This is a genomic window from Algoriphagus terrigena DSM 22685 (assembly GCF_000429445.1).
In the GTDB taxonomy this organism is placed as follows: Bacteria; Bacteroidota; Bacteroidia; order Cytophagales; family Cyclobacteriaceae; genus Algoriphagus; species Algoriphagus terrigena.
The window spans coordinates 57,672-141,227 of record NZ_AUBW01000015.1; the positions used below are offsets into that span (position 1 = coordinate 57,672).

General features: G+C 48.5%; 71 protein-coding genes (1 of these 71 cut by a window edge). 40 read left to right on the forward strand and 31 right to left on the reverse strand.

The annotated features are described in order from the left end of the window. Positions 1-1,743, reverse strand: partial view of a circularly permuted type 2 ATP-grasp protein gene (locus G459_RS0114520; protein ID WP_026968294.1) — the 5' portion only. It extends 798 nt beyond the left edge of the window; only the first 1,743 of its 2,541 coding nucleotides appear in the window; its start codon is at positions 1,741-1,743; its stop codon lies beyond the left edge, outside the window. Positions 1,744-1,783: 40 nt separating this feature from the next. Beyond that, a complete protein-coding gene (locus tag G459_RS0114525; protein ID WP_026968295.1) occupies positions 1,784-5,128 on the reverse strand; it encodes a transglutaminase family protein in 3,345 nt (1,114 codons plus the stop codon). 229 nt (positions 5,129-5,357) lie between these two features. Between G459_RS0114525 and G459_RS0114530 the strand changes: the two genes are divergently transcribed. From G459_RS0114530 to G459_RS27595, 3 genes are all read left to right on the forward strand, one after another. Beyond that, positions 5,358-5,651, forward strand: a complete 294-nt coding sequence (locus tag G459_RS0114530; protein WP_026968296.1) for a hypothetical protein — start codon at positions 5,358-5,360, stop codon at positions 5,649-5,651. Positions 5,652-5,669: 18 nt separating this feature from the next. Beyond that, the gene (locus tag G459_RS0114535) at positions 5,670-6,218 is read left to right on the forward strand and encodes a GNAT family N-acetyltransferase (protein ID WP_026968297.1); all 549 of its coding nucleotides are present in this window, start codon (positions 5,670-5,672) and stop codon (positions 6,216-6,218) included. A 191-nt stretch (positions 6,219-6,409) separates the two neighbouring features. After that, the gene (locus G459_RS27595; RefSeq protein WP_051315241.1) at positions 6,410-7,960 is read left to right on the forward strand and encodes a glycoside hydrolase family 99-like domain-containing protein; all 1,551 of its coding nucleotides are present in this window, start codon (positions 6,410-6,412) and stop codon (positions 7,958-7,960) included. A 50-nt stretch (positions 7,961-8,010) separates the two neighbouring features. Here G459_RS27595 and G459_RS0114545 read toward each other — a convergent pair whose 3' ends face one another. From G459_RS0114545 to G459_RS0114565, 5 genes are read right to left on the reverse strand one after another with little or no spacing between them, the layout of a single operon-like run. Then, positions 8,011-9,174 (reverse strand): hypothetical protein, encoded by a 1,164-nt coding sequence (locus G459_RS0114545; protein ID WP_035456067.1) that lies wholly within the window; start codon positions 9,172-9,174, stop codon positions 8,011-8,013. Between the two features lie 13 nt (positions 9,175-9,187). Beyond that, positions 9,188-10,417, reverse strand: a complete 1,230-nt coding sequence (locus G459_RS0114550; RefSeq protein ID WP_035456049.1) for a YaiO family outer membrane beta-barrel protein — start codon at positions 10,415-10,417, stop codon at positions 9,188-9,190. After that, entirely contained in the window at positions 10,414-11,874 is a 1,461-nt protein-coding gene (locus G459_RS0114555; RefSeq protein WP_026968300.1) for a glycosyltransferase family 2 protein, read from the reverse strand. The genes G459_RS0114550 and G459_RS0114555 overlap by 4 nt, the downstream gene beginning before the upstream one ends. Further along, on the reverse strand, positions 11,867-13,438 hold the full coding sequence (locus tag G459_RS0114560) for a hypothetical protein (protein WP_026968301.1): 1,572 nt from the start codon (positions 13,436-13,438) through the stop codon (positions 11,867-11,869). Before G459_RS0114560 ends, G459_RS0114555 begins: the two co-directional genes overlap by 8 nt. 5 nt (positions 13,439-13,443) lie before the next feature. Then, on the reverse strand, positions 13,444-13,803 hold the full coding sequence (locus G459_RS0114565; RefSeq protein WP_026968302.1) for a response regulator transcription factor: 360 nt from the start codon (positions 13,801-13,803) through the stop codon (positions 13,444-13,446). Positions 13,804-14,030: 227 nt separating this feature from the next. Here G459_RS0114565 and G459_RS27600 point away from each other — a divergent pair, with 227 nt between their 5' ends. The 11 genes from G459_RS27600 to G459_RS0114620 all read left to right on the forward strand — a co-directional run bounded on the left by G459_RS27600 (position 14,031) and on the right by G459_RS0114620 (position 28,517). After that, positions 14,031-15,725: an amidohydrolase family protein gene (locus G459_RS27600; protein WP_051315242.1), complete on the forward strand. Its 1,695-nt coding sequence runs from the start codon at positions 14,031-14,033 to the stop codon at positions 15,723-15,725. Between the two features lie 4 nt (positions 15,726-15,729). Further along, positions 15,730-17,118, forward strand: a complete 1,389-nt coding sequence (locus G459_RS0114575; protein ID WP_026968303.1) for an amidohydrolase — start codon at positions 15,730-15,732, stop codon at positions 17,116-17,118. Positions 17,119-17,130: 12 nt separating this feature from the next. Then, positions 17,131-18,432, forward strand: coding sequence for an amidohydrolase family protein (locus G459_RS0114580; protein ID WP_026968304.1), 1,302 nt, complete (start codon positions 17,131-17,133; stop codon positions 18,430-18,432). A 275-nt stretch (positions 18,433-18,707) separates the two neighbouring features. Beyond that, positions 18,708-18,917, forward strand: coding sequence for a heavy-metal-associated domain-containing protein (locus tag G459_RS0114585; protein WP_026968305.1), 210 nt, complete (start codon positions 18,708-18,710; stop codon positions 18,915-18,917). A gap of 128 nt (positions 18,918-19,045) precedes the next feature. Then, the gene (locus G459_RS29030; protein WP_051315243.1) at positions 19,046-19,459 is read left to right on the forward strand and encodes an HYC_CC_PP family protein; all 414 of its coding nucleotides are present in this window, start codon (positions 19,046-19,048) and stop codon (positions 19,457-19,459) included. Between the two features lie 86 nt (positions 19,460-19,545). After that, the gene (locus tag G459_RS0114595; RefSeq protein WP_026968306.1) at positions 19,546-23,391 is read left to right on the forward strand and encodes an efflux RND transporter permease subunit; all 3,846 of its coding nucleotides are present in this window, start codon (positions 19,546-19,548) and stop codon (positions 23,389-23,391) included. Then, positions 23,381-24,838 (forward strand): TolC family protein, encoded by a 1,458-nt coding sequence (locus tag G459_RS27610; protein ID WP_051315244.1) that lies wholly within the window; start codon positions 23,381-23,383, stop codon positions 24,836-24,838. Before G459_RS0114595 ends, G459_RS27610 begins: the two co-directional genes overlap by 11 nt. Positions 24,839-24,846: 8 nt before the next feature. Beyond that, complete coding sequence (locus G459_RS0114605; RefSeq protein ID WP_026968307.1) at positions 24,847-26,604, forward strand: efflux RND transporter periplasmic adaptor subunit; 1,758 nt, start codon at positions 24,847-24,849, stop codon at positions 26,602-26,604. 85 nt (positions 26,605-26,689) lie between these two features. Then, positions 26,690-27,247, forward strand: a complete 558-nt coding sequence (locus G459_RS0114610) for a DUF3347 domain-containing protein (protein ID WP_026968308.1) — start codon at positions 26,690-26,692, stop codon at positions 27,245-27,247. A gap of 52 nt (positions 27,248-27,299) precedes the next feature. Further along, positions 27,300-27,731 (forward strand): CHY zinc finger protein, encoded by a 432-nt coding sequence (locus G459_RS0114615; protein WP_084454519.1) that lies wholly within the window; start codon positions 27,300-27,302, stop codon positions 27,729-27,731. Positions 27,732-27,827: 96 nt separating this feature from the next. Next, positions 27,828-28,517 carry a PepSY domain-containing protein gene (locus G459_RS0114620; protein ID WP_026968310.1) on the forward strand — a complete coding sequence of 230 codons (690 nt, stop codon included), beginning with the start codon at positions 27,828-27,830 and terminating at the stop codon, positions 28,515-28,517. A gap of 103 nt (positions 28,518-28,620) precedes the next feature. Here the strand turns inward: G459_RS0114620 and arfB are convergent, their stop codons facing one another. Next, positions 28,621-29,040, reverse strand: a complete 420-nt coding sequence (gene arfB / locus G459_RS0114625; RefSeq protein ID WP_035456051.1) for an alternative ribosome rescue aminoacyl-tRNA hydrolase ArfB — start codon at positions 29,038-29,040, stop codon at positions 28,621-28,623. Between the two features lie 171 nt (positions 29,041-29,211). On the opposite strand from arfB, the gene mnmA reads away from it, so the two are divergent. From mnmA to hrpB, 4 genes are all read left to right on the forward strand, one after another. Then, positions 29,212-30,420, forward strand: coding sequence for a tRNA 2-thiouridine(34) synthase MnmA (mnmA, locus tag G459_RS0114630; protein WP_026968312.1), 1,209 nt, complete (start codon positions 29,212-29,214; stop codon positions 30,418-30,420). Positions 30,421-30,701: 281 nt separating this feature from the next. Continuing rightward, positions 30,702-31,418: a pseudouridine synthase gene (locus G459_RS0114640; RefSeq protein ID WP_026968313.1), complete on the forward strand. Its 717-nt coding sequence runs from the start codon at positions 30,702-30,704 to the stop codon at positions 31,416-31,418. A 48-nt stretch (positions 31,419-31,466) separates the two neighbouring features. Continuing rightward, positions 31,467-32,930, forward strand: coding sequence for a M28 family peptidase (locus G459_RS0114645; protein WP_026968314.1), 1,464 nt, complete (start codon positions 31,467-31,469; stop codon positions 32,928-32,930). A 255-nt stretch (positions 32,931-33,185) separates the two neighbouring features. Next, positions 33,186-35,699, forward strand: a complete 2,514-nt coding sequence (hrpB, locus tag G459_RS0114650; protein WP_245588190.1) for an ATP-dependent helicase HrpB — start codon at positions 33,186-33,188, stop codon at positions 35,697-35,699. Positions 35,700-35,782: 83 nt separating this feature from the next. On the opposite strand, the gene dnaB is transcribed toward hrpB, so the two are convergent. Beyond that, positions 35,783-37,366: a replicative DNA helicase gene (dnaB, locus tag G459_RS0114655; protein WP_026968316.1), complete on the reverse strand. Its 1,584-nt coding sequence runs from the start codon at positions 37,364-37,366 to the stop codon at positions 35,783-35,785. A 100-nt stretch (positions 37,367-37,466) separates the two neighbouring features. Next, on the reverse strand, positions 37,467-38,165 hold the full coding sequence (locus G459_RS0114660) for a lycopene cyclase domain-containing protein (protein ID WP_157373355.1): 699 nt from the start codon (positions 38,163-38,165) through the stop codon (positions 37,467-37,469). A 332-nt stretch (positions 38,166-38,497) separates the two neighbouring features. Between G459_RS0114660 and G459_RS0114665 the strand changes: the two genes are divergently transcribed. Together G459_RS0114665 and G459_RS0114670 are read left to right on the forward strand one after the other, a co-directional pair. Further along, the gene (locus G459_RS0114665; RefSeq protein ID WP_026968318.1) at positions 38,498-39,865 is read left to right on the forward strand and encodes a UDP-N-acetylmuramate--L-alanine ligase; all 1,368 of its coding nucleotides are present in this window, start codon (positions 38,498-38,500) and stop codon (positions 39,863-39,865) included. Continuing rightward, entirely contained in the window at positions 39,855-40,661 is an 807-nt protein-coding gene (locus G459_RS0114670; protein ID WP_026968319.1) for a 3'-5' exonuclease, read from the forward strand. The genes G459_RS0114665 and G459_RS0114670 overlap by 11 nt, the downstream gene beginning before the upstream one ends. A gap of 100 nt (positions 40,662-40,761) precedes the next feature. On the opposite strand, the gene G459_RS0114675 is transcribed toward G459_RS0114670, so the two are convergent. The 5 genes from G459_RS0114675 to G459_RS0114695 all read right to left on the reverse strand — a co-directional run bounded on the left by G459_RS0114675 (position 40,762) and on the right by G459_RS0114695 (position 44,940). Next, positions 40,762-41,184, reverse strand: coding sequence for a hypothetical protein (locus tag G459_RS0114675; protein WP_026968320.1), 423 nt, complete (start codon positions 41,182-41,184; stop codon positions 40,762-40,764). 71 nt (positions 41,185-41,255) lie between these two features. Further along, positions 41,256-42,224 (reverse strand): zinc-dependent alcohol dehydrogenase family protein, encoded by a 969-nt coding sequence (locus tag G459_RS0114680; protein ID WP_026968321.1) that lies wholly within the window; start codon positions 42,222-42,224, stop codon positions 41,256-41,258. Positions 42,225-42,400: 176 nt separating this feature from the next. Then, on the reverse strand, positions 42,401-43,273 hold the full coding sequence (locus G459_RS0114685) for a sulfite exporter TauE/SafE family protein (RefSeq protein ID WP_026968322.1): 873 nt from the start codon (positions 43,271-43,273) through the stop codon (positions 42,401-42,403). 135 nt (positions 43,274-43,408) lie between these two features. Further along, positions 43,409-44,563 (reverse strand): methionine aminotransferase, encoded by a 1,155-nt coding sequence (locus G459_RS0114690; protein WP_026968323.1) that lies wholly within the window; start codon positions 44,561-44,563, stop codon positions 43,409-43,411. A 125-nt stretch (positions 44,564-44,688) separates the two neighbouring features. Beyond that, positions 44,689-44,940, reverse strand: coding sequence for a hypothetical protein (locus G459_RS0114695; protein WP_157373356.1), 252 nt, complete (start codon positions 44,938-44,940; stop codon positions 44,689-44,691). Between the two features lie 484 nt (positions 44,941-45,424). Here G459_RS0114695 and G459_RS0114705 point away from each other — a divergent pair, with 484 nt between their 5' ends. The 5 genes from G459_RS0114705 (at position 45,425) to G459_RS0114725 (ending at position 50,184) form a co-directional block, all read left to right on the forward strand. After that, positions 45,425-45,940, forward strand: coding sequence for a YdeI/OmpD-associated family protein (locus tag G459_RS0114705; RefSeq protein WP_026968326.1), 516 nt, complete (start codon positions 45,425-45,427; stop codon positions 45,938-45,940). A gap of 207 nt (positions 45,941-46,147) precedes the next feature. Continuing rightward, positions 46,148-46,894, forward strand: coding sequence for a LamB/YcsF family protein (locus tag G459_RS27615; protein WP_035456057.1), 747 nt, complete (start codon positions 46,148-46,150; stop codon positions 46,892-46,894). Further along, entirely contained in the window at positions 46,891-47,589 is a 699-nt protein-coding gene (gene pxpB, locus G459_RS27620) for a 5-oxoprolinase subunit PxpB (RefSeq protein WP_051315246.1), read from the forward strand. Before G459_RS27615 ends, pxpB begins: the two co-directional genes overlap by 4 nt. Then, entirely contained in the window at positions 47,586-48,455 is an 870-nt protein-coding gene (locus G459_RS0114720) for a 5-oxoprolinase subunit C family protein (protein WP_026968327.1), read from the forward strand. The genes pxpB and G459_RS0114720 overlap by 4 nt, the downstream gene beginning before the upstream one ends. Before the next feature lie 217 nt (positions 48,456-48,672). Further along, positions 48,673-50,184, forward strand: a complete 1,512-nt coding sequence (locus G459_RS0114725) for a DUF4301 family protein (protein ID WP_026968328.1) — start codon at positions 48,673-48,675, stop codon at positions 50,182-50,184. Between the two features lie 135 nt (positions 50,185-50,319). Here the strand turns inward: G459_RS0114725 and G459_RS0114730 are convergent, their stop codons facing one another. From G459_RS0114730 to rsmA, 6 genes are all read right to left on the reverse strand, one after another. Beyond that, complete coding sequence (locus G459_RS0114730; protein ID WP_026968329.1) at positions 50,320-51,231, reverse strand: helix-turn-helix transcriptional regulator; 912 nt, start codon at positions 51,229-51,231, stop codon at positions 50,320-50,322. A 130-nt stretch (positions 51,232-51,361) separates the two neighbouring features. After that, entirely contained in the window at positions 51,362-51,754 is a 393-nt protein-coding gene (locus G459_RS0114735; protein ID WP_026968330.1) for an HIT family protein, read from the reverse strand. A 39-nt stretch (positions 51,755-51,793) separates the two neighbouring features. Next, a complete protein-coding gene (greA, locus tag G459_RS0114740) occupies positions 51,794-52,267 on the reverse strand; it encodes a transcription elongation factor GreA (RefSeq protein ID WP_026968331.1) in 474 nt (157 codons plus the stop codon). 156 nt (positions 52,268-52,423) lie between these two features. Beyond that, positions 52,424-53,356 carry an NAD(P)-dependent oxidoreductase gene (locus G459_RS0114745; protein WP_026968332.1) on the reverse strand — a complete coding sequence of 311 codons (933 nt, stop codon included), beginning with the start codon at positions 53,354-53,356 and terminating at the stop codon, positions 52,424-52,426. Positions 53,357-53,358: 2 nt separating this feature from the next. After that, positions 53,359-54,726: a magnesium transporter gene (mgtE, locus tag G459_RS0114750; protein ID WP_026968333.1), complete on the reverse strand. Its 1,368-nt coding sequence runs from the start codon at positions 54,724-54,726 to the stop codon at positions 53,359-53,361. Beyond that, entirely contained in the window at positions 54,713-55,498 is a 786-nt protein-coding gene (gene rsmA, locus G459_RS0114755) for a 16S rRNA (adenine(1518)-N(6)/adenine(1519)-N(6))-dimethyltransferase RsmA (protein WP_026968334.1), read from the reverse strand. Before rsmA ends, mgtE begins: the two co-directional genes overlap by 14 nt. A gap of 104 nt (positions 55,499-55,602) precedes the next feature. On the opposite strand from rsmA, the gene pdxA reads away from it, so the two are divergent. The 7 genes from pdxA to accC all read left to right on the forward strand — a co-directional run bounded on the left by pdxA (position 55,603) and on the right by accC (position 61,403). Next, complete coding sequence (pdxA, locus tag G459_RS0114760) at positions 55,603-56,625, forward strand: 4-hydroxythreonine-4-phosphate dehydrogenase PdxA (protein WP_026968335.1); 1,023 nt, start codon at positions 55,603-55,605, stop codon at positions 56,623-56,625. A gap of 109 nt (positions 56,626-56,734) precedes the next feature. After that, on the forward strand, positions 56,735-57,307 hold the full coding sequence (locus tag G459_RS0114765; RefSeq protein WP_026968336.1) for a YceD family protein: 573 nt from the start codon (positions 56,735-56,737) through the stop codon (positions 57,305-57,307). Between the two features lie 18 nt (positions 57,308-57,325). After that, entirely contained in the window at positions 57,326-57,517 is a 192-nt protein-coding gene (gene rpmF / locus G459_RS29460; RefSeq protein WP_084454520.1) for a 50S ribosomal protein L32, read from the forward strand. 363 nt (positions 57,518-57,880) lie between these two features. Next, the gene (locus G459_RS0114770; protein WP_026968337.1) at positions 57,881-58,879 is read left to right on the forward strand and encodes a beta-ketoacyl-ACP synthase III; all 999 of its coding nucleotides are present in this window, start codon (positions 57,881-57,883) and stop codon (positions 58,877-58,879) included. Positions 58,880-58,901: 22 nt separating this feature from the next. Continuing rightward, a complete protein-coding gene (gene efp / locus G459_RS0114775; RefSeq protein WP_026968338.1) occupies positions 58,902-59,465 on the forward strand; it encodes an elongation factor P in 564 nt (187 codons plus the stop codon). A 95-nt stretch (positions 59,466-59,560) separates the two neighbouring features. After that, complete coding sequence (accB, locus tag G459_RS0114780) at positions 59,561-60,028, forward strand: acetyl-CoA carboxylase biotin carboxyl carrier protein (protein WP_026968339.1); 468 nt, start codon at positions 59,561-59,563, stop codon at positions 60,026-60,028. A gap of 25 nt (positions 60,029-60,053) precedes the next feature. After that, positions 60,054-61,403 carry an acetyl-CoA carboxylase biotin carboxylase subunit gene (accC, locus tag G459_RS0114785; protein ID WP_026968340.1) on the forward strand — a complete coding sequence of 450 codons (1,350 nt, stop codon included), beginning with the start codon at positions 60,054-60,056 and terminating at the stop codon, positions 61,401-61,403. Between the two features lie 313 nt (positions 61,404-61,716). Here accC and G459_RS0114790 read toward each other — a convergent pair whose 3' ends face one another. The 5 genes from G459_RS0114790 to G459_RS27625 all read right to left on the reverse strand — a co-directional run bounded on the left by G459_RS0114790 (position 61,717) and on the right by G459_RS27625 (position 68,361). Next, entirely contained in the window at positions 61,717-62,013 is a 297-nt protein-coding gene (locus tag G459_RS0114790) for a hypothetical protein (protein ID WP_026968341.1), read from the reverse strand. A gap of 137 nt (positions 62,014-62,150) precedes the next feature. Continuing rightward, complete coding sequence (locus G459_RS0114800; RefSeq protein WP_169725037.1) at positions 62,151-62,480, reverse strand: hypothetical protein; 330 nt, start codon at positions 62,478-62,480, stop codon at positions 62,151-62,153. 288 nt (positions 62,481-62,768) lie between these two features. After that, a complete protein-coding gene (locus G459_RS0114805) occupies positions 62,769-64,619 on the reverse strand; it encodes a hypothetical protein (protein ID WP_026968343.1) in 1,851 nt (616 codons plus the stop codon). Between the two features lie 71 nt (positions 64,620-64,690). Next, complete coding sequence (locus G459_RS0114810) at positions 64,691-65,746, reverse strand: DUF4249 family protein (RefSeq protein WP_026968344.1); 1,056 nt, start codon at positions 65,744-65,746, stop codon at positions 64,691-64,693. After that, the gene (locus G459_RS27625) at positions 65,743-68,361 is read right to left on the reverse strand and encodes a TonB-dependent receptor (RefSeq protein WP_084454522.1); all 2,619 of its coding nucleotides are present in this window, start codon (positions 68,359-68,361) and stop codon (positions 65,743-65,745) included. The genes G459_RS0114810 and G459_RS27625 overlap by 4 nt, the downstream gene beginning before the upstream one ends. Positions 68,362-68,882: 521 nt before the next feature. Here G459_RS27625 and G459_RS0114820 point away from each other — a divergent pair. The 5 genes from G459_RS0114820 to G459_RS0114840 all read left to right on the forward strand — a co-directional run bounded on the left by G459_RS0114820 (position 68,883) and on the right by G459_RS0114840 (position 76,535). Then, on the forward strand, positions 68,883-71,189 hold the full coding sequence (locus tag G459_RS0114820) for a PSD1 and planctomycete cytochrome C domain-containing protein (RefSeq protein ID WP_026968345.1): 2,307 nt from the start codon (positions 68,883-68,885) through the stop codon (positions 71,187-71,189). Position 71,190: 1 nt separating this feature from the next. Next, the gene (locus G459_RS0114825) at positions 71,191-72,645 is read left to right on the forward strand and encodes a DUF1501 domain-containing protein (RefSeq protein ID WP_026968346.1); all 1,455 of its coding nucleotides are present in this window, start codon (positions 71,191-71,193) and stop codon (positions 72,643-72,645) included. A 9-nt stretch (positions 72,646-72,654) separates the two neighbouring features. Then, entirely contained in the window at positions 72,655-74,769 is a 2,115-nt protein-coding gene (locus G459_RS0114830; RefSeq protein ID WP_026968347.1) for a c-type cytochrome domain-containing protein, read from the forward strand. Between the two features lie 22 nt (positions 74,770-74,791). Then, positions 74,792-75,532 (forward strand): sugar isomerase domain-containing protein, encoded by a 741-nt coding sequence (locus G459_RS0114835; RefSeq protein ID WP_026968348.1) that lies wholly within the window; start codon positions 74,792-74,794, stop codon positions 75,530-75,532. Positions 75,533-75,896: 364 nt separating this feature from the next. Further along, complete coding sequence (locus G459_RS0114840) at positions 75,897-76,535, forward strand: NAD(P)-dependent oxidoreductase (RefSeq protein WP_026968349.1); 639 nt, start codon at positions 75,897-75,899, stop codon at positions 76,533-76,535. Positions 76,536-76,599: 64 nt separating this feature from the next. Here G459_RS0114840 and rfbB read toward each other — a convergent pair whose 3' ends face one another. From rfbB to G459_RS0114865, 5 genes are all read right to left on the reverse strand, one after another. Then, positions 76,600-77,655: a dTDP-glucose 4,6-dehydratase gene (gene rfbB / locus G459_RS0114845; protein WP_026968350.1), complete on the reverse strand. Its 1,056-nt coding sequence runs from the start codon at positions 77,653-77,655 to the stop codon at positions 76,600-76,602. Positions 77,656-77,658: 3 nt separating this feature from the next. Beyond that, complete coding sequence (locus G459_RS0114850) at positions 77,659-78,711, reverse strand: NAD-dependent epimerase (RefSeq protein ID WP_026968351.1); 1,053 nt, start codon at positions 78,709-78,711, stop codon at positions 77,659-77,661. Between the two features lie 39 nt (positions 78,712-78,750). Then, positions 78,751-79,917: a glycosyltransferase family 4 protein gene (locus tag G459_RS0114855; protein ID WP_026968352.1), complete on the reverse strand. Its 1,167-nt coding sequence runs from the start codon at positions 79,915-79,917 to the stop codon at positions 78,751-78,753. A gap of 235 nt (positions 79,918-80,152) precedes the next feature. Then, entirely contained in the window at positions 80,153-80,353 is a 201-nt protein-coding gene (locus G459_RS0114860; protein WP_026968353.1) for a helix-turn-helix transcriptional regulator, read from the reverse strand. A gap of 179 nt (positions 80,354-80,532) precedes the next feature. Further along, positions 80,533-80,955 (reverse strand): hypothetical protein, encoded by a 423-nt coding sequence (locus G459_RS0114865; RefSeq protein WP_026968354.1) that lies wholly within the window; start codon positions 80,953-80,955, stop codon positions 80,533-80,535. 184 nt (positions 80,956-81,139) lie between these two features. On the opposite strand from G459_RS0114865, the gene proC reads away from it, so the two are divergent. From proC to G459_RS30265, 3 genes are all read left to right on the forward strand, one after another. After that, positions 81,140-81,940 carry a pyrroline-5-carboxylate reductase gene (gene proC / locus G459_RS0114875; RefSeq protein WP_026968355.1) on the forward strand — a complete coding sequence of 267 codons (801 nt, stop codon included), beginning with the start codon at positions 81,140-81,142 and terminating at the stop codon, positions 81,938-81,940. 494 nt (positions 81,941-82,434) lie between these two features. Next, positions 82,435-83,373 (forward strand): IS256 family transposase, variant Zn-binding type, encoded by a 939-nt coding sequence (locus G459_RS0114885; RefSeq protein WP_425393743.1) that lies wholly within the window; start codon positions 82,435-82,437, stop codon positions 83,371-83,373. After that, the coding region (locus G459_RS30265) for a hypothetical protein (protein ID WP_211234383.1) at positions 83,348-83,556 on the forward strand (209 nt) is incomplete at its 3' end. The genes G459_RS0114885 and G459_RS30265, both read left to right, overlap by 26 nt.

The window sequence follows — 83,556 nt, forward strand, 5'->3', positions numbered from 1 at the left end:
TTCGGGGTTCTTCAAGATAGATTTGTCCGTAAAGCCCGGGAAAGCACTCGTCATGCTGGTGAGCGTCTGAAGCAGCGTGTTGAGGACGGGATTTTCCTGAATATGAATATCCTCGTCGGCTTCGTTGTACGAAAGCAACGTCATCCGCATCAGGCGAACGGTGTAAGCAGATCGCTCCAGGTATCTTCCCAGCCAAAAGAGCCGCTCTCCTGTCCTACTCGGCAGCACATTGCGCACCAGCGGCTGGATACGAATGGGTTTCGAAACCGTAGTTGCCGCATCCTTGGCCTTGCCCAGCACCCAGGTATCCTTACTCATCCCCCCAGTCTGGTTGGACACCAGGAAAGCTCCCTGCTCCGGCGAGCTTCGGGAAAGTCCCCCTGGCATCACTTTGTAACTTTTGTTTTCAGAGTCTGCGACCACGTAGCTTCTGAAAACCGCATTCCTGGCTTCCAGCTTGTTATTCATCCAAGTTGGTGTAGTAGAAAACTCCACCATCTCTTGGCCTGCATACAGGTACGGACTGCGACGGATCTTTTGCTTGAGCGCTTGAAGCTCTGCTTTCGAAAGGTCACCTCCGAAGATCGATTTATGATTTGGCCCCCGATAGATATTTCGGATGACCAGTGTTTCTATTTTCTCAAAAACATACTCCATCTCCTTGGGCTGACCACACCACCAGGTCGCCACCGATGGCAGAAACAGATCTTCTCCCAGCAGATGCTTGCTCAGTTTCGGAAGGAAAGCCATCAGACCCGGATTCTCCAACACGCGACATCCCAGTGGATTGATCACCAACACTTTTCTCTGCCGAACCGCCTCCATCAAACCAACCACACCCAGATGGGAGTCATTTCTAAACTCCAAAGGATCGCAAAACACATCGTCGACCCGACGGATGATGACGTCAACTTTTTCCAAACCCTTGATCGTCTTCAGCCACACGTAGCCGTCACTGACGGTGAGATCCTCCCCAAATGCCAGTGTAAAGCCCATAAAAGACGAGATGTACGCATGCTCAAAGAACGTCTCATTCGTCGGGCCTGGTGAAAGCAAGACCACCCTAGGATTTTCCTTGTTGTTCGTGGTCAGGTTGCTGAGCGTATTTTTGAACGTCTGGTAGTAGGACGTGATCTTCCTGACGTGATTCTCTCTGATCAGTTCCGGAAAAACACGAGTCATCGCAGCCCTGTTTTCAAACGTGTATCCAGATCCTGAAGGCGCATCTGTCCGATCGTGGAGCACCCACATCTTGCCATCAGGGCCTCTGGCCAAATCCGAAGAATACTGGATCAGCTGCTGATCTCCGTCTATCTTTACATTGTGGGCTTGTCTGAGAAATCCCCGGTGATTGTAGATCAGCTCAAAAGGGATGAGCCCTTCTTTGATCAGAGTCTGAGGACCGTATAAGTCGCTCAAAACCAGATTCAGCAAATTAGTCCGCTGAACCAACCCTTCTTCAACAGTGTCCCACTCTTCACTGCTGAAAACCATCGGCACCGGATCCAACATCCAAGGGCGGTTCATCCCATTGGGATCGCCGTAGACGTTGTAGGTGACCCCGTTTTCCCGCAGCTGTCTCCCTACTTCCTCGTGAAATTGAGCCATGCGCTCGGGTCCGACCTGATCGTAATATTTAGCCAATCGTTCCCATTGGGGATGGATTTTGCCTTGGTCAGTCGCCATTTCATCCAGAAATGGCGCGTTGTTAAACATCTTGTCGATAAGATAAGACTCTATCATACCTCAATATTCAGCACATTGCTGGTGAAATAATATGCATTCATCGTTTTTTATACCGACGGAGATCCATCGTAAAGGGGAATTCTGGGTTTATAATTTCAGCCGTCGCTTCGTAGTTAGTTTGTGCGCTGGTTTTGACGATATATCGTCCCGACTGCTGCTCGTCTTGGACTGTTTGCATCGCTGGATTTGGAGTACTGGCGGGCGTGATGGTGTGTCCAAAGTCAAAAAACCGCGAGATTCGGCGGGCTTCTGCCTCGTTGCTGTTGATGGGAAAATTGTCATAACTTCTACCACCCGGGTGGACTACGTGGTATTGGCAGGCTGCCACCGATTTTTTCGTCCAAGTGTCATACAAATCTATCACCAAAGGCGTATCAATGCCAATCGTCGGATGCAAGGCCGAAAAAGGCTGCCAGGCCCGATATCGGATCCCAGCTACAAACTCGCCCTGAACGCCGGTGTTCTTCAGCGGGATTCGATACCCGTTGCAAAGCAAATGATAGCGGGAATCTGTCAAACCGGAGATTTTCACCTGGAGTCTTTCCAAAGAAGAGTCCACATAGCGAGCGGTACCGGAGCTAGACATCTCCTCACCCAATACATGCCATGGCTCGATGGCCATCTTCATATCAATATGAATATCATCTACTTGTAACTCGCCGATAAAAGGAAAGCGGAAACTGAAATAAGGATCAAACCAAGCTAAATCAAAGTCATAGCCGGCGCTTCTTAAGTCATTGACTACCTCCAGCATGTCCTTTTCGCAGTAGTGAGGGAGCAAAAACTTATCGTGCAGCGAAGTGCCCCAACGGACGAGTTTATGGGTGTAAGGCTTTTTCCAAAACCAGCTCATCAACGCCCGGATCAGCAGCAACTGAACCATGCTCATACGGTAGTGAGGCGGCATGTCAAAGCCCCGAAACTCCAAAATACCCAAGCGTCCGCTGCTGGAATCCGGAGAGAACAGCTTGTCAATGCAGAACTCCGCCCGGTGAGTGTTTCCGGTAATGTCGACCAGTAGATTTCTAAAAATCCGATCTACCATCCAGAACGGTATCTCGTTCTCTATTCCGTCTGGAACCTGCTGAAAGGCCAATTCCAGCTCATAGAGCATGTCGTCTCTCCCCTCATCCACGCGTGGAGCCTGGCTGGTCGGTCCGATGAATTGGGTGGAAAACAAATAAGACAGAGCCGGATGATGCTGCCAATAGGTGATAAAACTCCTCAATACATCGGGTCTTCTGAGCAAAGGGCTGTTTTCGGGCGACGAGCCACCCAGCGTAATGTGATTGCCTCCACCGGTCCCGGTGTGTTTCCCATCGACATTGAATTTTTCGCTGGTCAGCCTGGATTCCCGGGCTTTCTCGTACAGGACAGCATAATTATGTGTTACCTCCTTCCAGGTTTTCGCAGGCTGCACGTTCACCTCGATCACGCCTGGATCTGGCGTAATCATCATTTTCTCGATCCGCTTGTCAGACGGAGGATCGTATCCCTCTATCAAAATCGGAACTTTGAGGCGTTGCGCTGCGCTTTCGATCGCGCTTACTAGATCGAGGTAGTGCTCGATGTATGTCACTGGCGGCATAAAGACGAAAAGTTTCCCCTCCCGGATTTCGACCACCAAAGTGGTCTTAAAAATCCGCTTGGAATTGATCGGCTTCTTTTTTACCAGTTTAGCCTTTTTCCCAGACGGAAGCGCAGCGACCTCGGCAAACAAATCATTCTCCGGCTTTGGCGGTTCGTCTTTCGGGGATTCGATCGAATCCAGGGGCAGCCGCAAGCCAGCCGGAGAATTTCCGGGCACCAGATAGAGGTCCTTGGCGCGGAATTTCCAGCGGCAGCTTTGCCACCTATTCTGATCATACTCCCACTCCAGTGGCAGCGCATAGCCGACGGGTTTGCCCAGGCCTTTCTTAAGCAGCTCAGCGAGTTTTTGCCGCTCCAGCGAAGACTTGAGGTTGTATTTTGACGGATCGATGTTGACGGGAATCTTGCTTTCCTGCCAAATGAAGTAAAAAGGGTCTTCGTACAGCGGCGTGACATTGAGCGGATCGACGTTGAGCTCTTTGACGATACGATCCATGAAGCTCTTCGACTTTCGGTGAGTCAACTTGTAGTCCTTCGACAAATCGGCCATCAGCGCGTCGTTGTTCCACATCGGAACTCCGTCCTTTCTCCAGAAGCAGGCCAGTTTCCAGCGCGGCAAGGGCTCGCCGGGATACCATTTACCCTGACCGTATTGCATTAAAGCGCCTTTGCCAAATTCTCCTTTGAGCTTGTGAAAAAGTGTGTTGGAGAGGCTTCTTTTATGCTCACCGTCGGCGTCAGTATTCCATTCAGGTGCATCCTGCCGGTCAATCGAGACAAAAGTCGGCTCTCCCCCCATTGTCAGTCGCACATCATTTGCCAGTAGATCCTCATCCACCCGGTCGCCGACGGCCAGGATCTTTTCCCATTGCTCTTCCGAATAAGGCTTGGTCACCCTCGGAGTTTCTTCGATCCGGGTAACTTCATTTTTGAAGAAAAACTCCGTCTCGGTAGGTTCCGACATCCCGGAGATCGGCGCTGCGTCCTGAGGACTTGGCGTGCAAGCCAGCGGAATGTGACCTTCTCCTGCAAACAAACCCGAAGTCGAATCCAAACCGATCCAGCCTGCGCCAGGTACATACACTTCTGTCCATGCGTGCAGATCGGTGAAGTCCTCCTCCGGTCCAGAGGGGCCGTCGAGGGATTTTTCGTCAGATTTCAACTGCACCAAATAGCCCGAAGCAAATCGCGATGCCAATCCGACATGGCGCAAAACCTGTACGAAAAGCCACGCAAAGTCACGGCAAGAGCCAGAACCGATCATCAGGGTCTCCTCGCAGGATTGCACGCCCGGCTCCATCCGCACATTGTATCGCAGCTCCTGATTGATCATGGTATTGATTGCCACCAAGTAATCTACTGTGATGATATCTTTGGAGATCAGTGCCTTTGCTTTTTGGACCAGTTTCATCAGCAGCGGATCTGCCTCTTTGATCTCCAGATATGGACCAAGCTGCTGCTTGACGCTGTCGTCGTAGACAAAGGGGAACTTATCGGCATACTCTTCTACAAAGAAATCAAAGGGATTGATCACCACCATATCGGCTATCACCTCCACGTCGATCTCAAAAAACTTCACCTTTTCAGGGAAGACGATACGCGCCAGATAGTTGCCGAAGGGGTCCTGTTGCCAGTTGATGAAGTGATTTTCGGGCTTGATATTCAGCGAGTAGCCTTTGATGTGTGTCCGGGAATGTGGTGCAGGCCTCAGTCGGATGACTTGGGGACTCAGACTGATGTGACGATCGTACTCGTATTTGGTGTAGTGCCTTACGGCGACTTTGATGGACATAGGTTTAGCGGCGTATCATAGCGAGAAAAGAGCAAGTCTGTATTCCGGAAAGTTCGTATTGCGATCCAACTTGGGTTATTTGGGCGATTCTAGCGGAAGTAATTTAATCCAAAATAGAAAGCCCGCATCATTTAGGCTTGAAATAATTTGGGCGACAAAAAGCAGGCTTTGGCACTGGACGACCTCGCCGGGGAATTCGTATATTCAGGCCATAAAATCTCGCCACACGATGCCCAACTATGAACCCACACTCGTCGAGACTCTCGAAACTCTCCGAAAAGAAGGCTATACTGAAGACTTCAACATCCGCTTCGACAGCCTGATCTGCGCCAACGCCTGCCTGCTTCCCTCCCAGTTTGAGGTGGATAAGGTCTTTCGGTTTGAGGGCAACACCAATCCGTCTGACGAAGCAATTCTCTACGCAATCTCTTCCATCTCGGGGGATCTAAAAGGCGTCTTGGTCAACTCCTACGGTGTATATGCCGACGAAATGACTGAGGAATTGATCGATAAGTTGAAGTAGCTTCCTCTATTTCCGGGAATGAAAATCAAACTTGATTCTGCCTCTGACTTATTCTTGAACCCCATTCATCCTGACGATCAAGAAGACCTATATCGCCTGATGGATGAAATCTATCGGGCGAGCTATAGCAACTTTTGGTATGATCTGGGCGATTGGTATATCAATTTGATCTACAATCCAGGCAACGTTCAAAAAGAACTCCTCAGGAACTTCAGTCATTACTTTTTTGTAGAAGTGTCCGGTGAGAAAATCGGCATCTTGAAGTACGATTTCCCCTTTTCTCCGCGTGAGGTCGAGATCCCCGAAGCAATGAAGCTCCACAGGCTTTATCTGCATCCCCATTTTCACGGAAAGGGAATCGCCAAAGTCTTGGTGGAGCATTGTGAGAAAGTCGCCCTTGAGAACAACCTAAAGACGATCTGGCTGGAAGTAATGACCTCACAGCCACAGGCAAAGAGATTCTACCAAAAGATGGGCTTTGAGCATCTACTGAGCTATCAGCTGGATTTTGAGATGCTGCTGCCCGAGTATCGCGGCATTGAGATTTGGAAGAAAGACCTGGACTAGCGCTTTTCTCTGAGAGTGGGCAAATCAACGCTACGAACTCACTTCCTGATAGAAAGACTGCATCAAGTTGTTGATCTTTTCCCAAATTTTAAACAAAAGGGAACCTTCGCACAGACAAAAGAAAACAAGTTCTCCTCAGTATTGGCTCCATCTTAGCAGGAGAGTCTTAAATTGGTCTAAACGATTTTTCTATGAACCTCTCCAATTTCTTTTTGGCGCTGTTTGCTCTTTCCTTCTGTCTTGCTGGATGCAAGCAAAAGTCAGAGATCGTCAGCGATACACAAGTCGCAGGTTTTTTCGCTCAATCAACACAAGACCAACAGCCCGAAGATGACGAAATAGTGGGCGTGTATTTCATGCCCTCTTGGAATACTTCCCCGGATCCATCAGTCGACCGCGACAGTTTCTGGTCGTGTATGCAGGATCCTGCCAACTGCTCCAATCTTCTAAATCCGGCGATTTGGGGACCGAAGGGACGCATCTACAATGCAAAATATCCCTACCAGGGACCTTATCTGGATCGCAAGCCTATCGCAGAGTTAAAGGGATTTTATAGCCGAACCGACGCAGAAGTGGCCAAAAAGCAGCTCCAGTACATGAAAAAGTACGGGATTGACTTCTTTGCATACGACTGGTTTTTCGGACGACACTATTATCACCACTTAAACTTCGCGCCCCAAGCTGGCATCTACTACCCAAAAGGCTGGGAAAATAACCCAAACCAGTCAGGGAGAGTGGCAGTGCCCGGCCTGATCGAGTGGGGAGATCAGTTGGAGATTCTACTTGCAGAGAATGCCAAACTGCCCAAAGATGAGCAGATGAAATTTGCCATCAACTGGTGCGATGACAGCGACGAACGCTGGAGACTTTGGCTCAAGATCGGATCGTCTGAGGAACTTGCCCGTCAGGCAAATTACGAAGGTGAGAAGCCCTCCAAGGACCTATACCTTAAAGTGCATGAAAAAATCACCCAGTTGTGGATCGATAAGTACTTCAGTCGGGAAGACTACCTCAGAGCAGAGGACGGACGCCCCGTCATCTACTTTTATTTTCCGCAGGATACAGAGTCCAGAGCTACATACTATGGTCTGAGCCTTCAAGAACTGATCGAGCTCTCTCAGCGAACGGCCCAGAAAGCCGGTCTGCCGGGAATCAAATTCATCGCCGTCATGGCTGGGCCTATGCTGGAGCGCGAGCGGATGTATGGACTTCCCACGGATTGGAAGCCTCAAAACCCTCAAAAACCCTGGGAAGGCGGCACGTACCTCAAGCGCCAGCTGCTTCAGGAATATGTACCAAGGCTGAAGGGAATGGGCTTCCATGGAATGACTACCTACGTGTACCATAACTTTATGGAAAAAGACAACCGCTCCTATGCCGACATGCGGGAGACGTACCGAAGGCATTGGAAGATGTGGGAAGAAATGTTCAAGAACGACGACCAGTTCGAATATCAGGTTCCAGTCGCCATGGGTTGGGACATGCGGCCTGCAGGCGGCACTTGGCCTCAACAATCGGGATTTCCGTCGGAACCTTATAAAGATCTCGTCCACAGCGACAAGTCCTCCTTCACTGCCAAGCTGAAAGAAGCACAGCAAGTGTCCAGAAAATACCGGCCTTCCAACGGAAACACCGTCATGATCTGCTGCTGGAATGAATACCTGGAAGGCAACTACATCGAACCCACCGAAGGTCACGGATTTAGTTATTTGGAAGCGATTCAGGACGTTTTCGGAAACTGATCTTTCGGAACACAGCCCCTCAATCACTGATCACTGCGACTGAATACTGCCTACTGATCGCTGCTTTTATCCAAGATCTGACTGATCAGCGGATGATAGTAATTCCAATAGAAGCTCTGCCGGTCTGTGTAATCCGAAGCCACATAAATCGCCCTCCACAGCACCGGTAATCCAAAGAAGCGGGCCGATCCAAAATGTGTCCGCATGTCAGAAAAGTCTCCTGAAAAATAGTATTGGCGGCCATTTCCATTGCTTCTTACGACCGCTGCGGGAAAAAACCTCGGCAATCCCATGGCTCTCAGCCGCAAGACTCCCTCTTCCGTAGGATTGATGTCATAGTAGGAAATGACATCATAGTCACGCGCGATCATCATCACATCAAACCAATCCGGATATGGCACCACTTCGGGAAGCTTATACCCATGCTTGTTCAGCTTTTGGGTGCGGATCAGCGGGACTTTGTTTTCGTAGTCTCTCTGATGGGCAAATGCCTCGATCTCCCCACTTTCCTTGATAAAAATCAGCCCAGGGCCTTGGAGGTCCCAACGCTCATGTTGGCGCTGGTACTGACGAATCATCCATGTCGGGATGTCTGTATTGACGAGAGTGTCCAATTCATCAAAATACCGCCCGATCCATCCAGTCCACTTCAGCCCCATCAAGTTCTCAAATTCATTTCGGATCAAAGTGGGCGTAGGCGATGCAATGGAGTTAAATTCAGCTACTACCGTCTTCCCACCCTCACTCGCCAGCTTGATCAGTTGCAGGTCTGCCGTATCCAGTCCGCCATAGATTTTTTTGCTGAAGTCATCCGGAGCCGTCTTGTCAAAATCATTTTCATACACCCCATACGTGTCTGCCAAATAGACCAGATCAAGATCCGCAGCAAGTGCCTTGAGTTGTTCTTCTGACTTCCCTTCCAGATCAACCCGTTTTCCCAAATCAGCTTTCCCGCTGGGGAAAAAACCGAAGTAATCCTGCGATGCCTGATAGAAATCTCCCGATCTATTCTTGTATTTCAGATGTTTCAAAGTCCAAAAAAGCCCGGCATGCTCCTGAAAACTGTCATCCCGGACGGTCTTGTCAATCACCAAAATATCAAGCTGCTGGGACGGTATCAGCAGCCAGATTATAAAACTGGCCAGCGGTAGTCCGATGACCAAAAGAAATAAGGGCCAAAGCCGAAATACATAGATCTTTAGTTCCTCTTTCATGAATTGGACCAGCTTAGAATCGGTATTCGAATCCAACCGAAAGGTTGATGTTGTTCCTGATATTATCGGCGCTCAGCTCATCCCGGCTGTATCCGGTATATCCGGAGATCATCACTTTGGGCGAAATCAACTGCTGATATCCGACCCGTGCCCGATAGGAATTGAGCAACTGCGACTGGTCCCGCGTTTCCTCATCCGGAGACACTCCGGAACTCAACTGTAAGCTAAAGAAGTCTTCGGCTGTCTTGAAATAATATCGGGCGGTAAACTGACCGGAAGTACTCGTGCCTGCGTCATTCGGAATCACGTTGACGCGCGTGTTAAGCCACCAGTTTCCGAGATACTTCCCGACCGATCCGGTGATGATATGGGTCGCTTCCGAAAAACCCAAGTATCGGTAGCCGCCTTCGACTTCCCAGGCTTTATTGAGATTGTGATAGTAGGATGCTCCCACTCTTACTTTTGGAAAAAAACCAGCCCCAGAGCCCCCAACATTCAGGTATGCATAGCCATTTTTGCCAATAGATGGGTAGGCATCCAGCTCCACCAAAGTCCCGAAATCGTCGTATCGCACGGACTGGGTCACCCTCGCAATCAGCGCTCCGGTGAGTTTGGTTCTAGTTCTTCCGTAGACCGACCACGTATGCCAGGGATCAATTTGCCCCTCGAAGGTGTCATAGTCATAGGTGGCACCGACTGCATTGACCGCCTTCAACCGCTCCAGATTTCGGATATAGCTGAGCATTCCTTCCTGGTTGTACCCTTTGTCAAAAAGCGGCTCTACCAAAGCGTAGGCTTCGTCGTATTGCTCCCGAAAGTAGAGCAGTCGGGATTCGCGATAGATGATCTCATCCGGAGTTGGCGTCGCCAAATTGGATTTGGCGCGGCCCAGAATCTTATCCGCTTTGGTCATATTATCCGACCAGAAAAGATTGTCCAGGTAGGCCACGTACCCGTCTGTATACTCAGGAGACGCCGTGATCGCGCGCTCCAGGTAGATGCTGGCGGAGTCGTTTTTACCTTCCCACGCATAGCTCCGCCCCACCAAAATCAAGATATCCGCATAGTTGGGATACCTTTCCAAAGCGCGGAAAGCGATCTTCCGCCCTTCCACATAGTGATCATCCATGATCAGCGTCCGGGCTTGAACCAACAGCTCGTCCGGGTCAAAGGAATCTTGAGCCCTGCCTGCTGTGTGAAGTAAGATCACTGCTATTCCGGTTAAAAATATCTTTTTGATCATGTCCTCGACTGTTCTGCTAAATTTTTCTTGTCTTCGGCCTTTTTGAAGCCGGTTCGAATCATCGATCCCCATCCTCCTTTTCCTTTGATAAAGTCAATGTGGCCCATAAGCCCCCAATAGATGATCTTGGGATGCACTACAAAAGGTTCCGTGATAATCATCCAAATCAATTTTCTGAGGTCCTTTTTGTCCTTGTAATGGTTGAAGGCGATTTGCTCATACAGCACGCTGAAAGAGGAAACCAACAGAGAAAGCAGGTACATCATCACAAGCAAGGCGAAGAAATACACCGCGCTAAAGTCCCCGATCATCAGCAAAATGAGCGTATAGAGAATCCCCGACGCCTCCAAGATCGGGGCATATTTCTCAAAGATCGACCAAAATGGATACGAAAGCATCCCCAAAACACCATACTTGGGGTTGAAACGCACCGTCTGATGCAGCTGCAAGGTCTCAATAGTTCCTCTCATCCATCGATTACGCTGCCGAGCAAGAACATCCTCGTTTTCAGGAACTTCTGTCCAGCACAACGGATCGGGAACAAACGCCACTTTGTGCGGAATCTTCTGCTCGTCCAGATATCGTCTCATTCGGACGACCAGCTCCATGTCTTCGCCTACGGTCTTTGGAAAATATCCTCCAACAGTCCTGACAAGATCCTTTCTGAAAAAACCAAAAGCACCTGAGATCAACATCAGACCGTTAATTCTCGACCAGGCCATCCGGCCCATCAGAAATGCCCGGAAGTACTCGATCACTTGAAACTTGCCCAACATCGTCTCCGGTACCCGGTAAGTAGTTACGGTACCGTCCTGCACATCACAATTGTTTGCAATACCGATGACTCCACCAACAGCAATCACCCGCTGGTTGGTCTCCTCCATAAACGGCCTAACCATGCGGGAAATCGACTCACTGGACAGGATACAGTCTACATCGATACAAGCCAAAATCTCCAGATTCGCGATATTGATCCCGGTATTGAGCGCATCGGCTTTTCCGCCATTTTCCTTGTCGATCACCGTCAGGCGGCGATAAGACATATTTTTGGATCTATAAATTCCTCTGACGGGCTTGGTTTCAATCTCCGGATGGTAGACATAGTTGGTCTTTTGCAGCTCAAAGGAATGGATGAGCTTCTCCAAGGTATCGTCCTTGGATCCATCGTTGATCAGGATAACCTCAAATTTGCCATAGTGCAGCGAGAGTAAGCTCTGCGCGTTTTGCACAATACTTTGCCCTTCATTGTAGGCAGGTGCCAAGATGGAAACCCCCGGGGCAATCGGCGATGTAATGATATCCCCATAGTCCGCAAACCGGTTTTTCCGCAGGTAATCCCGCATTTCCAGTGCGCTCAGCACCATCAGCACCAGGTAGATGACTATCACCGAGAAGCTGAGAACCAAGAAGATCAGCCCAAAAATCTCCAGAATCAGGTAAAACAAAAAGCTATACATGCTGCAACATCGGGTCTAAAATGTGGCTTCGGATATCCGATATTTCGGAACTGGGATGGTCTGTCGTCTCAGTATCAAATCGCTCCTTGTCCAGCCCGTAGAGGCTCTTCAGTAAGCTAAGTTTTCTAGGAAATGAGGACTCTGAATGGATCAAACCAACCAAGATCTCCGCGGACTCAGCATCTCCAATCACCATAGCCACCTTAGTGGCCGCCAGCACCAACGCCTGATTCGATGATTTCATGCATTCATTGACAAATCCTGCCTCCATGTGCGCTCCGAACGAAGCATAGGTTTCGAGTATTTCCATCTTCTCCTCGTCGGAGACGCTGCCGGCGAAGGCCGCCAGGTTTTCGATCAAGTCGACCCTCCCCAATATTCTCACCAGCTTAATTCCAAAAATACGGATACTCGGATTCTCTGAATCAAAAAGAACCTCCAGCTTGATATTCTTTTGCGAGCTCACAAATCGGATGATTCTCAGGTAGTTCATCTGCTGCCAAAGAGAGATCGGATAAGTCTGATCTCTGAGGAATTTCAAATCTACCTTTTCGGACAAGTTGAGGATCGTCGAGACTGCCATCGAGCGAATGTAAAAATTCTTCGAGTTGGTGAATTTCTTCACCTCTGGCATGGCTTCGACTAAATCCATCTCGTTGATCTGAGCCAAGCCCATGGTGACCCTGTCCCACTTTTTGTGATGCAGCGAACGTATGGACATTTTATCAAGCTCCAGCTTCTTGTACAGCGCTTTGAGCTTTTCCTTAAACTCCCCCTTCATCTTCTTATTCAATCCGATGATCGACTCGATCAGCACATGTTTGAACAATTTCTTGGAAAGCATCTGTTGGGGAAAAAAGAGATAAATCTCCTCCTGGTCCATTTGCTCGATTTCATGGAGTTCCTTCTCAAAAAGCAGCGAAGTCAACGGATCAATGACAATACTTTCGTATTCTTTTTCCAGATTCTCCCGTTGGTTTTTCCGGGCTTTCATCACGAGCATCGCGGCAATCATAGTAGAGGCCACCAGGAAGAAAAAAGCAATGGTCAGCGTGACTCCGAAAAGGCGGTAATCAGATACAAATTTCAGCTTAAACTTTTGAAGAGGGGAATAAGGTGATTTGGAAGCCAAAGCCACCAAGTCAATCTTCGACTGAGGCTCAACTACTTTGATCTGGTGCCCCCCGTTTTCGATCAAGGTAGACAGATACTCGCGCACGGTCGCCCGAGAAGAAATTTCAGAGAAAACCAGATATTGAAGCTGATAAGCTACGTTTGACTGAGCCAGTGGTGCTTCCAAAGTATCGAGCTTGCCAAAATCTTCAAACTGCCCCGACACCAGACCCAAATCGGTTTTCGAAAACGTGTAAACCGAGTCGCGGAGTAGGGAATCGGGAATATTGTCGCCCATTATCAAAAACTGATACTCGAGCCCGGTGACTTCCTTTTGCAGAATCAAAAAATCCCGAAAGCCGAGCGAGTCCTCAGGAATCAAGGCATCCTGCGCCTGAATCGCTAACGGGAAAAATAAACCAATGACTATCCAGAGGAAAGATTTTGTCATAAAACCTACTTGAGCACGCGCTTGACTCTGATCGCCAATTCATTGGGATTGAAAGGCTTGGGAATAAAGTCTGCGACTCCCAAATTAAACGCCTCCAAGACGACTTGCTCCTCTTCTCCGAGGGAACTGAGGACTATGATAGGGGTATTAGGTCTGGATTTCTTCGCATGGTGGATGATTTCGATCCCGCTGCGGAATGGCATCATGACATCTGTGATAATCAAATCCGGATCAAGAGTGTCAATCGCGTGGATTCCTTCATTGCCGTCACACACCAAGTGGGTCTCGTAACCATCCTTTTTCAACCGGAATTGTACTAAACTGGAAATCAGCTTATCGTCTTCGATAATCAGGATTTTTTTCATATCAGGGGGTGATCCGAACTTAAATATAGCATCAAAGTACAAAATGTAAGCTCTTCCCGCCGTTCATAATACGGCCTTTGGCGGATAGATGTAAATCAAATGCACTTATTCGCATTTTGACGGTGAATCGAGACCACTGATCAAAAAAAAAGTTTTTCAAAATAATTCCCCATCGCGGATGAATTGCCTTTTGCTAGCTTGCTACCTGAAGAATAACCACCAATCGAATGAAAAGACAATTTCTGAACGCAGGAATGGCTGGCTTACTGATGACCGGTATTCTCTCGTATACCGCGTCGGCACAGAGTGATCCGACAGGAAAGCGGAGAGTCTCGGAAACCTACGCTATCACCAATGCCACAATTTTTGCATCTCCCGGTCAGCAAGGGACCAAAGGCACGGTCCTCTTCCGTGAAGGAGTGATCGTGGATATGGGTGCAAATCTGTCACTTCCCAAGGAAGCCCAGCTGATCGCTGGTGACTCACTATTTATCTATCCTGGCTTCATCGATGGTTCCGGAATGGCCGGAATCACGAAACCAACGGATCTTGAAAGACCCAAGGACTTTGTATCGTCGGCGCCCCCTGATGAGATCGCAGGCATCACGCCCTGGAGATCCGCCACGGATCAGTTTTCCATTACAGGAAATCAGGTAGATGACTGGAGAAAGTCCGGATTCACCCTCACTCAGGTGGTACCTGACGGAGGCATGATTCCCGGCAAGGCGGCTATCATGGTATTGGGAAACCCCACAACGGTTAATGTACTAATGGAAAATACCGCTCTGGCCGCCAATTTCAGAGGGTCCAGAGGGATGTACCCCGCCACTGCGGTGGGTGTGATGGCAAAGTTTCGCGACGTCTATCAAAACACCGCTCTCGCTCTCGACCACACCAAGCTCTACGCGTCCACGGCCGGAGTCTCCAGACCCGAGATGACTCCAACCCAGGTTGGAATGACAGCCGTCGTTCAGAAACAGATCCCGGTGATTTTCACTGCAAACTCCGATCTAGAGGTGAGAAGAGCGATCTCGCTCCAGAAAGAGTTGGGTTTCAAACTCATTCTTTCCGGATTGGAAAACTATGAAACAGTCATTGACCTGATTAAAAGCTCAGGCACTCCGGTACTGATCAAGCTTGAAGTTCCTGATGACAAGGCTCTCAAGGCGCAAAAAAAGGACAGTGTTAGCGCAGCAACCAAAGCCCAATACGACCGGGTAAAGGAAGCTTACGATATGGCTCTCAAGCAGGCGTCGCTTTTGGAGAAAGCTGGAATCCCCTTCGGATTCTCTACTATTGACGCCAAGCCTGGAGACGCGCTAAAGGCGATTCAGTCGATGGTCAAAAATGGCCTAAGCGAAAAGGCGGCTTTGGCGGCTCTGACCACCAATCCCGCCCAAATACTTGGAATCAGCAGAGTGGCAGGAACCATCGAGAAAGGCAAGATGGCCAATTTCGTAATCAGCACCGATTCGATCTTCAAAGAATCAGCGCAGATCAAAACTGTCGTGGCTGACGGCTATGTATTTGACTATGAAGTGAAGAAAAAGGCTGCCAAGGAAAACGGAAAATCTGAAAATGGTGCCGTGAAAGCTGAAGGAGTCTGGGAATACACCGCAGAAACTCCGGCTGGTAGCAATGGCGGAGAAATCACCATTACCAAAGAAGGTTCAGAATACTCCGGAACGATCACTCTGGATGACCCTTCTGGCGGGGGTAAGATCAACACACCGATTAGGAATGTCGCTCTTAGCGAAAAAACACTTTCTTTCGAATTTGACGTCAACGCAGGTGGAAACAACCTCACCGTCACTATTACAGCAGAAATCGCAGGTGCCAGCATGGAAGGTACCATGTCTGTCGGACAGTTCGGCTCCTTTCCACTTACCGCCACACTCATCACTCCTAGCCTAACCCACTAAAAACATGAAAAAGCTCAATTTTATACTTGCTGCTTTGTTGGGAATGGGATTGAATTATTCCCAAGCGCAAACTCCGAAAGGCAGTGTTCTGATAAAAAACGCGACGGTGCTTACCGTAACGAAAGGAAATCTGGAAAACACAGATGTCTTGGTTCAGGACGGAGTTATCAAGCAAGTTGGACAAAATCTTAGCGCTCCATCAGGAGGACAGACGATCGACGCCAGCGGCAAATTTCTGATGCCTGGAATCATCGACGCCCACTCCCACGTCGCGCTTGACGTGGTCAACGAGGCCTCTTCGCCGATCGTGGCTGAAGTTCGGATGAAAGACGTGGTCAATCCCTTTGAAATCGGGATCTACCGCGCGCTCGCCGGTGGGGTGACCATCTCCCACGCGATGCACGGCTCCGCCAATGTCGTCGGTGGTCAAAACGCCACCCTGAAACATCGCTGGGGCTCTGACGATCCTGCGGAAATCATCATGCAGGACGCGCCACGCACGATCAAGTTTGCGCTGGGAGAAAACCCAACCCGGGTTCACGGACGAGGCAACAACATCCAACCAAGAACCCGTATGGGTGTGGAAGCAGTTTTAAGAAACGGTTTCAACGAAGCACTGCAATACAAGAAAAACTGGGAAAGCTACAATTCGGCCAAAGGACAAAAGGGGAACACCATGACTCCGCCGGCTTTCAACGATCGTCTTCAGACGCTGGCAGATATCCTGGACGGCAAGATCATCATCCACTGCCACTCCTATCGCGCAGATGAAATCTACATGCTGATCAACGTCGCCAAGGATTTTGGGATCACCAAGCTGGTCTTCCAGCACACCAACGAAGGCTTCAAAGTCGCTCCGGAGATTGCCGAATACACGATGGGCGCTTCCGTATTTGCCGACTGGTGGGCTTACAAGATGGAGGTCTACTACTCCACCGCTTTCAATGCCGCGATCCTTCAGAGAAATGGCGTCATCACCTCGATCAATTCGGATTCTGCAGAGCTGATCCGTCACCTCTATCACGAGGCTGCCAAGACGCAGCGCTACGGAGGATTGACGGACGATGAGGCCCTGGCCATGATCACCATCAATCCCGCCAAACAACTTGGTATTGACGACAAGGTAGGTTCGATCGAAGTCGGCAAACAAGCTGACTTGGTGATTTTCGAAGGTCATCCGCTTTCCTCCTATGCAGTTCCCCAAATGACCTTTGTGGACGGCGTCAAATACTTTGACATCAAGGCGGATACAGACGACCAGCGTCAGTTTGTGAGCGCGACAGAGATGGTAGAGCCGGTGTATCTGCATGCCGAAGAGGACCACCAATGTCTCCAGGACGTGGACGCATACTTCGAAGCATTTCAGGGAGCGTTCCTTGAAGAGACACTTTAATCACCCCGAATCATGAATAGAATTTTAAAAACCTTTTGCGCCTCTCTGCTTGCCCTTCTTCCAGTGGCGGCCATGGCTCAGATCGACGGGGAATTTGTAAAACCCCGTACCGGAAAGTTTCTCCTTCAAAACGCCACAGTCGTGACTGTCACCAAAGGCACGCTGAGCAATACTTCTGTTTTGGTCGAAAACGGGAAGATCTCCCAAGTAGGCACCGGTATCAGTGCCGACGGTGCGGAAGTCATCGACTGCACGGGCATGTTCATCTATCCTGGCATGATCGACGGCGGTACCAGACTGGGTTTGGTCGAAGTCAGCTCGGTGCCTGAGACCGTGGACTACGCCGAACTGGGAAATGTAACTCCGAATATGCAGGCTTTGACCACGGTCAATCCCAACGCCGAAGCCATCAGTGTAACCCGCGTTTCCGGCGTGACGACCGTTTTGACGGTACCCACTGGCGGTCTTTTCCCCGGCACAGCCGCTTTGATCAATCTCAATGGCTACACGCCGGATCAGATGTACGGCGGATTCAAGGCTATCGTCATGAACTTCCCGAGCTCCGGACGACGTGGCAGATTTGATCGAAGATCGGAGGAGGATGTGAAAAAAGACTCCGAAAAAGCATTGAAAGAAGCCAATGAAATCTGGGAAAATGCCAAGAACTACCTGACCTTGAAAAAGGCCGGCGCTGAACTTCAATACTATCCCGAGATGGACCAGCTGTCAAAGGCTGTCTCCGGCGAGCTTCCTCTGCTCATCGTAGTCGATGCAGCCTCTGATATCCAAAATGCAATCAAGTGGGTAGAAGGTAAAGACATCAAAGTGATCTTCTCAGGTGTGGCTGAAGGATGGAGAGTGGCCGATGAGATCGCCAAAGCAGGAATCCCCGTGATCACAGGTCCGGTGCAGGAATTGCCCACCAGACAGTCTGACCGCTACGACACGCCCTACGCGAACGCCGGCAAGATGGCCAAAGCAGGCGTCAAAGTAGCGATCCGTACTGACGAAGAAGAAAACGTACGAAACCTGCCATTCCACGCCGCTTTTGCGGCAGCTTACGGATTGGGCAAAGAGGAAGCGCTGAAAGCGATCACCATCAATCCCGCCGAGATCTTCGGCATTGCAGATCAGTATGGCTCTGTGGAAGCTGGCAAACGCGCCAACCTGATCATCTCGACAGGCGATCCGCTGGAGACCAAGTCTCAGATCATCCACGTCCTCATCGACGGCTACATGATCCCAATGTCCAACAGACACATCAGACTCTACCAGGAATTTCTCGAACGATCTCCGGGTTTAAAGGTCAATTGATTTGATGAAAAGCCACGAGCCAGTCTCGTGGCTTTTTTATTATCGAAAGAATCAAACCGAAAGTCGGAGCGCAATGTCATCTGGATGTGAACCTCGAAGGTGTGAATGTCGTTTTCTCAGAAACACCCTAGAAAAATGGACCGGTGACCAACGCCAAGTGGGCGCCTTCCTTCCACATGAGTCGACACCGAGGTTCGATTAGAGAAAACAAAACCCGGTCAACGGACACAAAACACGAAAACAATAAGCCACCTGAATCATCTAAAGTCTTACCAATGAAAACGCTAAAATTCAAAACCAACATCAATTGCGGCAACTGCCTGGCCAAGGTCACACCCAAACTTAACGAACAATCCGGAATCGAATCGTGGTCAGTGGATCTCGAGGATCCGGAACGCACACTGACCGTGGAGACCACCGAACTGGGTCCTGACGATATCAAGAAGGCGGTCCTGAAGGCCGGTTTTTTGGCGAATGTGAAATAACGAAATGGAGACGTTAGACTTCAGACACAATAGAAAGCCCTATATCAGCTCCTTTGTCGAAAGTCTAAAATCTAACGTCTTATATCATCATTTGAACTTCCAAGATTAAATTCCGTACTTTTGACACAATGAAAGCTCCAGTTTCCATTCTTCTAGCCCTGCTAGTCTTCTTCGCCTCCGTCGGGATGGCCAAGACGACGCATTTTTGCATGGGCACGGAGATGACATCAGAGCTTGGTTTTGGAGCCAAACACGTGGATTGTGGGATGGAAATGCCGATGAGCCACGACGAGCAAGGTTCCGACAACCAAAAAGATCCAAACTCTTGCTGCGAAAATATCACCGAGCACCTTCAGGTCGACGATGAGGTACAGCTCAAAAAGTCGGATGTACAATTCCAGTTGAATTTTGCGGTCGCCTTGGTGGAGGTTTTTGTCTTCGGATTGACACCAAGCACTGATCGACCAAACACTTTTTGGACAGCATATTCCCCTCCCATTTCGCGGGATTACCAAGTCCTTTACCAAAACTTCCTGATTTAAATCCTAGGTAGCCGGGTCATCCCGGTATGCATTTGACCTCAAACCAAAACGGTTTAGGCATTATCCACTGCATCAACCTAGAATTTATGCTTAATCGAATCATCAAGTATTTCCTTGAAAATAAGCTCGTGACAGTGCTTTTTCTCCTGCTGATCATCGGCTGGGGAATCGTCACGGCGCCTTTTAACTGGAACATTGGCTTCCTTCCGCGGGACCCCGTACCCGTCGATGCCATTCCCGATATCGGCGAAAACCAACAGATCGTCTTTACCGAATGGATGGGTCGCTCTCCTCAAGACGTAGAGGATCAGATCACTTATCCGCTTACCACTTCGCTGCTGGGGCTTCCTGGAGTGAAAAGCGTGCGTTCGAGCTCCGCATTCGGCTTTTCCAGCATCTACATCATCTTTGACGAAGAGACGGAATTCTACTGGAGCCGATCCCGAGTTTTGGAAAAACTCAACTCCCTTCCAGCGGGCTTGCTTCCAGAGGGCGTCCAACCCAAGCTCGGTCCCGATGCCACCGCGCTCGGACAGGTCTTTTGGTACACGCTCGAAGGCCGGGACGAAGATGGAAATCCGACCGGTGGTTGGGATCTCCACGAGCTTCGGACTATCCAGGACTACTATGTGCGCTATGCGCTGACTGCCGTCGAAGGCGTGGCAGAAGTGGCCTCCGTGGGCGGCTATGTCAAAGAATACCAAGTCGATGTAGATCCAGCTGCACTGAAAGCTCACGGCGTCAGCCTCATGGACGTGATGGAAGCAGTGCGAAAGTCCAATCTGGACGTCTCCGCCAATACTATCGAGATCAACCGGGTGGATTATTTTGTCCGTGGATTAGGCTATGTCGAAGAGTTGGCTGATCTGGACAAAGCCGTGGTCAAAGTCACCGACAACGTTCCGATCCGCATCCAGGATGTCGCCAGGGTCAACATCGGCCCGCAACCGAGAAACATGTCCGGCATCTTGGACAAAAGCGGCGCAGAAGCCGTGGGCGGGGTCGTCATCGCCCGCTACGGAGACAATCCCCTGCAGGTAATCGAAGGCGTCAAGGCCGAAATAGAGAAACTTTCCCAAGGCCTCCCTACCAAAACGCTGGCCGACGGCACTGTTTCCAAAGTCACGCTGGTACCGTTCTACGACCGCACCGGCCTAATCTACGAGACACTCGGCACGCTCTACGAGGCGATCAACTTGCAAATCTTGGTAACGATCCTAGTGATCATCGTGATGGTGTACAACCTTCGCGCTTCGCTTCTGATCTCTGCCCTGCTGCCGCTTGCAGTTCTGATGTGCTTCATCTTTATGAAATACTTCGGCGTAGACGCCAACATCGTCGCACTTTCCGGAATCGCCATCGCCATCGGAACCATGGTCGATCTGGGCATTATCCTCAATGAAAACGTCCTCCGTCATCTCGAGATCGCGCCCAGAAGCCAATCCAAGCTCAAAACCGTGTATGAAGCCACCGCGGAGGTTTCTGGAGCAATCGTCACTGCTGTCAGCACCACGATTGTCAGTTTTCTACCGGTATTTACATTACAAGCCGCCGAGGGAAAACTCTTTGGTCCACTGGCCTACACCAAGACTTTTGCACTGATCTCGGCTGTGATCTTCACACTTCTGATCATGCCGGCCTTTTCGCATTGGATCTTTTCCATCAAGAGTTACAAAGCCAAAAACGGAAAATTTATAAACTACCTGTTGATGCTTTTGGGGATTGTCATCGCCCTCACCATATGGGCTTGGGGCGGTTGGTTGCTCTTTGGATACGGGCTGATACATACAGCGGCCCTTCATTTCCCGGATAAAGTCGAAAAGCACAAAAGCCTCCTCGTCATCGTCCTTACGCTGGTTTTTGTAACCTGGCTGCTGACCGAATTATGGATGCCGCTCGGTGTATCCGTCAGCCATTTCACCAATTTTCTGTTTATATCACTGCTTTTAGGCCTCGTCTTGGGCGGTTTCGCAGCGTTCATTCGAGTCTATCCCCGTATCCTCATGTGGTGTCTGGCCAATAAAGGCACGTTCCTGATCTTTCCTGTGGTTGTCATCTTGATGGGAGTGAGTGTATGGCAGGGTTTTGACAAAGTCTTCGGCGTCATCCCACGGGCTTTTGACCTAGTCGGAGTCAATATTCGGACTACCGGCCTTTGGTCTGGACTGAGTCATACCGCTCCCGGTATGGGAAAAGAGTTTATGCCTTCGCTCAACGAGGGTTCTTTTCTCCTAATGCCTACCACTATGCCACATGCTGGGATTCAGGAAAACAAAGAAGTCCTCCAACAATTGGACATGCTGGTGACGGCAATACCCGAGGTGGAAATGGTCGTGGGGAAAGCCGGCCGGGCCGAAACGGCCATCGACCCCGCTCCCATCAATATGTTTGAGAATACCATCCAGTACAAAAGCGAATATGCCGCGGACCAAAACGGAACCCGCCTTCGGTTTAAAATCATGGATGGCAAGTACGAGTTGAAAGACGGGTCGCTGTTCGATCCAGAATCGATGAGCCCAAATCAGATTCGCGTAGCGGATTTGGTGCCGGATTCGGATGGAGAATACTTCCGTCAATGGAGATCCCATATCAAGTCTCCTGATGATATCTGGGATGAGATAGTCGGGGTGATCAACCTCCCCGGAGTGACTTCCTCTCCAAAGCTCCAACCCATCGAGACCCGTCTCGTGATGCTCCAAACTGGAATGCGAGCGCCAATGGGAATCAAAGTATACGGACCTGATCTACAAACAATTGAAAGCTTTGGATTACAGCTGGAGAACTATCTAAAGGAAGTGCCTTCGGTGAAAAAAGAAGCGGTCTTCGCAGACCGAATCGTCGGCAAACCTTATCTGGAACTGGACATCAACCGGGACGAAATCTCCCGCTATGGGATGAATGTGCTCGACGTGCAGGACTTTATCGAGACCGCTATCGGCGGTATGAAACTCAGCACGACGGTGGAAGGTCGTGAGCGTTTTCCGATCCGCGTGCGCTATGCAAGAGAATTCCGGGACGATCCGGATGCAATCGAAAATCTGCAAATCCCGACTCCCTTGGGCAATTACATTCCCCTGAGTCAGGTCGCCAACATCACGTACCGACCAGGCCCGGACATGATCCGGGGAGAAGACAGCTTCTTGGTCGGCTATGTACTTTTGGACAAGATGGACGGCTTTGCGGAAGTGACCGTGGTAGAGCAGGCACAGAAATACCTACAGGAAAAGATCGATTCCGGAGAATTGAAAGTGCCAAATGGCGTCCGATATGAGTTTTCCGGTTCGTATGAAAATCAGGTTCGGGCCGAAAAGCGCCTGGGAATTGTCGTTCCGCTTTGCTTGATTCTGATTTTCCTGATTCTCTACTTCCAGTTCCGTGCTGTCTCCACTTCCCTGTTTGTCTTTTCCGGCATTGCAATGGCCTTTTCGGGCGCCTTCCTGATGCTCTGGCTTTATGGTCAGGACTGGTTTATGGACTTCTCGCTCTTTGGCAGCAACCTGCGTGACCTGTTCCAGATGAAAACCTACAATCTCAGTGTGGCGGTCTGGGTCGGATTCATCGCCCTCTTCGGCATCGCTACCGACGACGGCGTGGTCGTCGCCTCATATCTAGATCAGAGTTTCAAGGAAAACAAGCCTAATTCCATCCAAGCCATCCGCGAGTCGGTTTTGGAAGCGGGAAAAAGAAGGGTTTTGCCCTGTATGATGACTACAGCCACCACGCTTCTGGCCTTGGTTCCGGTACTGACTTCAACTGGCAGAGGCTCGGACATCATGATTCCCATGGCGATTCCGTCTGTCGGCGGGATGATCTTGGAGGTCACAACAGTATTCTTGGTGCCGACCCTGTATTGCTGGTGGGCTGAGCGAAAATTGAAAAACAATTCCGAGGTATTCACTGAAGAGTTAAAACCGTCTGAAAATGGAAACTAAGCATTCGAAATTTCGATTACCAAATTCCCCCTCCCGATGGCTATCGGGATTAAGGGGGTTAGGGGCATTTTTTCTTGTATTAATTAGCCTGTCGGTAAACGCGCAATCCCTCGATGACTACCTGATCATCGCCGCCGAAAACAATCCCGGGCTGAAGGCTGCCTATACCCGGTACGAGGCGACTTTGGAGAGAACCCGACAGCCCGGACTTCCAGATCCAGAGCTCCAGGTAGGCTTTTTCCTCAAGCCGATGGAGCGATTCATGGGCAACCAGCAGGCAGACATCCAGCTCATGCAGATGTTTCCCTGGTTTGGAATGATCGGCACCCAAAAAGAAGAGGCCAATCAGATGGCTTTGGCGCAGTATCAGCTTTTTCTGGAAGAAAAAAACCAGCTGATGTATCTCGTCAAATCGACTTGGTATGAGATTACCAAGATTCGGGAAGAAATCGGAATTCAGCAGGAAAACCTGAAAATCTTGACGCAGCTCGAAACGTTGGCTTTGATCAAGTACCAAGCGGCGGGCGGAAGTCCCACGAGCCTTCCAACCCCTGCTACTGTACAAAAGTCCTCGCCCTCTCTGTCTGCGGGTTCAGCCGGGATGAATTCCATGGCAGGAAATACCAGCCCGACAAGTCCAGCAATGAATTCCTCCATGGGCGGCTCATCGATGGCTTCGACGGGCTCGGCGATGAGCGAAATCCTCCGGCTAAGGGTCGAAATCAAGGAACTTCAAAACACGCTCACGCAGCTGGAAGCAGATCTAGAACCTCAGCAAATCAAATTTAATCAACTGCTGAACCGAGGAATTCGCGAGGAGTTTCAGCTGCCCAAAGAGTTTGCACCCATTGCACTGGAAGCTCAGAAGCTCGCCGTCTTGGACAGCATCCGCTCCAGCCATCCCATGCTGGCGATGTACGACCACGAGATGGCCGCTTACGATCAGCAGGCTAGGATGGCCCGATTGGATGGAAGGCCGATGCTGGGTGCCGGTGTCAATTACATGCCTTTCACAGCCCGTGCGGAAAACGGCATGATGATGGGCGGCGAAGACATGGTCATGCCGATGGTAACCATGACCCTGCCGATCTACCGCAAAAAAGTGAACGCCCGCATCAAAGAAGCCGAGTTGATGAAGGAATCTGCCGCACTGGAGCGTCAAAAAACCGAAAATCTGCTGGCTATGGACTGGGCCAATGCCTACCGCCAATGGGAAGACGCGGAGCGAAAGCTGCAACTATACGCCGAGCAGACGGAGCTGACCCAGCAAAATCTCGAGCTGATGAGCACTGCCTACACTGCCAATCAGGCTAGCCTGTCGGATGTCCTGGCCGTCCACCATCAGTTTCACGACTATCAATTAAAGCAGCTATACGCTGTCTATTCCCAGTATCTCAGCTTGGCTCAGCTCGAGATGCTTACCTCTTCTTCCTTTTCTCTTGACTGACATCTGCTATGAAAAAGCTATTTGAAAATAAACTTATCCTAATCCTGGTCACCTTGGTGATTGGCGGATTGATCGGCTGGATAGTCAAACCATCAGACCATCAAACCATCGAAGAATCGCACGATCTGCATTCTCTTTGGACTTGTTCCATGCATCCAACAGTCAAATTGGGTGAGCCCGGTGACTGCCCGATTTGCGGGATGGATCTGATTCCTGCTACGCAAAACACTTCCAGTTCCGCCAACCCAATGGTTCATGAGATGACTGCGGAAGCCATTGCTTTGGCACAAATCCAGACCACCAAGATCGGTGGAGCCAATGCCTCGGGCGAGCTTTTCCTGACAGGAAAAATCCAGGCAGATGAGCGCGAAAACGCCTCAGTTACCGCCAAATTCCCCGGAAGGATCGAAAAACTTTACGTCACCTTCACTGGAGAGCAAGTCAAAGCCGGGCAGAGATTAGCGACGATCTATTCGCCCGACCTACTTGCTGCGCAAAGTGAGTTGCTTCAGGCTGCTAAGACCAAGGCAAGCTTTCCTGAGTTGTATCAAGCAGCCAAGGAAAAGCTCAGACTCTGGAAGTTGAGTGAAAGTCAGATCTCCGAGATTGAGCAGGGCGGCAAAGTCAGAGACCAGATAGACATTCTCGCCGATCAATCCGGCGTCGTGACCCAGCGCAATATCGCGGTTGGAGACTACGTGAACACCGGTCAAGTGCTTTTCAACGTCGTCAATCTGGACAAACTCTGGGTTTTGCTCGATGCCTATGAGGCCGATCTCGGCGCGCTGAACTTGGGAAATGAGATCGAGTTCAGTGTGGCTGGCTTGCCTGGTGAGACTTTCAAAGCGAAAGTCTCCTTCATCGATCCGCTACTCGACCCGAATACCCGATCTGCTTCCGTTCGTGCCGAAATCAGCAATTCCGGCCACAAACTCAAGCCTGAGATGTTTGTGACCGCGCGGATCAAGACGAAGGCCAGCAGCACTGCATCCGGGTTAGCGGTTCCACGCACAGCGGTCCTTTGGTCTGGCAAGCGATCTGTCGTCTATGTGAAGGTTTCCAATAGCGAAATGCCGTCCTTTGAGATGCGGGAAGTCACGCTCGGAGCCAGAATGGGCGAAAACTATGCAATCGAATCCGGCCTCCAAGCCGGAGAGGAAATCGTCACCAACGGCGCATTTGCGATCGACGCAGCAGCGCAGCTTTCCGGGCAATACAGCATGATGAATCGACCAAAAACCAAGTCTTTGGAAGTGTCGGAGGAATTTAGAAATCAGATCACCGATGTGGCTGACGCCTATTTTCAAGTCAAAAATGCACTGGTGGAAGACGAGCTTGCTGCGTCCAAATCCGCGGTTAAAAGCCTCCAGCAATCCCTTTCCAAAGTCAACATGCAACTCGTCCAAGGGGAAGCTCATGACCGCTGGATGACGATCCTCGGAGGACTAAAAGATGCCGGCGGGAAGATCGAAAACGCAGGTAATTTGGAAGACGCGAGAAAGCATTTCTCCATGCTTTCCCAGCAAATCCTCGAAATGACCGAGACTTTCGGCTTAAACCGAGACGCTGTTTACAAGGACTATTGCCCGATGGCTTTTGGGGATCAGGGTGCATTTTGGCTTTCGGAGACCAAGGATATCACCAATCCGTACTTCGGTTCGTCGATGCTAACCTGCGGTGAAGTCAAGCAAACCTACCTCAAAGGCCAGCCTGTCATCGATCTGAAAAGTCCGGCCACACCGGCACCGGCCACCCATAAACATTAAAAAAACAAGGCCTATTACGTCTTGAAAACTTGATAGAATCAACCTATTCACAACAAATAAATCAACAATCCTAAATCCTACAAAAATGAAAAAGAACCTTCTTTTCGCACTTGCCCTTGCTGTAACCCTGATGTCATGTGGGGGAAAAACAGACTCTCACGAAGGGCATGACATGGATCATTCCACCCCTGATTCCACGACTTCAGAGGCAGTTTCCATGGAGAGCAATAGCTCCACCACCGCAGTCATCGACACCTATCTGGCAGTAAAGGATGCTTTGGTCGCCGACGATCAGGCTGGAGCAGCCGAAAAAAGTTTGGCCCTGAACACAGCATTAAAAGATCTTGATGTCGACAGTGAAGAGTCGAAAAACCTTCTGCTAGAAGCAACTGCATCCGCTGAAAAACTCGCTTCCGGAGATCTTGCTGCGCAAAGAGAAAACTTCCAAGCGCTCAGCGTGACGCTCAAAGATCTACTGAAGATCGTCGGAACAGACCGCACGCTATATCAGCAGCACTGCCCGATGTACAAAAACAACACCGGAGGCATCTGGCTCAGCGCTTCAGAGGAAATCAAAAATCCACTTTTCGGAAGCAAGATGCTCACTTGCGGTCGAGTCGAGGAAACACTGACTTCGCTTTAAAAAACGGAAAGCAGGCGTAAATTGCACCTGCTTTCTCATTTTAGCCAAAGTTATGAAGTTCAAGTTCTCTTTTGTTTTGTCCCTCTGCTTTTTCGTTTTCGGCTTTTCTTTCGCCCAAGAAAAAGTGCTGGAACCGCTAAAAGTGTCCCAAATCCGCGGAATCAACGTCTTCGGAAAACCGGTGGACAACCAAACCCGCTGCGTGCACTGGCATTCCGAGCTGGACATCATAGCGATCAAGTTCAAATGCTGCGACAAGTATTATCCCTGCTTTTCCTGTCACGAAGAGGAAGCAGATCATGAGCCTGAGGTTTGGCCGAAAGCGGAATTTGACCAAAAGGCAATTCTCTGCGGCGTCTGCGGAAACGAACTAAGCATTGAAGACTACATGGCTTCCAACAATACCTGTCCGCACTGCAAGTCAGGCTTCAACCCCGGCTGCAGCAAGCACTATCATCTGTATTTCGAGACCGACCAAAAGTAGTACAAAGTCCCATGTACCAAGTACAAAGTCGGCAGGACAAAAATATCTGCCTCCAAATCCAATAACTAGTAACCTATAACTCAATTTCATATTCTATTGAGAAAAAACAATCAGTATTTTGCCCGCCGAATCCACCGTTTTTTGGGCGTATTCATAGGCATTCAGTTCTTTTTCTGGACGCTTTCGGGACTCTATTTCTCTTGGACCGACATCGATGAGATCCACGGTGATCATTTCCATCAGGATCACATGATGCACATGACCGCCACCAACCTCTTGGAGCCGGGAAGCTTGGATTCAACGCTTGAAATCGCCTCTTTGGAACTCCGGTTTGTGCGGCATCAGCCCCACTATTGGGTCAATGGAGAAAAGCTTTTTGATGCTCAAACCGGCAAACTCAAGCCAGAAATCACGGAAGAAGAGGCCAAAGAAATAGCCAGAATCTACATCAAAGGTGACTTCGGAATTAAGTCCGCGGAATACCTGACTGAGACAGGTTCGCATCACGAATATCGTGGCCGTCCCCTACCGGCTTGGGCCGTTCAATTTGATCATCCGGAAAATCTCATCGCCTACATCGATGCCAAAAGTGGAAATTTCGAACGTGTGAGGCACAGCAGCTGGCGGGTATTCGACTTTCTGTGGATGTTTCACACGATGGATTACGCCGGCCGGGACAATTTCAACAACCTGCTACTCCGTGCTTTTTCGGTATTTGGATTGGCTACAATCGTCTCTGGTTTCACACTGTTTTTTATGACGTTGAAAAAGTCAAAGCGCCAGTGATAAACTTAGGTCCATCTGAAGCTTCAAACCTCCCCTTTTCTCGAGATCCTCATTTATTCTGACTTGGATCTTGATATTGATGTCTAACGTCTTTCTACTTCCTTCACTCCTTCCAATTCCGGTTACTCTTCTTCTCTGCCTGCACTTTTTTACTTTTCAGTCGCTTCTCGACGGCGCCCTTGCCGGGTTTGGTGGCTTTCCGGACTTTCTTTTTGTGAAAAGCTGACTTGAGCAGATCGTAAAACTTGCGGATGACCAGCTCCTTGTTTTGGATTTGAGATCTCTTTTCCTGCGAAGAAAGCTGGAGAAATCCTTCCTGGTCGATCTTATTGGGAGCTTTTTGAAGCAAGGTCAATTTCTCTTCCTCGTTCAAAATCAACGAATTGTTCACATTAAATCGCAGCTGAACTTTGGTCTCCACTTTATTAACGTTTTGCCCGCCCGGACCGCTGGCCCGGGATGTCTGGAAGTTAAGTTCAGGCAAAAAGTCGCCGTTTTGGATGCGGGTGTCGAGAGAAGACATGAAGTGGTAAAGTTTGAAAGTGGTAAGGTGGTAAAGTTAGCGTACAACCTTACCACTTTGGCACATTGCAACGTTACAACTCTTTTGAATTACCTTCGCGAACTATTCCACCACGGAATTCAGTTCTATCCAGCGTAACCTAATGGACCTTGAATCCATTAACCACTACCTATGAAAAGACCAAGAGTCGTCGTCGGCCTCTCCGGAGGCGTTGACAGCAGCGTCGCTGCCCACTTGCTGATCCAGCAAGGCTACGAAGTCATCGGCATGTTTATGAAAAACTGGCACGATGAATCCGTCACCATCTCCAACGAATGCCCTTGGATGGAAGACTCCACGGATGCGATGCTCGTCGCCGAGAAACTCGGCATTCCCTTTCAAGCCATCGATCTCAGCGAAGAATACAAGGATCGGATAGTCGACTACATGTTTGCCGAATACGAAGCCGGACGCACACCCAATCCCGACATCCTTTGCAACCGCGAGATCAAATTCGATATTTTCCTAAAAGCTGCGCAAAAGCTCAAAGCTGACTTTGTCGCTACGGGACACTATTGCCAAAAAGCCGAAATTGCAGTCGAAGGCAAACCGGTCTATCAATTGCTCGCGGGAGCAGATCCCAACAAGGATCAGAGCTATTTCCTCTGCCAGCTTTCTCAGGAGCAACTGTCTAAAGCACTATTTCCCATCGGGCATCTTCAAAAACCGGATGTAAGAAAGATCGCCAAAGAAGCTGATCTTATTACGGCGGAAAAGAAAGATTCCCAAGGTCTTTGCTTTATTGGAAAAGTACGGCTGCCCGATTTCCTACAGCAGCAATTGAAGCCCAAAAAAGGCAATATCATCCAGATCCCGGAAGACCTTCCGGTTTTTGAGCAATTGAAAGTGCCAGTTCTGACCAAGGCCGCTGACTGGAATGAAGACCAATTGAACGCTGTCTCACTGCCGATTCACTTCGCACCCAATCAGGGAAAAGTTCTCGCCGAGCACAATGGCGCCCATTATTTCACGGTGGGTCAACGAAAAGGTCTCCAAGTAGGCGGCACAGGAAAACCCCTGTTCGTCATCGCGACGGACACCCGCGAAAATATCATCTACACCGGACTGGGAGAAGACCACCCAGGCTTGAACCGCTATGGGCTTTTCGTCAAAAGCGATCAAATCCACTGGATCCGGGAGGATTTGGCCTTGAAGCCCGGAGAGTCTGCCGAATACATCGCCAGAATCCGCTATCGCCAACCGCTGTCTAAAGCGACCTTGGTCATGAAGGAAAATGGCCTGTACGTCATCTTCGAAAACGCCCAAAAGGGTATCGCTTCCGGCCAGTTTGTAGCTTGGTACAAGGAAGATGAGTGCATCGGCTCCGGGACCATATTTTAAATTTCACCACAGAGTGCACTGAGAAATCAGCAGTTTCTTAGTCAAACCCTAAAATAAACTTCAATCTTAAAAGCTGAAAATGGTCTATTTGACTCGCAGAGAAAAGCTTTTGTGTTCAAGACAAAATCAGGTATAAATCGAAGTTGGATTCTGATATCCCAAAAAACTGTTTCAATGTATACCTGGCCATTAAATAATTTCATTCTTTATGTCTTGGCAGCAAAAATCAATCTTTGTGTCCTCTCCATTTTCCTCCGCGAACTCCGTGGTTAAAAATCCCCATGCTAGACATCCTCTTTGAAGACGAAAATCTGATCATCATCGACAAGCCTGCCGGGCTGTTGGTTCACCGAACCAGACAGGCGTTTGGGGAAGATGAAAACGCCCTGATCCAACTTCGCGACCAGATCGGATCCTGGGTTTCTCCCGTCCATCGCCTGGATCGCGCGACGAGCGGTACACTGCTTTTTGCAAAAAAAGAAGAAGCCCTACCAGCCCTCAAAGCCAAATTCATGGATAGAACCGTGGAAAAGACGTATCTGTGCATTGTCCGTGGAATCCCAGCGATCAAAGAAGATCTGATCGATCATCCACTGACCAGCGAGCGATCTTCCAAACTTCAGGAAGCCCAGACTCGCTACAAAGTAATCGCCGAGTCCGAGATTCCTTTCAACTCCACCGGCCGCTACCCGACCAGTCGCTACGCCATGTTGGAGGTCGATCTGCTCACCGGCAGAACTCATCAGATCCGCCGACACCTGGCTCATATCCGCCATTACATTGTCGGGGATAAAAAACATGGAGACAACAAGCAAAACATCTTTTTTGAGAAGCAATTTGGGCTGACCAATCTCTTGCTCCACTCTTGGAAGATGGGCTTCACCCATCCGCTGACGACAGAAAAAATCGACGTCACCTGCCCTGTTCCACAGCATTTCCGCAAAATCATGACTGATTTAAACTGGGAACCGGGTGAAATTTTGATAGCTGGGAACTGATATCAAGTTTTTCGGCTAATTTTCGCATCGATAAAAATTACCCTATACATGAAAAAACTGATTTTATCCATCGGCCTTTCGGTCGTGGCAGGTTCGTTGGCTTTTGCTCAAAAGAAGCAAATAGAGAAGCACTTCGACGAAAAAGAAGCGATCTCTGAATTTACCTATTTGGCTTCAGACGAGCTGATGGGACGCGATCCAGCCAGACCGGAGATGAAACTTGCCTATACTTTTATCGCAGATCAACTCAAAAAAGCAGGTGCCAAGACGCTGGAAGGTGCTGACGGATACTATCAAAACATCCCTTTCCGACTCTCCTCGCCTCCCAAATCAGGAACCGTGAAGATCGGAGACACCGAATTCTCGCAGGGTAAAAATCTGCTGGTACTCGACGGAAAGTCATTTTCGGGAAGCTATGAACTGGTAGACGTAGGCTTTGGCCTGGAGGAAGATTTTGCCGGAAAGGACCTGAAGGGAAAGATCGCCGTGACCAATGTCGGTGCTCCCAACAAACTCAACCCCAACCAACTCTTTTCGGAAGGAAGAGCTAAAGCCACCCGTGCAAAAGATGCCGGTGCGGTCGCGCTGATCGAACGCTTCAACATTCCTTCAGTTCCATGGCAGATGGTTTCAGGTTTTCTCAACCGCCCACAGATGAGCGTAGACCAGGGAGCAGCCAGCGATCTGCCCTATCTCTGGGTCGAGGATGTGAAAAATCAGTTGGTCGGTGACAATCTCAAAACCGCCAATGTCGCTGTAGAAGGAAAGGTCAACACTCCTGTAGAAGGAAAAAACGTCGTTGCCTGGATCGAAGGAACCGATCCTGAACTGAAAAAAGAATACATCCTGCTCTCCGCGCACTACGACCACGTCGGTGTAGGACAGCCTGACGCAGCCGGTGACTCGATCTTCAACGGCGCGAGAGACAATGCCGTCGGTACCGTGGCGGTGCTCAATGCTGCGAAGTATTTTGCAGAAAACCCTCCAAAAAGATCAATCCTTGTTGCCCTTTGGACTGCTGAGGAAAAAGGACTTTTGGGAAGCGGGTACTTCGCAAACAATCCTTTGGTACCGCTCAATCAGATCATCTATAACCTCAATATCGACAATGCCGGATACAACGACACCTCCATCATCACGGTGATTGGTCTGGGCAGAACGAGCGCTGACTTCCTGATCGAGGAGGCTGTTGCCGAGTTTGGCATCACCGCCAAAGCCGATCCATCTCCTGAGCAGGGACTGTATGACCGATCGGACAACGTTAACTTTGCCAGAAAGGGAATCCCTGCTCCGAGCTTCACACTGGGATTTACGGCATTCGATGACGAGATCAACAAGTATTACCACAAGGCGGCCGATGAAGTTGAAAGCTTCGATCTAGCGTACGCCCAACTCTACTGGAAGTCCTACATTTTGTCCGCAGAAAAGGTCGCCAATTGGGCAGAAAGGCCGACTTGGATAGCCGGGGACAAATACGAAGAGATTGGCAAAGAACTCTACGGGACGAAATAAAAAAGTCCAGAACCCAAGTAGCTGAATCATGATTTCAGCGCTAGGACTTATCATATCAACTCCCCAAGAAAGCGTGCCAGAAACGGCGCGCTTTCTTTTTTGTTTCCAATCTTAGTCCAGGAGAAAGATTGGCGCTCAGCTGGTTTTTCGCAATACGTCGTCTGATTCCAGAATTCCTATACACAAAATCCGATTCCACACCGATTCCGAATAGAGGTGAAATGAATCCCAAATCCTTCCAATTTCCATCTCCCCATGGAAAGCATTATTTTTGTCTCGATGTCCGAATTCAATCCTTTTTCATTTGATCTCCCCGTTGCGGAGATTATCCCCCAAGTCAAAAATCACTTTCAGCAAGCGAACAGCCTGATTATCCAAGCGCCTCCCGGCGCCGGGAAAAGCACCCTCTTGCCTCTGGCTTTGCTGGATGAACCATGGCTCGCCGGTAAGAAGATCATCATGCTCGAGCCACGCAGGTTGGCGACCAAGAGCATTGCGCAGCGGATGGCGAGCATGATCGGCGAAAACACCGGCGATACGGTCGGCTATCGGATTCGCTTTGAGGCGGCGATCTCTGTCAAGACCAGATTGGAAGTCATCACTGAGGGTATCCTGACCCGGATGATGCACTCGGACAATGAACTGAAGGACGTCGGCTTGGTGATCTTTGACGAATTTCACGAGCGAAATCTCCATTCTGAGGTTGCTTTGGCGCTTTGCCGGGAAGTCCAGCAGGTGCTAAGGCCTGATCTGCGGATTCTCCTGATGTCCGCCACCATCGATGCAGAGCAGCTGTCGGGGCTTTTGGGTGCCAAAGTGATCCAAAGCGAAGGCCGTCAGTATCCAGTTGAGGTCAATTACTTGCATGAAGCGGATGAATATGCGATTGGCGAGGACGCAGCACGGCAGATTATTCCTTTGACCAAGAAACATGACGGCGATTTTCTGGTTTTTCTTCCCGGTCAAGGAGAGATCAAGAAGGCCGAGGAGATCCTTCGCCGGGCGCTTCCTGAAGATCTGGTCGTGCCGCTTTATGGACAGCTTTCTCCAACCGAGCAAAACCGGGCTATCCTTCCACACCCTTCCGGAAAGCGAAAAATCGTCCTCTCTACGGACATCGCTGAGACGTCTCTGACCATCGAGGGTGTCAAGGTCGTCGTGGACTCCGGCTTCGCTAAGTCGAATCGTTTTGATCCGAGATCTGGACTTTCAAGGTTGGTTTTGCATCGCATCAGCAAGGACTCCGCCGATCAGCGAAGTGGTCGTGCCGGAAGATTGACTGCCGGTCATTCGTATCGTCTTTGGTCAAAGGCCACTCAGGCTCAATTAGCGGAATATCGCATTCCCGAGCTAATGGAGGCTGATTTGACGGCGTTGGTTTTGGATATGAAAGCTTGGGGAAAGCAGGATATCAGATCCATGACTTGGCTCACGCCGCCTCCTGCGGGCACCTTGGCGCTGGCAGAAAAAACGCTGGAGGCACTCGACGCGCTGGCGCAGGGAAATCTGACCGAACATGGCCGGGAAATCCATCAGGTTCCGTGTCATCCGCGGATAGCCCACATGCTGATCTATGCCAAGAAGGTCAACCAGCTCGGGTTGGCCACGGACGTCGCGGCAGTTTTGGAGGAACGGGATCCGCTTCCACCTGACGCTGGGGTAGATCTCAATCTGAGAATCGAGGTCTTACGCAGATTCCGGGGTCGTGGAGTCGACATGTCCAGAATCAAAAAAATCGAAAAGATAGCTGCCCAGTATCGAAGGATGTTTAAGACGGACCCGCAAAACAGCCCCGTTGATCCCTGGCAGACAGGCCTCTTGCTGGCCTATGCTTACCCTGAGCGAATCGCCGCTGCCCGACCGGGAAACAATGCCCAGTTTCAACTGGCAAACGGGAAGATCGCTCAAATCGGGCATAGGGACGATCTGGCTCACGAAGCCTGGCTTGCCGTAGCTCACGTGGATGCGCGGGAAGGCATGGGCAAGATCTGGATGGCTGCTCCAATCAATCCCAAGGATCTGGCACCGATGCTGAAGACCAAGGAAGTACTGAAGTGGGATCGGAAAAAAGGAGGTTTGCAGGCGCACTCGGAGATCCGGATTGGGTCGATTGTCCTCGGAACTCGTCCCTTGGCGAAGTACGCATCGGGAGATGTGACGGAGGCGATCCTGGAAGCAATCCGTGAAGAAGGTGAGCTGCTTTTGGATTTCAACGAGGCTGTTGAGCAATTGATCTTGCGGGTGCAATGCCTCAAAACATGGAATCCGGACCAAGATTGGCCGGACTGGTCCATTCCTGCACTTTGCGAAAAGCCCGAAGACTGGATCGCTCCATATCTTCAAAACATCACCAAAAACGAGGATTTCAAGAAATTGAATTTGGTTCAGATACTGTCTGGTAGTTTGGATTTTGAAAGCCAGAAGCTGTTGGAGCAGCTCGCACCAGCTGCGATCGGTGTGCCTTCAGGAAGTAAGATCAACTTGGAGTATCGGTCAGAAGGCCAGATTCCCCTCCTTTCGGTCCGCTTGCAGGAACTTTTTGGCTTGCTCGAAACTCCCAGGATAAACGGCGGAAAAACCCCGGTATTAATCGAGCTACTTTCCCCCGGATACAAGCCGGTGCAGCTCACCCAAGACCTCAAAAGCTTCTGGGCCAACGGCTATTTCGAAGTAAAAAAAGAATTGAAACGCCGCTACCCCAAGCATGAGTGGCCGGAAGACCCTGTTGGAGCCGAAGCGGTCAGAGGCGTGAAAAGAAGAGAAAGATAACCGACAAATACGATCTAGACAGTCAGCAACACTGATAACAAAAAACCCGATTTAGAGTCTAAATCGGGCTTTTTGAGATCTTCTTAAAAACCAACCGGTCCGTTGTCACTGTTGAATACATCGTCGATGCTGTCCTCGTTGGCCTTGCTGGTGAGCTTGATCGTCTGACCACTGTCAAAAGCCGATGTACCCGAAGCGCTGGACGTAAACTTATGCGAATAAGATACTTCGGGAGACTGGCTTGATGGGTAATTGATACCGGAATCCAAGTCGGTAAACTTGGTGTACTTGCCGATAAAGCGAAGCTTCACATTCTCAAGCGAACCGTTTCGGTGTTTGGCGATGATGACTTCGCCCACTCCAGCTGTGGAGTTATTGTCCTCATCCTGTGTGATCCCATAGTATTCCGGACGATAGAGAAACATTACCATATCGGCATCTTGCTCGATCGCTCCGGATTCCCTGAGATCGGATAGCTGCGGACGCTTGTCTCCGCCCCTGGTTTCCACCGCTCGGGAGAGCTGCGAAAGTGCAATCACCGGAATCATGAGCTCTTTGGCGATCTTCTTCAAGGCTCTGGAAATACTCGCAATCTCCTGCTCCCGGTTTCCTCCTCCGCCGCTTTTTGAATCACCGGACATCAACTGAAGGTAATCGACCACGACCATCTGGATGTCGTGCTGGGCTTTCAATTTTCGGCATTTTGCCCGCAATTCGAGAATTGACAAAGCTGGCGTGTCATCCACAAAAAGCGGTGCCTTGGAAAGTTTCGCAGTCTTGTGAACCAACTGCGCCCATTCGTGATCAGCAAGGGAGCCTTTTTTGATCTTTTCTGAATCCAGTTCAGCTTCGGACGAGATCAGACGGTTGACCAGCTGAACGGAGGACATTTCAAGGGAAAAAATCGCGACCGGACGGTTGTGGTCGACGGCTGCATTTCGCAGGACAGAAAGTACAAAGGCCGTCTTCCCCATCGCAGGACGGGCAGCAATGATGACCAAATCGGCCTTTTGCCAGCCTGAAGTGACACGATCCAGAGCCGTCAATCCAGATGGAACCCCAGTCAAACCATCTTTCTGCAGCTTTCTGGCTTCCAGTTCGATGATTGCTTCCCGCATGATGGAGCGCATATCGGAATAGTTTTTCCGGATGTTCTTTTCAGAAATCTCGAAAAGCGACTGCTCCATCTTGTCCAGCAGTTCAAACACGTCAGTGGTGTCCTCGTAGGCGTCTTTTTGGATCTCTCCTGAGATACGGATCAGCTCCCGCTTGATGGACTGCTCGGTGATGATCCGCGCATGAAATTCAATATTGGCGGCCGAAGCTACCTTTGAGGTCAATTCTGTGACGTAGAAAGCGCCTCCTGCGATCTCCAAAGCGCCGTTTTTCCGGAGCTGCGTGGAGACCGTCAACAGGTCAATCGGCTGGCTTTCGGAGAAAAGATCGAGAATAGCCTGAAAAATCACCTTGTGCGAATCCTTGTAGAAGCTCTCTACCTTCAGGATGTCGATCACGTTGGTGAGGGCGTCTTTTTCAAGCATCAAAGCACCAAGAACAGCTTCCTCCAGTTCGACAGCCTGGGGCGGAACTTTGCCCAGAAAGTTGGTTGGATTTTCAAAACCGGGTTTCTTTCGGAAGACTCTTGGTTGGTTGGTATTTTCGGTCATGGAACAAATGTATCGGCTGAAAGGCAAGAGTTTTGAACAAGTTTTACAATACTTATCAACATGTCACTCTCCGCAGCAATCAAGCCTTTTAGGTTAATTTTTACTTGTAATAAACTCCGTTTCGGTAGCCTCTAAACATGGAGCATAGCATCCCCCAACTAGAGTGCCAGAGGATTTCCGAAAGTGGGATTCCGAGAATTTTCGATCCCAGATAGGTTTCGTCGAGCATCCCATAGGTATCCCAAAAATGTGGAAACAGGACCTGAAACGTGATGTAATAGATCACGATGGTGATCACCATGACCGCTCCGCCGGAAATCAGCGAAAGCCCGATCAGATCGGGTCGCTGGATCCACACATAGATCGACAGCGTCAAGAAAGTCAAAAACGTCGTGTAGCCGGAATGAATCTTCAGGACAAAGGTAAAGAAAGTCAGACTCGCGCATCCGAGTAGCCAGAGGAAGAAGAAATCCCGGTTTTTGGCGGGAGTCTGTCGATCATAGTCGATCTCCCGTCTGGTAAACGAAGAATGGATGTATCCCCCCACTCCAAACATGGCGAAGCCGATGATGAAATCCTCGATCCCGATGATCCCCACCCCAAACAGTGTAGGCGGTCGCCAATAGTCGTAGAAATACCAAACCTCAGCCACCACACCCATCAATCCGCCGATCGCTCCGACCTTGATCATTCCGCTTTTCCACGGATTATTGACAAAGACGACCAGCCAAGCCAGCATGTACAGCAACGAAAGAATCAGGTAGGCAAACTTGTCGTCAAGCATGGATTCTAAAATCATTTGCCGAAAATAGCCAAAAACCCAGCCGCTCAAAAAAACTCGAAAATGAAAAAAGATTAGCCCCTGACCAGCCGCATTTTATTTTTAAGTTTGGCGGGTAAAGCTTACCCCACACTTTTCCAATATGAAATCGAGCATGACGAAGAACGTCACACACTGGGATGATTCCCATCCATGCGAGATTCCATGTGACCATTGAAAATCAATTATAAACACATGAAATCGAGTATGATAAAAGCATAACTCAGCGAGATCGTTATTAACTAAGCGAGATTCTCCCGAAGAAAGATCGGGGCAGGCTATATGTCCTTTAAAAAGCAATTAATAATCCTATGAAAAAATATCACTTCATCGCGATCGGTGGAGCTGTGATGCATAATCTGGCCCTGGCTTTGGTTCAAAAGGGCTATCAGGTCAGCGGTTCCGATGACGAAATCTACGAGCCTTCACGCACCCGTCTTGAGAAAGCTGGAATTCTTCCTGCTGAATACGGCTGGTTTCCGGAGAAAATCACCTTCGACCTGGATGGTATCATCTTGGGGATGCATGCCCGGATCGACAATCCTGAATTGGTCAAAGCGCAAGAAATAGGCGTCCCAGTTTATTCATTTCCAGAATTCATCTACCACCAAAGCCAAAATAAAAAGCGAGTGGTGATTGCGGGTTCGCATGGAAAGACCTCCATTACCTCTATGATCCTTCACGTGCTCAAGGATCAAAATGTGGACTTTGATTACTTGGTTGGCGCTCAGATCGAAGGTTTTGACCTGATGGTACGACTCTCTGACGCTCCGGTGATCGTGATCGAGGGCGACGAGTACCTCACCTCTCCCATCGACCGGACGCCAAAGTTTTTCCACTACAAACATGACATTGCTTTGGTCAGCGGGATCGCCTGGGATCACTTCAATGTTTTTCCAGATTTTGAAGACTACAAAGCCCAGTTTTCAAGATTCATGGATCAGACACCGAAGACCGGTGAATTGATCTATTGTGAGGCGGATGAATTGGTCAAAGAAGCTGCGGAAAAAAGCAAAACAGGAGGTAAAAAAACACCTTATCAAGCTCATCCGGCTGAAATCAAGGATGGTGTAACCTACCTCCAAACCGATTTGGGTCTTTTGGAGATCGGGATATTTGGAGAGCACAACCTGCAAAATCTGCAGGGTGCCATGGATGTTTGCCGGGCTTTGGACGTTTCTACTTCTGAGTTTTATCGATCAATTCCATCGTTTAAGGGTGCGGCAAAACGCCAGGAAATATTGGCCACTGGCACATCCGGAACTCTTTTCCGGGACTTTGCCCATGCTCCGTCCAAGCTGAAGGCGACCGTCAACGCGGTCAAGAACCAGTTTCCCGAACGGAGGCTGATCGCTGTGCAGGAGCTTCACACCTATTCTTCGCTGAATAAGGCTTTCCTTCCCAACTACGCCGAGTCGATGAACAAAGCGGATGTGGCGGTAATCTATCTCAATCCTCACGCCGTCGCGCTGAAAAAGCTGGAATTGATGGATGAGGCCACACTTCGCGAAGGATTTAAAAGACCGGATCTGATCCTCTTTACCGAAAGTGCTACTTTAAAGGAGTATCTTGATTCGCAAATTTACACCAACACAAACCTGCTCTTGATGAGTTCGGGTAACTACGACAACTTGGACCTTGAACCTCTAAAAGAAAAATTCAACTCAAATGAAGCTTAACCTTAGAAACGCAATTGCATTTTTTGACCTCGAGGCTACCGGCACCAATGTGGGCACTGATAGAATCGTCGAAATCTCCATCGTCAAACTTCACCCGGACGAAGGACGAGAGATCTACACCAAGCGGGTGAATCCCGGCATTCCGATTCCGCTTGAAGCCTCTCTTATACACGGCATCTACGACAAGGACTTGAAAAATGAGCCTGCTTTCAAGGACATCGCAAAAGAAGTCCAACAGTTTATCGGGACGGCGGATTTGGGGGGCTTTAATGTCCTGAAGTACGACATTCCGCTGTTGGTCGAAGAGTTTTTGAGATCGGGCATTGACTTCGATTTGGAGCACAGAAATCTGCTTGATGCGCAGAAGATCTTTTTCCTGATGGAAAAAAGAAATCTGAGCTCCGCCTACAAATTCTACTGCAACAGAACCCTCGAAAACGCCCATAGTGCGGAAGCCGATACGCTGGCTACGTTGGACGTCTTTCAGGCTCAAGTCGAGCGCTATCAGGGCGATGAAATCGAGGATCTTCAGGGAAACAAGGTGGGAATCTTCACCAACGACATGAAGAAGATCCACGAGATGGTCAATGAAAAGATGGTGGATCTGGCAGGTAGATTTGTCTTCAACTCCCAGGGACAGGAGATCTTCAACTTTGGCAAGCACAAAGGCAAAACTATCGAACAGGCGCTAAAAGAGGAACCCGGATACTACGAGTGGATGATGCGCGGAGATTTCCCGCTCGACACCAAGCGTAGACTCACCCAGGTGAAGCTTCGGGGATTTGGGATGAAGTAGTCCGGATTTTCGGTAATCGGTTTCCGTAGACAGGAGAAAAAAGCAAGAGGTAAGTAATCACTCGACTACTTACCTCTTTGCTTTTTATGGTTTTCGGTTTTTATCTGCTTTTCCAAAGATCTTTCATCTGTCTTCCATTCACCAGAAGGACAAATCGCGCAGGGTTTGGGATCAGTACGATTCGCACGTCCATCTTGTCAAACTGGTCTGACTCGATCGGAACACCAACATTACCAGCCACTTCATAGGTCACTACGCCGGTGGCGTCGGGAAGCATTTCCTTGTATGCATTGGCCAGATAGGCCGAAGGCAGCAAAACGTCCGTGTCAGACTTCAGTTTCGCGTAGATCTTATCCAACTGAGGCTCAAGTATCTCCTCGTATTCGTCGTTGAAATCATCTTCCAGGTCGTGGAGCTCCTCTTCGAGGTCGTCATAGCTGGCGTCGCTATAATCCATCTTGCTGAGTTGATTTCTTTTCTTTACGATTTCGGTGAGTTGCTGATCCAGCTGTTCCCAATTCATGGATTAGTTCGGTTTGATGAAAGTGCAAAGATGGCCAATACTTCTTTTTTCCCCGAAAAATATCAGAGAAATTAACTTACGAGGAGGATTTTTCCGTTTCGGCCAGGTTTGGTATAGGCCTCCAGCGCGATCTGAAACTCGTCCAGACCAAACCTTCCCGCGATGTCAATCTTGGAATCATCGTTTAGCAAAAAGCCAAAAACCGCCTGAAAAGCCTTCGTTCGCTCGGCTTCGCCGATCTCCTCTACCCAAGACGATAGCCAAAATCCCTCGATACTCAGGTTCTTGAAGATGAGCGTTCCGCTGTTGATTGGCATGTTTTCCAATGCCAATGCGCCAAAGACCATCATCTTCCCTTTGGGCCGAAGGCACGCCAATGCCTTCGCTCCCAACATCCCTCCCACGGCATCGAAGACCACGTGGACTCCGCCTTCGGTCTTTTCCGGGACGACATGCTGGAGCTTTTCAGACTCGGTGTTGATGACCAGACTAGCTCCCAGATTCTCCAAGACCTCCTTTTGACTGTCGTGACGCACTGTGGCGGCCACCTTGATTCCTTTGGCTTTGGCCATCTGGATAGCAAACTTCCCAAAGGCTGAAGCTCCGGCGGTGATTAGGAGCCACTCTCCCGCTTTCAAACCGGATTTTTCGAGCATCGCAAAGGCCGTCATCGGGTTGACAAAAGCCTGACATGCGACCTCATCCGGCATTGCGTCGGGTACCGGGATCACCAGTCCGGCGGGCAGACTGAGGTATTCCTTCCAAGTCCCCGTCGAAGTGAACATGACACGGATTCCGGCTTTTATTTTACCGCCGTCGTCACCTTTCTCCACGACACCGCAAGCTTCAAATCCAGCGCTGCTGGGCAACTTGGGAGCTATTCCATACATCCCTCTGATAAACATGATATCTGCCGGATTGATATTTCGGGCAGTGACACGGATCAATACTTCATGAGGCTTCGGTGTCGGGACCGGTACGTCACGCAGCTGAATTACATCCTGAGGCAGTCCGGTTTGTTCAAAAATAAGCGCTTTCATTTGAGTCTGTTAAGTGGTGATCGATGGGGAAAAACAACGGCTAATCGGCATCGGAGCTCAGACAAGTTGGCGAATTTATAGGAAGAAAACCCGTGAAAATTTCCCGCTTTTGCCAAAAATGAAAAAGCACCCCGGATGGATGTCCGGAGTGCTGAATGTTGTCATATCGGCGAAGCCTAAGCTATTGCCAAATAGAATGTCCTAATGCTTAACAGAATAATCAAAATCCCAACCGCGACCATCAGGTGCTTCGGCTTGACCAGCTTACAGATGTAGGCTGCGAAAGGCGCGGCCATGATGCCTCCCAGGATCAAACCCAGAACAGGCGCAAGACTCAGCTCCTTGACAAAAAACAAAAAGGTGGATGCACTCGCTAGGGAGACGAAAAACTCTACAAAATTGCCCGTACCTATCGCATAGCGCGCGATCTTTCCTTTGCTGAGGAGCGTGCTATTCACGATTGGACCCCAGCCTCCGCCGCCAATCGCATCAGCAAATCCACCCGTAGTCGCCAAGACAGGAAGACTTCTGCTCTCCCGATTGAACTTGGTCACATTCTTTTTCTTCACTTTTCTCAGAATCACAATGCCCATCACCAGTAGGTAGAGTGCAATGACCGGCTTCACCATATCCCCATCGACGTTAGACAGTAGAAAAGCGCCGATGATCGACCCGGCCACACCAGGCAGCAGGAGACGCTTCGCCAGCTTCCAATCCACATTGCCCATCTTCCAGTGCGAAATCCCAGAAGCCAAGCTGGTAAAAACCTGCGCGAAATGGACCCAAGCAGACGCTGATGCCGGAGGCACGCCTATCCCGAGTAAAATCGAGTTGCAACTCACCCCATAGGCCATCCCCAAAGCTCCATCGATACTTTGGGCGACAAATCCCACCAACAAAAACCACAAAAACATCTCCGTGTCCAGTTCCCAACTCTTGATCGATTCGGTCAGCGTCTGAGTAACCATCAGCGCAAAGATCACAGCAGAGAATGCGAAAAACATCGACCAAAAAGGCTCGGTTCTTAAGCGAAGGATTAATTTTTCCATGAAAGGTTTCAAGGTGTTCGAGGAGTAAGGTTGCAAACTTAAAAACAAAATTTATTTATCCTATCGTATTAATAGGATTTATAGGTTTAATGAGAAAAATAGGCAATTGTCCAGACAGCTGATGAATCTCTAGACCTAGAGAATCTTCGAGAGGTCTTTTAGCCTATTAAGGCCTTCCTGCAGTTCTGAGGCCTCTTTCGCGAAGCAAAATCGGATAATCTTGTCATCTCTTTTGTCCGAATAAAACACAGAAATCGGAATACAGGCAACTTTGAGCGTCCTGGTCATCCGCTCTGCGAGCTCTCGATCGCCGATCTGCGACAGATGTCCATAGGACGCAAGCTGAAAAAAACTTCCGCTGCTCGGCCTGAAAAGCAGCTCAGTCTGCGCCAAACCGGCAGCAAAAAGATCCCGCTTTTTCTGATAAAAATCCGGAATGGAAAGGTATCGATCCGGCATCTCCAGATATTTTGCCAACGCATACTGAATCGGTGTGACCGTGCTAAAAGTCAGATATTGGTGGACTTTCCTGAACTCGGCCGTTAACTTCTCCGGAGCAATGCAGTACCCGATTTTCCATCCTGTTACGTGAAAAGTCTTCCCGAATGAGCCGCAGACGAAGGTCTTTTCCCTCAACTCGGGCTGCGAACCCAGAGAAAGATGAGTCAATCCATCAAAAGTAATGTGCTCATAGACTTCATCACTGACCACATAGATATCCCGGTCGCGAATCAAGGCAGCCAATTGATCGAGGTCCTTCTGAGCCCAGACAAACCCGCTGGGATTGTGTGGGGAATTGACCAGGATCGCCCGTGTCTTGGGGGAGATTGCGACCTTTACCTTCTCCCAATCCACGGAAAAATCACCGGCGCTAAGAGGGACATATACGGGAACCCCGCCATTCAACGTGATCGCTGGCTCATAGCTGTCGTAGGCAGGCTCGAGGACGATCACCTCATCGCCTTGCCTAACGATGGCCGTCACCGCCGCAAAAATCGCTTCCGTAGCCCCTGAGACAATCGTCACCTCCGTCTCCGGATCGGCAAAGTAGCCCTGAGTCAGCTGTGTCTTTTCAGCCAATCTCTCCCGAAGCTGGGGAATGCCAGCCATGGGAGCATATTGGTTGAAACCCTCCCGTGTGTATTTGGCTACCAAATCCAACAACACCGGATCGGCTCCAAATCCCGGAAATCCCTGAGAAAGATTGATCGCGCCCTCCTCGGCGGCCATGCGGGACATGACTGTAAAGATGGTCGTCCCGATATGGGGAAGTTTGGAAGCGAGGGTCATCGGTCAAAACAGGGGTTGAATGCTTGAAAACAAGCTTCAAGAAAACACTTTTTTTGAAAAGAAAAGGCATTAAAAAAGCCGCAATTGCTTGCGGCTAAGTTCCCGGGTAGTTTATTTCCAGTTGGTTAATTCACATTGTCGCTGGCAGTTTTGGCGAGGGCTTTACCCTTTTCCAAGCCTTTTTCCAGGCTCTCCAGGCCAGCTGCCTTCAGCTTCTTGCCGATCTCCTCACTGGTCTTTTGCAATTCGCCAACCAGTTTGATGAGTTTGTCTTTTTGTGGACCTAGCTTTTCACGATTTTGATAGATGAAGTAGCCTGCCAGAACGCCAGAAGCTAATCCGGCCAACCAATAAGTCATTGTTTTTGAATTACTCATGGGATTGATATTTAGTGGTTAAACAATAATTTTAAGAATAGTAAACCGGTTTTTCGATTTTGACTCAGTGTGAAGAAGGGTGAATATCTGACTTTCACCTACTTCCTGTCCACGGATCAAAAGCTCTTGGGTTGTAGATTTGTAAATAAATCTTTTTCCCCAAAACTGCGATCCAACTTCAATCGAAAACCAGAAAAACCGGTTCGATCTAAACTGTTCAATCACTGTGCCTTGGAATAAAACCCAAGCGAAAACCGCCATATCTCCTCCTAAATCACTTTTTCTCACCTAATCACCTTCTGACTTCTGGCCTTTTCTTGGCCATTAGTGGGGAATGATTCCACATTGAAGAGGAAAATAATGCCGATCCGCTGTCGGCTGGCTCAATTCTCCTCTGCATTGGAAATCTGAAAGCAGTTTTCAACTTTTCCTTCCTCAGTCTATATTCGGGTAGCGGTATTTATAATCTTCCGAAACCCAAAAGATGACACAGCTTAATTTCACCGGTACCTTGGGCAGGTTCGATTTCAATCATTGGAGCTACCATATTCCTGTTCCAGATGACGTTGCGGCCCAGATGATGGACGATAATCACCGCCGAGTGCTTGTCTGGATCAAAGAATCAGGCCCCTATCACATGGCTTTGATGAAAGCGAAGGAATGCTGGTATGTCTTGGTCAACCAAGAGCTGCGAAAGAAGCTGGATCTTGAGGAGGAAAAGGTCATCGCTGTAAAAATCGAGCGGGATCACAGCGAGTTTGGCCATGTGCTGCCGGAGGAATTCCAAGTGCTGCTGGATCAGGACGAAGAGGGAAACGACTATTTCAGAAAACTCACTCCCGGAAAGCAACGTGGCTTGGTCTACATCGTGACTACCGTCAAAAATCCAGAATCCCGCATGAAAAAATCTCTCGCCATTCTCCACCACCTCAAACTGGCAAAGGGTAAACTGGACTACAAGCAGTTGAACATCTTGATCAAGCACTACAATAATATATAGGTAAAAACTATTTGATTTTCAGTGATTTAAATAAACAAAATATCCACGAGTCTAAGCATTATTATGTACGTCGCTGAGCAGCTGTTTAGTGCTTTGATATTAAATTCCGCGGCCTAATTAGAAACCGCAGTTTTGGACGAGTCGAACAACGCTCACCCTTGCTCCGAGGCCTATTACTTCAGGTACTGAATCCAATTAATTTTCAATATGAACCGTCCGCAAAACTACACCATCAACTGTGACTTGGGCGAAGGCGTCTCCAATGAACATCAGATCGTTCCCTGGATCGACGTGGCAAGTGTCGCCTGCGGTGGACATTTTGGCAACGAGCATTCGATCAAGGCTACCTTGAATTTGATAAGAGAGTTTGGAAAAAAAGCGGGAGCCCACCCCTCCTATCCTGATCAAGAAAACTTTGGAAGAAAAACTTTAGATATCAGCCACAATGATCTGGTTATCAGCTTGAAAAACCAAGTCACTCTCTTCTCGGAAGTGGCGGATTCGATGCACACTCCAATCGACCACATCAAGTTTCACGGAGCGTTGTACAACGACGCAGCAGAGCAGCAAGCACTGGCAGAACTCCTCGCAGACTTCTTGAAAGGCAATTTCCCGGACATTCCTCTTTTTGTTCCGCCACATTCTGAACTGGAAAAAGTCGCCGTTAAATACGGACTTCCATTCCGCTTAGAAATCTTTGGAGACCGGGCTTATCAGCCCAATTACCGACTGGTTGGCAGAAACCAACCAAACTCACTTTTCACCCAACCCGAACCCGTGATTTCGCATTTGGAATCCATCCTTTTGCTCGGTCAGATCAAAACCTATAGCGGAGAGCTCATCCCCATCGAGGCGGATACCCTGTGTTTTCACGGAGACAACCCCGGAATTCTGGAATATTTACCCAAAATCCGAAGGAAATTCTGGTCAAATCCAAGTTCCTTTGAGGAATGAAGCACTTCGTTCCGCGATATATCCAAATCACGCCCACCCTGGGAGAATTGTCCTGGAGTCTGGAGCCCAGTGACGAGCTTTTGGCTGTTCAGCTGGGGTGGATGGAATGGCTGAGGAAAGAGACTACAGGGGAAATTCTGGACCTGCGCCAGGGATTCACCGCCTTGGGTATTCAATGGAAAACGGCTCAATCCCAGGAACGGTTTGCCGGAAATATTTCCAGCATTTCGGTTGCTCCAAGCTCACTTTCCAAGAAGATCTGGGAAATCCCCGTCTGCTACGAGCACGAGTTTGGGACCGATCTCGGAGGCGTCGCTCTCGGAAAACGGATGCGGGTCAACGATCTCATCGATCTGCACTCGGAGGGAATTTACCGGATACATTTTTTTGGGTTTTTGCCCGGGTTCATGTACCTAAGCGGTCTACCGGAGGTGCTCCATACCCCCCGCAAGGCCGTTCCCGATCGCTCCGTTGCTCGGGGATCGGTGGGAATCGGCGGCTCGCAAACGGGGATTTATCCCATGGAAAGTCCCGGAGGCTGGCATATCCTGGGAAGGACGCCTGTTCGTCTATTTGAGTCAAATCAAAATCCGCCCGTTTGGGCTTCGCCTGGCGACCAAATTCAATTCATCAAGATAGGTACCGAGGAAATGAAAAGAATGATGGAAAATCCAGTTTCGCCCACCTTTCGATGAATGAGTCAAAGGGACATATCACCCTGCTGAAAACCGGTCCGGGCACGAGCATCCAAGACTTGGGAAGAACGGGATGGACACAGTTCGGCGTGCCACTCTCCGGAGCGATGGACAGCGTATCTGCAGCCTGGGTCAACCATGTCCTTCGAAACAAACCCACGGATGCCGTCCTCGAGATCTCTCAGCCAGGCTTGAAGTTGGAGTTTTCTGCAGCCTGCGAAATCGCCATTTCGGGAGCTCAAGCTAGCATCACTATCAACGAAAAACCCATCCAAGCTTTGAGTCAAATGCGAATCGTCCCAAAAAGCATCTTGGACGTAGGCGTTTTTGACAGTGGTGCGCGAGTGTACATCGGAATCAGACATGGCTTTCAGACTGCCCTCCAACTGGGATCGCGGAGTTTTTTCAAAGAAATCACCGAGAAACCAGCGCTTCAGAAGGGAGACGTTATCCCCTATCCAACCAATCTCCCAAATCAGGCATCTGGTCTCTCCAATCCAAGATGGGACGCCGGCTGGTATCAAACCGAACTTCTGGAGTTTTACCCCGGACCGGATTACCGACTCCTGTCTCAGGACAGTCGCGACAAAATCCTTCAGGGAGATTTTAGACTTTCCAATTCCTCTTCCCGTATGGGCACAATTCTCATGGAAACCCTAGAGGACACGCTTCCCGAACTCCCCACAAATCCCGTCTATCCCGGCACCGTGCAACTGACCTCGGGAGGCAAACTGATCGTCTTGGGGCGCGATGCCCAAGTCACGGGCGGGTATCCCCGGATTATGTTTTTGACCGAGTTTGCCCAGTCGGTTTTGGCACAAAAAAAACCGGGTCAACAGATCCGGTTTTCAATGCTTTCGCTGTAGTGACTATCGCCCAGTAGTGGGATCCTCTGCTAGTCAAAGTAAAATTCATGCAGACAACACCGAACCTGGCTTCCCTACGAAGCGAGAGGATTTCCTAAGGCGAATGGGGTATTGAAGACACTTTTTCCTAATTTTAGCTACAAAAATCAAGTTCTGGTTTGAGCATAGGCAAATAGTCTGCTATCTTTCAAAAACGACTTTTATAACACGAACAACCATGGATGCTGGCTTAAAAGCAAAAATTCAGGCTCAGGGAATGGACCCTGAAACTGTTGCTCAACAAATTGAAAACTTCAAAAATGGATTTCCCTTTCTGAAAATCACCGCTCCGGCTACACCCGGCGAAGGGATCCGGGTTCTTTCCGATCAAGAATTGGCCCACTACACCCAAACCTATCCTGACAAGGCAGCGCAACTGGATGTCGTGAAGTTTGTACCCGCATCGGGTGCGGCTTCCCGGATGTTTAAGGATCTGTTTTCTTTTTTGGAAGGCGATGGCGATCTTTCTAAAAGTGGGTTCACCCAAAAATTCATCTCCAATGCCAGCAGATTTGCTTTTTTCTCAGATCTCGACGCAGCGCTCAAAGTGCAGGGAACCAGTCTCCAAGGCTGTTTGAATGCCGGAGATTCCAAGAAAATCGTAGCAGCCCTACTGGATGACGCAGGATTGGGATATGGCAGTTTGCCAAAAGGACTGCTCCGCTTTCATACTTATGATTCAGAAAACCGCACTCCTGCGCATGAGCATCTCGTCGAAGGTCTCCAATATGCAGTCGGCAAAGGCAACAAGGTGAAGATTCATTTTACCGTCTCTCCCGAGCATGAGGAGAAATTCAAGGCCGAAATCGCCGCAGTGCTCCCCGGATTGAAGGCAGCTAGCGGAGTGGATTTCGAAGTCACCTATTCCCAGCAGAAAAAGTCCACCGATACCATTGCGGTGACTATGGACAATAGCCCATTTGCGGAGGATGACGGCAGTTTGCTCTTCAGACCTGCCGGTCATGGAGCATTACTGGACAATCTCAACGACATCGACGCGGATCTTATTTTCATCAAAAATATCGACAATGTCGTCCCGGATCGAATCAAAGGAGCTACCAAAGATTACAAGATGGCTATCGCAGGACTACTTCTGGAAGTGCAGACCAAAGTCTTTGAAGCGCTGCGAAGACTGGATGCAGGGATGGATGAAGACAGTGTCGACTTTGCAGCCGAGGTGTATAGCAAAGAATTGGGTGGCAGGATTCCAAAAGCAATTGCCTCAGCTTCTCTGGAGGAAGTCGGTGGCTTCTTAAAAGCAAAACTCAACCGCCCGATCCGCGTCTGCGGGATGGTTAAAAACACCGGCGAACCGGGCGGAGGGCCATTTTGGATTCAGGAGCCGGATGGTTCGCTTTCTCTCCAAATCCTCGAAACAGCTCAGATTGACCTCAATGACCCGGAGTCAAAAACACATTTCCAAGCCTCGACGCACTTTAATCCTGTGGACTTGGTCTGTGGAACCAAAGACTACCAAGGCAATGCCTTTGACCTGATGAAGTACCGGGATATGCAGACGGGCTTCATCACCGAGAAGTCAAAAAGTGGCCGGGACCTGAAGGCTTTGGAACTTCCTGGACTCTGGAATGGCGCCATGGCCGGCTGGAACACGCTCTTTGTCGAGGTGCCCTTAGTGACTTTCAATCCTGTGAAGACTGTCAATGACTTGCTGAGAGACGAGCATCAGTGAAGACTTAAGATAAGCGACGTTAGTCTAGTTAACCGCTAGCTCACAATCTCATAACAAAGCCCAAGTGAAATTCAACTTTCACTTGGGCTTCTCATTTCTAGCGTCTTTCGTCTGATTTCTAGTGTCTTTGGACTCTTAGAAAATCCCTTTCTCCAGTTGCTCCTTCAGGTAAAACTTCATCTCTTCCCCTTCTTCTACTCTAATTTCTCCGGGCAGCCCCAGGATAAACCTCGCCAGGCCGGGGAGTTGGGGAATTTCTCCCTGAAAGTAGTACTGGTTTCTGTTTTTGATCGACATGAAAGGAAGCGCATTGGGATGCTCCTCCAGCATCAACTGATACGCCCGCTTGCTGAGCTTGAGCTTCACTCGATATCTGCTTTTCCCCGTAAAACCAAAGATTGCCTGACCCGGAAGTTCATGCTTCGTTTCGTACTTCCAGCTATCAGACCCCAGCACGACTTCTCCGATCCGCTCTATCTTGAATACTTTCATGCTCATGCTTTCCAGTTCAAAAGCATGGATATTTTCATAGTCGCTGGAAAAGCCAACGGGCTCGACCAAGCGGTCTGAAACCGTCTCACTGCTCAGAGAATAATAATCCTTCAGCCAGATTTGTTTCTTAGCGGTAATTCCCTGTCCGATCAAATCGACAAATTTACCCAGATTGGCTTTGAACAGTTGCTCGGTTCCTTGCTTGACCTCTGAGCGAAGCTGCAGTTTCTGCAACAGCGAATCTCTGAGCAGATTGGCCTTGCCCTGGCTTTCGATCAGAGACTTCAGCCAGTTGCTTTCCTCTGGCGAAAAAGTGCTGTAGTTCAGCGTCGTATCCTGCCCCGGCGGCTGCTTGATCTTGTATTTGCTAAACTCCTTGATCACCTCGAAGCCCAATGCTTCCAGAAGCTTGAAATAGCGATAAATCGTCCGCTCGTCTGTCTCCAAGATCTCAGCCAGCCGATGAACCGGCTTGCCAATGTTGCCCTGAAGAAGGTTTATCAATTTGAAAACACGAAGGATCTTTTGTTGCTCGATTTGTCCGGACTTGCTCATGATGAATTGACGATAAGTGTCTAAAAATAGGAATTAGATCCGTATCGAACTCAATCGCCGACGCGTATTGTCACAGATTTTCGGACAAGACTCGATCCGGTCTACTACAGTACCCTGTCGGATTAGGATTTCAAAAGCCCTTTTTGATCGTCTCAGCCACTTCCGCAAGTTCCTCTTGACTCAGCTTCAACTTGGGTCTGGAAAAATTGACATCCTCCATCGTCCGCATCGGAATCAAATGGATGTGAACGTGGGGCACCTCCAATCCAATCACGGCCACCCCGACTCTGGAACATTTGATGGTCTTATCGATGGCTTTCGCCACTTTCTGCGCAAAGACATTCAGCTGGGCCAAGGCATCCGGCTCCATGTCAAAAATGTAGTCTGTCTCTTGCTTTGGCACGACCAGTACGTGGCCTTTGACCAGGGGCATGATATCCAAAAAGGCGATGCAGTTCTCGTCTTCTGCAACGATGTGCGCAGGAATCTCTCTATTGATAATCTTGGTGAAGATACTTGCCATGATTTAGCAAAAAAAATCCCGGACAAACCGGGATGAGTTTTAGTAAGTAATATCCAGTATTTCGAACTGTAAGGTGCCAGCCGGAGCGTTGATGTCGGCAATATCGCCGATGACCTTTCCGACCAAGCCCTTACCAAACGGTGAGGCTAGGGAGATTTTGCCGGCTTTCAGATCAGCTTCTTCTTCAGAGACCAACTTGTAGCTTACGGTCATTCCGTTTTTGACATTTTTGATTTTCACGGTGCTCAGGATACCAACTTTGGTTGTATCCAACTGGGAACTGTCCAAGACTCTGGCATTGCCGACGACGGCTTCCAATTTGGCGATCTTCAACTCAAGAAGTCCTTGGGCATCTTTGGCGGCATCGTATTCCGCATTCTCGCTCAGGTCACCCTTATCCCTGGCTTCCGCTATCTGACGGGCAATATCAGTCCGCCCTTTTGTCTTCAAATCCTGAAGTTCATCCTTTAGTTTCTTCAGTCCTTCTTCGGTGTAATATTGTACTTTTGACATAGTTTTTACGCTTTTCGAAAGGCACAAAAAACAAAGTAACGGTCACGTGGTGGAGACCGTTACTTTGCTTTTGCCTTTATGTATCAAACAAAGATAGGAAAGCTTTTTGACTTGGCAAGTCTTTGATTCCTTACTATTCCGTCCAAAATCAGGGATTCAGTCTTTAAACGCCTTCTTTATTTTTTTCACCAAAACCTTGTTAATCTTCTCGTAAGACTCAAAAGTCCAGCCCGCAACATGTGGAGAAAAGATCACATTTTCCCGCGCTGCGAGTTTTTCAAATTCCGCTTTCTGGCCCGGGGAAAATTTCTGAAACTTCTCGTTTTCCAGCACATCCAAGACCGCTCCGCGAAGGATTCCGCGGTCAAGTGCTGCGTTTAAAGTCGCAAAACTGATCACTTCTCCCCTTGCGGTATTGATCAGCCAAAAGGGCTTACCAAAGCTCTCCAACTCTTTCAATGTAAAAAAATCCCGGGTCTCCGGCGTGAGCGGCACATGGATACTCAGGATGTCGGCTTCAGCTTTGACTTTTTCCCACATCACTTCCTGCACCTGATCAGTCGCAAAATCAAGCTTGTATTTGTCGTAAGCCAAAATCCTCACTCCAAATCCCGCAAGTCGCTTTGCAAAGGACTTGCCCATATTGCCATATCCGAAAATCCCGACGGTTTTGCCCATCAGTTCGTGTCCTCTGTTGCCTTCCCGATCCCAGATACCTTTCCGAACTTCGGAGTCGGCTTTTATCACATTGTTGAACAAACTCAGCAAGCTGCCGACCGCGTGCTCCGCGACCGCATCCCGGTTGCCTTTGGCGGCGTGAAACAGCTTGATTTCCCGCTCCGCCATGTAGTCCAAATCGATCTGATCCAAGCCAGCTCCTGCCCTTCCGATGAACTTGAGATTCACGGCTTTTTCCAAAAGCTCGCGATCCATCGGCGTCTTAGATCGAATGATAAGACCATCAAAATCAGACACTTGATCCAGTATATCTGAACGGGTGATCTTAGGAGAATAAGTTACCTGATGCCCGGCTTTTTGCAGCATAGCCACGATGCCGAGGTGCATTTCATCGATGATGAGAATCTTCATTTCTAAAGTTTGAGTAAAAGCATGGCAACCCCAAAATAGACGGCCAATCCCAAAAGATCATTTGTGGTGGTGATAAATGGGCCTGAAGCAATGGCCGGATTGATGCCAAACCGGTTCAGGACCAAGGGGGTCACCGTCCCCATAAAAGAGGCCATCAAGACCACGCAAAAGAGCGCCGTCCCGATCGTAACGCCGAAAATCGGCTCGAATCCATAGACGAAAACAACGACCAAAAATACAAAGACCGCCAAGACGGCCCCATTCAATACAGCGACGAAAAGGCCTTTCAGGAAGCGCTGCATGGGCGTATCGTCAAAGACAGATTTGGAAGCCAGCGACTGTACTATGAGGGAAGACGCCTGGATGCCGACATTTCCCCCGGTCGCAGCTATCAGCGGGATAAAAGACGCCAGAGCCAAGTATTTACTCAAACCGTCTTCAAACAATCCGATGATCTTGGCTCCCATCAGGCCTCCAAAGACGCCGATAAGCAACCAAGGGAGCCGAGCCTTGGAAATGGTAAAAACGGAGTCAGACTCCTCAATATCAGCCGAGACCCCGGCCATCGCCTGAATATCCTCCTCGGCCTCTTCCTGTACGACGTCCAGGATATCATCTACCGTGATGCGACCGACCAGTTTGCTCTTGGCGTTGATCACCGGCACAGATTCCAAGTCATACTTCCGCATGATCGCGGCGACTTCCTCCTGATCCATGTGCACCGGCACGGAGATGACGTCTTCATCAAAGATGTCCTCGATCTTGGTATCCGATGCTGCCAGGATGATTTTCTTCAGGGAGACCCTCCCCAGCAGTTGTTGTCGGTTATTGATCACATAGATGGAGTAGATTTTCTCCACGTTTTCGGCTTGGCGGCGGATCTCAGCGATGGTTTGTACGACGTCCCAGTTTTTGTTTGCCCGGATAAATTCCTTGGCCATGATCCCTCCGGCGGTATCTTCTTCGTAGCGGAGGAGTTCGAGAATCTGCCCCAGCTTGACCCGATCCTGGATTTCGGCGATGACCTCTTCTCTTTCCTTTTCGGGAAAAAGACTCAAAATATCGGCGCCATCATCGGAATCCATCAGTTCGATCCAAGAGCCGACCTCGGAAGCTTCCAGCTCGCGAACGACCTTGACCAAGGAATCCTCGTCCAGCTCGATCAGGATATCGGCCGCGAGTTGCTTTTCCAGTAGCCTGAGCACGTAGATCGAATCGTGCATATTGAGCTCGTCAAGGAGGGCGGCGATATCTGCCACATTGACCCCATCCAGAGACTCCCGGATAGACTCAACCTGCTCCTGCTCAATCTCCACACGGAGACTTTCCAGGTATTCCTTGGATAGCTCAAACTGCTTAAATTGCTCCACGGCCTAGTTCAATTTGCTGGGTCAAATACACAAAATCCGCCACATCCAGCTGCTCGGCGCGCTTGTCGAGGATCGGATTGGTCTTGAATTCCTCCGAAAGCCCAAAGGGTTTGAGCGCATTTCTAAGGGTTTTTCTGCGGGTCGCGAACCCACCTTTGACCACCTTGAAGAAAAGTTTTTCATCGCAATCCAGTTTTTGCACAGAATTGCGGGTCAGCCGGATCACGCCAGAATCAACCTTTGGAGGAGGATTGAACACTCCCGGAGGCACGGTAAACAAATATTCGATGTCATACCAAGCCTGCAAAAGAACCGACAAGATCCCGTAGTCCTTGTTTCCCTTTGGCGAAGCGATCCGCTTGGCAACTTCCTTTTGAAGCATGCAGACGACCTCCGTGACACGGTTTTTTTCCTCCAGTACTTTGAAAAAAATCTGGGAGGAGATGTTGTAAGGAAAATTTCCCGCAATGGCATATTGATCAGGCAGAACCCGCTCGGAATCGTATTTCAGATAGTCGCCCTCAATGATCCGCTCTCCAAACTGGGGATACTTCTGATGCAGGTACACGATACTTTCCTTGTCGATCTCGATGAGGTAGAGTTCTTGGGGATTCTTCAACAAAAAATCAGTTAAAACTCCCATCCCGGGGCCAATTTCCAGCACCTGGTTGACACCGCGATGGCCCGTGACTGCCTGTGCGATACGCTCCGCAATGCTCAAATCTGTCAGAAAATGCTGTCCAAGGTGCTTCTTAGGTTTGACTTTTTCCATCCTCCGGCTCTGATAAATTTTTATAAATTGCGAAACCAAAAATAAGGGAATATTCCAAAAGGTCGGGGAAATTTGTCCCGAACCCCATTTCAGCAGATCAACTCATGAACGCAAAAAAACAACGACCCATCCTGGGAATCAGCATTGGAGACATCAACGGAATCGGCATCGAGGTAACCCTGAGGGCCTTGGCAGACAACCGCGTTTACAAGGCTTTTACGCCGGTGATATACGGGCATGGGAAGGCGTTGACGTTTTACCGGAAGCTCATGAATCTGGAGGATTTCAACTTTGTCCAGATTCGCAGCCTGGATGAGATCAATCACCGAAAAGTGAATGTGATCAATGTCATGGAGGAATGTCCCGAAGTCATCCCCGGGGTAGAGACTCTCGAGGCGGGAAAGATGGCTTTGGAGGCGCTCAAGGCTGCCGTGCAAGATCTCAAGGACGGAAAGATTCAGGGACTGGTGACCGCGCCGCTGAATAAGAACAATCTGAATTCGGAAGATTTTAAGTTCATCGGCCATACCGAATACATCACCCAGGCTGTCGGAGCCAAGGAAAGCCTGATGACAATGGTAGACGACGACCTTCGGGTGGCGCTGGTGACCGGACATCTCCCGCTCGCAAATGTGTCACAAACGATTACCAAATCACTGATCCAGCAGAAAGCCAACATTTTCCTGAAAAGTCTGGAGAATGACTTCGGAATCAACAAGCCCAAAATCGCCATCTTAGGTCTGAATCCACATGCCGGCGAGGATGGCCTACTGGGCGAGGAGGAGGAAAAGACTATCAAGCCTGCCATCAATGAACTCAAAGACCAACACAAGTACGTTTTTGGTCCCTACCCCGCTGACGGTTTTTTTGGAATGATGCATCAGAAAAAATTTGACGGTGTCCTGGCGATGTATCACGATCAGGGATTGATCCCTTTCAAGTCGATCGCATTCAGTTCAGGGGTCAATTATACCGCTGGATTGCCGGTAGTTCGCACATCCCCTGACCACGGCACCGCGTATAATATTGCAGGCAAAAACATCGCCGACGAAGGCTCCATGAGGGCGGCATTACTGTTGGCAGCGGACATTGTCAATCGTCATGACCCTCAAGAAGCCGATGCTTGAATCAAAAATGTTTAAGAATAGTGACTAAAACCAAATATAATTTCAATTTCTGTTTTAGCTAATTTAAAATATTGACTACATTTGCGGTCTTAAATCAGGAGGATGAATCGTGAAATTCTGGAAAACCTTTGATATTGAAGTAATTAAGTTCAAAGAAGGAAAACACGTCATTGACTTTGAAATTGGAGATTCATTTTTCCAAAACTTCGAAGACAATGAGATTGTCCAAAAAGGACATTTGACCATACGGGTCAATCTGAATAAGGGAGCCAACGTCATTGAGCTCGATTTTCACATCAAGGGTACCGTGCAGTTGACCTGCGACCGAAGCCTGGAAGTATTTGATCATCCATTGGATTTCTCCGAAAAGATGATCTATAAATACGGCGCTGAGGAGCAGGAAATAGATGAAGATGTGTACATGATCACCAGGGATACCCCTACGATCAATGTCGCTCAACTCATCTATGAATTTATACTGTTGGCCCTGCCTGCCAAAAAAATCCATCCGGATCACAGAAATGAGCTGGACGACGAGGAATTGGAAGTAGAAGGCGGATATGTGTATATCGATAGTGAGAGTGAGGAAGATGATACGGCTGAAGATCCGGATCCCCAATCAGAGAGCAAGCCTGTCGATCCCCGATGGGAACAATTAATGAAGTTAAAAAACAAAGAATAATCATAAACCACGCTTAAAATGGCACATCCTAAACGCAAAATTTCGAAAACCAGAAGAGATAAAAGAAGAACTCACTATAAACTGGAAGCTCCGGGACTGGCGAAATGCCCAACTACCGGCGAAATGCACCTGCCTCACAGAGCTTTCTGGCTTGATGGTAAATTGTACTACAAAGGACAAGTAATCATCGAAAAAGAAGTAAAGGCTTAATACCCTTCTGAATCGATATTTTCAAATCCATTCCCAACCGGGAATGGATTTTTTGTTTTACAAAACTGAAAACAGCTGAAATCGAGCATGCTGGCAGCAACAGATATTGGGATGCCTCGATAACTTCGGAGAAGCAATGCGAAGATTCTCCCGAACCGCCGCGGCGGACGGGTTAGGCTATCTGGCCTCTGAAAAAAAATTATAAACAGATGAAATGTAGTAAGTTGCATCCGAGTGAACGCTTGGGTTTTGGTGGTCAGAAGCCATTATGCTATTTTTGGCCTTCCTCAGGGATTTCCTGTAAAATAAACAACCTTGCCTGGAGCATTTTCAACCTATCTCGCTCCAATTAAACCTACACCAATGGACAAAATCAGAGCCATGATCACCGGCGTTCAAGGATACGTTCCTGAATATCGGTTGACAAATAAGGAACTCGAATCACTCGTCGAAACGAATGATGAATGGATCGTTTCCCGCACTGGAATAAAGGAAAGAAGAATACTTAAAGGTGAAAACCAAGGAACTTCGGTCATGGGTGCCGCGGCTGTAAAAGGCCTTTTGGAAAAAACAGGAACAGATCCCATGGATATCGAGCTGATCATCTGCGCGACGGTCACTCCCGATATGCCATTCCCTGCGGCCGCCAATCTCATTGCAGATCAGGTCGGAGCAAAAAAATCTTACAGCTTTGACGTCAGCGCAGCTTGCTCTGGCTTTCTGTATGCGCTACAGCTCGGTTCGCAATTCATCCAGTCAGGCACACATAAAAAGGTAATCGTAGTCGGTGCGGATAAGATGTCCGCTATCGTTGACTATCAGGATCGAACCACTTGCATCCTCTTTGGTGACGGTGCGGGAGCGGTTTTGCTGGAACCAACCACCGAGGAACTTGGCGTGATGGATGCAATCCTGAAAGCTGACGGAGCGGGTGCACCCTACCTGCACATGAAGGCAGGAGGAAGCCGCAAGCCAGCGACTGCCGAGACTTTGGCAGCACGGGAACACTTCGCTTACCAGGAAGGCTCTACGGTATTCAAATTTGCTGTCACCAACATGGCCGAAGTAAGCGCCGAGGTCATGGAGCGAAACAATCTGACCGGAGACGACATTGCCTGGCTGGTCCCCCACCAAGCCAACAAACGAATCATTGATGCGACCGCAAACCGAATGGGAATCGGATCAAGTAAAGTAATGATGAATATCGAGCGATACGGCAACACCACCGCCGGCACGATCCCCCTGTGTCTTTGGGAATATGAAAGTCAACTTAAAAAAGGCGATAACCTGATCTTGGCGGCCTTTGGAGGTGGATTCACCTGGGGCTCAATCTACCTGAAATGGGGCTACGACCCGAAATAATCAAAAACAGCACAAATAACTTATGGCAAGTACCGCAGATTTTAAGAATGGACTTTGTCTGGAAATGAACAACGATATCTATTCCATCGTCGAATTCCAACACGTAAAACCAGGAAAAGGCGCCGCGTTTGTCCGCACCAAGATGAAAAGCCTCAGAACGGGCAAGACTCTAGAAAAGACCTTCAACGCCGGGGAAAAAGTAACCACTGCACGCGTCGAAAAAAGGCCTCACCAGTTCCTGTACAAGGATGACATGGGCTATAACTTCATGGACACCGAATCCTTCGAGCAGATGTCCCTGGAAGAGCGACTGATCGAAAGACCCAATCTCCTGAAGGATGGACAAAACGTGGACATCCTCGTACATGCTGAACAGGAAATCCCGCTTTCCGTCGAACTGCCTCCTTTTGTGGAACTGATGATCACCTATACCGAGCCTGGCATCAAAGGTGACACGGCCACCAACGCACTGAAACCCGCCACCGTAGAAACCGGAGCGACTGTGATGGTGCCGCTTTTTGTGGAGCAGGATATCCTCATCAAGGTGGATACCCGAGATGGCTCGTATTCAGAAAGAGTAAAATAGCTATTGATAGCTGCATGATTTGATTAAATTATGCAGCTTTTCTGTTTTTAACCCAAACTATGATGTCTGAAGACATTGCACAAAAAAAGAACCCTATGAAAGCTAAAGAGATCCAGGAATTGATTGACTACATCTCCAATTCCGGCCTGGCAGAGGTCAAAATCAAGACCGAGGAATTCGAACTTTCCATAAAAAAATACGCTGAAAGCGCCCATGTAATTCATGCCGCAGCACCGGCACCTGCTGCTCCGGCACCCGTAGCAGCAGCACCCGCTCCAGCTGCCGCACCGGCACCTGCTGCAGCTCCAGCACCTTCCAACCTGTTGGAGATCAAATCTCCGATGATCGGAACTTTCTACCTCACTCCAAATCCAGATTCTCCGGCTTTTGTAAGCGAAGGTTCATCCATCAAAGCCGGCGAGACCGTCTGCATCATTGAAGCGATGAAGCTTTTCAATGAGATCGAGTCTGAGATATCTGGCAAAATCGTGAAAATACTCGTCTCCAACGCCACTCCGGTAGAATACGACCAGCCGTTGTTCTTGGTAGATCCAGCGGGTTGATTTTTTCACTAAACAAAACAAGACCGTGTTTAAGAAAATACTGATTGCAAACCGCGGAGAAATTGCGCTTCGAATCATCCGTACCTGCAAGGAAATGGGCATCGAAACTGTCGCAGTCTATTCTACCGCGGACAAGGATAGTTTGCACGTACGCTTTGCAGATGAGGCCGTTTGTATTGGGCCGGCACCAAGCCGTGAATCCTATCTGAATATCCCGAGGATCATCGCCGCAGCAGAGATTACCAATGCCGATGCAATTCACCCGGGTTACGGGTTCCTTTCGGAGAATGCTGAATTCTCCAGAATCTGTGAAGAGTACGGCATCAAATTCATCGGTGCTTCGCCGGACATGATCGCCAAAATGGGCGACAAAGCTACCGCAAAAGCAACCATGAAAGCCGCTGGTGTGCCGACGATTCCAGGTTCGGACGGACTAGTCGACACCATCGAACAAGGCCTCAAGATTGCGAACGAAATGGGCTACCCAGTCATACTGAAAGCTACCGCAGGTGGCGGAGGACGCGGCATGAGAATAGTAAAGGAAGATTCCGGCTTCAAAAAAGCATGGGACGATGCCAAGATGGAATCCGGAGCTGCGTTTGGAAACGACGGGCTCTACCTCGAAAAATTCGTGGAAGAACCCCGGCATATCGAGATCCAAATCATCGGAGATAGGACCGGCAAAGCTTGCCACCTTTCCGAAAGAGACTGCTCGATCCAAAGAAGGCATCAGAAACTGGTAGAAGAGACTCCCTCCCCATTCATTACCGATGAACTTCGCGAAGCGATGGGCAAAGCCGCCATCAAAGGAGCTGAAGCTATCGCCTACGAGGGTGCCGGAACGATCGAGTTTTTGGTAGACAAAAACCGCAATTTCTACTTCATGGAGATGAACACCCGAATCCAGGTGGAGCATCCGATTACTGAGGAAGTCACGGATTTTGACCTGATCAAGGAGCAAATCAAGGTAGCGGCAGGAGAGACAATCTCCGGAAGAAATTACTATCCGAAGCTTTTCGCCATGGAGTGTCGAATCAACGCCGAAGATGTGGCTCACGGATTCAGACCAAGCCCAGGAAAGATCCTCAATCTTCATATTCCAGGTGGCCGCGGTGTCAGGGTGGATTCCCACGTGTACGCTGGCTACGTCATTCCGCCCAACTACGATTCGATGATCGCTAAGCTTATCGTAAGCGGCCAGTCTCGAGAGGAAGTGATCGTGCGGATGAAGCGCGCCTTGGAAGAGTTTGTGATCGACGGCATCAAGACCACGATTCCTTTTCACATCGCTTTGCTGAATAACGAGCAGTTCAAAGACGGTGACTTCACCACCAAGTTTTTGGAGACCTTTGATTTTTCGGTGGTTAAATATTAAACATTAAAACCGTATTTAAATCAAAAGCCGCTCTGAAGAGCGGCTTTTTTGGTTTTACCGCCCTAGGTTTAATCTGTTATCAGGACCTTTGAAGTTCTTTTGGGCGCTGGGTGAAGTTTGCAACTTCTCCCTAATTTACTTACTGATTTACGATTATATGAACTGAATAGAATATAGTTCATCACCTTACGCAGGTTTCAAATTTCTATTTATATAAAGGTGTAGATTCAATCTACACCTAGGCCCAAATCACATTCTTGCTACTCCCAGTTAGAATAAATCACCTAATTACATTTTCTATCCACTTCAATTATTATCCTGCTATGTTCTGGATTTTTTCTTGAATATTCCACAAGATAACATTGTCGTTTTTGAATTTGATGACTAGTAGGCTGATGTGCCTATAAAGATTTCCCTCATGAGAAAATCCATATTCTATATAATTCCCCCTGCTTTTTATATAATAGTTTCTAATTACAAGCCCAACAGCAAACATTTTATTTTCTTCTATGTCTTGCTTCTCATTTCCCCTTGAATACAACACAAATGAAATAATTCCTATCAAAATCAAACTTCCTAAAACTGGGAAAGTCCATGTTTCTTTCTTCATTTCTTCAAATTATCTTACAGATCTGCAGCTCCATTAATAGCAATACCACTTGAAATTTCACAAGCTGATTTTGTAAACTACTGATTATCAATATTCTTACCCAGTTGGGAATCATCTCATGAAAATCTCTTTAGATTTTATCCACTTATCTTCTTGTAATTTTTAAGCAAACATATTAAGATCAATAGGGCAACTGCATTTAATCCAATTTCAAAATTTGAGCCTTTGACATCATATTGAATTGTAAACTCCGAAATCGGAAAACTTATATTAAATACCCAACTGGTGAAGTCTATAACTGAAAATATCACACCAATCCCCAAAACCATAGAATATTGTAAGCCTTTAAAACTAAATACAAACAGGCTTAGAAAAAAAATAAAAAAACTACCTATATGGGCAATTTTGGCTTTTTCTCCAATAATATTTAATCCAAAATAAATAATCAATAAACTAATGCTAGACATATATAGTATATAAAAAATATACACAAAGTTAAGCATAACCGGACTTTGAAATACAGTCATCAAGACTGTAATAACCCCAAGAAATCCAGACAATACGAGGTAATAACTTAACAATTTCATTCCCTATATACCCTATTTAATTTATTATTCGATTTCAACAAAACATATGGCAACAAATTGATTACCGATTTTATAATTGGTTGAGAATATGTTGCTATCTACTACTACTACTACTGTCACAGTCTTTTATTTGTTTGGTTAAAATTCTTAAGGACTCAGTTACAACCCTCAAGGATCAATCTGGATTCTCTTTTGCACACGTTCAAAATGATCATTTCCGAAGAGCCAAGCCTCCACCAGCCAGTGGCCGGCAGTGTCAAAGGTGAGGTTTCCTGTTTTACTTTTGCCCCGGTCGAAGGTCAGACCACCATCTATAAACTGTAGCGGATTGGCGCTGACTAAGCCGACACTTCTACCCGAATAATCCGGCCGTCTCGGGACGCTCACATCCGAAAGAAAATACCTTTCCTTGGGAAGGTTGTTTTTCAAAAAATATTCATTGTTTTTGGTGTAAAACACCACCAACCCGTCTCCCACTGCTTCGCCCAGATTGGTGGCTTCTACGGTCGCACGATGGTAGTACAATTCGATCCGCTCCAGAGAACTCATATCTAACTTCCAAACGTCATCCGCAAAAACCGGTCGGTAAAAGTCAACCAAGACCAGAGGCTTCTTGTTGAACTTCACATTCTGATCGTCGGTGTTGGCGATAAATATTTCTTTGCCGGTACTGGAGCTAGACTTTCGTAGTCGGATCTGCGGTACCACTTCTTTCAAGAAGGACTCCACGTCAGGAAACTCCTCGTAGTCATCTAAATGGTAGACTTTATCGGCAGTGAAAGGCGATTGAAGCTCCACCACCTCTTGCGTGACGTCAAAATGCTCCTGATACAACTTGCGGTTGACAAGCGCTTCTAAAATTGGCTCTGACAATGAAAATCTGAATCCAGCGGGCTGCGTAGCACTTTGGAATCGAGAATTGATATCCGTCGACCAGGATTTGTAATCGTACATCGGACTGTAATCCTTAAGCAGCAATGGATTTTCTATAGCATTTCCCAAAGCGAAAACCAAATTGGGTGTCTGAGCGGTGGAATTCAAACTCTCCCAATTAGGATGATTGAGAATCTCCACAAAATCAAGTACTTGCGTATCTTCTTCCATGCTAGCCACGATGATTCCACTGCCGATTTGCTGTGAAAATCCCGACAGATCCACCTTCATCTCTTCCCCTACTTTTCCTCTGGAACTTACCTGCATCTGTCCGGAATTTTTCGCCGCCAATTGCACCTGATAGCTCCAAATCGTCCGATTGGATGAGTCGATTACAGAAATCTTGAAGGAACTGAGATTTTGGTACAGCGACTTGTTGAGAAGTGCTTTTGCCTCGCTGGTCTTGATTTCTTCCAAAATCATCCAGTCGGTATGTGTGACAATCTTGACATCGAGCGTCTTCGCCCCTGCTTGATAACTCAGAGAAAAATCAGCAGGATCCCAGTGCCATTTTTGTGGCTCAATCTGATAATCCGCGTTTCTGAATGTGATCCGATACCCTTCCGACGGCTTTACCGATGACAACACTTTTTGCATCGGAGGCACAGCCTCAAGTACTTCAAGCGTCTTTCCGATAGCATCCTGGATCTCGATGACCTCTGGCTGGTCCGAGGTGTGGAACACACTCACCGGAGCATTTTCAAATGGGATTTGCTCCCAAAACAAGGCTGGCTCTCCCGCAGATATTGGCGAACTGGGATTCACCACCAAAAACTCCTTTTTCGCTATGGGAAAATCCTGAAAATTGGACATCCACTTGGTATACATCACGATAGAAAACACACCGGATTGGATGGATTCTGGGATAAAGAAATCTCCAAAAACCATATCCTGTCCGGTCAGGAGCATTTTTTCCTGATGAACCGGCTTACCTGCCGCATCCAATACAGCGATATAAGCCAGCTTGCTGTAGCGATAACTTTCGTGATTCTTAAGCAGTTTGGCAGCAAACCAAACTCGGTCGCCGGACAGATATAATTCCTGATCGGTCTGGACTACGAAGTTTTCCAACTCCTCGTTTTTCATTGAACGATCTTGACCAAAGGACTTGGAAAGAAAAGTCGAACAGCATAAAACCAAAAAGACAATTTTGAAATTCACGGCTTGAATGGTTCAGGAATGGGTAACAAAGTGTCAGTGTAGTAGGTGTTGCAGTTGCTATCTACATGTGGTATGGGCTCAAATGAAAAACTCAAGTTGGGATTCAGTCGAAAAATTTCAGCCCGATAAAGCATCTGTGAAAATATGGTCTCTTGGAACACCATAAAATTCCCCATGACCTCTTGCTCCGGATTTGTCAGACTTTTGATATTACCCTTGATCTTAAAGGGAGCGGGGTCAAATATACTTCCCGTGCTTCGCTGCTGCTTATCGATCAGCCGAAGGTATTCCAAGTTTTCTTTTGGAACGGTCTTCACTTTGGAATTGCTATAAAATCTACCCAAAGAGGTCACATTCAGCTCTCCCACTTTAACCGACGAGATGTTGTCTTGTTGGTATTCGCTGGACGCGAGATTCATTCCACCAAACATGCCAGGTACCGGACGGTAGCAATTGCAGGTGCAGTTTTCAGAGTCACTGGTAGCAAATACTTCGGAGATTCCGTCTGTTTCGATGTAGAAGCCTACCTCTTCAGCAGAGGGATTGCTGATACGCAGCTTAAGGTCTGCTACGACTGCGTTTATGGTCATCGGCACGTTACTCGAATAGACAATGAGGGGTTTTTCCTGCGGATCGATTTCCATCTCCTCCACCACCGAAGGCTCCGGCATTGTGACCCAAGCCGACTGATATTCTTCTTTTTCCCGGGTGATTACGGTCAGTCGATATTTTTCCCCGGATTGAAATTCTCGGACTTCCTGAGCTCTATAAATAAAGGCTGTATCCGGAACATTCCAAAAATAGGTTTTCAGTCCACTTTCATCTTCAACAAAAATCCTGTCCACTACTACGTTCGTGTATTCGGGATTGATGGCATCGGAGAGAAATGGCGCCGATCTATAAACTTTGACGTAGGATTGACCAGTGCTTGGTCCGAGCCAGGCATCTATGACCAAGTTAGAATCAGCAGCGGGGATATCGAGGTAAATCTCATCGACGCAGGCGATCAAGGTCAAAGAAAAAATAACGAGCCAAATTGCTGTTTTTTTCATTTGATGGTGAAGTTATAAGTGACCGATGGGATCATGGTCCCGATCACGGCTAAGCGATAGGATTTGGGAACTCCGGACAACTGGCCGGGCTGAAAAAACCAGGAGAAGGCGTTCTTTCTCCCATAGACATTGTAAAATGACACAGTGAGGTAGCTTCGATAGTTGCTGTTTTTCTTTTGGTAGAAATAGTAAGTCGCCCCCAGATCTAAGCGATGGTAATCGGGTATCCTCGCTTGGTTTCGCTCTTGGTAGTCGATCACGATATCGCCGCCGATGTCATAAATCCCGCTGGGAAGCGTAATCGGCCTGCCCGTTCGGTAATTGAAGGTCGCATTGAAAGACACTCGCTTCACAGGTTGCCATGAGGCGACAATACTCAGGTCGTGTGGCTGGTCCCAGTTGGCAGGAAAATACTCACCCTTGTTGATCGGATCCCCATAGTCCGGTACGACTTTTCTCAGCGTCCTGCTGAACGTATAGGAAATCCAGCCGCTGAGCTTGCCGGAGTTTTTCTTGATCAAGAACTCCGAACCATACGCATATCCTGTTCCCATCACCAAATCGGTCTCCAGAGTTGGATTGAGGAAAAGCTGCGCGCCGTCCCGATACTCGACGATGCTCGACATATCCTTGTAATACACCTCCAGCGAGGTTTCAATTTTATTTTGGTTGAGGTTTTTGTACAATCCTACCGCATATTGCCAAGCCTTCTGCGGCTGGATGTAAGTGTCGCTGAGTTTCCAGAGATCGACTGGTGCTGCCGCAAAGTTATTGGTCAGCAAATGCAAATACTGGATGCTTCGATTTGCCGAAGCTTTCACCGAAAAATCGTCAGTAAACGCGTACCTCAACGTAAATCGGGGCTCCAGTCCCCCATAGGACTTGATGATTTCACCTGCCGTGTACCGGACGGTATCGACAATCGTCTCAGGTTCCATAGGGATTCCTGGCTCATAGCTGTACACGTCTTTTGGCCCCAAAGCCAAGAAATGAGAATACCTCATCCCAAACTGTCCCTGTAGTCTGTCGCTGATTTTCCAGGGCAACTGAAGATAGAGTGCTCCTTCGACCCCCTGTTCATCCTGAATCTCTTTGGACTCGATCAGAGATTCTTCAGAACTTCTACTCAGATCTCCCATTCCCATCTGGTAGGAGTTGATTTGGTAACCAAACTGAAGGCCTTCCAGCTTTTCTCCGGACCATTCAAACTGCTGCTGAAGACCAATGTTGTCGATCGAAGATTTCAATTCAAAGTCGAAAGGACTGTCCTCGCCTACCACCGAATAGCGATAGCCCGAATAGACCAAATTAACCTCGCTCCCGAAATTTTCTCCCCAGTAGGCCTTCCACTTCAGGCTCGCCAGATTAGTCTGCCAAGTGTAGGCGGTATCAGCTCCAAAGCGAAAATAATCAGAACTTGTGTATCCACTGAAAGTCAGACTGTTTCGCTCATTGATTTGGTGATCAATTCTCAAGTTTCCATCCAAAAAATCGGTGCTGCTTTGGCTGACACTGGAATTAGGGATTTTTCGCAGCACCCAGGTAGGATAGGCTGCACGTACTGTCGCCATTAGTTGGGTCTTATTGTTCAGCGGACCGTTGGCTCCGAGCCTGCTGGAAAGGAATCCGACGCCACCGTTTAGCGACCATTGCTCCGCGCTTCCAGATTGGGTTTTGATATCCAAAACCGAGCTGAGCCTGCCTCCGTATTCGGCGGGAATGTCTCCTTTATACAGTGTGGCATCATTGACCGCATCCTGGTTGAAAATGCTGAAAAACCCGAACATATGTGAGGGATTGAACACCGGGGCTCCATCCATAAGGATGAGGTTTTGGTCCACTCCTCCGCCACGGACGTTGAAGCCGGAAGCGCCCTCTCCCACCGTGGAGACACCCGGCAGGAGCAGCATGCTCTTGACCACATCGACTTCGCCCAAAAGCGGAGGCAAGAGCTTCAGCTCCTCCATCGGCATCCGCGTAGCTCCGGGCAGGGTGCTCATCACATTGGCATCAATGGCGCGATCGGTCACCGTTACCAGATCCAACTCACTGACTGACTCAAACAGCGTGACATCCAGATCCAATTCTCGATAGACTTTGATGATCTTTTGCTCGGTTTGCTTTCCCATTGAGCTGAAATAGCCGATGTATGTTCCTTCGGGCACTTGGACAGAAAACTCTCCTTTTTCGTTAGCCTGCGCCGCCAATTCGAGTTGCGGAATCGAAAAAAGCGCTCCCGGAAGAAACGTCTTCATTTCGTTGTCCCGGATTTTTCCCTTTATCAAAAAGCTCCGCGACTCGGCCACGCCCTCATTGGTCTCTGCTCGCTCGTATCGCTCTCTCAAGTAGTCCGGATAGATGACCACATATTTCTCCTGAAAATCAAAAAAGCTGTATGGGACTCCCTCAGTCAGCTGTGCAGGCAAATCTTCGATCTTGTCAGCGTTCTCACTGCTAAGTTGCAAAACATCACTTTCGAGGATCAAAATCCTCTTCCCGGTAGCCTGATAATACCTTTCGAGATTTTGAGCGAGCACCACAGGATCGGGGCCGGATTGGGCCGACGCCAATGTGCAAAGCGATAAACAACCTAAAATAGTAAAGAGTAATTTCATCCAATAGTTGGTAGTCGTATTTGGCAAGGCTAAAGCTCAGCATTTTTTTTTGTGAGAACGGATTAAATGGAAGTACGGCGATTATTCCATTCAAATGGCTTACAGTATATCCTGCTAAACTTGAAAAGAAATGCTCTGCATTTCTTCAGCCTAATGATGAGAAGTGTCGCTGAATTTCAGCACCGATTGCAATGAATCCTACTTGATGCGTCTCTAGGATTTACTCCGACTAAGGGAACAAAGACCAAGTTAAGGCCAAATTCATATTAAGAATCTGACTACACCCTGTTTCAATCTTTCCCAAAAGATTTAAAATCGAAAAGATTCCTTCAGTCATTTTGACTAGTTTGCTCTACGGGTTAAATTAAAAGAATTGAAAGTCAGCGAGTAATGATGACAGTCTTACTTATGAAAATTTTTCGAAGAAGGGTAGCTAGCGGATACCCTTGATTTTTCTTGGGCATTCGCACTATTATAAAATTTTTCATTAACTTTTTGGCTTCAAACAATATTTTCCCAAAATGTCTTTCCAAAAAACCATTGTTCAGCTGGCGGTGTTGACGTCTATTAGTGGCCTGTGGAGTTGTGGACAAAAGGCGGCTGATTCCCTTGAATTGGCAGATTCCGATCAGATCAGCTACAATTTCCACATCCGCCCGATCCTATCCGACAAATGCTTCGCATGCCACGGTCCCGATGCAAACAAACGTGAAGCCGACCTACGACTGGACACTGAAGAGGGTGCTTTCAAAGGATTGAAAGAAAGCCCCGGAATGTTTGCCCTAGTCGCAGGCAAGCCCGCCGAATCAGCGCTATATCACCGCATCATCTCCGAAGATCCCGGTGAGCTGATGCCCCCGCCTGAGTCCAATCTCAAGCTTACTGCCGAGGAAATCAGCTTGCTGAAAAAATGGATCGAACAAGGCGCCAAGTACGAACCCCACTGGGCGTTCCTAAAAGTGGAGAAACCCGCCGTACCAGAAACAGAATGGGGGACGAATGAAATCGACGCATTTGCCTATAAAAAAATGCGCTCCAAAAAACTGGAACCCAACCCAGAAGCCAAGCCTCACGAACTAATCAAAAGAGCAAGTCTGGATCTTACCGGCCTCCCTCCCACGCCTGCCACTTTGGACAAATACGGAGATTTTTCCGGCGAAAGCACCTACGAGAAGCTGTTGGATGAGCTCTTGGCCCAGCCTGCTTATGGCGAAAAACTCGGTGTGCTTTGGATGGACATCTCGCGCTATGCAGATAGCTACGGCTACCAGGATGACGAAGTCCGCTCCCAGTGGCCGTACCGGGATTGGGTGATCCACGCTTTCAACATCAACCTTCCATATGACCAGTTTTTGACCTGGCAGCTTGCCGGAGACTTGCTTCCAAACGCGACCAAGGAGCAGATCTTAGCCACTGCTTTCAACAGAAATCATAAATACACCGAAGAGGGCGGGATTATCGAAGAAGAATATCGGATCGAATACGTGCTGGATAAGACCAATACTTTCAGCAAGGGAATTCTCGGAATCACGATGGAATGTGCCCAATGCCATGACCATAAGTACGATCCCTTTTCGCAAAAAGAATACTACGAGCTTTTTGCTTTCTTCAACAACTCAAAAGAAAAAGGCTTCGAGGGTGACGTAAGTCAGTCAAAGCCCGCCAAAACTCCCATCCTGTGGATCGAACGGGATGACCTCGACGGGATTATGGACTTCATCAATCACCCGGACACCACCAAACTCAGTGTCTCGGTGATGGGAGAAAATGACGTCAAACGTACCACCTACATCCTGGATCGTGGAGTCTATGATGCGCCGACTGATTCGGTCAATGTATCCACACCGGCTTCCATCTTTGAGTTTTCAGATAATCTAGAAAAAAACCGCCTGGGTCTGGCCAAATGGGCAACGGACCGAAACAATCCCCTGACTTCCAGAGTTTTTGTCAATCTGATCTGGCAGGAAATATTCGGTAAGGGAATCGTCAAATCAGCGGGTGACTTTGGGATGCAGGGGGATTTGCCGACCCATCCGGAGCTGCTCAACTGGCTGGCCGCTGACTTCATGGAAAATGGCTGGGACATCAAGCGCCTCCTCAAACAGATCTTGCTTTCGTCGACTTATCGTCAGTCTGCTGCGATCCACAGCGATCATATGAAGATCGATCCGGACAACCTCTATCTCGCCCGCGCGCCGCGTCTAAGACTTCCTGCGGAAAACATCCAGGATTTGGTGTTGGCCAGCAGTGGATTGCTTCACGGAGAGATCGGCGGTCCGAGCGTCAAGCCGTACCAGCCCGCCGGACTTTGGGAAGCAGCCACCTCAGGGCGCGGCACCTTGGCGACCTATGTCCAGGACAGCGGCGACAAGCTCTACCGCCGAGGCATTTACAACTTCATCAAACTGACTGTGCCTCCTCCCAAGGCGATTATCTTCGACTCAAGTAATCGGGATCGATGCGAAATCACCCGAAATCGCACCAACACGCCACTTCAAGCCCTCTTGATGATGAACGATCCGATGATATTGGAAGCGTCACGTGTTTTGGCAACCAAGCTCTCCGAGAGTTACTCCGGAGAAGAAGCCATCGCCCAAGCATTCAAACGAATCGTCTGCAGAGAGATGAAATCGGAAGAGAAAGACCTACTGGCCGACTACTATCAAAGCCAGCTCGAAGACTTCAAGACCAATCCCGAGAACGCGAAAAAAGCACTGGATGTCGGTGAGTACCCAATGAATGAAAAAGCGATCACTCCGGAAAACGCCGCGCTGATGCAGGTAATCGTGAGTTTGTACAACCTAGAGGAAACAATAACCAAAAGCTGAGATGGAAAAGGAAATATTAGAGCAGGGGCTAAATCACAACAGAAGAAAGTTTCTTTCCAGACTTAGTTTGGGTATCGGAAGTGTAGCCTTGGGTTCGCTGTTGATTCCGGATTTGCTTTCCGGCAAGGAAGATGCCGAAGATGCCTTGATGCGCGCATTGCCGCATTTTGCGCCAAAAGCAAAACGGATCATCTACCTCTTCCAAAACGGAGCTCCCTCTCAGCTGGAAACATTTGATTACAAGCCGCTTTTGACCAAAAACTTTGGACAGGAACTTCCTGATTCGATCCGTGCCGGGCAGCGTTTAACCGGAATGACCGCTGGACAGACTTCCTTTCCGCTGGTTGGTTCCTATTTTGGCTTTAACCAATACGGCGAAAGCAGGGCTTGGATATCCTCGCTTTTCCCCCACATCTCCAGCGTAGTCGATGATCTACTGATCGTCAAATCCATGCACACAGAAGCGATCAACCATGATCCTGCGCTGACCTTTTTCCAGACAGGAGCGCAGGTCGGCAATCGCCCGAGTATGGGTTCATGGCTGAGCTATGGTTTGGGAAGTGAAAACGCCAACCTTCCGGCGTTTTGTGTGCTATTGAGCCGCGGAAAAGGAAACGGGCAAGGCGTCTATTCCAAGCTTTGGAGCAATGGTTTCCTCGATGCCACACACCAGGGAGTTCAGTTTTCCAATTCTGAGGACCCGGTGCTCTATCTCTCCGACCCAAATGGCATGAGCAGAGATCAGCGTCGCAAGATGATCGACCAGATCGCGGCCATGAACGATCTGAACTATCAGGAATTCAACGATCCCTCGATCACTGCCAAGGTCCAACAATATGAGATGGCCTATCGCATGCAGACGGCCGTACCCGAGATCACCGATACCTCCAAGGAACCAGACAGCGTCGTGAAGCTGTACGGACCGGATTGCCTAGTACCGGGGACTTACGCGGCCAACTGCCTTTTGGCACGAAAGCTTTCCGAAAACGGCGTTCGATTCGTGCAACTCTATCATCAGGGTTGGGATGCCCACGACAACCTGCCAAATCAGATGATCGGTCAGGCAAAAGACGTCGACCAGGCTACTGCCGGATTGATCACAGATCTGAAGCAGCGCGGACTACTGGACGAAACACTGATCATCTGGGGTGGAGAGTTTGGCCGCACGAACTATTGCCAGGGCAAAATCCTGCCGGAAAACTATGGCAGAGACCATCATCCGAGAGCTTTCTCCATCTTCATGGCCGGCGGCGGTGTGAAATCAGGAATGGTCTATGGAGAGACGGACGACTTCGGCTACAACATCACCGAAAACCCGGTTCACGTCCATGATTTCCAAGCCACTGTCATGCACCTGATGGGAATCGACCATGAAAAACTCATCTACAAACACCTTGGAAGAAGGTATCGCCTGACCGACGTGCATGGCAAAGTAGTAAAAGACCTGATTGCTTAATTTCCCCTTATGCCCAAAGTATCCCGGATTATTCCGATCCTAGAAAACCTCCTTTTCTTCTGGCTTGGCCTTGCCTTGGTGCTGAGTTTTGCCGGAGACAGTCTGAACATTCCTCCCATCCTGCAGGTATTAGGTCGGGCCCACCCGCTGATCCTGCATTTCCCGATCGTGCTGCTGCTGATGGCCGTGGCGCTGTTTTGGATCAAAGACGAAAAACTCAAAGAAATCGGCACGTGGATCTTGCTTTTGGGAGCAAATCTGACAGGTGTGACCGTCCTAGCCGGGCTGCTTTTGGCCAACGAAGACTACGACGGGGATATGCTCATCTGGCACCAGTGGCTGGGCGTGGCATCGCTCGGTTTGGCTGTGTTGATTTACTTTTACAGAAACAAATCCTCCCAATTCCTGAGGATTTCCACCGGGACGTTAGCCGTTGCCATTATCCTGACGGGACATTTTGGAGCCGACCTGACTCATGGAGAAAACTTCCTTTTGGCACCGATTCAAAGTCAGGAAGCGGAGTTTGTCGCGCTCGAAGATGCCGAAGTATTTCAGCACATGGTCAAACCCATCTTGGAAGCCAAGTGCATTGCCTGTCATAAAGAAGGAAAAGAAAAAGGTGAGTTGCGGTTGGATGATTTGGCAGGCTTACAAAAAGGCGGAAAAAACGGGTTGTTTGTCGTCCCCGGAGATCTGAAGGAATCACTGTTGATCCAGCGGATCCATCTCCCGGAGGAATCCAAGGAGCACATGCCGCCGAAAAACAAAGCTCAGCTGACCGACGAAGAACTGGAAATCCTCCAGCTTTGGGTAGAGTCAGGAAGCTCTTTCGAGCAGAAGGTCACCGAGCTCAAATCTGAGGAGCCGCTTTACCAGCTGGCGTCCAACAGATTTTCGAATCAAAAGAACTACACCTTTGACGCAGCATCAGACGCGGACATCAAAGACCTCAATAATTTCTTCCGAAAAGTAAATCCGACCTTTCCCGGCTCACCGGCGCTTGAGGTTGCCTACTACGGAACTTCGGCCTTTGATCCAGCTTCTCTCAAAGACCTGAAAAGCATTAAAGACCAGGTCGTGAAACTCAACCTCAACCGCATGCCGCTGGAGTCGGTTGACTTGGGATTTCTCCGTGATTTCCAAAATCTGGAAGAGCTCCAAATGAACTTCACCGGGGTCACCGCTACTCAGATCTCTAACCTGGAAGGGCTTGAAAACCTCAGAAATCTTGCCCTATCAGGAAATAATCTCGGCCCGGACGCAGTCACTGTCCTGAGCAAATTGCAGCAAGTAAAAAGGCTTTTCCTGTGGAATTCTGGTCTGGACGAAACTGCGCAGCAGAGCCTGAGCAAAGGCCTCCCGTCCACCCACATCGATTTTGGGTTTGATGGAAAGGGAATAACCTATGCGCTCAATCCTCCCAAGATCACATTTGACAAGGACGTGTTTCAGGATTCGATGGAGGTGGTGCTCTCCCACCCCATCCGCACTGCCGAGATCCGATACACCTGGGACGGCACAGAGCCGGACAGTATCAGCAGTCCAGTCTACACAGATCCACTTTGGGTCAAAAAAACCGGCCAAATCCGAGCAAAAGCATTTGCCAAAGATTGGACTGGAAGTCTGACCGCATACAACTCGCTGTTCAAAGCGGGAATCAAACCAAAATCCTATGCCCTGGCTTTTGAGCCAAACGTACGATATTCGGCAAAGGGAGCAACTTCCCTTTTTGATGGAGTGAAGGGGAAAACTAGCCATGGATCGGGCAACTGGCTTGGTTTTACAGACACACCCTTGGAGCTTGAGATTTATTTATCGGACGGCAGTAGCCCGAAAGAGATTAGTTTAAGTATACTTCTAAACGAGATCGCCTATTTGTTCCCACCGGAAAAAGTGGAAATTTGGACAGGCAGTCAGCAAGAATGGCAAAAACTACCTAATCCGGAACTCGTTCAATCTACTAAAATTGACGAGGTACGATTTGGCGTGTTGACCTTTCCTCTTCCTGAGACAGCTTTTGAAAAAGTGAAAATCAGGATCAGCCCCATCTCAAAACTACCGGCGTGGCACCCCGGAGCTGGAGCAAAGGGATGGGTGTTTGTGGACGAAGTATTATTAAATTAAAACCACCCACGTTACATCACCAATGAGTTTAGAACCTTATAAGCGCTACCGAGAAGCCGTTTTTGAGAAACTTCAGAAAGCTTTCAGGCAGGAAAAAGAAATCTCTACCGCCTCCAAGTGGATAGCCAACACCATCACCAACCAAGGCTGGATCTATACCAGTGGCACCGGCCACTCCCACATGCTGGCTGAGGAGATTTTCTATCGGGCAGGTGGATTTGCCAGAGTCATCCCGATACTGGATCCAGACTTGATGCTTCACAAAGATGCCTCCGGAAGCACCGAAGTAGAACGACGTGAAGGCTACGCCAAAACGCTCTTTGAACCCTACACCATTACTTCAAAGGATGTTTTTATCATTTCCTCCAATTCCGGAAGAAACTCGGTCAGCGTCGAAATGGCCCAGATCGCCCAAGAGAAAGGCGCAAAAGTGATTGTGATCACGAACTATGCGCACAGCAAAGCAGTAGATTCCAGACATTCATCTGGCTTGAAACTGTTTCAGCTCAGCGATATTTTCCTGGATACTTTCGGAGAAATCGGAGACGCTTCCATCAATCTGGACGGACTGCATACCAACGTCGGAGCCACTTCCACTGTCGTCGGAGCGGCTTTGCTCAACGCGATTATGGTGCAGGCAGCAGCATTGGCGCTGGAAAACGGCGTCGTCCCGGAGGTCTTCAACAGCTCCAATTCGGACGAGGGAGAATCTCACAACGAATTGTTGATTAACAAGTACAAGGCTGATATCAGCATCCTTTGAGCCGACTTAATTGTCACAGACAAAGGCCTTGCTGAAAACAATTCGGTAAGGCCTTTCTTACTTTAGCCAAATAAGCGTAAGGCGGTTGAAGTTCTTGAAAAAAGATAGAATACTCCGCCTTTTCCTCTCCTCAGCAGATTCACAAAGGAGCGCTCCGGGCAGAATCTAAAAGACGAATCTTGTAAGTCGCTCGTGCCCATACTTTTAATTTTCATTGCTGCAAATCTCCAGAAATCCCTACCTTCGGCTCATTAAAATCTCTCTGTAACATATCGAGCACATCTTTTTCAAGCAGAATCGTCCGGTTCTGTGGTGCTCTGACGGATTTCAAAAAATCAATTCCATCTTCTTTACAGAGAAAATCATGAAACCATTTTCAAAAATAGCCATCCTGGGTGGCACAGGTAAGTCAGGCAAATACCTTGTCCAACATTTACTGAATCAAGGATTCCAACTCAGGCTTTTGCTTCGGAATCCAGAAACATTTACAATCAACAGTCCGCTTATCGAAGTGGTCTCTGGTGATGCCAGAAATCATGAGTCCGTCCAAACACTCTTGGAAGGTTGCCAAGCAGTCATCAGCACGGTGGGGCAACGAAAGGGTGAGCCTTCGATTTTCAGCGACGCGACCCGAAACGTAATCCGAGCTATGGCGCATTGGAAAATTGATCGCTATATCTCCGCAACTGGATTGAATGTGGATACACCAGATGATCAGAAAAGCGAACCGACGCAGTCAGCAACCGACTGGATGAGAATCCACTATCCGATGACAACCGCCGACAAGCAAACTGAATATGGATTGCTCTCCGCCAGTTCGGTGAATTGGACGCTAGTCAGGCTGCCGATGATTGAGCAGACGGACGAACGTCGACCTACTGTGGTCAGCTTGGTCGATTGCCCCGGAAGTTATATCAGCGCAACCGATTTGGCGCATTTTCTCACGGAGAGCTTATCTGATCCGACTTATTTTAAAAAGGCTCCATTTATCGCAAATGGGTAATTGGGGATAAAGAAAAAGTCTTAATACATGAAAAAGCCCCGATTTTAGTCGGGGCTTCTTCGTTTTATCTGCTTTCGTAGAGATTCGAATAGTAGTCCTGGTAGGCTCCCGAAGTCACATGATCCAGCCAGTCTTGGTTTGCCAGATACCAGTCAATCGTCAGCTCGATCCCCTCGTCAAACTGCAAACTTGGCTCCCAACCCAGCTCTTTTTGGATCTTGGTGGCGTCAATCGCATATCTCAGGTCATGACCAGCGCGATCTGTCACATAAGTGATCAGCGTCTCCGACGTCCCCGGCTCGCGACCGAGCTTCTCATCCATCTTTTTGCAAAGCAGACGGACGATGTCAATGTTTTTCCATTCGTTGAAGCCGCCGATGTTATAAGTCTCGCCCGGTTTCCCTTGGTGAAACACTGTGTCGATCGCCCTGGCGTGATCCTTCACAAACAACCAATCGCGGACATTTTCGCCCTTTCCATACACCGGAAGCGGTTTCATGTTTTTGATATTGTGGATGCAGAGCGGTATGAGTTTTTCAGGAAAATGGTTTGGTCCATAATTGTTTGAGCAATTGGACACCACCGTTTTCATCTTGTAGGTATTGGCATAGGCTCTCACAAAGTGATCTGAGGCCGCTTTGGAAGCGGAATAGGGCGACTGAGGATCGTAGGCTGTGGTCTCCAAAAAGAAGCCGCCATCATGCAACGAACCATATACCTCATCGGTGGAAACATGGTAAAACAAGTGCTTGTCCAATTCCCCCGCCCATGCAGTCTTGGCTGCGTTGAGCAAGTTTACCGTCCCAAATACATTGGTTTTCACGAAAGCCAAAGGATCCGAAATCGAGCGATCCACGTGAGATTCGGCCGCAAGATGGATAACATCTGTGATTTTGTGCTTCGCAAAGATCGCATCAAGCGCTTCCGCATCTTGAATATCTACTTTTTCAAAAATATAATTGGGCGCACCCTCTACCGACTTCAGATTCTCCAGATTGCCTGCATAGGTCAGTGCATCGAGGTTGACGATGGTGTATTCGGGGTATTTGCTTACAAAAAGTTGGACGACATGACTGCCGATGAATCCTGCACCGCCAGTGATCAAAATAGTTTTGCTCATATTTTATTTCTTATAATAATCTAAATACCAATCTGTAAACGCCTTGACACCCACCTCAATAGGCGTATTAGGCTTGTATCCGGTGTCACGCACTAGGTCTTGCACATCTGCATGCGATGCTGGCACATCTCCCGGTTGCAGCGGAAGAAGCTCCATCTCGGCTTTTTTCCCCAAACCTTTTTCCACTGCTTTAATGTAATCCATCAGTAATACCGGGGACGAATTGCCGATGTTGTAGATCTTGAAAGGAGCTTTTGCGCTTCCCGGATCGGGATTTTGAGGGTCAAAATCAGGATTTTCAGCGGCAGGTCGGTCAGCGACTTTGATCACACCTTCTACGATATCTTCCACAAAAGTAAAGTCCCGCTTCATTTCTCCATAGTTGAAAACTTGGATTTTCTCCCCTTTCAGGATCGCTTCTGTGAAAAGAAACAAGGCCATATCCGGTCTTCCCCAAGGGCCATAAACGGTAAAAAACCTTAGTCCCGTAGTCGGAATTCCAAACAAATGGCTGTAGGTATGCGCCATGAGTTCGTTGGATTTTTTGGAAGCGGCATAGAGCGAGATCGGATGGTCGACGGAGTCTGAGGTCGAAAACGGCAGCTTTTCATTGGCACCGTAGACCGAACTCGAGGAGGCGTAAACCAAATGCTTGACCGGATGAAAGCGGCAGCATTCCAGAATATTGAGAAAAGCGATGATGTTGCTCTGGATGTAAACCTCCGGGTGGGTCAGCGAATACCTCACTCCTGCCTGGGCAGCTAGGTGAATTACTACATCAAATTTCTCCTTTTCAAAAAGCGCAAGCAACGCTTCTTTCTCTACCAAGTCCAACTGGATAAACCGATAAAGCGGCTGGGTATTGGACTGCACAAGCTCTCCCTTCTTGATGGAGCTCTTTTCTATTCCCCGATGCTCGAGGCGTGCATACTTCAGATTGATGTCGTAGTAGTCATTGATGATATCCAACCCGACCACTTCCTCTCCCCGATCTACCAATTGCTGCGCAACATGAAATCCAATAAATCCGGCCGAGCCGGTCACGAGGTACTTCATAGAGAAAAGTATGCTTATTGATTCAGCCCCAAATATAGACTATTCTGCGGTCTTGGAGGGGTTTACTAACCGCTGATAATTGCCAAAAATCTCTTTTTGGACGACATTTCTGTCGTAGTTTTCCACCACCTCGCGGTATAGATTTGCCGCATACAGACCCATTCGGTCCCGCTTGACAAAGGCAAATTCCAAAGCCTCTTTTAGCACTGCAGCATCTTTGAGTGGAAAAATTAACCCGGTCTTCTGCTGCGTGATGATGTCGGTATTCCCGATAATATCTGAGCAGATTACAGGCACTTGCATTGCACCGGCTTCCAACAGCACATTGGGAAATCCCTCTCGGTGAGAAGGATGTACCAACACATCGGCCAGGGCGAGATAGTGCGCCACGTGGTCCGACCAGTCTATCTGAATGATCCTTGGCGAATCCCGAATCGTCTGAATAGTCTCCGGAGAGAGTGGATCCAGATCCTGCTCAAATGCACCTAAAAGCACTAGCTTGGAGCGGTTTGCAATCTTTGAATTGAGAAAAGCGGAAACCAGCTCCTCGATTCCCTTGTCCTTGACCAATCTCCCTATCGAAAGCACGATAAATTCATCCTCGCCCGGCATGATCCTCATGGTAGCAGCGACCAGGTGATTTTCTTTAAGCACTTCGCGGTTGAATTTCTCCAGATCTACGCCGTTGGATGAGCCCTTGCCAATGATGCGAAGCTTCTCTTCGGGACAGAGGCCATTCTTGATGACAAATTTCCGAAGTCCCTGGGAATTTGGCCACACTTCCGTAGCATTGGAATAGGTCCATTTTTCGGCTGTCTCCAAGAGGCTTTTTTTGCCTCCGGCCGCAGCCATCGCAGGAATCCCGGCCAGTGTATGAATTCTGATTTTCACTCCTGCAAGATTCGCCGCAATCATGCCCAAAAGCCCGGCCTTGGGTGTGTGCGTATGGACGATGTCCGGCTTTTCCCTTTTGAAAAGCTGAACCAACTGCCAGATACACTTGAGATCGAGCATTGGCGTGATCTTGCGACTGAACGGGATTACCTCATGCCGGACGCCTTCGGCTCTGACCACTTGATCGACTTCACGACCGTCAGCACTTACCATAATGACCTCCCAACCTTGCTCTTTCGTGTATTTCATCTGCCCGGCGAGCAGAAGTTTGAGTGAAAGAGGTACGGTGGTGATTCGGATCAGCTTGGGCATCAAAAAGGGATTGGAAAAGCGCAAAGGTAAACGTTTAACGCTTTTATGCCTTTTAAAATATGAAAAACGAACGTAAAAAATGAAATCAGATAATTTCTATCGTCCGGGTCTCCACTTTTGATTTTTGATTGCGAACAGTTTGCCGGATTCTATCTTCACTGATTAACTGATTTCACGAAGGTCAAACGAATTTTTCGAGATCAAACAAGTGAAGTTTGGTTCTGAACAGGATATTTCAATCACTCTCCTCCAGCTCAAATATCTCCTCCAGTCCCACACCGAATGTCCTGGCAATCTTCAAAGCCAGCACCGTCGAAGGCACGTATTTTCCTGCTTCAATGGAATTGATCGTCTGCCGGGACACCTGGACTTTTTCGGCCAAATCCTGCTGCGTCATGTTCTTTTTCGCTCGCTCTACTTTGATCGTATTTTTCATCTGTTGATAATATGCTTTTTATAGGTCGGATAGCCTGTCCCGATTTTTTTCGGGAGAATCTCGCGCAGTTGATAATCATCTACCTGTGTCTCGTTGGCGACGTGCTCGATTTCATAAATATCTTTTCAAACTCGCAGAAAGCCCTTCTATTCTTCTCTGAAGTGTCATCGACACCTGTCTTATTTCTCTTCCTTGTCCGCCATATACTTCTGATACTGAAAGGCGCCATAGATGTAAGCATTCAGGAGAAAAAGCACCAAATACGCCGTAAACATCTCCGAAGTGATCCGGTCAAATCTCAGGTAATTGACCAGCATCATCGCAGCCAGTCCCCAAATCAGCCAATAAAACCCAGTTTGGAAAGCCTGTTGTCTGAAAGTTTTGATCATCTCGTCTTCCACTTTCTCCCTGCTCAGATTCAAAATCCCAAATCCAATTGCCCAAAACCCATAAATAATCTGAGAAGACTCATTCGGGTCTAACTTGGGATTCACAACAGCCATCCCGATCACCAATAAAACCGGCAGCGGGAAAAATACATAGGCCAGCTTTTTCCATCCAGGAGAAAGCAAGGGCACGTTCAAGATTGAGTTCTTTTCCATAAGCAATGTTTTCTGGTCTAAATGTAAAATAAACTTTACTTAATGTAAAAATATTTTGTCTAAAAATTGCTTCCAGTAATTTTTCAATCGCCACAAAATCCAATAGATACATTCACGATCTGGCAAAAAGGCCTTCCTTTTATATACCTTTGGTTGGTCAAACCTGTTAAAAATTCGATTTCCCATGATTTCCAAAGTAAAAATTGCCATTATCGGTTGCGGAAACCTCGGCACCTCTATCGCAAACGGATTGTTGATGCGAGCCGATTTTGACCCCCAAAATCTTACCCTCACCAAAAGAAACACGTCCAGCCTAGCAGAATTTGAAGCCAAGGGCGTCCGCGTACACTCAGACAATACCTCTGCGGCCAAGTATGCCGACTTGATCCTCTTGGGAGTAAAGCCTTACAATGTGGTCAACATCCTCAAGGAAATCCAGCCGGTATTAGATCCAAATAAGCAGACAATTATCTCCTTGGCTACGGGAGTCACGCTGAAAGAAATGTACGAAGTCTTGGATCCAAAGACGGTGGCATTTCGCGCGATGCCCAATATCGCAGCCGACATTCAGGAATCCATCACCTGTATTTGCCACGAGCAAGCAGATCCTATGCAGGTAGAGGTTGTCAAGGAGTTGTTTGATTCAATTGGCTTCACTATTTCCATTGACGAGAGCCTCATGGAAGCGGCAACTGTCTTGGGAGCCTGCGGTATTGCCTATGTTTTGAGATTCATGCGGGCGATGATCCAAGGCGGCATTCAAATTGGTTTTGATTCGGTCACTGCCAGCAAGATCGTAAACCAAACCGTCAAAGGAGCGGCAGAACTGATGATCCAAAAAAACATCCATCCCGAAGCTGCGATTGACAAAGTAACAACTCCCAAAGGATGCACGATCGTGGGTCTAAACGAGATGGAACACCAAGGCTTTAGCTCTGCCATGGTCAAAGGAGTGATTGCCAGCTACGACAAGATCGCAAAATAAAGAGCTTAAACCTCAAAATACGGCTACCGAGAATTTCGGTGGCTTTTTTTTTGAAAAAATTGGACTGAGAATTATTCAAATTTCATCGATCCAAAAGAGGATCTAAGCAATATGGCTCATTTTTTAACTTCAAATAATCATTCATTTTATCAAATTATTCCAACTACTTTAAAAAAGAATAATTTTAGGGTTGTTTTTCTTTTAAATGTTTTCATTAGATTTGTCTCGGGTGATAAACAACTTTTGCTATTTCTTTTTAAGAGACTCGATTTTTAAAGGAAGGACTGTTTGGTAACTTTTTCCTCCTTCCTTTTTTGTTTTCTTCTTATCCACACAAAAAGGTCTAATGGTCAAAAATAGTTGGTAAAACACCTTCTAAATTACTGACAGTAAGATTATTACAGACACCTTATTGAAACTGGTTTCAATAAGGTTTTTTTGTTTCATGAAAACTTCAAAAAAAGCGGTGTTGGGCCTGTGGGTTTCTGGACTCCATCAAGTGGGGAAAACAGGCTGGCAAGCAGCGGTATAAGTGTAAAAATTGCGGCATTTTCTTCACAGGTTCCAACCCTTCGGCAGCCAAATCCAACCAGTTTGTTTGGTTTGAAAAATGGGTCGTTGGAAAGCGCACCTTTGAGCAGTTGGTCCTAGAGACCGGCCTGAGCAAGAGCACTGTTCAACGGCTTTTTAAAAGCTATTTGAGGGAGCCCCCGATGCTGTCGGTTTACCCCTCCGAGCGGGTAAATCTGCTCATTGACGGCACGTATTTTACCGGAGATCTTTGCTTGATTTTGTATCGGGACCACACCGTCAAATTCACCCAGCTCTATCGGTTCAGTGATGCAGAACGATACGAAGAGCTCAAAGAAGACCTGGAAAATCTACTGCTCCTTGGAGTGCAGATCGAGTCTATTACCTGCGATGGACATCGGGCATTGCTCCGGGCAATCCGCAAAGTTTGCCCCCAAGTCACCCTTCAGCGATGCGTGATCCATGTACAGCGGATGTGCAGAATATGGCTTTTCAGTAGGCCTAAAAGCATTCCCGGGCAGGAGCTTCGAAGAATTGTGTCTACACTACACCTGATCCAGACCAAGCAACAGCTCAGCTATTGGCTTCTCGAACTCGCCCAATGGGATGGCAGACACCATCAGTTTGTTCATGAGAAAACGGTCAATCCCCTGACGGGCAAGTTTTGGTATAAACACAAACTGTTGAGACGTTCCTTTTCTGTATTAAAAAGTGCGTTGCCGAACCTCTTTGCTTACCTGGACAATCCGAAAATTCCAAAATCAACCAATGGCCTGGAGTCATTTTTCGGACATTTGAAAACCAATTTGAACATTCACAGAGGCCTCTCAACAGGAAACAGAAAAAGCTTTCTGAGGTGGTATCTATACTTCAAAAATGCCAGAAGGAAAGGGTTTTCTTAGCCATGGAACAAGAAGAATGAAGCGTGAAAAAAGGGCTCCGAAAAACGAAGCCCCTTCATTCCACTTGGCAGATTCTATTGCTGGTAAGTTGCTCCTCAGCAGAGCTCACGTCCTCTTCAAACCTGCCCGACATTTTAAGAAATTTTCCAACCAAAGTCACCAACTATTTTTGACCACATTACC

Coding starts and splice junctions, on each gene's coding strand:
- G459_RS0114810 (WP_026968344.1), bottom strand. CDS start 65,746: ATGAAAAAAACAGCAATTTGGCTCGTTATTTTTTCTTTGACCTTGATC.
- G459_RS0114835 (WP_026968348.1), top strand. CDS start 74,792: ATGAGTTTAGAACCTTATAAGCGCTACCGAGAAGCCGTTTTTGAGAAA.
- G459_RS0114525 (WP_026968295.1), bottom strand. CDS start 5,128: ATGTCCATCAAAGTCGCCGTAAGGCACTACACCAAATACGAGTACGAT.
- G459_RS0114820 (WP_026968345.1), top strand. CDS start 68,883: ATGTCTTTCCAAAAAACCATTGTTCAGCTGGCGGTGTTGACGTCTATT.
- G459_RS0114605 (WP_026968307.1), top strand. CDS start 24,847: ATGAAAAAGCTATTTGAAAATAAACTTATCCTAATCCTGGTCACCTTG.
- G459_RS27615 (WP_035456057.1), top strand. CDS start 46,148: ATGAACCGTCCGCAAAACTACACCATCAACTGTGACTTGGGCGAAGGC.
- proC (WP_026968355.1), top strand. CDS start 81,140: ATGATTTCCAAAGTAAAAATTGCCATTATCGGTTGCGGAAACCTCGGC.
- G459_RS0114685 (WP_026968322.1), bottom strand. CDS start 43,273: ATGGAAAAATTAATCCTTCGCTTAAGAACCGAGCCTTTTTGGTCGATG.
- G459_RS0114855 (WP_026968352.1), bottom strand. CDS start 79,917: ATGCCCAAGCTGATCCGAATCACCACCGTACCTCTTTCACTCAAACTT.
- G459_RS0114745 (WP_026968332.1), bottom strand. CDS start 53,356: ATGAAGATTCTCATCATCGATGAAATGCACCTCGGCATCGTGGCTATG.
- G459_RS0114830 (WP_026968347.1), top strand. CDS start 72,655: ATGCCCAAAGTATCCCGGATTATTCCGATCCTAGAAAACCTCCTTTTC.
- hrpB (WP_245588190.1), top strand. CDS start 33,186: ATGGAAAGCATTATTTTTGTCTCGATGTCCGAATTCAATCCTTTTTCA.
- G459_RS0114850 (WP_026968351.1), bottom strand. CDS start 78,711: ATGAAGTACCTCGTGACCGGCTCGGCCGGATTTATTGGATTTCATGTT.
- G459_RS0114580 (WP_026968304.1), top strand. CDS start 17,131: ATGAATAGAATTTTAAAAACCTTTTGCGCCTCTCTGCTTGCCCTTCTT.
- G459_RS0114800 (WP_169725037.1), bottom strand. CDS start 62,480: ATGTCTAGCATTAGTTTATTGATTATTTATTTTGGATTAAATATTATT.
- G459_RS0114575 (WP_026968303.1), top strand. CDS start 15,730: ATGAAAAAGCTCAATTTTATACTTGCTGCTTTGTTGGGAATGGGATTG.
- pdxA (WP_026968335.1), top strand. CDS start 55,603: ATGAACGCAAAAAAACAACGACCCATCCTGGGAATCAGCATTGGAGAC.
- G459_RS0114805 (WP_026968343.1), bottom strand. CDS start 64,619: ATGAAAAACGAGGAGTTGGAAAACTTCGTAGTCCAGACCGATCAGGAA.
- rsmA (WP_026968334.1), bottom strand. CDS start 55,498: ATGGAAAAAGTCAAACCTAAGAAGCACCTTGGACAGCATTTTCTGACA.
- G459_RS0114680 (WP_026968321.1), bottom strand. CDS start 42,224: ATGAAAGCGCTTATTTTTGAACAAACCGGACTGCCTCAGGATGTAATT.
- pxpB (WP_051315246.1), top strand. CDS start 46,891: ATGAAGCACTTCGTTCCGCGATATATCCAAATCACGCCCACCCTGGGA.
- G459_RS0114720 (WP_026968327.1), top strand. CDS start 47,586: ATGAATGAGTCAAAGGGACATATCACCCTGCTGAAAACCGGTCCGGGC.
- G459_RS0114610 (WP_026968308.1), top strand. CDS start 26,690: ATGAAAAAGAACCTTCTTTTCGCACTTGCCCTTGCTGTAACCCTGATG.
- G459_RS0114615 (WP_084454519.1), top strand. CDS start 27,300: ATGAAGTTCAAGTTCTCTTTTGTTTTGTCCCTCTGCTTTTTCGTTTTC.
- rfbB (WP_026968350.1), bottom strand. CDS start 77,655: ATGAGCAAAACTATTTTGATCACTGGCGGTGCAGGATTCATCGGCAGT.
- G459_RS0114730 (WP_026968329.1), bottom strand. CDS start 51,231: ATGAGCAAGTCCGGACAAATCGAGCAACAAAAGATCCTTCGTGTTTTC.
- arfB (WP_035456051.1), bottom strand. CDS start 29,040: ATGTCTTCTCTCGACACCCGCATCCAAAACGGCGACTTTTTGCCTGAA.
- rpmF (WP_084454520.1), top strand. CDS start 57,326: ATGGCACATCCTAAACGCAAAATTTCGAAAACCAGAAGAGATAAAAGA.
- G459_RS27610 (WP_051315244.1), top strand. CDS start 23,381: ATGGAAACTAAGCATTCGAAATTTCGATTACCAAATTCCCCCTCCCGA.
- efp (WP_026968338.1), top strand. CDS start 58,902: ATGGCAAGTACCGCAGATTTTAAGAATGGACTTTGTCTGGAAATGAAC.
- G459_RS27625 (WP_084454522.1), bottom strand. CDS start 68,361: ATGAAATTACTCTTTACTATTTTAGGTTGTTTATCGCTTTGCACATTG.
- G459_RS0114860 (WP_026968353.1), bottom strand. CDS start 80,353: ATGAAAAATACGATCAAAGTAGAGCGAGCGAAAAAGAACATGACGCAG.
- greA (WP_026968331.1), bottom strand. CDS start 52,267: ATGTCAAAAGTACAATATTACACCGAAGAAGGACTGAAGAAACTAAAG.
- dnaB (WP_026968316.1), bottom strand. CDS start 37,366: ATGACCGAAAATACCAACCAACCAAGAGTCTTCCGAAAGAAACCCGGT.
- G459_RS29030 (WP_051315243.1), top strand. CDS start 19,046: ATGAAAGCTCCAGTTTCCATTCTTCTAGCCCTGCTAGTCTTCTTCGCC.
- G459_RS0114645 (WP_026968314.1), top strand. CDS start 31,467: ATGAAAAAACTGATTTTATCCATCGGCCTTTCGGTCGTGGCAGGTTCG.
- G459_RS0114555 (WP_026968300.1), bottom strand. CDS start 11,874: ATGTATAGCTTTTTGTTTTACCTGATTCTGGAGATTTTTGGGCTGATC.
- G459_RS0114670 (WP_026968319.1), top strand. CDS start 39,855: ATGAAGCTTAACCTTAGAAACGCAATTGCATTTTTTGACCTCGAGGCT.
- G459_RS0114770 (WP_026968337.1), top strand. CDS start 57,881: ATGGACAAAATCAGAGCCATGATCACCGGCGTTCAAGGATACGTTCCT.
- G459_RS0114530 (WP_026968296.1), top strand. CDS start 5,358: ATGCCCAACTATGAACCCACACTCGTCGAGACTCTCGAAACTCTCCGA.
- G459_RS0114690 (WP_026968323.1), bottom strand. CDS start 44,563: ATGACCCTCGCTTCCAAACTTCCCCATATCGGGACGACCATCTTTACA.
- G459_RS0114565 (WP_026968302.1), bottom strand. CDS start 13,803: ATGAAAAAAATCCTGATTATCGAAGACGATAAGCTGATTTCCAGTTTA.
- G459_RS0114585 (WP_026968305.1), top strand. CDS start 18,708: ATGAAAACGCTAAAATTCAAAACCAACATCAATTGCGGCAACTGCCTG.
- G459_RS0114640 (WP_026968313.1), top strand. CDS start 30,702: ATGCTAGACATCCTCTTTGAAGACGAAAATCTGATCATCATCGACAAG.
- accB (WP_026968339.1), top strand. CDS start 59,561: ATGAAAGCTAAAGAGATCCAGGAATTGATTGACTACATCTCCAATTCC.
- G459_RS0114665 (WP_026968318.1), top strand. CDS start 38,498: ATGAAAAAATATCACTTCATCGCGATCGGTGGAGCTGTGATGCATAAT.
- G459_RS0114735 (WP_026968330.1), bottom strand. CDS start 51,754: ATGGCAAGTATCTTCACCAAGATTATCAATAGAGAGATTCCTGCGCAC.
- G459_RS27595 (WP_051315241.1), top strand. CDS start 6,410: ATGAACCTCTCCAATTTCTTTTTGGCGCTGTTTGCTCTTTCCTTCTGT.
- G459_RS0114790 (WP_026968341.1), bottom strand. CDS start 62,013: ATGAAGAAAGAAACATGGACTTTCCCAGTTTTAGGAAGTTTGATTTTG.
- G459_RS0114725 (WP_026968328.1), top strand. CDS start 48,673: ATGGATGCTGGCTTAAAAGCAAAAATTCAGGCTCAGGGAATGGACCCT.
- G459_RS0114560 (WP_026968301.1), bottom strand. CDS start 13,438: ATGACAAAATCTTTCCTCTGGATAGTCATTGGTTTATTTTTCCCGTTA.
- G459_RS27600 (WP_051315242.1), top strand. CDS start 14,031: ATGAAAAGACAATTTCTGAACGCAGGAATGGCTGGCTTACTGATGACC.
- G459_RS0114840 (WP_026968349.1), top strand. CDS start 75,897: ATGAAACCATTTTCAAAAATAGCCATCCTGGGTGGCACAGGTAAGTCA.
- G459_RS0114695 (WP_157373356.1), bottom strand. CDS start 44,940: ATGAGTAATTCAAAAACAATGACTTATTGGTTGGCCGGATTAGCTTCT.
- mnmA (WP_026968312.1), top strand. CDS start 29,212: ATGAAAAGACCAAGAGTCGTCGTCGGCCTCTCCGGAGGCGTTGACAGC.
- G459_RS0114550 (WP_035456049.1), bottom strand. CDS start 10,417: ATGATCAAAAAGATATTTTTAACCGGAATAGCAGTGATCTTACTTCAC.
- G459_RS0114705 (WP_026968326.1), top strand. CDS start 45,425: ATGACACAGCTTAATTTCACCGGTACCTTGGGCAGGTTCGATTTCAAT.
- G459_RS0114660 (WP_157373355.1), bottom strand. CDS start 38,165: ATGATTTTAGAATCCATGCTTGACGACAAGTTTGCCTACCTGATTCTT.
- G459_RS0114825 (WP_026968346.1), top strand. CDS start 71,191: ATGGAAAAGGAAATATTAGAGCAGGGGCTAAATCACAACAGAAGAAAG.
- G459_RS0114545 (WP_035456067.1), bottom strand. CDS start 9,174: ATGAAAGAGGAACTAAAGATCTATGTATTTCGGCTTTGGCCCTTATTT.
- G459_RS0114595 (WP_026968306.1), top strand. CDS start 19,546: ATGCTTAATCGAATCATCAAGTATTTCCTTGAAAATAAGCTCGTGACA.
- G459_RS0114675 (WP_026968320.1), bottom strand. CDS start 41,184: ATGAATTGGGAACAGCTGGATCAGCAACTCACCGAAATCGTAAAGAAA.
- G459_RS0114865 (WP_026968354.1), bottom strand. CDS start 80,955: ATGGAAAAGAACTCAATCTTGAACGTGCCCTTGCTTTCTCCTGGATGG.
- G459_RS0114535 (WP_026968297.1), top strand. CDS start 5,670: ATGAAAATCAAACTTGATTCTGCCTCTGACTTATTCTTGAACCCCATT.